General features: G+C 67.6%; 99 protein-coding genes (2 of these 99 only partly in view). 58 read left to right on the top strand and 41 right to left on the bottom strand.

Going from position 1 to position 115343, the window contains the following annotated elements; translation table 11 throughout:
* The 16 genes from AC1DB8_RS07090 to AC1DB8_RS07015 form a co-directional block, all read left to right on the top strand.
* Positions 1–1082: the 3' portion of an ABC transporter ATP-binding protein gene (locus AC1DB8_RS07090; RefSeq protein WP_441418752.1), read on the top strand. The gene continues 682 nt to the left of window position 1, outside the view; the window shows 1082 of its 1764 coding nt (coding positions 683–1764); its start codon lies off the left edge, out of view; it ends in the stop codon at positions 1080–1082.
* A 92-nt stretch (positions 1083–1174) separates the two neighbouring features.
* Positions 1175–2935, top strand: a complete 1761-nt coding sequence (locus tag AC1DB8_RS07085) for an ABC transporter ATP-binding protein (RefSeq protein WP_476892680.1) — start codon at positions 1175–1177, stop codon at positions 2933–2935.
* Positions 2932–3324: a GntR family transcriptional regulator gene (locus AC1DB8_RS07080; RefSeq protein ID WP_476892590.1), complete on the top strand. Its 393-nt coding sequence runs from the start codon at positions 2932–2934 to the stop codon at positions 3322–3324. The genes AC1DB8_RS07085 and AC1DB8_RS07080 overlap by 4 nt, the downstream gene beginning before the upstream one ends.
* Positions 3325–3489: 165 nt before the next feature.
* Entirely contained in the window at positions 3490–6351 is a 2862-nt protein-coding gene (uvrA, locus tag AC1DB8_RS07075) for an excinuclease ABC subunit UvrA (protein WP_476892679.1), read from the top strand.
* Between the two features lie 178 nt (positions 6352–6529).
* Positions 6530–6934: an HAD hydrolase-like protein gene (locus AC1DB8_RS07070; protein WP_476892589.1), complete on the top strand. Its 405-nt coding sequence runs from the start codon at positions 6530–6532 to the stop codon at positions 6932–6934.
* Positions 6921–7589: a lysophospholipid acyltransferase family protein gene (locus tag AC1DB8_RS07065; RefSeq protein WP_175323308.1), complete on the top strand. Its 669-nt coding sequence runs from the start codon at positions 6921–6923 to the stop codon at positions 7587–7589. Before AC1DB8_RS07070 ends, AC1DB8_RS07065 begins: the two co-directional genes overlap by 14 nt.
* A 101-nt stretch (positions 7590–7690) precedes the next feature.
* Complete coding sequence (gene uvrC / locus AC1DB8_RS07060) at positions 7691–9694, top strand: excinuclease ABC subunit UvrC (RefSeq protein WP_441418681.1); 2004 nt, start codon at positions 7691–7693, stop codon at positions 9692–9694.
* 116 nt (positions 9695–9810) lie between these two features.
* Positions 9811–10734 carry an RNase adapter RapZ gene (rapZ, locus tag AC1DB8_RS07055; RefSeq protein WP_175323310.1) on the top strand — a complete coding sequence of 308 codons (924 nt, stop codon included), beginning with the start codon at positions 9811–9813 and terminating at the stop codon, positions 10732–10734.
* Positions 10734–11753 carry a gluconeogenesis factor YvcK family protein gene (locus tag AC1DB8_RS07050; RefSeq protein WP_476892588.1) on the top strand — a complete coding sequence of 340 codons (1020 nt, stop codon included), beginning with the start codon at positions 10734–10736 and terminating at the stop codon, positions 11751–11753. The genes rapZ and AC1DB8_RS07050 overlap by 1 nt, the downstream gene beginning before the upstream one ends.
* A gap of 10 nt (positions 11754–11763) precedes the next feature.
* A complete protein-coding gene (gene whiA / locus AC1DB8_RS07045; protein ID WP_066438143.1) occupies positions 11764–12744 on the top strand; it encodes a DNA-binding protein WhiA in 981 nt (326 codons plus the stop codon).
* 175 nt (positions 12745–12919) lie between these two features.
* Positions 12920–13543, top strand: a complete 624-nt coding sequence (locus AC1DB8_RS07040; RefSeq protein WP_175323312.1) for a superoxide dismutase — start codon at positions 12920–12922, stop codon at positions 13541–13543.
* A 276-nt stretch (positions 13544–13819) separates the two neighbouring features.
* Entirely contained in the window at positions 13820–14830 is a 1011-nt protein-coding gene (gene gap / locus AC1DB8_RS07035; RefSeq protein ID WP_441418683.1) for a type I glyceraldehyde-3-phosphate dehydrogenase, read from the top strand.
* Between the two features lie 10 nt (positions 14831–14840).
* Complete coding sequence (locus AC1DB8_RS07030; protein WP_476892587.1) at positions 14841–16067, top strand: phosphoglycerate kinase; 1227 nt, start codon at positions 14841–14843, stop codon at positions 16065–16067.
* Between the two features lie 82 nt (positions 16068–16149).
* A complete protein-coding gene (gene tpiA, locus AC1DB8_RS07025; RefSeq protein WP_476892586.1) occupies positions 16150–16965 on the top strand; it encodes a triose-phosphate isomerase in 816 nt (271 codons plus the stop codon).
* A gap of 49 nt (positions 16966–17014) precedes the next feature.
* On the top strand, positions 17015–17272 hold the full coding sequence (gene secG / locus AC1DB8_RS07020; protein ID WP_175323316.1) for a preprotein translocase subunit SecG: 258 nt from the start codon (positions 17015–17017) through the stop codon (positions 17270–17272).
* 114 nt (positions 17273–17386) lie between these two features.
* The gene (locus AC1DB8_RS07015) at positions 17387–17779 is read left to right on the top strand and encodes an RNA polymerase-binding protein RbpA (RefSeq protein ID WP_476892585.1); all 393 of its coding nucleotides are present in this window, start codon (positions 17387–17389) and stop codon (positions 17777–17779) included.
* Here AC1DB8_RS07015 and pgl read toward each other — a convergent pair.
* The 6 genes from pgl to tkt form a co-directional block, all read right to left on the bottom strand.
* On the bottom strand, positions 17732–18550 hold the full coding sequence (gene pgl, locus AC1DB8_RS07010) for a 6-phosphogluconolactonase (RefSeq protein WP_476892584.1): 819 nt from the start codon (positions 18548–18550) through the stop codon (positions 17732–17734). The two genes, AC1DB8_RS07015 and pgl, sit on opposite strands and share 48 nt — an antisense overlap.
* Positions 18540–19481 (bottom strand): glucose-6-phosphate dehydrogenase assembly protein OpcA, encoded by a 942-nt coding sequence (locus tag AC1DB8_RS07005; RefSeq protein ID WP_441418688.1) that lies wholly within the window; start codon positions 19479–19481, stop codon positions 18540–18542. The genes pgl and AC1DB8_RS07005 overlap by 11 nt, the downstream gene beginning before the upstream one ends.
* Entirely contained in the window at positions 19478–21040 is a 1563-nt protein-coding gene (gene zwf, locus AC1DB8_RS07000; RefSeq protein WP_441418689.1) for a glucose-6-phosphate dehydrogenase, read from the bottom strand. Before zwf ends, AC1DB8_RS07005 begins: the two co-directional genes overlap by 4 nt.
* A gap of 15 nt (positions 21041–21055) precedes the next feature.
* The gene (locus AC1DB8_RS06995; protein WP_476892583.1) at positions 21056–22705 is read right to left on the bottom strand and encodes a glucose-6-phosphate isomerase; all 1650 of its coding nucleotides are present in this window, start codon (positions 22703–22705) and stop codon (positions 21056–21058) included.
* A 6-nt stretch (positions 22706–22711) separates the two neighbouring features.
* A complete protein-coding gene (gene tal / locus AC1DB8_RS06990) occupies positions 22712–23842 on the bottom strand; it encodes a transaldolase (protein WP_441418691.1) in 1131 nt (376 codons plus the stop codon).
* A gap of 68 nt (positions 23843–23910) precedes the next feature.
* Positions 23911–26028 carry a transketolase gene (gene tkt / locus AC1DB8_RS06985; RefSeq protein WP_476892582.1) on the bottom strand — a complete coding sequence of 706 codons (2118 nt, stop codon included), beginning with the start codon at positions 26026–26028 and terminating at the stop codon, positions 23911–23913.
* 518 nt (positions 26029–26546) lie between these two features.
* Between tkt and AC1DB8_RS06980 the strand changes: the two genes are divergently transcribed.
* Positions 26547–27509, top strand: a complete 963-nt coding sequence (locus AC1DB8_RS06980; RefSeq protein ID WP_476892581.1) for a heme o synthase — start codon at positions 26547–26549, stop codon at positions 27507–27509.
* A 117-nt stretch (positions 27510–27626) separates the two neighbouring features.
* Here AC1DB8_RS06980 and AC1DB8_RS06975 read toward each other — a convergent pair whose 3' ends face one another.
* Genes AC1DB8_RS06975 through AC1DB8_RS06965 form a run of 3 tightly spaced genes read right to left on the bottom strand, consistent with a single transcriptional unit; the run spans position 27627 to position 30320 of the window.
* Positions 27627–28571, bottom strand: coding sequence for a COX15/CtaA family protein (locus AC1DB8_RS06975; RefSeq protein WP_441418692.1), 945 nt, complete (start codon positions 28569–28571; stop codon positions 27627–27629).
* Positions 28572–28578: 7 nt separating this feature from the next.
* Positions 28579–29358, bottom strand: coding sequence for an ABC transporter permease (locus AC1DB8_RS06970; protein ID WP_476892580.1), 780 nt, complete (start codon positions 29356–29358; stop codon positions 28579–28581).
* A complete protein-coding gene (locus AC1DB8_RS06965) occupies positions 29355–30320 on the bottom strand; it encodes an ABC transporter ATP-binding protein (protein WP_441418694.1) in 966 nt (321 codons plus the stop codon). The genes AC1DB8_RS06970 and AC1DB8_RS06965 overlap by 4 nt, the downstream gene beginning before the upstream one ends.
* A gap of 114 nt (positions 30321–30434) precedes the next feature.
* On the opposite strand from AC1DB8_RS06965, the gene AC1DB8_RS06960 reads away from it, so the two are divergent.
* The 6 genes from AC1DB8_RS06960 (at position 30435) to AC1DB8_RS06935 (ending at position 35674) form a co-directional block, all read left to right on the top strand.
* Positions 30435–31277 carry a helix-turn-helix transcriptional regulator gene (locus tag AC1DB8_RS06960; protein WP_476892579.1) on the top strand — a complete coding sequence of 281 codons (843 nt, stop codon included), beginning with the start codon at positions 30435–30437 and terminating at the stop codon, positions 31275–31277.
* Positions 31277–32740, top strand: coding sequence for a Fe-S cluster assembly protein SufB (gene sufB, locus AC1DB8_RS06955; RefSeq protein ID WP_441418696.1), 1464 nt, complete (start codon positions 31277–31279; stop codon positions 32738–32740). Before AC1DB8_RS06960 ends, sufB begins: the two co-directional genes overlap by 1 nt.
* The gene (gene sufD / locus AC1DB8_RS06950) at positions 32740–34026 is read left to right on the top strand and encodes a Fe-S cluster assembly protein SufD (RefSeq protein WP_476892578.1); all 1287 of its coding nucleotides are present in this window, start codon (positions 32740–32742) and stop codon (positions 34024–34026) included. The genes sufB and sufD overlap by 1 nt, the downstream gene beginning before the upstream one ends.
* Before the next feature lie 31 nt (positions 34027–34057).
* Positions 34058–34417: a non-heme iron oxygenase ferredoxin subunit gene (locus AC1DB8_RS06945; protein WP_476892577.1), complete on the top strand. Its 360-nt coding sequence runs from the start codon at positions 34058–34060 to the stop codon at positions 34415–34417.
* A gap of 113 nt (positions 34418–34530) precedes the next feature.
* Positions 34531–35328, top strand: coding sequence for a Fe-S cluster assembly ATPase SufC (sufC, locus tag AC1DB8_RS06940; protein ID WP_476892576.1), 798 nt, complete (start codon positions 34531–34533; stop codon positions 35326–35328).
* A 13-nt stretch (positions 35329–35341) separates the two neighbouring features.
* A complete protein-coding gene (locus AC1DB8_RS06935; RefSeq protein WP_138769377.1) occupies positions 35342–35674 on the top strand; it encodes a metal-sulfur cluster assembly factor in 333 nt (110 codons plus the stop codon).
* 141 nt (positions 35675–35815) lie between these two features.
* Here the strand turns inward: AC1DB8_RS06935 and ypfJ are convergent, their stop codons facing one another.
* Complete coding sequence (gene ypfJ, locus AC1DB8_RS06930; protein ID WP_476892575.1) at positions 35816–36700, bottom strand: KPN_02809 family neutral zinc metallopeptidase; 885 nt, start codon at positions 36698–36700, stop codon at positions 35816–35818.
* A gap of 58 nt (positions 36701–36758) precedes the next feature.
* Here ypfJ and AC1DB8_RS06925 point away from each other — a divergent pair, with 58 nt between their 5' ends.
* A complete protein-coding gene (locus AC1DB8_RS06925; RefSeq protein WP_476892574.1) occupies positions 36759–38201 on the top strand; it encodes a class I adenylate-forming enzyme family protein in 1443 nt (480 codons plus the stop codon).
* Entirely contained in the window at positions 38173–39444 is a 1272-nt protein-coding gene (locus AC1DB8_RS06920) for a thiolase family protein (RefSeq protein WP_476892573.1), read from the top strand. The genes AC1DB8_RS06925 and AC1DB8_RS06920 overlap by 29 nt, the downstream gene beginning before the upstream one ends.
* A gap of 286 nt (positions 39445–39730) precedes the next feature.
* On the opposite strand, the gene AC1DB8_RS06915 is transcribed toward AC1DB8_RS06920, so the two are convergent.
* Genes AC1DB8_RS06915 through AC1DB8_RS06905 form a run of 3 tightly spaced genes read right to left on the bottom strand, consistent with a single transcriptional unit; the run spans position 39731 to position 41849 of the window.
* Complete coding sequence (locus AC1DB8_RS06915; RefSeq protein ID WP_476892572.1) at positions 39731–40390, bottom strand: energy-coupling factor transporter transmembrane component T family protein; 660 nt, start codon at positions 40388–40390, stop codon at positions 39731–39733.
* Positions 40387–41145 carry an energy-coupling factor ABC transporter ATP-binding protein gene (locus AC1DB8_RS06910; protein ID WP_476892571.1) on the bottom strand — a complete coding sequence of 253 codons (759 nt, stop codon included), beginning with the start codon at positions 41143–41145 and terminating at the stop codon, positions 40387–40389. Before AC1DB8_RS06910 ends, AC1DB8_RS06915 begins: the two co-directional genes overlap by 4 nt.
* On the bottom strand, positions 41142–41849 hold the full coding sequence (locus AC1DB8_RS06905) for a biotin transporter BioY (protein WP_476892570.1): 708 nt from the start codon (positions 41847–41849) through the stop codon (positions 41142–41144). The genes AC1DB8_RS06910 and AC1DB8_RS06905 overlap by 4 nt, the downstream gene beginning before the upstream one ends.
* A 311-nt stretch (positions 41850–42160) precedes the next feature.
* Between AC1DB8_RS06905 and AC1DB8_RS06900 the strand changes: the two genes are divergently transcribed.
* On the top strand, positions 42161–43759 hold the full coding sequence (locus AC1DB8_RS06900) for an ABC-F family ATP-binding cassette domain-containing protein (RefSeq protein ID WP_441418706.1): 1599 nt from the start codon (positions 42161–42163) through the stop codon (positions 43757–43759).
* A gap of 118 nt (positions 43760–43877) precedes the next feature.
* Here the strand turns inward: AC1DB8_RS06900 and AC1DB8_RS06895 are convergent, their stop codons facing one another.
* Genes AC1DB8_RS06895 through AC1DB8_RS06880 form a run of 4 tightly spaced genes read right to left on the bottom strand, consistent with a single transcriptional unit; the run spans position 43878 to position 46008 of the window.
* On the bottom strand, positions 43878–44366 hold the full coding sequence (locus AC1DB8_RS06895) for a YbaK/EbsC family protein (protein WP_476892569.1): 489 nt from the start codon (positions 44364–44366) through the stop codon (positions 43878–43880).
* Positions 44367–44377: 11 nt separating this feature from the next.
* Positions 44378–45259, bottom strand: coding sequence for an SURF1 family cytochrome oxidase biogenesis protein (locus tag AC1DB8_RS06890; RefSeq protein WP_476892568.1), 882 nt, complete (start codon positions 45257–45259; stop codon positions 44378–44380).
* Complete coding sequence (locus AC1DB8_RS06885) at positions 45260–45556, bottom strand: hypothetical protein (RefSeq protein ID WP_476892567.1); 297 nt, start codon at positions 45554–45556, stop codon at positions 45260–45262.
* On the bottom strand, positions 45553–46008 hold the full coding sequence (locus AC1DB8_RS06880; RefSeq protein WP_476892566.1) for a DUF3099 domain-containing protein: 456 nt from the start codon (positions 46006–46008) through the stop codon (positions 45553–45555). Before AC1DB8_RS06880 ends, AC1DB8_RS06885 begins: the two co-directional genes overlap by 4 nt.
* 152 nt (positions 46009–46160) lie before the next feature.
* Between AC1DB8_RS06880 and fabG the strand changes: the two genes are divergently transcribed.
* Positions 46161–46886, top strand: a complete 726-nt coding sequence (gene fabG, locus AC1DB8_RS06875) for a 3-oxoacyl-ACP reductase FabG (protein WP_476892565.1) — start codon at positions 46161–46163, stop codon at positions 46884–46886.
* A gap of 174 nt (positions 46887–47060) precedes the next feature.
* Entirely contained in the window at positions 47061–47480 is a 420-nt protein-coding gene (locus tag AC1DB8_RS06870; protein ID WP_441418711.1) for an Hsp20/alpha crystallin family protein, read from the top strand.
* Positions 47481–47555: 75 nt separating this feature from the next.
* On the opposite strand, the gene AC1DB8_RS06865 is transcribed toward AC1DB8_RS06870, so the two are convergent.
* Complete coding sequence (locus AC1DB8_RS06865; RefSeq protein WP_476892564.1) at positions 47556–47945, bottom strand: DUF5655 domain-containing protein; 390 nt, start codon at positions 47943–47945, stop codon at positions 47556–47558.
* 407 nt (positions 47946–48352) lie between these two features.
* Between AC1DB8_RS06865 and AC1DB8_RS06860 the strand changes: the two genes are divergently transcribed.
* Entirely contained in the window at positions 48353–49117 is a 765-nt protein-coding gene (locus AC1DB8_RS06860) for an SDR family oxidoreductase (protein ID WP_441418713.1), read from the top strand.
* A gap of 105 nt (positions 49118–49222) precedes the next feature.
* Here the strand turns inward: AC1DB8_RS06860 and serB are convergent, their stop codons facing one another.
* Complete coding sequence (serB, locus tag AC1DB8_RS06855) at positions 49223–50119, bottom strand: phosphoserine phosphatase SerB (protein WP_476892563.1); 897 nt, start codon at positions 50117–50119, stop codon at positions 49223–49225.
* 133 nt (positions 50120–50252) lie between these two features.
* Here serB and AC1DB8_RS06850 point away from each other — a divergent pair, with 133 nt between their 5' ends.
* The 5 genes from AC1DB8_RS06850 to AC1DB8_RS06830 all read left to right on the top strand — a co-directional run bounded on the left by AC1DB8_RS06850 (position 50253) and on the right by AC1DB8_RS06830 (position 54317).
* Positions 50253–51038 carry an ABC transporter ATP-binding protein gene (locus AC1DB8_RS06850; protein WP_476892562.1) on the top strand — a complete coding sequence of 262 codons (786 nt, stop codon included), beginning with the start codon at positions 50253–50255 and terminating at the stop codon, positions 51036–51038.
* Positions 51039–51056: 18 nt separating this feature from the next.
* Positions 51057–51842 (top strand): sulfite exporter TauE/SafE family protein, encoded by a 786-nt coding sequence (locus AC1DB8_RS06845; RefSeq protein ID WP_441418716.1) that lies wholly within the window; start codon positions 51057–51059, stop codon positions 51840–51842.
* Between the two features lie 7 nt (positions 51843–51849).
* Positions 51850–52659 (top strand): TrmH family RNA methyltransferase, encoded by an 810-nt coding sequence (locus tag AC1DB8_RS06840; protein WP_476892561.1) that lies wholly within the window; start codon positions 51850–51852, stop codon positions 52657–52659.
* Positions 52660–52843: 184 nt separating this feature from the next.
* Positions 52844–53101, top strand: coding sequence for a type B 50S ribosomal protein L31 (locus AC1DB8_RS06835; protein ID WP_056739465.1), 258 nt, complete (start codon positions 52844–52846; stop codon positions 53099–53101).
* A gap of 112 nt (positions 53102–53213) precedes the next feature.
* On the top strand, positions 53214–54317 hold the full coding sequence (locus AC1DB8_RS06830) for a lipoate--protein ligase family protein (RefSeq protein WP_441418718.1): 1104 nt from the start codon (positions 53214–53216) through the stop codon (positions 54315–54317).
* Between the two features lie 174 nt (positions 54318–54491).
* Here AC1DB8_RS06830 and pepN read toward each other — a convergent pair whose 3' ends face one another.
* The gene (gene pepN, locus AC1DB8_RS06825) at positions 54492–57098 is read right to left on the bottom strand and encodes an aminopeptidase N (RefSeq protein WP_476892560.1); all 2607 of its coding nucleotides are present in this window, start codon (positions 57096–57098) and stop codon (positions 54492–54494) included.
* Positions 57099–57165: 67 nt separating this feature from the next.
* Entirely contained in the window at positions 57166–58191 is a 1026-nt protein-coding gene (locus AC1DB8_RS06820; protein WP_476892678.1) for a YeiH family protein, read from the bottom strand.
* Positions 58192–58344: 153 nt separating this feature from the next.
* Between AC1DB8_RS06820 and AC1DB8_RS06815 the strand changes: the two genes are divergently transcribed.
* The 3 genes from AC1DB8_RS06815 to AC1DB8_RS06805 are packed head-to-tail and all read left to right on the top strand — an operon-like array spanning position 58345 to position 61707.
* Positions 58345–59940 (top strand): circularly permuted type 2 ATP-grasp protein, encoded by a 1596-nt coding sequence (locus AC1DB8_RS06815; RefSeq protein WP_441418720.1) that lies wholly within the window; start codon positions 58345–58347, stop codon positions 59938–59940.
* Complete coding sequence (locus AC1DB8_RS06810; RefSeq protein ID WP_175323354.1) at positions 59933–60859, top strand: alpha-E domain-containing protein; 927 nt, start codon at positions 59933–59935, stop codon at positions 60857–60859. Before AC1DB8_RS06815 ends, AC1DB8_RS06810 begins: the two co-directional genes overlap by 8 nt.
* A complete protein-coding gene (locus AC1DB8_RS06805; RefSeq protein WP_441418721.1) occupies positions 60856–61707 on the top strand; it encodes a transglutaminase family protein in 852 nt (283 codons plus the stop codon). The genes AC1DB8_RS06810 and AC1DB8_RS06805 overlap by 4 nt, the downstream gene beginning before the upstream one ends.
* 30 nt (positions 61708–61737) lie before the next feature.
* Here the strand turns inward: AC1DB8_RS06805 and AC1DB8_RS06800 are convergent, their stop codons facing one another.
* Positions 61738–62223 carry a pyridoxamine 5'-phosphate oxidase family protein gene (locus AC1DB8_RS06800; RefSeq protein WP_476892559.1) on the bottom strand — a complete coding sequence of 162 codons (486 nt, stop codon included), beginning with the start codon at positions 62221–62223 and terminating at the stop codon, positions 61738–61740.
* 160 nt (positions 62224–62383) lie between these two features.
* On the opposite strand from AC1DB8_RS06800, the gene AC1DB8_RS06795 reads away from it, so the two are divergent.
* Positions 62384–64081: a GAF domain-containing sensor histidine kinase gene (locus AC1DB8_RS06795; RefSeq protein WP_441418723.1), complete on the top strand. Its 1698-nt coding sequence runs from the start codon at positions 62384–62386 to the stop codon at positions 64079–64081.
* Positions 64082–64127: 46 nt separating this feature from the next.
* On the opposite strand, the gene AC1DB8_RS06790 is transcribed toward AC1DB8_RS06795, so the two are convergent.
* Positions 64128–64862 carry a response regulator gene (locus AC1DB8_RS06790; RefSeq protein WP_441418724.1) on the bottom strand — a complete coding sequence of 245 codons (735 nt, stop codon included), beginning with the start codon at positions 64860–64862 and terminating at the stop codon, positions 64128–64130.
* Between the two features lie 363 nt (positions 64863–65225).
* On the opposite strand from AC1DB8_RS06790, the gene AC1DB8_RS06785 reads away from it, so the two are divergent.
* Positions 65226–65669, top strand: a complete 444-nt coding sequence (locus AC1DB8_RS06785) for a universal stress protein (protein ID WP_476892558.1) — start codon at positions 65226–65228, stop codon at positions 65667–65669.
* Between the two features lie 43 nt (positions 65670–65712).
* On the opposite strand, the gene AC1DB8_RS06780 is transcribed toward AC1DB8_RS06785, so the two are convergent.
* The 3 genes from AC1DB8_RS06780 to glgC form a co-directional block, all read right to left on the bottom strand.
* Entirely contained in the window at positions 65713–66180 is a 468-nt protein-coding gene (locus tag AC1DB8_RS06780) for a pyridoxamine 5'-phosphate oxidase family protein (RefSeq protein ID WP_441418726.1), read from the bottom strand.
* A gap of 123 nt (positions 66181–66303) precedes the next feature.
* Positions 66304–67797, bottom strand: coding sequence for an SDR family NAD(P)-dependent oxidoreductase (locus AC1DB8_RS06775; protein WP_476892557.1), 1494 nt, complete (start codon positions 67795–67797; stop codon positions 66304–66306).
* Between the two features lie 99 nt (positions 67798–67896).
* Positions 67897–69315, bottom strand: a complete 1419-nt coding sequence (glgC, locus tag AC1DB8_RS06770) for a glucose-1-phosphate adenylyltransferase (RefSeq protein ID WP_476892556.1) — start codon at positions 69313–69315, stop codon at positions 67897–67899.
* A gap of 102 nt (positions 69316–69417) precedes the next feature.
* On the opposite strand from glgC, the gene glgA reads away from it, so the two are divergent.
* Entirely contained in the window at positions 69418–70617 is a 1200-nt protein-coding gene (gene glgA / locus AC1DB8_RS06765) for a glycogen synthase (protein ID WP_349627356.1), read from the top strand.
* 99 nt (positions 70618–70716) lie between these two features.
* On the opposite strand, the gene AC1DB8_RS06760 is transcribed toward glgA, so the two are convergent.
* Together AC1DB8_RS06760 and AC1DB8_RS06755 are read right to left on the bottom strand one after the other, a co-directional pair.
* Complete coding sequence (locus tag AC1DB8_RS06760) at positions 70717–72876, bottom strand: acyl-CoA dehydrogenase family protein (RefSeq protein WP_441418729.1); 2160 nt, start codon at positions 72874–72876, stop codon at positions 70717–70719.
* Positions 72877–72973: 97 nt separating this feature from the next.
* The gene (locus AC1DB8_RS06755; RefSeq protein ID WP_476892555.1) at positions 72974–73714 is read right to left on the bottom strand and encodes a TetR family transcriptional regulator; all 741 of its coding nucleotides are present in this window, start codon (positions 73712–73714) and stop codon (positions 72974–72976) included.
* A 62-nt stretch (positions 73715–73776) separates the two neighbouring features.
* On the opposite strand from AC1DB8_RS06755, the gene AC1DB8_RS06750 reads away from it, so the two are divergent.
* From AC1DB8_RS06750 to AC1DB8_RS06740, 3 genes are read left to right on the top strand one after another with little or no spacing between them, the layout of a single operon-like run.
* Positions 73777–75144 (top strand): acetyl-CoA C-acetyltransferase, encoded by a 1368-nt coding sequence (locus AC1DB8_RS06750; protein ID WP_476892554.1) that lies wholly within the window; start codon positions 73777–73779, stop codon positions 75142–75144.
* A gap of 9 nt (positions 75145–75153) precedes the next feature.
* On the top strand, positions 75154–76494 hold the full coding sequence (locus tag AC1DB8_RS06745) for a 3-oxoacyl-ACP reductase (RefSeq protein ID WP_476892553.1): 1341 nt from the start codon (positions 75154–75156) through the stop codon (positions 76492–76494).
* On the top strand, positions 76491–77405 hold the full coding sequence (locus AC1DB8_RS06740) for a MaoC family dehydratase (RefSeq protein WP_476892552.1): 915 nt from the start codon (positions 76491–76493) through the stop codon (positions 77403–77405). Before AC1DB8_RS06745 ends, AC1DB8_RS06740 begins: the two co-directional genes overlap by 4 nt.
* A gap of 91 nt (positions 77406–77496) precedes the next feature.
* Here the strand turns inward: AC1DB8_RS06740 and AC1DB8_RS06735 are convergent, their stop codons facing one another.
* The 5 genes from AC1DB8_RS06735 to AC1DB8_RS06715 all read right to left on the bottom strand — a co-directional run bounded on the left by AC1DB8_RS06735 (position 77497) and on the right by AC1DB8_RS06715 (position 82308).
* Complete coding sequence (locus tag AC1DB8_RS06735) at positions 77497–78705, bottom strand: FUSC family protein (RefSeq protein ID WP_476892551.1); 1209 nt, start codon at positions 78703–78705, stop codon at positions 77497–77499.
* A 49-nt stretch (positions 78706–78754) separates the two neighbouring features.
* A complete protein-coding gene (locus tag AC1DB8_RS06730; RefSeq protein ID WP_476892550.1) occupies positions 78755–79915 on the bottom strand; it encodes a serine hydrolase domain-containing protein in 1161 nt (386 codons plus the stop codon).
* A gap of 47 nt (positions 79916–79962) precedes the next feature.
* Positions 79963–81030, bottom strand: coding sequence for a glutathione S-transferase family protein (locus tag AC1DB8_RS06725; protein ID WP_476892549.1), 1068 nt, complete (start codon positions 81028–81030; stop codon positions 79963–79965).
* A gap of 99 nt (positions 81031–81129) precedes the next feature.
* Positions 81130–81930 (bottom strand): M50 family metallopeptidase, encoded by an 801-nt coding sequence (locus AC1DB8_RS06720; RefSeq protein WP_476892548.1) that lies wholly within the window; start codon positions 81928–81930, stop codon positions 81130–81132.
* Positions 81931–81954: 24 nt separating this feature from the next.
* Positions 81955–82308, bottom strand: a complete 354-nt coding sequence (locus AC1DB8_RS06715) for a TraR/DksA family transcriptional regulator (protein WP_441418738.1) — start codon at positions 82306–82308, stop codon at positions 81955–81957.
* Positions 82309–82486: 178 nt separating this feature from the next.
* Here AC1DB8_RS06715 and AC1DB8_RS06710 point away from each other — a divergent pair, with 178 nt between their 5' ends.
* The 5 genes from AC1DB8_RS06710 (at position 82487) to AC1DB8_RS06690 (ending at position 91744) form a co-directional block, all read left to right on the top strand.
* Positions 82487–83026 (top strand): hemerythrin domain-containing protein, encoded by a 540-nt coding sequence (locus AC1DB8_RS06710; RefSeq protein ID WP_476892547.1) that lies wholly within the window; start codon positions 82487–82489, stop codon positions 83024–83026.
* 7 nt (positions 83027–83033) lie between these two features.
* Positions 83034–85205: a 4-alpha-glucanotransferase gene (gene malQ, locus AC1DB8_RS06705; RefSeq protein ID WP_476892546.1), complete on the top strand. Its 2172-nt coding sequence runs from the start codon at positions 83034–83036 to the stop codon at positions 85203–85205.
* A gap of 186 nt (positions 85206–85391) precedes the next feature.
* Positions 85392–86024: a GNAT family N-acetyltransferase gene (locus tag AC1DB8_RS06700; protein WP_441418741.1), complete on the top strand. Its 633-nt coding sequence runs from the start codon at positions 85392–85394 to the stop codon at positions 86022–86024.
* A gap of 289 nt (positions 86025–86313) precedes the next feature.
* On the top strand, positions 86314–89043 hold the full coding sequence (locus AC1DB8_RS06695) for a helix-turn-helix transcriptional regulator (protein WP_476892545.1): 2730 nt from the start codon (positions 86314–86316) through the stop codon (positions 89041–89043).
* Positions 89044–89056: 13 nt separating this feature from the next.
* Complete coding sequence (locus AC1DB8_RS06690; RefSeq protein WP_476892544.1) at positions 89057–91744, top strand: LuxR C-terminal-related transcriptional regulator; 2688 nt, start codon at positions 89057–89059, stop codon at positions 91742–91744.
* A 113-nt stretch (positions 91745–91857) separates the two neighbouring features.
* Here the strand turns inward: AC1DB8_RS06690 and cysC are convergent, their stop codons facing one another.
* From cysC to AC1DB8_RS06675, 3 genes are all read right to left on the bottom strand, one after another.
* Positions 91858–93171 carry an adenylyl-sulfate kinase gene (gene cysC, locus AC1DB8_RS06685; RefSeq protein ID WP_476892543.1) on the bottom strand — a complete coding sequence of 438 codons (1314 nt, stop codon included), beginning with the start codon at positions 93169–93171 and terminating at the stop codon, positions 91858–91860.
* Complete coding sequence (locus AC1DB8_RS06680) at positions 93168–94139, bottom strand: sulfite exporter TauE/SafE family protein (RefSeq protein ID WP_476892542.1); 972 nt, start codon at positions 94137–94139, stop codon at positions 93168–93170. Before AC1DB8_RS06680 ends, cysC begins: the two co-directional genes overlap by 4 nt.
* A 213-nt stretch (positions 94140–94352) precedes the next feature.
* The gene (locus AC1DB8_RS06675) at positions 94353–96107 is read right to left on the bottom strand and encodes a PKD domain-containing protein (protein ID WP_476892541.1); all 1755 of its coding nucleotides are present in this window, start codon (positions 96105–96107) and stop codon (positions 94353–94355) included.
* Between the two features lie 732 nt (positions 96108–96839).
* On the opposite strand from AC1DB8_RS06675, the gene AC1DB8_RS06670 reads away from it, so the two are divergent.
* The 6 genes from AC1DB8_RS06670 to AC1DB8_RS06645 are packed head-to-tail and all read left to right on the top strand — an operon-like array spanning position 96840 to position 102606.
* The gene (locus AC1DB8_RS06670; protein ID WP_441417819.1) at positions 96840–97649 is read left to right on the top strand and encodes a 3'(2'),5'-bisphosphate nucleotidase CysQ; all 810 of its coding nucleotides are present in this window, start codon (positions 96840–96842) and stop codon (positions 97647–97649) included.
* Positions 97642–98562: a sulfate adenylyltransferase subunit CysD gene (gene cysD, locus AC1DB8_RS06665; RefSeq protein ID WP_441417818.1), complete on the top strand. Its 921-nt coding sequence runs from the start codon at positions 97642–97644 to the stop codon at positions 98560–98562. Before AC1DB8_RS06670 ends, cysD begins: the two co-directional genes overlap by 8 nt.
* A complete protein-coding gene (locus AC1DB8_RS06660; RefSeq protein WP_441417817.1) occupies positions 98562–99803 on the top strand; it encodes a sulfate adenylyltransferase subunit 1 in 1242 nt (413 codons plus the stop codon). The genes cysD and AC1DB8_RS06660 overlap by 1 nt, the downstream gene beginning before the upstream one ends.
* A 51-nt stretch (positions 99804–99854) precedes the next feature.
* Positions 99855–100361: a PssD/Cps14F family polysaccharide biosynthesis glycosyltransferase gene (gene pssD, locus AC1DB8_RS06655; RefSeq protein WP_476892540.1), complete on the top strand. Its 507-nt coding sequence runs from the start codon at positions 99855–99857 to the stop codon at positions 100359–100361.
* A complete protein-coding gene (locus AC1DB8_RS06650; protein WP_476892539.1) occupies positions 100361–101692 on the top strand; it encodes a glycosyltransferase in 1332 nt (443 codons plus the stop codon). The genes pssD and AC1DB8_RS06650 overlap by 1 nt, the downstream gene beginning before the upstream one ends.
* Entirely contained in the window at positions 101692–102606 is a 915-nt protein-coding gene (locus AC1DB8_RS06645; RefSeq protein WP_476892538.1) for a glycosyltransferase family 2 protein, read from the top strand. Before AC1DB8_RS06650 ends, AC1DB8_RS06645 begins: the two co-directional genes overlap by 1 nt.
* A 16-nt stretch (positions 102607–102622) precedes the next feature.
* On the opposite strand, the gene AC1DB8_RS06640 is transcribed toward AC1DB8_RS06645, so the two are convergent.
* Positions 102623–103900, bottom strand: a complete 1278-nt coding sequence (locus tag AC1DB8_RS06640) for a carbohydrate binding domain-containing protein (RefSeq protein ID WP_476892537.1) — start codon at positions 103898–103900, stop codon at positions 102623–102625.
* 465 nt (positions 103901–104365) lie between these two features.
* Here AC1DB8_RS06640 and AC1DB8_RS06635 point away from each other — a divergent pair, with 465 nt between their 5' ends.
* Complete coding sequence (locus tag AC1DB8_RS06635; RefSeq protein ID WP_476892536.1) at positions 104366–105730, top strand: hypothetical protein; 1365 nt, start codon at positions 104366–104368, stop codon at positions 105728–105730.
* A gap of 8 nt (positions 105731–105738) precedes the next feature.
* Here the strand turns inward: AC1DB8_RS06635 and AC1DB8_RS06630 are convergent, their stop codons facing one another.
* The 3 genes from AC1DB8_RS06630 to AC1DB8_RS06620 are packed head-to-tail and all read right to left on the bottom strand — an operon-like array spanning position 105739 to position 109842.
* A complete protein-coding gene (locus tag AC1DB8_RS06630; protein WP_476892535.1) occupies positions 105739–106629 on the bottom strand; it encodes a sulfotransferase family protein in 891 nt (296 codons plus the stop codon).
* 58 nt (positions 106630–106687) lie between these two features.
* The gene (locus tag AC1DB8_RS06625) at positions 106688–108274 is read right to left on the bottom strand and encodes a lipopolysaccharide biosynthesis protein (RefSeq protein ID WP_476892534.1); all 1587 of its coding nucleotides are present in this window, start codon (positions 108272–108274) and stop codon (positions 106688–106690) included.
* Positions 108271–109842, bottom strand: a complete 1572-nt coding sequence (locus tag AC1DB8_RS06620; RefSeq protein ID WP_476892533.1) for a hypothetical protein — start codon at positions 109840–109842, stop codon at positions 108271–108273. Before AC1DB8_RS06620 ends, AC1DB8_RS06625 begins: the two co-directional genes overlap by 4 nt.
* A 230-nt stretch (positions 109843–110072) precedes the next feature.
* Between AC1DB8_RS06620 and AC1DB8_RS06615 the strand changes: the two genes are divergently transcribed.
* Together AC1DB8_RS06615 and AC1DB8_RS06610 are read left to right on the top strand one after the other, a co-directional pair.
* The gene (locus tag AC1DB8_RS06615; protein WP_441417808.1) at positions 110073–111425 is read left to right on the top strand and encodes an O-antigen ligase family protein; all 1353 of its coding nucleotides are present in this window, start codon (positions 110073–110075) and stop codon (positions 111423–111425) included.
* Positions 111426–111520: 95 nt separating this feature from the next.
* A complete protein-coding gene (locus AC1DB8_RS06610; RefSeq protein WP_476892532.1) occupies positions 111521–111937 on the top strand; it encodes a serine acetyltransferase in 417 nt (138 codons plus the stop codon).
* Between the two features lie 21 nt (positions 111938–111958).
* Here the strand turns inward: AC1DB8_RS06610 and AC1DB8_RS06605 are convergent, their stop codons facing one another.
* On the bottom strand, positions 111959–112921 hold the full coding sequence (locus AC1DB8_RS06605) for an alkaline phosphatase family protein (RefSeq protein WP_441417806.1): 963 nt from the start codon (positions 112919–112921) through the stop codon (positions 111959–111961).
* Between the two features lie 675 nt (positions 112922–113596).
* On the opposite strand from AC1DB8_RS06605, the gene AC1DB8_RS06600 reads away from it, so the two are divergent.
* A protein-coding gene (locus tag AC1DB8_RS06600) for a PKD domain-containing protein (protein WP_476892531.1) crosses the window boundary here: on the top strand, positions 113597–115343 show its beginning. The gene runs 4493 nt beyond the window's last position; 1747 of the gene's 6240 nt are visible here — the first part of the coding sequence; it begins with the start codon at positions 113597–113599; its stop codon lies off the right edge, out of view.

Raw genomic sequence — 115343 nt, 5'->3', positions numbered from 1 at the left:
ACTCTGCGCTGCTGGTTGCCGGCATGAATCCAATGATCATGGTGGTGGTTAACCTGTCCTCCGTCGCGGTGGTCTGGTTCGGCGGCCACCGGATCCAGTCCGGACAGATGCGCCTCGGCGCGCTGACCGCGTTTATCGCCTACATCCTGCAGATCCTGATCGCCATCATGATGGCCATGTACGTCTTCACGACGGCCCCGCGGGCCGCTGCCTGCGCGGAGCGCATCCAGGAAGTCCTGGACACCGAACCGTCCATCGGCGATCCGGAGCCGGGCCCGGCACCGGCGAAGCTACCGCCCCCGGAACGGCCGCCTGGTTCGGGTCGCGGACCCGTCACTGAAGGCACCGTGGAGTTCCACGACGTCGAATTCGCCTATCCCGGCGCCGAAGCCCCGGTCCTCACCGGGGTTACGTTCACGGCCGCTCCCGGAACCACGACGGCGGTCATCGGCGCCACGGGAAGCGGCAAGACCACGCTGCTGAATCTGCTGCCGCGCTTCCTTGACCCGACGGCGGGCAGCATCAGCATCGGCGGCCGCGGGACCCGATCGCTGCCGCTTGCTGAGCTGCGCGGACTGATCTCCGTGGTGCCGCAGCATTCCTATCTCTTCTCCGGGACCCTCGCGGAGAACCTGCGCGTGGGCGGCCCGGACGCGACTGATGCGGAACTGTGGCAGGCCCTGGGGACCGCCCAGGCGGGCGACTTTGTCCGCGACCTCCCGGGCGGCCTCGAGGCGCCGGTCAGCCAGGGCGGCACAAACTTTTCCGGCGGGCAGCGCCAGCGCCTGTGCATCGCGCGGGCACTCCTCCGGCCCGCGCCCGTCTACCTCTTCGACGACAGTTTCTCCGCCCTTGATTACGGCACCGACGAGAGGCTACGCGCCGCCCTGGAACCGGCGCTGCGGGCGGCCACCGTCCTGGTGGTGGCGGAACGCGTGTCCACGATCGAGAAGGCGGACCTGATCCTCGTGCTCGAGGACGGCCGGCTGGTGGCCAAAGGCACCCACCAGGAACTGATGGAGTCGTCGCGGGCCTACCAGGAGATCGCCGCCTCCCAATTGGTGCTGGAGGAAACTCCGTGAGCGCGGATGTCGCCGCGCGGGGCGGAACGGCTGCAAGCAAATGGCGGACGGCCGGAAGGCTGCTGGGACTCCTGACGCCGGTACGCCGCCGCATGGCCGGTGCCATCGCCGCCACCTGCGCCTTCGCGGCGCTGAACGTGGCGGCCCCCAAATACCTTGGCGACGCCACCGACGTCGTGGTCCAAAGCGTCGTCGGCGGCACCTTCGACGAGCGCAGGCTCGGCCGGCTGCTGCTAGCGGTCGCCTTGATGTACCTGGGCGCCTCGCTGTTCAGCTGGATCCAGGGCGCCCTGACGGCGACGGCGGTGCAGCGGCTCGGCTACGGGCTCCGCGCCGCCGTCGAACAAAAGCTCCATCTGCTGCCTTCCAGCCATTTCGACGACCAGCACCGGGGCGACGTACTCAGCCGGGCCACCAACGACGTCGACAACGTCTCGCAGGCGCTCAACCAGTTGCTCAACCAGCTGATCATGTCGGTGTTGATGCTCTCCGGCGCCCTGGCCATGATGTTATGGCTCTCGCCGCTGCTGGCCGTGATTGCGCTGGCCTCGGTCCCGGTCTCCACCTTGATCACCGTGTTCGTGGCGCGGCGGTCGCAGGCGCACTTCACCGAGCAGTGGTCCAGCACCGGTGAACTTAATGCCCACTTGGAGGAGTTCTTCACCGGGCACGAAGTGGTCAAGGCATTTGGCCGGCAGGGGGCGGCCGCGGCCACCTTCGGGGAAAGCAATACGCGGCTGTTCCGGGCAGCTTCGAGCGCTCAGTACGTGTCCGGGGTCGTGCAGCCCCTGATGATTTTCGTCTCCAACCTCAACTACATCGCCGTCGCCGTCATCGGCGCGCTTCAGGTGGCCGCAGGCACCATGACGATCGGGGGCGTCCAGGCCTTCATCCAGTTCAGCCGGCTCTTCAGCCAGCCAATGGGCCAGATCGGCGGAATGCTCAACCTGATGCAGTCCTGCGTGGCCTCCGCGGAACGCGTCTTCGCGCTGCTGGACGCACCGGAAATCCCCGCGGATGCTGCGCCCTCTGCCGCTGGCGCCGCCCGTGCCGCCGCCGCCCGTGCCGGCGCCGCGGAGCCCGCACCTCCGGGGCGGGTCAGCTTCGAAAGCGTCACCTTCGGCTACGGTCCCGGTGCCCCCGTCGTGGAGGACCTCTCCTTCGCAGTCGAGCCGGGCCAGACCGTCGCTATCGTCGGGCCGACCGGAGCCGGAAAGACCACGGTGGTCAACCTCCTGATGCGGTTCTACGAGCTGGACGGCGGGCGGATCACCGTGGACGGCATCGACATCGCCGAAATACCGCGCGACGCGTTGCGGTCCGCCTTCGGCATCGTGATGCAGGACGCCTGGCTCTTCACCGGCAGCATCCGGGAGAACATCGAATACGGCAGGCCCGGCGCCAGCGACGGCGAGATCATCGCCGCGGCGCAGGCCAGCCACGTGGACCAGTTCGTCCGCGCCCTCCCGGCCGGCTATGCCACCATGCTCGGCAACGACGGCGACTCCCTCAGCCGGGGCCAGCGCCAGCTCATCTCGATCGCCCGGGCGCAGCTGGCCGGCCGCGGCGTCCTGATCCTCGACGAGGCCACCAGCTCGGTGGACAGCCGCACCGAAGCCCAGATCCGGCAGGCAATGGCCCGGCTGCGCCAGGGCCGGACCAGCTTCGTGATCGCCCACCGCTTGTCCACGGTCCGGGACGCTGATCTAATTCTGGTCATGGACCACGGACGGATTGTTGAACAGGGAAACCACCAGGAACTGATGGCGGGGGGCGGTTTCTACGCCGCCCTCTACCGGGCCCAGTTCGCCGGCCGCAAACAGCCCGAGAGCGTTCTGGAGCCTGAGCTGTGAGTTCCGCGGAACGTGCCGCCGCACAATTTCCAGGCAGCTGGAAGCCAAACACGGGCAGCTCGGTGCCGCTGTTTGAGCAGCTCCGGCTGAACATCATCGAGCAGGCGGACAACGGCACCCTGGCGCCGGGCACCCGCCTGCCGGCCGTCCGCAGCCTGGCAGGGGAGTTGGGGGTGGCGCCGCACACCGTGGCGCGCGCCTACAAGGAACTCGAGGCCGCCGGCGTGGTCGCGACCCGCGGCCGGAACGGCACCGTCGTCTGTGCCCGGGACGAGGCCTGGGGCTCGCTTACCGCTGCCGCCTCGGAGTTCGCGGCGGCAGCCAAAGCCCAGGGCGCCAGCTTCGCCGAGGCCGTTCAACTACTGGCGGCGGCGTACGACCGCCAATAGCACACCGGCCCTCCGAATGGATATTCGAAGAAGTTTTCGATTAGCATTGGAGGCGTGCCTAAAGCCGTAGCTGAAGAACCCGCCGTTGATGTCCAGCCCGCCGCCGTACCGGTGAAGTCCGGAAAATCGGCAGGCCCCAAGCCGTCCAGCCCGGCCTCGTCGGGCATAGAGCTGGCCCGCCCGGACCTGTCCCGACTCGTCGTGAAGGGCGCGCGCGAACACAACCTGCGCAACGTCGACCTCGACCTGCCGCGCGACGCGATGATCGTCTTCACCGGCCTTTCCGGCTCCGGCAAGTCCTCGCTGGCCTTCGACACCATCTTCGCCGAGGGACAGCGGCGCTACGTGGAGTCGCTCTCCGCCTACGCCCGCCAGTTCCTGGGCCAGGTGGACAAGCCCGACGTCGACTTCATCGAAGGCCTGTCGCCCGCGGTGTCGATCGACCAGAAGTCCACGAGCAAGAACCCCCGTTCCACCGTGGGCACGATCACCGAGATCTACGACTACATGCGCCTGCTCTGGGCCCGGGTGGGACGCCCGCACTGCCCCGTCTGCGGCGAGCCGGTGACCAAGCAGACCCCGCAGCAGATCGTCGACCAGCTCCTGGAACTGCCCGAGGGCACCCGGTTCCAGGTGCTGGCACCGGTGGTCCGCGGCCGCAAGGGCGAGTTCGTCGAACTGTTCAAGGAGCTCACGGCGAAGGGCTATTCAAGGGCCCGGGTGGACGACAAGCTGATCCAGCTCAGCGATCCGCCCAAGCTGGGCAAGCAGTTCAAGCACACCATTGAGGTGGTGGTGGACCGCCTCGTCGTTAAGGAAGGCATCAGCCAGCGCCTCACCGACTCGGTGGAAACCGCCCTGGGCCTTGCCGAGGGCCGCGTGCTGGCCGAATTCGTCGACCTCGAGGCGGATGACCCGGAACGGATCCGTGCCTTCTCCGAGCACCTCGCCTGCCCCAACGAGCACCCCCTCGCGATCGACGAAATCGAACCCCGCTCGTTCTCCTTCAACAATCCTTTTGGCGCCTGCTCCGCCTGCAGCGGCATCGGCACCAAGCTCGAGGTCGATGAAGAACTCCTCATCCCCAACCCGGAGCTCTCCCTCGCCGAAGGCGCCATCGCGCCCTGGTCGCTCGGCACCGCCACCACCGAGTACTGGAACCGGCTCCTCGGCGGCCTGGCCAAGGAAATTGGCTTCAAGATGACCACGCCTTGGGAGAAGCTCTCCACTGAGGCCCGGCAGACCGTGCTGCACGGCAAGGACCACAAGGTCGTGGTGCAGTACCGCAACCGCTTCGGCCGGGAACGCAAGTACAGCACCGGCTTCGAGGGCGTTGTCCAGTACGTGCACCGCAAGCACACGGAAACGGATTCCGACTCGGCGCGGGACCGCTACGAGGAGTACATGCGCCAGGTCCCGTGCCCGGCCTGCAACGGCGCCCGGCTGAACCCGGCGTCGCTCTCCGTCCTGATCAACGGCAAGTCGATTGCCGAGGTCGCCGCGCTGCCGATGCGCGAATGCGCGCACTTCCTGGACACCCTGGTCCTCACCGGCCGGGAGGCCCAGATCGCCCACCAGGTCCTCAAGGAGATCCAGGCCCGCCTGACCTTCCTGCTCGACGTCGGCCTCGAGTACCTGAACCTGGAGCGGCCCTCCGGCACCCTGTCCGGCGGCGAGGCCCAGCGCATCCGCCTGGCCACCCAGATCGGTTCCGGCCTGGTCGGCGTGCTGTACGTCCTCGACGAGCCCTCGATCGGCCTGCACCAGCGCGACAACCGGCGTCTGATCGAAACCCTCACCCGGCTCCGGGACCTCGGCAACACCCTGATCGTGGTCGAGCACGACGAAGACACCATCCAGGAGGCGGACTGGGTGGTCGACATCGGACCGGGCGCCGGCGAGCACGGCGGCATGGTGGTCCACTCCGGGTCCTACCAGGACCTGCTGAAGAACACCGAGTCCCTGACCGGCGATTACCTCTCCGGACGTAAGTCCATCGAGGTGCCGAAGAAGCGGCGCAAGTACGACAAGAAGCGCGAGCTGAAAGTCGTCGGCGCCAAGGAAAACAACCTGCTGAACGTGGACGCAGCCTTCCCGCTGGGCCTGTTCACCGCCGTCACCGGCGTCAGCGGATCCGGCAAGTCCACCCTTGTCAACGAGATCCTCTACAAGGTGCTCGCCAACAAGCTCAACGGCGCCAAGCAGGTCGCCGGACGGCACAAGACGGTCCAGGGCCTCGAGCACCTGGACAAGGTGGTGCACGTCGACCAGAGCCCCATCGGCCGCACCCCGCGGTCCAACCCGGCCACCTACACGGGCGTCTTCGACCACATCCGGAAGCTCTTTGCCGAGACCACCGAGGCCAAGGTCCGCGGTTACCAGCCCGGCCGATTCTCCTTCAACGTCAAGGGCGGACGCTGCGAGGCCTGCTCCGGCGACGGCACGCTGAAGATCGAGATGAACTTCCTGCCGGACGTGTATGTGCCCTGCGAGGTCTGCCACGGCGCCCGCTACAACCGCGAAACGCTCGAGGTGCACTACAAGGGCAAGACCATCGCGGACGTCCTGAACATGCCGATCGAGGAGGGCGCCGAGTTCTTCGCCGCGTTCTCGCCGATCGCCCGGCACCTCAAGACCCTGGTCGACGTCGGCGTCGGCTACGTGCGGCTCGGCCAGCCTGCAACCACCCTTTCCGGCGGCGAGGCGCAGCGCGTGAAGCTGGCCGCGGAGCTGCAGAAGCGCTCCAACGGCCGCAGCGTCTACGTCCTGGACGAGCCCACCACCGGGCTGCACTTCGAGGACATCCGCAAGCTGCTGATGGTGCTGCAGGGCCTGGTCGAAAAGGGCAACACCGTGATTACGATCGAGCACAACCTGGACGTCATCAAGAGCGCCGACTGGATCGTGGACCTGGGACCCGACGGCGGTTCCGGCGGCGGCCGGATCGTTGCCTCTGGAACACCGGAGCAGGTGGCCAAGTCCAAGGAAAGCCACACAGCGGCCTTCCTGGCCGACATCCTGGGCTGACCGGGGTTCGCTGACTGCGAGGCGACACCCGCCCCATGACGCGCAAATGCCCTGCCGCTACCGGACTTCCGGCGGCGGCAGGGCATTTGCGCGTCGTCGCGAAGCGAAGTACCCACGATGTATTCCCGAAGGAGTATGTGAATTTCTGGCAGCCGCGCACTCGTGAGAAACTAGGCCCGTGACGCCTACAACCGTGCCCGTGATCTTCGACCTCGACGGCACTCTTGTCGATCCTGCCGGGGGGACAGCGGACGGAATCGCAGCGCCCCTCACCGAACTTCGCCTCCCGCATCCGGGGAAGTCCGTCGCTGACGAGGCCGGCGCCGGGCCGGGGGCGGGTCCCGTCCCCGCAGGCCAGGCCGTCATGGTGGGGGACCGGGCGCAGGACGTGGCCGGGGCGGCTGCGAACGGATCGGACTGTGTCGGCGTAGGCTGGGGTTTTGCGCCCGACGGCGAACTCCACGCGGCCGGCGCCGTCGAGATCGTGCACACCACTGCGGCGCTTCACGCTACGATCACCAGACTCTCCGAATGCCCGGGGACCACAGCCCTGAATGAGGTGCACACCATTGGCAATGTTTGACGCGATCCGCTGGACGACCCGCGGGCTCATTTCCTCGACCTGCCGTCCCACCGTGATCGGCCTCGAGAACGTGCCCAAGGAGGGTCCCTTCATCGTGGCGCCGAACCACCTGTCCTTCCTCGACAGTGTGATCGTCCAGGCCCTCATGCCGCGCCCCGTGGCTTTTTTCGCCAAAGCGGAATATTTCACCACGGGCGGCGCCAAGGGCAAGCTGATGAAGTCCTTCTTCGAAGCCGTCGGTTCCATTCCGGTCGAACGCGGTGAACAGGCCGCCAGCGTCCAGGCGCTGAAGACGCTGCTGGACATCCTCGACGCGGGCAAGGGCGTTGGAATCTACCCGGAGGGCACCCGCTCCCGTGACGGCATTCTCTACCGCGGACGCACCGGCGTCGGTTGGCTTGCCCTCACCACCGGCGCCCCGGTCATCCCGGTGGGCCTGATCGGCACCGAAAACCTGCAGCCGGCGGACAGCAACAAGGTGACACCGCAGCACTTCACCATGAAGGTGGGCGAGCCCCTGTACTTCGACAAAACCGGCCCGGACCACTCCCTGCCGGCGCGCCGACAGGTCACGGACCGGATCATGGACGCCATCGCCGAACTGAGCGGCCAGCAGCGGGCCACCACCTACAACCAGAGCAAAAGCGTCGATTAGCGCTGCTCCCTGCCGCGGACACCCGTCCGGTCACCCGTCCGCCACACCCGCACGGGAGCCGACGGTCGGGGCGGTCCCGCCCGGCTTAGTAGAATGGACTAGTGGCAAATCCAGCTAGTTACCGTCCCCAGACGGGGGAGATCCCGACCAACCCGGGCGTGTACCGCTTTCGCGATCCGCATGGCCGGGTCATTTACGTCGGCAAGGCCAAGAACCTCCGGTCCCGGCTGAACTCCTACTTCGCCAACCCCGCGGGCCTGCTGCCCAAGACGTATGCCATGGTGCACACCGCCAGCAGCGTGGAATGGACCGTCGTCGGCAGCGAACTGGAATCCCTGCAGCTCGAATACACCTGGATCAAAGAATTCAAGCCGCGGTTCAACGTCATGTTCCGCGATGACAAGAGCTACCCCTACCTCGCCGTCACGATGGGGGAGAAGTACCCCCGGGTGCAGGTCCTCCGCGGCGAACGGCGCAAGGGGACCCGGTATTTCGGGCCCTACACGGCCGGCGCCATCCGCGACACCATGGACACCCTGCTGCGGGTCTTCCCGGTCCGCAGCTGCAGCCCCGGCGTCCTGAAACGCGCAGAAGCCAGCGGCCGTCCCTGCCTGCTCGGCTACATCGACAAGTGCGCGGCGCCCTGCGTCGGCCGGATCTCGGCGGAGGACCACCGGGCCCTGGCCGAGGATTTCTGCGCCTTCATGGGCGGCGAAGCCAAGCGCTTCGTGTCCCGGCTCGAGAAGGACATGGCCGCCGCCGTCGCGGAGCTCGACTACGAACGCGCGGCCCGGGTGCGCGATGACATCATCGCGCTGAAAAAGGTCTTTGAACGCAATGCGGTGGTCCTGGCCGAGGATACCGACGCCGACGTGTTCGCGCTGCACGAGGACGAGCTTGAGGCCGCAGTCCAGGTCTTCCACGTCCGGGGCGGCCGGATCCGCGGCCAGCGCGGCTGGGTGGTGGAAAAGGTCGAGGACACCACCACGCCCGACCTCGTCGAGCACTTGCTCCAACAGGTCTACGGCGAGGAAGGCGAAAGCCAAGGCCGGATGCCCCGCGAGGTTCTGGTGCCGGCCGAGCCCAGCAACGCCGCCGAACTCGCCCAATGGCTCAGCGGGCTGCGGGGGGCCCGGGTGGACATTCGTGTCCCGCAGCGCGGCGACAAGGCCACGCTGCTCTCCACCGTCCGGGACAACGCCGAACACGCCCTCAAGCTGCACAAGTCCCGGCGCGCCGGCGACCTGACGATGCGTTCCCAGGCGCTCCAGGAACTGCAGGAAGCCCTGGATCTGCCGGTCGCGTTGATGCGGATTGAATGCTTCGATATCTCGCACATCCAGGGCACCAACGTGGTCGGCTCCATGGTGGTGGTCGAGGACGGCCTGCCGAAGAAATCCGACTACCGGAAATTCTCGGTCACCGGTGCCGCGGCCAACGACGACACGGCGGCCATGCATGACGTCCTGACCCGCCGCTTCCGGAACTACCTGCAGGAACAAGCCGATAAAACGGCCGACGGTTCCGGGCCGCTGGCCGTCGCCCAGGCCGCCGCCGTGGCCCCGGTCGCGGACACCACGACGCCGGCGCCGAAGACGAAATTCGCCTACCCGCCCAACCTCGTCGTCGTCGACGGCGGCAAGCCGCAGGTGAACGCGGCAGCGAAGGCCCTCGAAGAGCTCGGCATCGAGGATGTCTATGTGGTCGGACTCGCCAAGCGGCTCGAGGAGGTCTGGCTGCCGGACAGCGACTTCCCGGTCATCCTGCCGCGCGCCTCGGCCGGTCTCTATCTGTTGCAGCGGATCCGGGACGAGGCGCACCGCTTCGCCATCTCCTTCCACCGGCAAAAGCGCGGCAAGGCCATGACAGTCTCCGCGCTGGACGGCGTGCCCGGCCTCGGCGACTCCAAGCGCAAGGCGCTCCTGAACCAGTTCGGCTCGGTGAAAAGCATCAAGGCCGCCACGGTCGAGGAGCTGACGGCCGCCAAGGGGGTCGGACCAGCCCTCGCCGGGGCAATCGTGCGGCATTTCAACGCGGCGGAGGACACGGAAGGGCCCGCCGCGCCGGCCGTCAACATGACAACCGGCGAAATCCTCGAAACTTAGCTAGCTCCGGCAATCTTAGCTAGGGTAAGGAGCTGAGGTACGGCGCACGGCGGGCAGGCAACTGCCGCGTGCGCCGGCCTCACGGCAGAGCAGACAGCAGAGATGGGGCACGACTGATGACAGAGTCAACGGCAGGATCCGGCATGGAGGCGGACGGGTTGACCCCCGTCAAGCCGATCGAGGCGGAACTGCTCGTGGTGACCGGGATGTCAGGGGCCGGTCGGAGCACCGCCTCGGACGCCCTCGAGGACCACGGCTGGTACGTGGTGGACAACCTGCCGCCCCAGATGCTCGGCACGCTCGCCGAGCTGGTCTCCCACGCCCCGGGCTCCATCTCCAAACTCGCCGTCGTCGTCGACGTCCGCAGCAAGGACCTCTTCGCGGACATCCGCGCCGCGCTGCGCAACCTCGAAGCCAGCGGCGTCACCTTCCGGGTGCTGTTCCTCGACGCCAGCGACGACGTCCTGGTCCGGCGCTTCGAACAGGGCCGGCGGCCGCACCCGCTGCAGGGCGGCGGCCGGATCCTCGACGGCATCGCCGCGGAACGCGAGCTGCTGCATGAGCTGCGCGAATCCTCGGACATTGTGCTGGACACCTCGACACTCAACGTCCACGGCCTCGCGACCGCCATCACCGAACTGTTCAGCGAAACCGGTCCGGTGGCGCTGCGCCTGAACGTCATGAGCTTCGGTTTCAAGTACGGGCTGCCGGTGGACGCCAACTTCGTCGCCGACGCCCGCTTCATCCCCAACCCGCACTGGGTTCCGCAACTGCGCCCGCACACCGGGCTCGACAAGGACGTCAGCGACTACGTGCTCGAGGCGGAGGGCGTCAACAACTTTGTGGAGCGCTACGTGCTGGCCCTCGAACCAGTCCTGGACGGCTACCGGCGCGAAAACAAGCACTACGCGACCATCGCCGTCGGCTGCACCGGCGGCAAGCACCGTTCCGTCGCCGTGGCGGTTGAACTCTCGCGGCGGCTTGCCCAGTACCCGCGTGTCACGGTCACCACTACGCACCGGGATCTGGGCCGCGAGTAATGGCGCTCCTGACCGGGCCGCTGCCCCTGGTGCCGGCCGCCAGTGCGGCCTCCGCCGGCCAGCAGGACAAAGGCCCCTCCGTGGTCGCCCTCGGCGGAGGCCACGGCCTTTCCGCTTCACTTTCCGCCCTGCGGTTGCTCACCTCGGAACTGACCGCGATCGTAACGGTCGCCGACGACGGCGGTTCCTCCGGCCGGTTGCGTGACGAGTACGGCGTCCTGCCGCCCGGTGACCTGCGGATGGCCCTGTCCGCACTCTGCGACGACACCGACTGGGGTCGGACCTGGCGCGATGTCATGCAGCACCGGTTCAAACCCGGCAAGGGCCGCGGCGGTTCGCTCGACGAACACGCGATGGGCAACCTGCTGATCGTCACCCTCTGGGAACTGCTCGGGGATGCCGTCGTCGGGCTGCAATGGGCCGGGGCGCTGCTCGGCGCCCGGGGCCAGGTCCTGCCGATGTCCACCACCCCGCTCACCATCGAAGGCGAGGTGCGGGTGGGGAAGCCCGACGGCACGTCGGGGCTGCAGACCGTCCGCGGACAGGCCAAGTGCGCCGTCGCGGGTTCGCTGGAAGCCGTCCGGCTGCTGCCCGAGTCGGCCCCGGCCTGCGTCGAGGCGCTGACCGCGATCGAACTCGCCGACTGGGTGGTCCTGGGCCCCGGCTCCTGGTACACCTCGGTGCTGCCGCACCTGCTGCTGCCGGAGATGCGCGATGCGCTGTGCAAGACCGAGGCGCGGCGCTGCCTCACGATGAACCTCGCCACGGACACCAAGGAGACCCTCGGAATGTCCGCAGCGGACCACCTGCGCGTGCTGCGCGACTACGCACCGGACTTCAGCGTCGACGTCGTGCTGGCGGACCCCGCGTCGGTGCCGGACCTCCCGGAGTTCGAGCGGGCGGCCGGGATGCTCGGAGCAGAGGTGGTCTTGGGTAAAGTAGGGGCGTCGAGCCGCCGGCCGATCCACGACCCGCTGCGCCTGGCAACGGCGTACCACGACATTTTCGGGAACAGGTAGGAAAGGTGCCATGGCACTGACAGCATCAGTCAAGGAAGAACTTTCCCGGCTGGACATCAAGAAGTCCTCGGTCCGCAAGGCTGAAGTGTCCGCCATGCTCCGCTTCGCCGGGGGCCTGCACATCATCTCCGGCCGGATTGTGATTGAGGCCGAGGTGGACTTGGCCTCGACCGCCCGCCGGCTCCGTGCCGCGATTGCCGAGGTTTACGGGCACCAGAGCGAAATCATCGTCGTCTCCGGCGGCGGCCTGCGCCGCGGCAGCCGCTACGTGGTGCGGGTGGTGCGCGACGGCGAGGCCCTCGCCCGCCAGACCGGCCTGCTGGATGCCCGCGGCCGGCCCGTCCGCGGCCTGCCCTCCGTGGTGGTGAACGGCTCCGCCGCCGACGCCGAGGCGGTCTGGCGCGGCGCGTTCCTGGCCCACGGCTCGCTCACAGAGCCCGGCCGCTCCTCCGCCATGGAGGTCACCTGCCCCGGGCCGGAATCGGCCCTCGCCCTCGTTGGCGCCGCCCGCCGGCTCGGCATCCAGGCCAAGGCACGGGAGGTCAGGGGAGTGGACCGCGTCGTGATCCGCGACGGCGACACCATCGCGGCGCTGCTGACCCGGATGGGCGCCCACGACGCGCTGATGGTCTGGGAGGAGCGGCGGATGCGCAAGGAAGTCCGCGCCACCGCCAACCGGCTGGCCAACTTCGACGACGCCAACCTGCGCCGCTCGGCGCAGGCGGCCGTCGCCGCGGGGGCCCGCGTGGACCGGGCACTGGAGATCCTCGGCGACGACGTCCCGGACCACCTGAAATACGCCGGCGAACTGCGTGTGGCCCACAAGCAGGCCAGCCTGGACGAACTGGGCCGGCTCGCCGACCCGGTGATGACGAAGGACGCCATCGCCGGCCGGATCCGACGGCTCCTGGCGATGGCGGACAAACGGGCGCAGGACCTCGGCATTCCCGGCACCGAGGCGAACGTGACGCCGGAAATGCTCGACGAGTAGCCACTGCGGGGATTCAGCGACAGAATCGGATCCGACGGCCGGGAATACCTCAGCAGGACCGGAGGCTATGCCCACTGGATCCACATCCACAGACTTCCGGGTGTCCAACCATCCGGATGCACAATCCGAGAGTTAGCAAAACCGGACGAACACGTCCACGACATTGGAGGATTTTGTGACCGAGTACGTACTGCCCGAACTTGACTACGATTACGCCGCGCTGGAGCCCCACATCTCTGCGAAGATCATGGAGCTGCACCACAGCAAGCACCACGCCACCTACGTGGCCGGCGCCAACAACGCGCTGGCCCAGCTGGCCGAGGCACGCGAAAAGGGCGACTTCGCCAACATCAACCGCCTCTCCAAGGACCTCGCGTTCCACACCGGCGGCCACATCAACCACTCCGTGTTCTGGAAGAACCTTTCCCCGGACGGCGGCGACAAGCCCGAGGGCGAGCTCGCGGCCGCGATTGACGACGCCTTCGGCTCCTTCGACGCCTTCCGCGCCCAGTTCAGCGCCGCGGCGCTGGGCCTGCAGGGCTCCGGCTGGGGCTTCCTCGCCTACGAGCCGATCGGCGGCAACCTTGTCATCGAGCAGCTCTACGACCAGCAGGGCAACGTCGCGCTGGGCACCACGCCGCTGCTGATGCTGGACATGTGGGAGCACGCCTTCTACCTGGACTACGTCAACGTCAAGGCCGACTACGTCAAGGCCTTCTGGAACATCGTGAACTGGGCCGACGTCGCCAAGCGTTTCGACGCCGCCCGGAAGAACGCCACCGGCCTGATCACCCTCTAGGACAGTCGAAACCGGCGCTTAGCCGAAACCAGGCTGTAACAAAGCTCACATTTCGAGCCGTTCGGCCCGAAACGTGGACTGCCCGCCCCCGCACTTGCGGGGGCGGGTCCACTTAAACGTAAGATGGATCACGGAAGGCGGTTAGCCTTCAGCAACGTGGCTGGTCGCCCTCCGATCTGGTAATCATCTCTGCCCAATGGCGTGCGGGATCTGTTAGTTGGCTTGAACGCCTACTCAACTAATCGTGCTTGATAGAGCACCAAGGAGACTGAAAACGTGACGACACGTATTGGTATCAACGGCTTCGGCCGCATCGGCCGCAACTACTTCCGCGCCGCCCTGGCCCAGGGAGCAGACCTCGAGATCGTTGCAGTCAACGACCTCACCAGCCCGGAAGCCCTCGCACACCTCTTCAAGTACGACTCCGTCGGCGGCCGCCTGGCCGAAACCATCGAGGTCAAGGACGGCAACATCGTCGTCGACGGCAAGACCGTGAAGGTCCTTGCCGAGCGTGACCCGGCCAAGCTCCCCTGGGGCGAGCTGGGCGTGGACATCGTGATCGAGTCCACCGGCTTCTTCACCAAGGCCGCCGATGCGCAGAAGCACATCGACGCCGGCGCCAAGAAGGTCCTGATCTCCGCCCCCGCCTCGGACGAGGACATCACGATCGTGATGGGCGTGAACGACGGCCTCTACGACCCCGCCGCGCACAACATCATCTCCAACGCCTCCTGCACCACCAACTGCCTCGGCCCGCTGGCCAAGGTCATCAACGACTCCTTCGGCATCGAGCGCGGCCTGATGACCACCATCCACGCCTACACCGCTGACCAGAACCTGCAGGACGGCCCGCACAAGGACCTCCGCCGCGCCCGCGCCGCCGCCATCAACATGGTTCCCACCTCCACCGGCGCAGCCAAGGCGATCGGCCTGGTGCTGCCGGAGCTCAAGGGCAAGCTGGACGGCTACGCCATCCGCGTCCCGGTCCCCACCGGCTCCGCCACCGACCTCACCGTGACCGTCTCCCGCGAGACCACCGTCGAGGAAGTCAACGCCGCACTCAAGGCCGCGTCCGAGACCGAAGAGCTCAAGGGCCTGCTGACCTACACCGATGAGCCGATCGTCTCCTCGGACATCGTCGGGGACCCGGCGTCGTCCATCTTCGACTCCGGCCTGACCAAGGTGATCGGCAACCAGGTCAAGGTTGTTTCCTGGTATGACAACGAGTGGGGCTACTCCAACCGCCTCGTCGACCTTACGGAGCTCGTCGCGTCGAAGCTGGGCTAGGGTAAGACCCATGACATTCCACACCCTCGACGAACTGATCGCTGATGGTGTCCGCGGGCGGTACGTTCTGGTCAGAAGTGACCTGAACGTGCCGCTCGACGGCTCTGCAGTCACTGACGACGGCCGGATCAAGGCCTCCCTGCCAGTGCTGTCGAAGCTTACGGACGCCGGTGCCCGCGTGCTGGTCACGGCACACCTCGGCCGCCCCAAGGGCGCCCCGGAGGAGAAGTACTCGCTCAAGCCCGCCGTGGCGCGCCTGGCAGAGCTGGCGTCCTTCAAGGTCTCGCTCGCTGACGACACGGTCGGTGAATCCGCCAAGGCGGCCGCCGCCGCACTGCAGGACGGCGAAGCCCTCGTGCTCGAAAACGTCCGCTTCGACGCCCGCGAGACGTCCAAGGACGACGCCGAACGCGGCGCCTTCGCGGACGAGCTGGTCGCCCTCACCGGTGACAACGGCGCCTTCGTTGACGATGCCTTCGGTGCCGTGCACCGCAAGCACGCCAGCGTGTACGACGTCGCCACCCGGCTGCCGTCCTACCAGGGCGACCTGGTCCGCACCGAGGTGGAGGTGCTGCGCAAGCTGACCACCGACACCCAGCGGCCCTACGTCGTCGTGCTGGGCGGTTCCAAGGTCTCGGACAAGCTCGCCGTGATTGCCAACCTGATCGGCAAGGCGGACACCATCCTGGTGGGCGGCGGCATGCTGTTCACCTTCCTTGCCGCCGCCGACCACAAGGTCGCCGGCAGCCTGCTCGAAGAGGACCAGATCCCGGTCGTCCAGGATTACCTCAAGCGCGCCGCCGACGCCGGCACCGAGTTCGTTGTCCCCACCGACGTCGTGGTGGCCAGCAAGTTCGCCGCCGACGCCGACCACGAAACGGTGTCAGCCGACGCCATCGAGTCCAGCAGCTTTGGTGCCTCCGGCATCGGCCTGGACATCGGCCCGGATTCGGCAGCCGCCTTCGCAGAGCGGATCAACGGAGCCAAGACGGTCTTCTGGAACGGGCCCATGGGCGTCTTCGAGTTCCCGGCCTTCGCCGGCGGCACGCGGGCCGTTGCCAAGGCCCTCACGGAAACCGCGGCATTTACAGTCGTGGGCGGCGGGGACTCCGCCGCCGCGGTGCGGACCCTGGGCTTCGCCGATGACCAGTTCGGGCACATCTCGACCGGCGGCGGCGCGAGCCTGGAATACCTTGAAGGCAAGGAACTTCCCGGCCTGAGCGTGCTGGACCGCTAGAACCTCCAGCCGGCAGGGTGCCCGGCCCGCAAGGCGGGCACCCTGCCGGCTCTTTCACTGCTACGAATCTTTTGGAGATCACGTGACAACGTCAACCCACGGCAAGTTCGACCGCAAGCCCTTCATCGCGGGCAACTGGAAGATGAACATGGACCACGTCCAGGGCATCACCCTCCTGCAGAAGCTGGCCTGGACCCTGTCCGACGCCAAACACGACTACAGCCGGGTGGAGGTCGCCGTGTTCCCGCCGTTCACCGATCTCCGCGGCGTGCAGACCCTCGTCCAGGGCGACGAGCTGGACGTCGTCTACGGCGGCCAGGACCTCTCGCAGTTCGACTCCGGCGCCTACACCGGGGACATTTCCGGACAGTTCCTCGCGAAGCTCGGCTGCCGCTACGTCCTGGTGGGCCACAGCGAACGCCGCACCATTCACAACGAGTCCGACGAGGTCCTCAACGCCAAGACCAAGGCGGCCTTCCGCCACGGCATGACCCCCGTGCTGTGCGTCGGCGAGGGGCTCGAAGTCCGCCAGGCCGGCACGCACGTGGACCACACGCTTGCCCAGCTGCGGGCCGGCGTCGAAGGCCTTACCGCGGAGCAGGCGGCCGAGTTGGTGGTCGCGTACGAGCCCGTCTGGGCCATCGGCACCGGCGAAGTCGCCGGGCCGCAGGATGCCCAGGAGATGTGCGCCGCGATCCGCGCCGAACTCGCCACCCTCTTCGACGCCTCGGTCGCCGCCAAGACGCGCCTGCTCTACGGCGGCTCGGTGAAGGCGAACAACGCCGCCTCGATCCTCAAGGAACGCGACGTGGACGGATTGCTGGTCGGCGGTGCCAGCCTGGACGCCGCCGAGTTTGCTAATATTGTCAGGTTCGAGAGTCACACGCTGACGGATTAGTCCGGACACAGCTTTGGCCCCCGCAATCCCCATCTTCTGAAAGGCCGTAGTGGACGTTCTTCATGTCATTCTCCAGGTGCTGCTGGGCATCACCAGCCTCCTGCTGACCTTGCTCATCCTGCTTCACAAGGGGCGCGGCGGCGGTCTGTCCGACATGTTCGGCGGCGGCATGAGTTCCGGGCTCAGCTCCTCGGGCGTAGCCGAGCGGAACCTCAACCGCTTCACGGTCATCCTCGGAGTCACCTGGGGCGTCGTCATCATCGCCCTCGGCCTGCTGATGCGCTTCAGCACCGGCGCCGACTCCTAGTACCCCCGTTTTCTAAAACTTCATATGGGCCTTGCGGCCCTCCCCGCATCGGGAACTCCGAACTACACTGTCGCTGGCAAGCCAATCCACCAGCCGAGTAGCCAGGAGTTCCCGATGCTGCATTCTGCTTCCGGATTCAGGGGCATCCGCGTCGGTGCCATCGCCGGAGCCCCGGCCCGCCATGAGCCCCTCGACGGGGGCGCGGCGCAGCCCCGGATCTGCGTCACCTACCGGTGCGCGAAAGGCCACGAGACAGCGCTCGTGTTCGCCAAGCTCCCTGAGGAGCAAATCCCCGGGGTGTGGGACTGCCGCCGCTGCGGCGGAGCAGCCACCCGGGACGAGTCCCGCTTCGCGCTGGAGGACGAACCCGCCGAGGGTTTCAAGAGCCACCTCGAGTACGTTAAAGAAAGGCGCTCCAGCCAGGACGCCGAAGACGTGCTGGCTGGAGCGCTTGAACGGCTACGCGCCCGACGCGCCCTTCCGGACGAGCTGCTCGGGGACGCGTGAGGCTGCGTCCTCGTCGATCAGCCACAGCGTCTGGAACCGGCCACGGGGCCCTGCCGCCGGCACCTGCACCGGGTTGGCTCCGGCCAGGGCCAAGCCCACGGCGCCGGCCTTGTCATCGCCGGCCACCACCATCCACACCTCGTTCGCGGTGTTGATCGTCGGCAGCGTGAGGGAGAGCCGGGCCGGCGGCGGCTTGGGGGAGTTGCGGACCCCGACGACGGTCAACTCCTTCTCCCGGATGCCGGCCTGCTCCGGGAACAAGGACGCCACGTGCGCGTCCGGGCCGACGCCCAGTAGCACGATGTCCAGCCGCGGCAAGGCGCCGGGCTCCTCCGGACGGTCATCGGACATATCGGCGGCGTGCTCGGCCGCAGCCGCCTCGGCAAGCCGCCGCGCGTAGTCCGCCGCTGCTTCTTCAGGGGTTCCGAAGTCGTCCGTCGAGCCCGGGACGTGGACGCGCGAGGGGTCCACGTTGATGTGCGAGAGCAGTGCCTCGTGCGCCTGGCGGGCGTTGCGGTCGGCGTCGTCCGAGCCGACGAAGCGTTCGTCGCCCCACCAGAAGTTGACCTTGGACCAGTCCACCGCCTGTGCGGCCGGCGACTCGGCGACCGCCTTGAGCGAGCCGATCCCCATCGTGCCGCCGGTAAGCACCACCGTTGCCTCGCCGTGCTTGTCCTGGATGTCCACAAGCTTGGTGATCAGGCGTGCCGCGATCGCCGCCATCAGGACGGTCGAGTCAGGATGGATGCTTACTCTGGGGTCAGCGCTCACTGGGACGGACACTCCTTAGGTTGGTACGTGGCAGTCCAATAGTAATCACTTCACCGAAGACTTCGTCCGGGTCCAGGCGCCGGAGCTCCTCAGCCAGGCAGTCCTTGAGGCTGCGGCGCGGCAAGGAGATGCGCTGGGCAGGCTGGCCCGGCTGGGTCAATTCCGCCACGGTGAGTCCGGGTCGGAACAGCTGCACGTCGCCGCCGGTGCGGGTCAGCCGCACGCGCCGGATCCCGGTGCCGGCCGGATCGGCGACGATGGTCACCGGGGCGTCCAGCGCCAGCGTGAGCCATGCCGCGAGCAGCAGGGTGCTGGGGGAGTCCGAGGCGCCTTCGACAGCGACGGCGGTGACCGGCGAGGAGTCCACTTGGTCCAGGACTGCCGCCAGCTGGATCCGCCAGTTGGTCAGGCGGGTCCAGGCCAGGTCGGTGTCGCCGGCCTTGTAGGTGCTGCGGAGATTGTCCAGCGCCGCCAACGGGTCCGGCTCGTTTGCGGAGTCGGTGATGCGGCGGTGCGCGATCCGGCCGATCGACGTCTCGCAGGCATTCCGGGGCGCACCGTGCGGCCACCAGGCCACGATCGGGGCATCCGGAAGGAGCAGCGCGGCCACGAGGGATTCGCTTTCCTCCGCGAGTTCGCCGTAGCCGCGGAGCAGGATGACCTCGGAGGCGCCGGCGTCGCCGCCCACCCGGATCTGCGCGTCCAGCCGGGTGGGCGCCGAGGCGCCGGCGTCGGCGAGGACGATGATCCGGCAGGGGTGTTCCCGGCTGGCTTCGTTGGCGGCCTCGATGGCTTCCTCTTCGAGGCCGGACTTGGTCACCACCACGAGGGTCAGCACGCGGCCCAGGGCGATCACGCCGCCCTGTTCGCGCAGCGCCATGATCTTCTTGGAGATCTTGGAGGTTGTTGTGTCGGGAAGATCTACGATCATGGCCTTCTCCAGGTCCGTCCGTCGCGGGCGAGCAGTTCATCGGCGGAGGCGGGACCCCAGCTTCCGGGGGCGTAGGGCTCCGGCTGTTCGTTCAGGCTGGCCCAGTAGTCCTCGAACGGGTCCAGGATCTTCCAGGACAGCTCCACCTCCTGGTGCCGCGGGAACAGCGGCGGCTCGCCAAGGAGCACGTCCAGGATGAGCCGTTCGTAGGCCTCGGGACTGGACTCGGTGAAGGAATGGCCGTACCCGAAGTCCATCGTGACATCGCGGACTTCCATCTGGGTGCCGGGGACCTTGGAGCCAAAGCGGATGGTGGCGCCCTCATCGGGCTGCACCCGGATGACGACGGCGTTCTGGCCGAAGTCGTCCTCGCCGTGGTCACGGAAGAGCAGGTTGGGCGCGCGCTTGAACACGACGGCGATCTCCGTCACCCGCCGCCCCAGCCGCTTGCCGGCCCGCAGGTAGAACGGCACGCCGCTCCAGCGCCGGGTGTTGATGTCCACCCGGATCGCGGCGAACGTCTCGGTCGTGGAGTCGGCGGGGATGCCTTCCTCCTCCAGGTAGCCCTGGACCTGCTCACCGCCCTGCCAGCCGCCGGCGAACTGTCCGCGCGCCGAGTGCGTGGAGAGGTCCTCCGGCAGCCGGACCGCGGCCAGGACCTTTTCCTTCTCGGCGCGGAGGTCGTCCGCGTTGAAGGAGATCGGTTCCTCCATGGCGGTCAGGGCAAGCAGCTGCAGCAGGTGGTTCTGGATGACGTCGCGGGCAGCGCCCACGCCGTCGTAGTACCCGGCGCGGCCGCCCGTGCCGATGTCCTCCGCCATGGTGATCTGGACGTGGTCCACGTAGTTGGCGTTCCACAACGGTTCGAACAGCTGGTTGGCGAAGCGCAGGGCCAGGATGTTCTGGACCGTCTCTTTGCCGAGGTAGTGGTCGATCCGGAAGACTGCATCGGGCGGGAACACCGATTCCACGATGTCGTTGAGCTGCCGGGCCGACTCGAGGTCGTGCCCGAACGGCTTCTCGATCACGACGCGGCGCCACTTGTCGCCCTCGGCCTGGGCGAGGCCGTGCTTGGAGAGCTGCCGGCAAACCAGTTCGAAGGCCTTCGGCGGGATGGAGAGGTAGAAGGCGTGGTTGCCGCGGGTGCCACGCTGCTCGTCGAGTTCGTCGATGGTTTCGCTAAGCCGCTCGAAGGCGTCGTCATCGTCGAACTCGCCCTGCACGAAGCGGATGCCCTCGGAGAGCTGCTTCCACACCGTTTCGTCGAAGGGTGTGCGGGCGTAGTTTTTGACCGATTCCTTCACCTCGGCGGCGAAGTCCTCGTTCTCCCACTGCCGCCGGGCAAACCCGACGAGGGCGAAGCTCGGGGGCAGGAGCCCGCGGTTGGCGAGGTCGTAGACGGCCGGCATGAGTTTCTTGCGGGCGAGGTCACCGGTAACGCCGAAGAGAACCAAGGAGGAGGGGCCGGCGATGCGGTTCAGCCGGCGGTCCCGCGGGTCCCGGAGCGGATTGCGCCCCCGGCCCGCGGACTTAGGGCTGCCGTTTTGCGAGAGTGGCATGGTTGCTGTGGTGCCTTAGCTTTCGGTGGAGGACGCTGGGCGGCCAGCAAATGAAGTGCCGGCCAGCGAGGAGACAAGCTGCTGCAACTGGCGGACGCCGGAGGCACGGTCCGTGAGGTGGAGCCGGAGCACGGGCCGGCCGTGTTCGCTGAGGACCTGCGCATCGCCGGCGGCCTGGGCGGAGATCAGCTCACCGAAGCTGAACGGGCGTTCCGGGATGGGCAGGTCCGTCGCGGAGGCCGCGGTGACCTGCAGGAACACGCCGATCGCCGGGCCGCCCTTGTGGAACTGCCCGGTGGAGTGCAGGAACCTCGGTCCCCAGCCGAAGGTGACGGGGCGGCCGCTGAGGGCGGCCAGTTCGTCCCGGATGCCTTCGAGCGGTGCGTAGTTGAGCCGGTCGAAGTAGGCCTGGACGCTGAGGTAGCCGTCCGTACCAAGCTGGCCCAACAACGCGCTGACCGCTTCGGCCGCGGTGCCGGCGTCGCCCAGCCAGGTGCCGCCGCGGACCTCGATCGCGCCGTCGGTGAAGTTGGCCGGCGTCGGTTCGGGCTGCGCATCCAGCAGGCCGCGTGCTGCGACCTTGGCGGCCTCGACGTCGGGCTGGTCGAAGGGGTTGATGCCCAGCAGCCGTCCCGCGACGGCGGTGGCGAACTCCCACGTCATCATCTGCGCCGCGAGGCCGCCGGCGATGGCCGACTCGTTGTCGCCCAGTTCGACGTCGGCGTCGGCTGCCACCAGCCGGATCACCAGCACGTCCGCGGCGCCGCCCGTGACCTCCGGCGCGTCCGGACCGGCGACGACCGGCAACACGCCGGTGCCGAGCTTGCCGGTGGACTCGGCGATGAGCTGTTCGGCCCAGTCGGCGAACCCTACGATCCCGGAGCCGTCCTCGGCGATCACGATCTTGTCGCGCAGCGGGTTGGTGCCGCCCAGCGCGGCGCCGAGGGCGAGGCCGATGTTCTCCTCGCTGTCGTCATTGAGGATCTCGGCGGTCTCTTCAGCTTCGTCCAGGAAGGCCTGGATGTCCACGCCGGCCAGTCCGCACGGCACCAGCCCGAAGGCAGTCAGTGCCGAGTACCGGCCGCCGACGTTGGGGTCGGCGTTGAACACGGCGCGGTAGCCGGCTTCGCGTGAGGCCTTGTCCAGCGGCGATCCCGGGTCCGTGACGATGACGATCCGGCTCTTCGCGTCGAGCCCGGCCTCGGTGAAGGCATGCTCGAAGACGCGGCGCTGCGAGTCGGTCTCCAGCGTGGAGCCGGACTTCGAGGAGACCACGATGGCGGTCTGCTCGAGCCGGTCTGCCAGGGCGGCGCCAACCTGCTCGGGATCGGTGCTGTCCAGCACCGTCAGCCCGACGCCGGCGGTTCCGGCGATGACCTCGGGGGCCAGCGAGGAACCGCCCATGCCGCACAGGACAATCCGGGTCACGCCTTCGGCGCGGAGCGCGTCGCGGAGGGCCAGGACGTCCGCCACGAGCGGCTGGGAGACGGTGGCGGCCTCCACCCAGCCGAGCCGGACCGCGGCCTCGGCTTCGGCGTCGGGACCCCACAGGGTGGCGTCCTTGGCGAAGATCCGGGTGGCGACCCGGTCCTCCAGCAGGGCGGGCAGGTGCTGTTCATGCGCCTGGCGGGCGGCGCCCGTGGCGTCGTAGCTGAGAGTGGTCATGGGGGACTATGCGTCCTTCCGTGCAGCGGCGAGGGCGACCTCGACGTCGGCCAGCAGTTCCTTCCAGCTTGCCACAAACTTGTCGAGGCCTTCGGACTCGAGCACGGCGACGACTTCGTTGTAGGAAATGCCCAGTGCGTCGAGCGCGTTGAGGGTCGCGTTCGCGTCGTCGTAGCCGCGGGTGACCGTGTCGCCGGTGATGGCGCCGTGGTCGTAGGTGGCGTCGAGGGTCTTTTCCGGCATGGTGTTAACAACGCCGGGGGCGACGAGCTCGGTCACGTACAGGGTGTCCGGGTAGGCCGGATCCTTGACGCCGGTGGAGGCCCACAGCGGGCGCTGCGGACGGGCGCCGGCTTCGGCGAGCAGGGCCCAGCGCTCGGTGGAGAAGAGCTCCTCGTAGACCTGGTAGGCCAGGCGGGCGTTGGCCAGGCCGGCCTTGCCCTTGAGGGCTTTGGCTTCGTCCGTGCCGATCGCGTCGAGGCGCTTGTCGATTTCGGAGTCCACGCGGGAGACGAAGAACGACGCGACGGAGTGAATCTTGGACAGGTCGTGGCCGTTCTCCTTGGCCTGTTCGAGCCCGCTCTGGAACGCGTTGATCACGGCGCGGTAGCGCTCGAGCGAGAAGATCAGGGTCACGTTGACGCTGATGCCGCTTGCCAGGGTGGCGGTGATGGCCTCGAGGCCTTCAATCGTGGCGGGGATCTTGATCAGGACGTTGTCCTTGTTGACCTGGCCGTAGAGTTCCTTGGCCTCGGTGATGGTGCCGGCGGTGTCCCAGGCGAGGCGCGGGTCCACCTCGATCGAGACGCGGCCGTCGACGCCGTTCGTCGCGGCGGCCACGGGGGCGAACAGATCGCAGGCGTCGGCGACGTCGGTGGTGGTGATCGCGAAGACGGTCTCCTCGACGCTGGCGCCGGCGGCTGCCATTTCCTTGATTTTGGCGTCGTAGTCGGTGCCCGTGGTGATGGCAGCGTGGAAGATGCTCGGGTTCGTGGTGACACCGACGACGTTCTTCTCTTCGATCAGCTTGCGCAGCGTGCCGGTGGCGAGGCGGCCGCGGGAGAGGTCATCGAGCCAGATGGAGACGCCGGCGTCGGAGAGCTGCTGCGTGGGGGTAGCGGTGGGGGTGGTGTTCATGTGTAACTCCTGAAGTCTGGGGCCGCCGCCGTTGGTGGGGCGGCGGCCCGGAAAGCGTGAAGTTGGGATCAGGCCGTGAGGCCGGCGAGGGATTCCTTGGCGGCGGCGGTCACGGCCTCGGCGGTGATGCCGAATTCCTGGAACAGGCGCTTGTAGTCGGCCGACGCGCCGAAGTGCTCGAGGCTGATGGAGCGGCCGGCGTCGCCGACGAACTCCTTCCAGCCCAGGGCGAGCCCGGCTTCGACGGAGACGCGTGCCTTGACGTTGGCGGGGAGCACTGCCTCGCGGTAGGCGGCGTCCTGCTTGTTGAACCATTCCACGCACGGCATGGAGACCACCCGGGTGGGGATGCCTTCGGCCTGCAGGGCCTCGCGGGCGGCCACGGCGAGCTGGATCTCGGAGCCGGTGCCGATCAGGATGACCTGCGCCTCGGTGCTCTGGCCGTTGGCGGACGCTTCGGCCAGCACGTAGCCGCCCTTGGCGACACCGGCCGTCGAGGCGAAGGTGTCTGCCTCGGCATCGGAAGTCCCGCGGGCATAGGTGGGGATGTTCTGCCGGGTCAGCACAATGCCGGCCGGGTTCTCATGGTTCTCGAGCATGACCTTCCAGGCCGCCGCGACCTCGTTCGCGTCGCCGGGGCGCACGACGTCCAGGCCCGGGATCGCCCGGAGCGAGGCGAGCTGTTCCACCGGCTGGTGGGTCGGGCCGTCCTCGCCGAGGCCGATCGAGTCGTGCGTCCAGACATACAGGGACGGGACGCCCATCAGGGCGCCGAGCCGGATCGCCGGGCGCTGGTAGTCCGAGAAGATCAGGAACGTGCCGGAGAACGCCCGGGTCGCCCCGTGCAGGCTGATCCCGTTCACGATCGACGCCGCGGCGTGTTCGCGGATGCCGAAGTGCAGCACCCGGCCGTAGGGGTTGCCCTTCCATGCCTCGGTCTGCCGGGAGGCGGGGATGAACGAGGGAGAGCCCTCGATCGTGGTGTTGTTGGATTCGGCGAGGTCGGCGGAGCCGCCCCACAGCTCGGGCATGACCGGGCCGATCGCGTTCAGGACCTTGCCGGACGCGGCGCGGGTGGAGACGTCCTTGCCGGCTTCGAAGACCGGCAGGGCGGCATCGAGTTCGGCCGGAAGCTTCCGGGCTTCAACGCGCTCCAGCAGGACGGCCGCCTCGGGGTTGGCCGACTGCCAGGCCTCGAAGGACGCCAGCCACTCGGTCCGTGCCGCGGCGCCGCGGGACTGCGCCTCGCGGGTGTGGGCCAGGACCTCGTCGTCGACCTGGAAGCTGCGCTCCGGGTCGAAGCCGAGGACCTTCTTCAGGCCCGCGACTTCCTCGGCGCCGAGGGCCGAGCCGTGGATCTTGCCGGTGTTCTGCTTCTTCGGCGCCGGCCACCCGATGATGGTGCGCAGCGAGATGATGGAGGGTTTGCCCGTCTCGGCCTTCGCGGCGAGCAGGGCGGCGTGCAGCTCGGGCACGTCCTCCTTGTACTCTCCGGTCCGGGTCCAGTCGACCCGCTGGGTGTGCCAGCCGTAGGCCTCGTACCGGGCCAGGACGTCCTCGGTGAACGCGACGTCGGTGTCGTCCTCGATGCTGATGTGGTTCTCGTCGTAGATCACCACGAGATTGCCCAATTCCTGGTGGCCGGCGAGCGAGGAAGCCTCGGACGTGACGCCTTCCTGCAGGTCGCCGTCGGAAGCGATCACCCAGATGGTGTGGTCGAACGGGCTGGTGCCCTCGGCGGCGTCGGCGTCGAACAGCCCGCGCATCCGGCGCTGGGAGTAAGCGAAGCCGACGGCGGATGCCAGGCCCTGGCCGAGCGGGCCGGTGGTGATTTCCACGCCGGCGGTGTGCTTGTACTCCGGGTGTCCCGGGGTCAGCGATCCCCAGGTCCGCAGCGCCTCGAGGTCCTTCAGCTCCAGGCCGTAACCGGAGAGGAAGAGCTGGATGTAAAGCGTCAGGGACGTGTGGCCGGGGGACAGGACAAACCGGTCACGTCCCAGCCAGTCCGGGTTCGCCGGATCGTGGCGCATCAATTTCTGGAAGAGCAGGTAGGCGGCCGGGGCCAGGCTCATGGCCGTGCCGGGGTGGCCGTTGCCGACCTTCTCCACCGCATCCGCCGCGAGTACCCGGACGGTGTCCACGGCACGCTGGTCCAGATGAGTCCATGACAGTTCTTGCTCTTCCAAATGTGGCACGTAAACCGGGCCCCTCTCTGTGCTGACGGCCGGTGGTACGGGTTTTCCCTCTGGGAGCTTTCCCGCTGAGGGCATTCCGCCGGGGGCACAGTTCGGTGCCCGCTGCGGTTCGTACCAGCCGTTCACCATCGAAACGTTGATCTATCATTTAGTCGCATGCGCAGAGGCAGGGAGCGCCGTTGGGGGCAGCCGCCCGTGCGTGCTGATCTGTCAGACAGCTTAGCCCCATTCCACCTGCCGGGTAGCGTACATCTCACGAATTGGACCGGTTTTCGGCTTATATGAATCACCGCGTGCCGCCGCGGCGGTGAGGCTGCGTTAACCTGGCGGAATTCCAGCGGGTTTCCGGAGGACCCGGACGCGGGTGCCGCCACGGTATGATGGTGCGTGGCTACCAACGGGGGCGAGGACATGCCTGTGCGCTGCGCGTGGACCCCCTCCGAACGCAGTGCGCCGGATCTAGGACGTACTGCGGCGACCAGCCGGACTGAACAGCCAGACAGAACAGAGTGACTGCCACCGTGAGCACAACAGATACGCCGCTTAACGCCTCCCCGGCCCCGGGTCGAATCGGCTTCGGCCGCAAAGCCAAGGCCTACCTGGCGCTCACGAAACCCCGGGTGATCGAACTCCTGCTGGTCAGCACCCTGCCCACCATGATCTACGCCGAGCGCGGCTTCCCGTCCCTGGGCCTGATCCTGGCGACCCTCGTGGGCGGCGCCTTTGCTGCCGGCAGCGCGGGCTCCTTCAACTGCTACATCGATCGGGACATCGACAAGTTGATGCACCGGACGGAGAACCGGCCGCTGGTTACGGGCGAGGTCACGCCGCGGGAAGCGCTGGTGTTTTCCTGGCTCCTCGGCGCCGCCGCCATCGCGATCCTCTGGTTCGGTGCCAACCCGCTCTCGGCGTGGCTGGGCCTCGGCGCCATCGTGTTCTACGTCGTGATCTACACCATGATCCTGAAGCGCCGCACCGCGCAGAACATCGTCTGGGGCGGCGCCGCGGGCTGCTTCCCGGTGCTGATCGCCTGGGCCGCCGTGACCAACACGGTGGAATGGCCCGCCGTCGTGCTCTTTATGGTGATCTTCCTCTGGACGCCGCCGCACTACTGGCCGCTGTCCATGCGCTACGGCGAGGACTACCGCAACGCCAACGTGCCTATGCTTGGCGCGATCGCCGGCGCCAAGGTCGTCTCCGTGCAGGTGGTTCTCTACGCGTGGGCCATGGTTGTCTGCTCGTTGCTGCTGATCCCGGTCGGCGGGGCCGGATGGGTGTACACCGTCACCGCCGTCGCCGCGGGGGCCTGGTTCCTGTACGAGTCGCATGCCCTCTACAACCGGGCACAGGGCGGCGACGTCTCCAACAAGGGCGCCATGAAGGTCTTCCACGGCTCGATCAGCTACCTCACCCTGCTTTTCATCGCCCTGGCTGTCGACCCGTTCATCGGGTCCGCCATCGTCGGCGGCTAAGCAGAAGTCTCCCGCAACAAACAACGCGCCGGTCACCTGCCGCCCGCTCCGGTCTTCCGGATGGGCGGCGGGTGACCGGCGCGTTTGTGGTTCAGGCGGCTGCTGCCGGAGGGGGTGCTACTTCAGCGGGCTGCTGCGCGCGATGTCGGCGGCGTTGGTGGACGCGCTCATCAGAAGGGCCGCGCCGAGCATGTGGGCGGCAACGAGCAGGGCCGGGATGCCGTTGTAGTACTGCGTGAAGCCAATGACCGCCTGCAGCACGGTGACGCCCAGGAGCAGGAACACCGCCGTGCGGAACGGGCCGGTGATGCGGCCGCGGAACACCAGGACGACGCCGAACAGGGCCCCCGCGGTGACGAGGTAGGCAGGGACCGCATGGATGTGCGAGAACAGGTCCCAGTCCAGGTTGTTGCGCGGCGCGTTCGCGTCGCCGGCGTGCGGGCCCGCACCGGTCACCACGACGCCGAGGCACACGGCTACGGCCGAGATCAGCGCGACGGCGGTCAGCACGGGGCGTGCGGCGCCCGGCAGCGCGGGGAGCTGGCTGGTGCGGAACTTGCCGGTCCTGCCGTAGGCCCGGTTGACCAGCAGGGTCGCGAGAACCACGAGTGCCATCGAGACCAGGAAGTGCAGGCCCACCACCCACGGATTCAGCTGGGTGAGGACGGTGATGCCGCCGATGACAGCCTGGGCCGGGATGCTGGCCAGCAGGCCGAGGGCCAGTAGGAAAAGGTCCCGGCGTTCCTTGCGCAGGTTCCACAGGTACACCAGCATCGCGACTGCGACGGCGGCCAGCGCGAACGTCAGGAGCCGGTTGCCGAACTCGATGATGCCGTGGATGCCCATCTCCGGGGTGTTCACGAGCGAACTGTCGGTACAGCGCGGCCAGGTGGGGCAGCCCAGGCCGGAAGCGGTGAGGCGGACGGCGCCGCCGGTCACCACCAGCACGGTCTGGCCGATCAGGGACAGCACGGCCAGCCGGCGGACGGTCTTGTCGACGGTGACGGGCAGCCGGGAGGAAATCCGGGACACGATCCGGGAAGGGCGGGATGCCGTACTCACAGTTTTCTCAATTCCACTTGAACCAACGGGTTGCTGCGGCGCCGGCAATGGCCGTCCAGAGCAGCAGGACAAAGACGGCGGCGAGATTGACGCTGCCGTGCAGGAAAGCATCCCGCAGCGCCTGGCCCAGCGCGCCGGAGGGAAGGAAGTGCACAATCGCCTGGGCGAGAGCGGGGAGGCGCTCGGCCGGGATGACGATGCCGCCGAGGGCGCCCAGCAGGATCCACAGCAGGTTGGTGATCGCCAGCGTGGCCTCCGGCCGGACCGTGCCGGCCACCAGCAGGCCCAGGGCGGTGAAGGCAGCGGCGCCGAGGACCAGCAGCAGCAAGCCCGGGAGCAGCCCCGGCGCCGACGGCCGCCAGCCCAGGGGCAGGGCGACCGCTGCGACCACCAGCACTTGAAGCAGCAGCACCGCCAGCACCGCGAGCACCTTGCCCAGGATCAGGCCCGCGCGGCCCAGCGGTGTGGTGGAGAGGAAACGCAGCACCCCGTAGCGGCGGTCGAATCCCGTGGCGATGCCTTGGCCGGTGAACGCCGTGGACATGGCGCAGAGGGCGAGGATGCCCGGCACGGCGGTGTTGATCCTGCTGGAACCAAGGCCGTCCAGCAGGGGAGTAACGGTCAGGCCCACGAGGGCCAGCAACGGCAGGATGATCGCGAGGATCAGCTGTTCGCCGTTACGGATCATGGTGACGGTCTCATACTTGCCCTGCAGCAGGATCCGGCGCAGCAGGGGAGCGGGGGCGCTGCCCAGCGGGGTGCCGGCGGTGGCGGGGGCGGAGCTCATCGGATCTCCCTTCCGGAGATGTCGAGGAAGACGTCCTCGAGGCTGCGGGCGGCCAGGCTCATGGAGGCCGGCATTATGCCGCGGTCCGCCCACCAGGCCGTGACGGCGGCGAGGTCGGCGGGCGTGAGCGCACCGGTGGCGCTGTAGCTTCCGGCGCGCGTCTCGCGGATGTCGACGTCGGCGGGCAGGACGCCGGCCAGGTCCAGTCCGGGCTCCGCTTCGAAATGCAGCGTCCGGATGTGCTGTTCGCCGGCGGCCGCCAGTTCGTGCCGCAGCAACTGCGCTACGGTGCCTTCGGCGACGTTCCGGCCGGCGTCGATGATGTAGACGTAGTCGGCCAGGCGCTGGGCGTCGTCCATGAGGTGGGTCGTGAGGATGATGGCCATGCCGCGGTCCCGTAGTTCGGCGATTAGCTCAAAGACCAACTGGCGGGACTGCGGGTCCAGGCCGGCGCTGGGCTCATCGAGGAAAAGCACTTCGGGGCGGCCCACCAGGGCTGCGGCCAGGGCGAGGCGCTGTTTTTGGCCGCCGGAGAGTCGCCGAACGGAGGTCCGGCTGAAAGCGTCGATGCCCAGGCGCGCCACGAGTTCGTCCACCGGCCACGGGTCCTGGTACATCCCGGCGATGTGCCTGAGCAGCGGGATCGGGCGGGCCGACGGCGGCAGGCCGCCGTCCTGGAGCATGACGCCGACGCGGGCGCGCAGCTCCGCCCCGGCCGTGTCCGGATCCTGGCCGAGCAGGCTGATGCTGCCGCCGGACCGTTTCTGCAGGCCCTGGGCGCATTCGATGGTGGTGGTCTTACCAGCCCCGTTGGCCCCCAGCAGGGCGGTCACCTGGCCGCGCTCGGCAACGAGGGAGACGCCACTGACCACCCGCAGCATTTTGCCGTCAAGGCTGGGCAGCGGACCAACATCCTTGATGAGCCCGCTGATTGTCAGGGCGGGGGATTCGGGAGATCGCACCAAAGCATTCTACGCGATGTAGTAGGCGCGGCCCCGATCCGGAGCCAGCGCCAGGAAAGCCATGCCTTACTGGATCGGGGGAGTAAATTACGACATGATTGTGTTGTGTATTCCATGAGCCCAACTACTTCTGCCGCGCCTGCCGTGCGCGCGGAGTCGGCCGAGCCTGCCGAAGGCGAGGCTGTTCCCGCAGCAATGCCTGCGGCGATGGCTGCCGACGCGGAGGAACGCACCCGGGACCGAGTCTTGGCGGCTGTGCTCGAACACGGTCCGATCAGCGCCGCGGAGCTCGGCGAGCTGCTCGGTTTCACTCCGGCGGCGGTTCGACGTCACCTGGACCACCTCTCACGTCACGGCGTGATCGAAGTCAAGCGCGCGGCCCGTGCAGGCGCCGGCGCGGGGCGCCCGGCGCGCCGCTACGTGCTCAGCTCGCAGGGCCAGTCCACGCTCGGCAACGACTACCTCGACATCGCCAGCTCCGCGCTGCGGCGGCTCGGCGAAATGGCCGGCGAGGACGCGGTACGGGAGTTCGCCGTCGAGCGTTTCGCCGAAATGGAACGCCGCTACGCGCCGGAAATCGAGCGGGCGGGAACCGATATCACGGCCCGCGCGCAGGCCTTGTCCGAGGCGTTGAGCCGCGACGGTTTTGTCGCCTCGGCGCAGTCAATCGAGGCCAAGGCGCCGCTGCCGGCCGCCCTTTCCAGCGTCCAGCTCTGCCAGGGCCACTGCCCCATCCAGCAGCTCGCCGCGCAGTTCCCGGTGTTCTGCGACGTGGAGACCGAACTGTTCTCCCGGCTGGTCGGCGTCGATGTGCGCAGGCTCTCCACCCTGGCGCGCGGCGGCCATGTTTGCACCACCCACATACCTACGGGCCGTCCGGCCGCCGTCGGGGCTCCCAGCCCCGCGGGCCCGGGCAACCCGGACGAAGTATCCAACCATCTGCAAGAAAGGCCGTGATGACGGACCAACTATCAGAGAAGAAGGTTGCTGAATCCACTGTGATCTCGGAGATTCTGGAAAAGAATCCCGAGCTCCACGGAATCGGAACCTACGAATACGGCTGGGCCGACAAGAACGACGTCGGCGCCAACGCACGCCGTGGTATCGATGAGGACGTCGTACGTGACATCTCGGGCAAAAAGAACGAGCCGGAATGGATGCTGGACCTGCGCCTGAAAGGCCTTAAGTACTTCGACCGCAAGCCCATGCCCACCTGGGGTGCGGACCTGTCCGGCATCGACTTCGACAACATCAAGTACTTCGTGCGCTCCACGGAGAAGCAGGCCGCCACCTGGGAGGACCTGCCCGAGGACATCCGGAACACCTACGAGAAGCTGGGCATCCCGGAAGCCGAGCGCAGCCGCCTCGTCTCCGGCGTCGCCGCCCAGTACGAGTCCGAGGTCGTCTACCACCAGATCCGCGAGGACCTGGAAGCCCAGGGCGTCATCTTCCTGGACACGGACACCGCGCTGCGCGAGCACCCGGAAATCTTCCAGGAGTACTTCGGCACCATCATCCCGGTGGGCGATAACAAGTTCGCCTCGCTGAACACGGCGGTCTGGTCCGGCGGCTCCTTCGTCTACGTGCCCAAGGGCGTCCACGTGGACATCCCGCTGCAGGCCTACTTCCGCATCAACACGGAAAACATGGGCCAGTTCGAGCGCACCCTGATCATCGCGGACGAGGACTCCTACGTCCACTACATCGAGGGCTGCACCGCGCCGATCTACACCTCGGACTCGCTGCACTCCGCCGTCGTGGAGATCATCGTGAAGAAGGGTGCCCGCGTCCGCTACACGACCATCCAGAACTGGTCCAACAACGTGTACAACCTGGTCACCAAGCGCGCCATCTGCGAAGAGGGCGCCACCATGGAGTGGATCGATGGCAACATCGGCTCCAAGGTCACCATGAAGTACCCGGCCGTCTACCTCGTGGGCGAAGGCGCCAAGGGCGAGACCCTCTCGATCGCGTTCGCCGGCGAAGGCCAGCACCAGGACACCGGCTCCAAGATGGTCCACATCGCGCCCAACACCAAGAGCTCGATCATCTCCAAGTCCGTGGCCCGCGGCGGCGGCCGGGCTGCCTACCGCGGCCTGGTCCAGGTCCGCGAAGGCGCCAAGCACTCGGCCAACACGGTCCGCTGTGACGCGCTGCTGGTGGACACCATCAGCCGCTCGGACACGTACCCGTACATCGACATCCGCGAGGACGACGTCACCATGGGCCACGAGGCCACGGTCTCGCGGGTCAGCGAAGAACAGCTGTTCTACCTGATGTCCCGCGGCATGCGCGAAGACGAGGCCATGGCGATGATCGTCCGCGGCTTCATCGAGCCGATTGCCCGCGAACTGCCGATGGAATACGCCCTCGAGCTGAACCGCCTGATTGAACTGCAGATGGAAGGATCGGTCGGTTAATGACTGACATCACTACTGAAAAGGCCCGCATCGGCGCGCCCTCAGCCCAGCCGTTCATCAACGGTTTCACCGAGGAAGGCGAGAGCCTTTCACCGCTGAACGCCGCGGAGTCCAAGTCGCCGCTGGCCGGCGAAGCCGTCAAGCGCCACTCGCACGGCGGCGGCGTCGGCGTCCCGGACAGCTCACGCGCCGGCCGCCTGACCTCGTACAAGCTGGCGGACTTCAAGCCGCTGACCGGCATGGAGGAAGACTGGCGGTTCACCCCGCTCAAGCGCCTCCGCGGCCTGCACACCGACGTCCTCAGCGGCGCGGCACCGTCCGTGGCCGTCACCGGCCCGGACAGCGTCCGGATCGAGACCGTCGGCCGGGACGATGCCCGCATCGGCTCCGCCGCCATCCCCGAGGATCGGGTCTCCGCGAACGCCTGGGAGAACTTCACCGAGGCCACCGTCATCACGGTTCCCGCCGAGGTCCAGGCCGAGGGCGAGGTCAGCGTAGTCCTGACCGGCCAGGGCACCGGGGCCTCCGCGCAGCACGTTGTGATCATCGCGGAGAAGTTCTCCAAGGCCGTTGTTGTGCTAGACCACCAGGGCACCGCCGTCGTCGCGGAAAACGTCGAGATCCTGGTCGAGGACGGCGCGCAGCTCACCGTCATCTCCCTCCAGGAATGGAACGACGACGCCGTGCACGCCTCCTCCCAGCAGGCGAAGCTCGGCCGCGACGCCAAGTTCAAGCACATCGTCGTCAGCCTCGGCGGCGACCTGGTCCGTGTCACGCCGTCGACCCGCTTCACCGCCCCCGGCGCCGAAGCGGAAATGTTCGGCCTCTACTTCGCGGACGCCGGCCAGCACCTCGAGCAGCGCCTCTTCGTGGACCACGCCGTCGCCAACTGCAAGTCCAACGTGCTCTACAAGGGCGCCCTGCAGGGCCGGAACGCGCACACCGTCTGGGTGGGCGACGTCCTGATCCGCAAGGAAGCAGAAGGCACCGACACCTACGAGGCCAACCGCAACCTGGTCCTCACCGACGGTGCCCGCGCGGATTCCGTGCCGAACCTTGAGATTGAAACCGGCCTGATCGCCGGCGCCGGCCACGCCAGCGCCACCGGCCGCTTCGACGACGAGCACCTGTTCTACCTGATGGCCCGCGGCATTCCGGAAAAGGTGGCCCGCCGACTGGTGGTCCGCGGCTTCCTGAACGAGATCATCCAGCAGATCAAGGTCCCCGCCATCGAAGAGCGCCTCACGGCCGCCGTCGAGCGCGAGCTCGCCGCCACGGAAAACTAGTGCACGGCACTAGGGAAGACGGACAACGAACATGACGGAACAGCCAAGGGGCGAGCTGGTCTGCAACGCCAGCGAGATCCAGGTCAAGCAGGCGCTGCGGATCCTGATCGATGACTACCCGGTAGCGGTCGTCAAGGACTCGATGGGGGAGATCCACGCCATCGGCGATACCTGCTCGCATGCAGACATCTCGCTCTCCGAGGGTGAAGTGGAAGGCTGCAAGATCGAATGCTGGGGCCACGGCTCACAGTTCGACCTGCGCAGCGGCCAGCCGCTCCAGCTGCCCGCCTACGATCCCGTGCCTGTCTTCGCCGTGACCATTCAGGGCGACGACGTCTACGTAGACGTCAGCACCATCCTGAACGGCGCCGAAGCTCCGAACTTCAGCTGACCGCCGGGGCAAGCCACGCTTGTCCCGGCCGGGCCGGCAACCAGCACCACAAAAACTTATCGACGAGAAAACGCACCGCCGCCGAGGCGGGGGTGCAGAGGAGAACAAGACACATGTCTACTCTTGAGATCAAGGACCTGCACGTCAGCATTGACACCGAGCAGGGCACCAAGGAAATCCTGAAGGGCGTCAGCCTGACCATCAAGACCGGCCAGACGCACGCCATCATGGGTCCCAACGGCTCAGGCAAGTCCACCCTGGCCTCCACCATCGCCGGGCACCCGCGCTACAACGTCACGAGCGGCACCATCACGCTTGACGGCGAAGACGTCCTCGCGATGAGCGTTGACGAGCGCGCCCGCGCCGGCCTGTTCCTGGCCATGCAGTACCCGGTCGAGGTTCCCGGCGTCAGCATGACCAACTTCCTGCGCACCGCCAAGACCGCCATTGACGGCGAAGCCCCGAAGCTCCGCACTTGGACCAAGGACGTCAAGGCTGCCATGGCCCAGCTGCGCATCGACGCCGACTTCACCCAGCGCAACGTCAACGAGGGCTTCTCCGGCGGCGAGAAGAAGCGCGTGGAGATCCTCCAGCTGGAGCTCTTCAAGCCGAAGTTCGCCATCCTCGACGAGACCGACTCCGGCCTGGATGTCGACGCGCTCAAGGTCGTCTCCGAGGGCGTCAACCGCGCCCACGCCGAGGGCAACATGGGCACCCTGCTGATCACCCACTACACCCGGATCCTGCGCTACATCAAGCCGGAATTCGTGCACGTGTTCGTGGACGGCAAGGTTGTCGAAGAGGGCGGCCCGGAGCTGGCCGACCGCCTTGAAGAAGAAGGCTACGACCGCTACCTCCCGGGCGCCGGAGCCGCCGCCGTCGCTGCCGCCGACGCCGCAGCACAGGCCTAGTTAGGACTACGCCATGACCGAAATCAATATGGCCCGCACGGGCCTCGAGGATGTCGAAGAGGCACTCAAGGATGTGATCGACCCGGAGCTGGGCGTGAACATCGTTGACCTGGGCCTGCTCTACGGCCTGAAGTACTCAGACGACGACGGCGCCCTGCTGATCGACATGACGCTCACCACGGCGGCCTGCCCCCTCACCGACGTGATCGAGGAGCAGGTAGGCAAGGCCCTGGACGGCATTGTCGACGACTGGCGGCTGAACTGGGTGTGGATGCCGCCATGGGGTCCGGAGCGGATCACCGAAGACGGCCGCGACCAGATGCGGGCCCTGGGCTTCAACATCTAGGATCCCCACAACGACGGCGGGCCCACCTCTTGGAGGTGGGCCCGCCGTCGTTTTCTCTGCCGCGATGACATCGAGTGCTCCGCAACGGCCCATTTGGAGGCCCACAACGGCGGTTTCGGAGCAGTCGATCGGGTTACGGGGTTACGGGGTCGCGACCTTAAAGGTGTCGCACTGATTGATGTCGCCGGTCTTGTAACCCTGGTAGAACCATTTCTGCCGCTGCGCGCTGGAGCCGTGGGTCCAGGACTCCGGCGAAACCCGCCCGGTGGCTGCCTTCTGGATCCGGTCGTCGCCCACGGAGGAGGCTGCGGACAGGGCGTCCTGCAGGTCCTGCGTCTTGAGCGGTTCCAGGAACGGCTGACCGCTCTTCGGGTCCTTGGTGGTGGTGGCGTAGCGGACCCACAGGCCCGCATAGCAGTCGGCCTGGAGCTCCACCCGCACCGCGCCGGACTGCGGACCCTGGGGATCCTGCTGGGCGCGGTCGATGGTGCCGAGGACATTCTGGATATGGTGGCCGAACTCGTGGGCCACCACGTACTCCTGCGCCAGCGGGCCGCCCGAAGATCCGAAGCGGTCCACGAGTTCCTGGAAGAAGCCCGGATCGAAGTACGCCGTCTGGTCGGCGGGGCAGTAGAACGGGCCGACCTCCGAGGTGGCGTTGCCGCAGCCGGTGTTGGTGGCGCCGCGGAACAGGACCGTCTCCGGCTGCGGGTACTTCTTGTTGTACTGCGCCAGATAATCCGGCCAGAAGGCATTCAGGCTGTTGACCGTGCCCACGATCCGGCACTCCAGGCGGGCGTCGGCGTCGGCGCCGGTCTTGCAGGCCGGCGCGGTGCTTTGGCTCTGTGTCTGGTCCTGGGTAGTGCCGGCCAGGCCCTCCAGGAGCTGCGGATTGATGCCGAACAGCGCGGCCAACAGCAGCACAATGCCGCCGCCGATCCCGCCGCCGATTTTGGTGCCGCGGCCCATGCCGCCACGGCTCTGGACCTGCGACGGGTCCAGTTGCACGTTGTCATTGAAACTCATGCTGTCACAATATCCTCTCCCGGCGGCCGGGACCCCGCTGCCCGGTAAAGTTGATCCGATGCCTTTTCTTGACAGACTCCAGCGTTGGGCCGATGAGCGCCCCGACGGCACCGCCGTCGTCGTGGCCGGAAAACGCCTGAGCTGGTCCGAACTGCGGAACGCGGCGGCTGCGCTCGTCCCGGTGACGCCGGCCGTCACGGTGCTGGCCGAGCGCAACTCCACGGATTTTGCGGTCGCCTTCGCGGCGGCCGTCGCGGCCGGCCGCCGCTGCGCCGTGCTGGACCCCACCTGGCCGCAGCAGCTCCTGGACGCCATCACGGCCCGGATCGCGGAAGCCGTTCCCGCTGACGGCACCGGCCAGGGGGCCGGCCTGGGCAGCGAACTCGAGGACGGGTCACCTGAGTCGCCTTTCCTGATCGGGCTCACCTCCGGCACAACTGCGCTGCCCAAGGCGTTCACCCGCTCGCGGCGCTCCTGGCGGCTGTCCTTCGAGTCTTCGGTCGAGTTTTTTGGCCTGGGGCCCGAGGACCGGACGCTCGCACCCGGACCGCTTGCCGCCAGCCTCAATCTTTATGCGCTTGCCGAATGCCTGTATGCCGGCTCTGAATTCCACACCCTCGAGCAGTTCGACGTCGGCGACGCACACACCGCGGTCAGCCATGACGGCATCACCCGGCTGGTCCTGGTACCGACCATGCTGCGGCTTCTCAGTGAGCGCGGCCTGGCCGGCGGCGTGGATGCCTCCGGCCTGCGGAGCATCATCTGCGCCGGCTCCAAGCTCGACGCGCGCACCCTGGAGGCCGCCCGCCGCTGGGCGCCGAACGCGACGATCTTCGAGTACTACGGCGCCGCGGAGCTCAGTTTCGTCGCCGGCGCAGGACTCCGGCCGGGCGAGGCCCCGGCGTCCAGCTTGAGAGCGTTCGGCGGGACGGCGAACGGCACGGGAATCGGCGGTCCGTTTCCCGGCGTCGAGATCAGGATTCTCGACGACGGCGGCGCCGCGGTTCCTGACGGATACGACGGCAACGTCTGCGTGCGCAGCGGCATGGTCAGCGAGGGCTACCTGTGGGGCGACGACGGCACGGCGCTGCAGTGCTTCGACGGCTGGCACACTGTGGGGGACCGGGGCTACCTGTCCGACGGAACCCTGCATTTGCTGGGGCGCCGTTCGGACATGATTGTCACGGCGGGGACCAACGTGTACCCGCACGAGGTTGAACTCGCCCTCGCGTCCGTACCGGGTGTCGCCGCCGCCATGGCCGCCGGGCAGCCGGACGACCTTCGCGGCCAGCGCGTCGTGGCCGCGGTACTGCCGTCCCACGGCGGCCTGACGGGCACGCAGCTGAAGGCCGGCGTCGAGGATGTCCTGGTCCGGAGCAAACGTCCGCTGGACTACTACGCATTGACCGAGCTGCCCCTCACCGATCGCGGCAAGCCCAGCCGGCCGCTGCTGCTTGAGTGGATCGCCCGGAATGATCCTCGTGTCCGGCGCCTTGGCTGAGGATCCGTTGCCTTCCCGGACGCCTTCGCCTGCACGGCGCCGGGGCGGTCTGTTGCCGGAGGACCGGCAGCCCGTCATCATCGCTGCCCTGCGGACCCCGCTCTGCCGCGCCCACGGAGCCCTGAAGACGCTGCCCGCCCACGAACTGCTGGCGCCGGTACTGCACCGACTGCTGGCCGACTCGGGTGTTGCACCGGACCAGGTGACGGATGTCGTGGTCGGGAACGCGGTGGGCGGCGGCGGCAATGTCGCCCGGCTGGCGGCCCTCGAGGCCGGGCTGGCCGTGGGCGTTCCGGGACTGACCGTGGACCGGCAGTGCGGGTCCGGCCTCGACGCGATCGTGCTGGCATCCCGGCTCGTCGCGTCCGGCGGCCAATTCGGCGGGGGTTCCGGCGGCGGCAGCGTGTATCTCGCCGGCGGGGTGGAGAGCATCAGCACCGCACCACTGCGGGCCAGGCGCGGCGCTGACGGCGAGCCGCAGTTCTTCAGCCGCGCCCAGTTCGCCCCCGGCAGCATCGGCGACCCGGACATGGGGGTGGCCGCCGAGAACGTCGCCGTCCGCCATGGTATTGAGCGGCAACGGCAGGACGACTTCGCGCTGCGCAGCCACCGTCGCGCCCTCGACGCCGCGGCGGCCGGAACCTTCGAAACCGAGACCGTCGCGCTGCCCGGGCCCGATGGTCCCGTGGGCTGCGATGACGGCCCACGCCGCTCGCTGACCCCGGCGTTGCTGGCCCGGTTCCCTGCCGCGTTCGTTCCCGGCGGGACCGTGACAGCCGGCAACTCCTGCTTCGACGCGGACGGGGCCGCCGCCGTCGTGATCACCTCGCTGGCCCGGGCGCGCCAACTCGGCGCACGGGACGGCCTCCTGGTCCTCGGGACGGACACCGCGGGCGTGGAGCCGGCGCTGCTGGGGATGGGCGCGGCGGCCGCCGCTGAACGCCTGCTTACGGTTTCCGGCGTCGCGGCCGGGGATCTCGGGCTGATCGAGTTCAACGAGGCGTTCGCATCCCAGACCCTGGCATGCCTCGACCAGCTGGGCATCGACTCGGAACGCGCGAACCTCGACGGCGGCGCCCTTGCCCTGGGGCACGCCTACGGGGCGTCCGGCGCGGTGCTCGTGTCCAGGTTGCTGGCCCAGGCCCGCCGGGAGGCCGTGGATGGCCGACTGGCCCTGGCCATGATCAGCATCGCTGGCGGGATGGGGACTGCTGCACTGTTCGAGTACCGCTCGCTCCGGTAGCGCCCTGCCGGGCATGCCCGTTCCTGGCTGCGAGGACTGGACATAGTGGTCACATGTCCAGTGCGCAGGACGAGGAATGGGCATGCGCCGTGGTGGGCCTCGGCAGGGGGCATGCCCGGTGCGCCAACCCTGCCGGACATGCCCGTTCCTGGCTGCGGGGAGTGGACATAGTGGTCACATGTCCAGTGCGCAGGACGAGGAATGGGCATGCGCCGTCGCGGGCCTCAGCAGGGGGCATGCCCAGTGCTTCAAGCCGCGGCACGAAACCTGCCCCGGCCCGGTCGTCTCAGGCCGCTAGGCCGTCCGGATCCTCCCGGTCCTCCCCATCGTCAGCCTCACCCAAACCGCGCGCCGCCAGGGCATCGCCGGTTTGCCGGGCGAATGCCACCGTAGTGATGAAGACCGGCAGCACCAATGCACGCGGGTTCCGTTCCAGGCCGCGGGCCCGTGCCGAATCGCGCACATCGGCGTAGGCGCCGGCGATGAACGGGATGCTGCGCAGCATGATGGCAATTGTCAGGGCGAACCGCTCGGGATCGGCGCCGAGCCGGCGAAAGGGCCGCGCCAGCGAGGCTACACCGTCCAACAGCGACTGGACCTGCGTGGTGGCCGTCAGGATTGCCGCCGCCACCACGCAGACCAAAACGTTCAACACAATCCGCACGGCGACCGGGCCGCCCAGCTGCCACCACTGGAACACGCCGATCACAGCCAGCACGGGCAGGATCGGCCGGACAGCCCGGAACAGCCTGCGGGCACCTGCCCCGCTGAGCAGGAATACCCCGCACAGCAAGGCGAGTCCAGCTGCCGCCGCGGCCCAGTCCGCAACGAGAAACGATCCCATCCCGCACGCCAGTACCAGCAAGAACTTCAGCCACAGGGGAGTCCGGTGCACCAGCGAGGTGCCCGGTACATAGTTGGCGAGCAGGAAGCCATGGCCCCTCACGGCTGCGCCGTCCCCCCGCCGGCTTCCCGCACGCCGGCGCCCCGCACCCCGGCGGGTTCCGCCGCGCAGAGCACGCGGTAGTGCGCGACGGCGGCGGCCGCCCCGCCGTCGAACACGATCTTGCCGTCGTCCACCACCAGCACCCGGTCCAGATCGAGCGCGAGGTCGAGGTCGTGGGTCGACAGGACGATCTGCTGGTCCAGCGCCGCCAGGGTGCGGCGCAGCAGTTCCCGGTTCCGCAGGTCCAGCAGGGTGGAAGGCTCGTCCAGTACCAGGATGTCCGGGTTCACGGCCAGCACCGCAGCGAGGGCGACAAGCTGCCGTTCGCCGCCGGAGAGCTCGTACACGCTCTGGTCCGCCAGCCCCAGCAGCCCGAACCGTTCGAGGCAGGCCTCCGCGAGGGCACGCCGTTCCCCGGCGTTCCGCACCGAGCGGCGCAGCGATAATTCGACGTCTTCGCGACCGGTCGGCATCACGAGTTGCGAGAGCGGATCGGTGAAGACGAAGCCGACGCGGCGGCGGACAGCGCGGACATCCCGGACCGTGTCGAAACCTGCCACCGCCACCGCGCCGGAGCTCGGTGCGACGAGGCCGTTAAGCATCCGGAGCAGCGTGGATTTGCCCGAGCCGTTCGCCCCGATGACGCCGATCCGGCGTTCAGCCAGCGTCAGGGACACCGGCTCAAGCAGGGTCTTGGGCTCCGGGCGGCCGTCGACGGCTACCCGGACGGCCGCACCGTCCAGGACAATACTCATGCGCGTCCGTCTGCCTCGCCGGCCAAGTCCACGCGGCGGATCCGGCGGATCAGCAGGTCAGGGAACGCCTTATGCAGCGTCAACGCGACCGTCACGGCGAGGATGTTTTTGATGACGTCGCCCGGGTAGAAGGCCAGATCGGCGAGGAAGGCCGCGGAGAGACTGAGCTTGGCATTGACCATCATGCCGAGGATGCCCAGCCCGTGGACAAAGACGATGCTACTGACCATGGCGGCACAGAAGAGCAGCACAGACCGGACCTTGGCGGAGTGCGCCCCCGTGCGGCGCAGCACGACGACGGTCAGGGCGCCGACGGCCGTGGCGGCCAGCAGGAAGCCGAAGATGTAGCCGGCCGAGGGTCCCGCCAGGACACCCAGCCCGCTGCGCCCGCCGCTGAAGATCGGCAGCCCGGCGAAGCCCAGCAGGAGGTACAGGCCCACGGCAGCGAAGGCGCGGCCCGGACCGAGCGCCAGTCCGGTGAGCATCACGGCGAGAGTCTGCAGGGTGATCGGCACACCAAGCCCGCCCACGGGGATTGCGGCAATCAGGGCAGAACCCGCGATGATCGCCGCGAACACCGCGATCAGTGCGAGGTCGGTCGCGTCCCAGCGGCGTCGGCGGCTCTGGCGCGGGGCCGCCGGGGCGGTGCTGCCATGGCTTGCCGCCGGGGCGGTGTTGGTGACGGAATTGTCGGTGTTGCTCATGCTGTTTCCTGTCGAGTGGTGGAGTCGAGTGGTGGGGCCGGGGTCCTACTTCCGACGATACGGCCGCGGCAACCCCGCCATTTTGTAGGCCTTCCACTAAGCGGCGGTCCCCTCGCTGGCCAACCCCGCCAAAGGGAGCCGGCGCTGGCGGACGCGGGCCGCCGTCGTCCGCCGCGTTCCCCGATGTCACCCGGCAGGGGAGGTGCCGGTAGACTGGTAGAGGCCGTTCTCTCGGCCACACTGCCCCGGCCCCCGTCCAGACTCCATCCGTTGTGCCGCGGCGTTCCCTGTTGTGAAAGGCCTTAGCTGCATTGATTACCGTCCAGGATCTCGAACTGCGCGCCGGCGCCCGTCTGCTTATGGACCAGGTGAGCTTCCGGATCGACAAGGGAGACAAGATCGGCCTCGTCGGCCGTAACGGTGCAGGCAAGACCACGCTCACCCGCGTCCTGGCCGGCGAGGGCCTGCCCGCCGCCGGCAAGGTCACCCGTAGCGGCGAGATCGGCTACCTGCCGCAGGACCCGCGCACGCCGGACATGGAGCAGCTGGCCCGGGACCGCATCCTGTCCGCCCGCGGCCTCGACATCGCGGTCGGCAAGCTCCGCGTGGCACACGAAGAGATGGCCAGCGAGGACGCCGACGTCCAGCGCAAGGCGATGAACCGCTATGACCGGCTGGAATCCGAGTTCCTCGCCGCCGGCGGCTACGCGGCCGAGGCCGAGGCCGCAGCGATCTGCTCAAACCTCGCCCTGCCGGACCGGCTGCTGAACCAGCCGCTCAAGACCCTTTCCGGCGGCCAGCGCCGCCGTGTAGAGCTGGCACGCATCCTGTACTCCGACGCCGAGACGATGCTCCTCGATGAGCCCACGAACCACCTCGACGCCGATTCCATCGCCTGGCTCCGGGAGTTCCTGAAGAACCACCAGGGCGGCCTGATCGTGATCAGCCACGACACGGAACTGCTTGAGGCCACGGTGAACAAGGTCTTCCTGCTGGACGCCAACCGCGCGCAGATCGACTTCTACAACATGGACTGGAAGCGCTACCTCACGCAGCGCGAAACCGATGAACGTGCCCGCAAGCGCGAACGCGCCAACGCCGAAAAGAAGGCCCAGGTCCTGATGGACCAGGCCAACAAGATGCGCGCCAAGGCCACTAAGGCCGTCGCCGCGCAGAACATGGCCAAGCGCGCCGAACGCCTCCTCGGCGGCCTCGAAGCGGTCCGCGAGAACGACCGCGTGGCTGCCCTGCGCTTCCCGGACCCCTCACCCTGCGGCAAGACGCCGCTCACCGCCGACGGCCTCAGCAAGTCCTACGGCTCGCTGGAAATCTTCACCGACGTCGACCTCGCGATCGACCGCGGCTCCAAGGTGGTCATCCTGGGCCTCAACGGTGCCGGCAAGACCACATTGCTGCGCATGCTCGCCGGCGTCGACAAGCCCGACACCGGCGAAGTGATCCCCGGCCACGGACTGAAGGTCGGCTACTACGCCCAGGAACATGAGACGCTCGACGTCGACCGCACCGTTCTGCAGAACATGCGCTCCTCGGCCCCTGACATGAACGACGCCGAGGTCCGCAACATCCTGGGCTCGTTCCTGTTCTCCGGCGACGACGTCGACAAGCCCGCCGGTGTGCTCTCCGGCGGCGAAAAGACACGATTGGCGCTGGCCACCATCGTGGCCTCGAGCGCGAACGTGCTGCTCCTTGATGAGCCCACCAACAACCTCGACCCGGCCAGCCGCGCCGAAATCCTCGGGGCCCTGAGCAACTACACCGGTGCCGTGGTGCTGGTGAGCCACGACGAGGGTGCTGTCGAAGCCCTCAACCCGGAGCGTGTTGTGCTGCTTCCTGATGGCGTCGAGGACCTCTGGAATGAGGACTACCTGGACTTGATCACGCTGGCGTAGGCCTCGCCCGGTCTCCCCACCGTCGCCCTAACCTCGCAAGCTCGGCCAGGGAACCCTGACGGCGTGGGCCGCCGCTTAGACGCACGCTACGCAAATGGACCGCGTTCGACGCTTGCGGTCATGTCACCGTTTCGGCGGTTTTGCGGACAGGCATCTGCTCGGCGTTGGTGATGCGGTGGAGTTCTTGGTAGGTGATCGAGAACATGGAGTGGTGGTCGCCGGCGCCGGCCCAGAGGAGTTCGTGGTCCTTGAGGGACTCGTCGAGCAGGGTCCTGATCTTCTGCGGGTGGCCCACCGGGGCTACACCCCCGACGCGCTGGCCCGTGTGCAGCAGGACGAAGTCGGCATCCGCGCGGCGGATCTTCCCTGACCCGAGCCGCGCGGCGACGTGGCGGAGATCGACCTTGGCCGCGCCGCTGGCCAGGATCAGCAGGGGAGCGCCGTCGACGTCGAACACGAGGCTGTTGGTGATCGCCGCGACGTCGCAGCCCAAAGCCGCGGCCGCCGCGGCGGCGGTCGGCACCTGGGTCTCAAAGACGGCTACGGTGTCGGCCGCGCCCGCCGCGAGGAGCGCGCGCCGGACGTTCGCTACGGCGTCGGGGTCCATGCTGTGCTCCTTCAGAATCCCTGGGCGTCCAGGATGGCGTCTTCCTCTTCCTCCGCGGTGGCAGTTTTCCGCTTCCGGGGGACAGGACGACGGCGGGGCGCCGGGTTGCTGGCGTGCAGGTAGCCGTCGGCGGCCGCGGCCTGATCCTGGGCGTCCTCGGCGTCAATCTCAGCGTTGCGGGCTTGCTGGCGTGCTGCGTAGCCGAAGCCGACGAACATGAGAACGCCAAAGGCAAACCACTGCAGCGAGTAGGACAGGTGCGTGCCCTCGTCGGTGGACGGTTTGGGGAAGCCGACGGGCATGTCCGCTGCCGGCGGGGTTTCCGAGGCCAGCTGGCCGTAGGCCCCGGTGAGGAGGGCATACCCGAGCTGGGCCGAGTAGGCGGCGAGGTCGATCGACGCGAGCTGCCCGTCCGGGGCGCCGCGCTGCAGTTCCGGCTCGGAATGCTTGAGCCGCGCAACCACCGTGACCTCGCCCGGGGGCGGGGCAGGAATTGAGTCCGGGCTGCCCGGGGTCTTGTTGCCGATGGGCAGCCAGCCGCGGTCGATCACAACCGTCTCGCCGGAGTCCAGCTTGAAGGGGACCACCACCTCGTAGCCCGGTTGGCCGTTGAGCGGGCGGTTGCGGACAATCCGCTGGCCGGCCTCGTCGTAGCGGCCGTGCAGCTCGACCTGTGTCCATTCACGGTCGGCGTCGAGTTTAATGAACTGGTTCCGGGCGTCCGCGAAGGGGATCGGGGTGGCCGAGTAATTCGAGACGACGCGGTTGATCTCCGCGAGCGTTTCCGCCCGGCGGTCCATCTGCCAGCGGCCCAGGAGCACGCAGGCGGTGGCGAAAATGGCGGCCAGCAGCAGGTAGCCCAGCCACTTGCTGGAGAAAAGGAAGCGGTACATTCAGCCGGCCCTGCCCGGGGCGATGGTCGAGGCAGCGTCGTTCCCGGCCCCGCCCGCGGCTTCGTCGGGGGTGCTGTGCAGCGGAAGGGTTTCCTTCCACAGCCCCCGCGTCTGGAGATAATCCTCCAGCCAGGCCCGGTGCTCCGGACAGGCGAGCCAGATCTTGCGCCGCTCCGGCGTGTGGATCTTGGGGTTGTTCCACAGCAGTTGCCACTCGGCGTGCGCACGGCACGCCTTGCGGGAGCACAGCGCGCTGGCGGGCTCGGCCGTCGGGCCGGCCAAGTCAAAAATGTTCATGAAGCTGCCCGTCCGTGGTCTTCGTCGTCGTCAATCAGCTCGCCCTGCAACAGGGTGATGGGGACATCGTCCGCCGCCGGTGGTTCCTGGCCCGTTGTTTGCCCGGAGCGTGGAGCGTCCAATTCGCCCATCGGCACGTAGTCGATCAGCGATTCGCTGTGCACTTCGGCGTGGTCGCTGCCGTTGGCGATCACCACCGCAAACCACGGCAGGAACACTGCTCCGATGACGGGGAGGATCTTGAACCAGCCGTCGACCACAAACACCAGGATCAGGCAGACCATGCGAATGCCCATCGCCACGGCATACTTGATCATCCGCTGACGCATCTCTTCCGAGTGGGCGGCGGCGGCGTCGGTAATGCTGTGGACCTCGGTGTCGCCGGAGTCCTCCCCGGACGTCCGTTCACCGGGTCGGTTCTTGTTTGTCACGGCTTTCAGATCACGCTCCATAGGCTTCCTGCAATTCTCTCACCATCGGCTGGACCGCCCAAACAGCGGGCGGCCCAGAGCGGGGTGGAGCGCGCCGGAGGCTAAGATCGGAGGCAGGAAAATCCAGCCCACCCAACGCGGTGCCAGTGAGCCGCAGAATCCCGGAGCCCAACATGTCTGAAGCAACCTCCACCGGCCGCAGCGTCCTCATCACCGGCGGCAACCGCGGCATCGGCCTCGCCATCGCCGAATCCTTCCTCGCCAACGGCGACAAGGTGGCGGTCACCTACCGCAGCGCGGCCACGCTCCCGGAGGGCATCCTCGGCGTCAAGGCAGACGTCACGGACGAGGCTTCGGTGGACGCGGCGTTCACCGAAGTCGAGGCGGCGCACGGCCCCGTCGAGGTCCTGGTGGCCAACGCCGGCATCACCAAAGACACGCTCCTGATGCGGATGAGCGAGGACGACTTCACCTCGGTCATCGACACAAATCTCACCGGAGCCTTCAGGGTGATCAAGCGCGCCTCCAAGGGCATGATCCGCGCACGCAAGGGCCGCTTGGTACTCATTTCCTCCGTCTCCGGCCTCTACGGCGCCCCGGGCCAGATCAACTACTCCGCATCCAAGGCCGGCCTCGTCGGGATTGCCCGCTCCCTCACCCGCGAACTCGGGGGTCGCGGAATCACCGCCAACGTGGTGGCGCCGGGCTTCATCAACACGGATATGACCGCCGAGCTGCCGGAAGCCACGCAGAAGGACTACCTGTCGAAGGTTCCCGCGGGCCGCTTCGCCGAGGCGTCGGAAGTGGCCGACGTCGTCCGCTGGATTGCCAGCGACGAGGCCGCCTACATCTCCGGCGCGGTTATCCCGGTCGACGGCGGCCTTGGTATGGGCCACTAGGCAGTAGCTCTGCGGCCGGCTTTGGGCTCCGCGGACGACGGCGGCCGCCGTCGTCCGCGGAGGCGGCACGAGGCCGGGCCTTTGGCCCTAGGCGGCGCTGCGGCCGGGGGCGTGTAATGGGGTTACAGCCCCTGACCGCGCCAAGGCAGGGGCGTGGACCCAGGAGGATTTATCATGGCTGATCTCAGCAAGTGGGCGCCCTCGGACATGTTGGAACCTGTCCGTCGGTTCCTCGACGGCGACCTGACGATGGCGTCGACCATCAAGGTCGAGCAGTTCCAGGACGGCAATACCCTGGTGGTGCGGGCGGAGGTTCCCGGTATCGATCCCGACAAGGACGTCGACGTGTCGGTCAGCGAAGGCATGCTGCACATCCGGGCCGAACGCGAAGAAAAGACCGAGCACAAGAGCAAGACCGGCTATCGCTCGGAATTCCGCTACGGCTCCTTCCTGCGCAGCATCGCCCTCCCGGCCGGGGCAAAGGAAGAGGACATCACGGCCAGCTATAAGGACGGCGTCCTGGAAGTGCGCGCGCCGGCCCCCGTGGCGGCGCCAGGGGAGCCCACGAAGAAAATCCGGGTGGACCGCGCCTGACGCGGGTCCCCGTATGGCGGGCCGCCCGCCCGCGGCGAAGCCCCGCCGGCTGGGGACGAGCGGCGATCGCTTTCCTCAGCCGGCTTCGTCCCTTGCCTGCCGCAGCCATCCCGCGACCTCGGCGTCCAGGTCCTCTTCAGCGCGGAGCTCCACATGATGCATCCACAGGCCGGGGGACGGGTTAACCACCGACTTGAACCGGGGCGAGTCGATGCGGTTGCGCAGCGCAATGGACAGTACGGCCGGGACATCTGAGCGGACATAGCGTCCCGGCCACCAGACGTAGGCGAACCCGCGACGGCGTCCGCGGAAGGCCACCTGGCTGGTGGTCGCCCTGATTTCGGGCGGCGCGGCTGCCGGCGGAGACGTGGCGAGGAGCCGTTCCACCGCGCGGCAAAGGTCCAGGCCGCGCGGTGACCCGCTGAAGACCTCTTCCGGCGTGGATTCGGTGCCGTGGCTCCCCATGGGCGCGAGCCTACGCCCCGGCGCGGTGCCAAAACAGAAGCGTGTGGGCCAATCGAACCGGGGACGCAGGTTGTACTCGGTGAGACCAGGGGAGCGCGCACCTCACGCGCGGGGGACATGTCCACTCTTGGCTGCAGTCTCCGGGGGACATGCCCACTCCCGGCTGCGGGCGATGGACACTTAGGCATTATGTCCCTTGCTGCGCCCGCCATCTGGGCATGTCCCGTGGTCTGGGGCGCCGGGAGTGGGCATGTCCCGCGCATTACCCGAAAACCAATCCGCGCCGCCACCCGAACTAGGCCCGCGCGGCTTCTTTGTGGATCCCGAACAACCGAAATGCTGCGGGCCGCTGGCATGATGGACAGCAGACCCCACAGTATTTGGATGTTTGGAACAAAGGAGCTCGAATGGGACTGCTGGACAACAAGACCGCAATCGTTACCGGTTCATCGCGCGGCATCGGCGCAGAGGTCGCCAAATTCCTCGCCGCCGAGGGTGCCGCCGTCGTTGTGAACTACCGCCAGAAGGCGCCGCGCGCCAACAAGGTTGTCGCTGAGATCGAGGCCGCGGGCGGCCGGGCTGCAGCCGTGGGCGCAGACCTGACCACGCAGGAAGGCGTCCAGGCCCTGGCCAGCGCCGCAATGGAGAACTTCGGCTCACTGGATCTCCTGGTCCTGAACGCTTCCGGCGGCATGGAGTCCGGCATGGAAGAGGGTTACGCGCTCAAGCTGAACCGCGACGCCCAGGTCAACATGCTCAATGCCGCCGTGCCGCTGATGGCCGAGGGCTCACGCGTGGTCTTCGTGACCAGCCACCAGGCCCACTTCATCAATACCGTGCCCACCATGCCCGAGTATGAGCCCGTCGCCCGCAGCAAGCGCGCGGGCGAGGATGCGCTCCGCGAACTGGTTCCGGCCCTGGCGGAGAAGGGCATCTCGCTGGTGGTTGTCTCCGGCGACATGATTGAAGGCACCGTCACCGCCACACTCTTGGACCGCTCCAACCCGGGCGCCATCGAGGCCCGCCGCGCCGAGGCCGGCAAGCTGTATTCGGTCAAGGAATTCGCCGCCGAGGTCGCCAAGATGGCCACCGCCGACGTCGAAACCGGCCACACCGAATACGTCGGGGGCGCCGACTACTTCGACAAGTCAAACGGCACGGTCAACAACTAGCAGCCACCGGGATGGCACTTGGCGGCAGTGTTCTTCAATGACACTGCCGCCAAGTGTCATCTGGCGTTAAGGGACTGGCGTTAAGGGACGGGCGTCAAGGCGGGCTCAGACGCCGGCGATGTGCCGGACGGCGTCGAGGTAGGGCATGTTCACGGCAGCGTCCGCCACCGCGCGGACGGCGGGCTTGGCGTTGAACGCGACACCGATGCCCGCGGCGCCAAGCATGTCCAGGTCATTGGCCCCGTCGCCCACCGCAATGGTGTGTTCCATCGGGATGCCCTCCGCGGCCGCCCATTCGCGCAGGTACTTTTCCTTGGCGGCGCGGTCCACCACATCTCCCAGCACCCTGCCGGTCAGCGCGCCGTCGACGATTTCCAGTTCGTTGGCGATCCAGTAGTCCAGTCCCAGGCCCTCGGCAATCGGCCGCAGGATCTGGTTGAAGCCGCCCGAGACGACGGCGACGGCGTGTCCGGCCGCCTTGAAGGCCGCCACCAGCTCTGCCGCGCCGTCGCTCAGAGTCACCTCGGCGCGGACGGAGTCGACGACGTCGGCCGGCAGCCCGGCGAGCACCGCCACCCGGGCGTGCAGGCTCTGCGCGAAGTCCAGTTCGCCGCGCATGGCCGCCTCGGTCACGGCCGTCACTTCCTCCCGCTTGCCCGCATAGGCGGCCAGCAGCTCAATGACTTCCTGCCGGATCAGTGTGGAGTCGACGTCCATGATCAGGAACTTCCGCGCTGCCTGCCGCAGGGCAGCGGGAACGATTGCCGTTTCGACGCCCTCGACGCCGGCCGCGGCGACGCTCCGGCGAAGGTCGGCCAGCCCCGCCTTGGTCAGGGCGTCCGGCAGCGTGCAGTCCGCGGAGTAGACCGCGAAGCGGCCGTCGCCGGAGGTGCTTTCGGCGCCGACGGACAGCCCCGCTCCGGACAGCGAACGGCGCAGCTGCTCTACTTCGGGAAGGGACAAATGCACGCCGTAGCTGACCGCGGTCACGTTCGAACTCATGGCCTCAATCCTAGCGAGCGCGCCGCAGCCGCCCGGAATTCGTTTCGCGCTGGTGACGCGCCCGGGGGACACCGCCCTCTGGCCTGCGGCCCGGTTATCAGTAGTCCGCTTTTTTGTCCTAGTGTCTACTCCTATGAGTGATGTTCTTGAAATGGCCGCCGTCAGCGTTGTACGTGGGGCGAAAATGCTCCTGGACAAGGTTGACTGGCAGGTCAAGGAAGGCGAGCGTTGGGTGATCCTCGGTCCCAACGGCGCTGGCAAGACCACTCTGTTGCAGGTGGCCGCAGCACGCCTCCATCCCACCAGCGGCATGGCCGGGATCCTCGAAGAGATCCTCGGCGCCGTGGACGTCTTCGAACTCCGCCCGCGGATCGGCCTGTCCTCCGCCGCCCTCGCCAACCAGATCCCCGAGCACGAAAAGGTCCTCAACGTCGTCGTGACCGCCGCGTACGGCGTCACCGGCCGCTGGCGCGAGGGCTACGAGAAGGACGACGAACGCCGCGCCTTCGCCCTGCTCAATGAGTGGGGGATGGGCCCGCTGCTCAACCGCCCCTTCGCCTCCCTCTCCGAAGGGGAACGCAAGCGCGTGCAGATTGCCCGCGCGCTCATGACGGATCCTGAACTGCTCTTGCTCGACGAGCCCGCCGCCGGCCTGGACCTGGGCGGCCGCGAGGACCTCGTCCACCGGCTCAGCGAGCTGGCCCGCGACGAGGCTGCCCCCGCGATCGTGCTGGTCACCCACCACCTCGAAGAGGTCCCGCCGGGCTTCACCCACGCACTCCTCCTGCGCGACGGCGGCGTTGTTGCCTCCGGCCCGCTGGCCGAGGTGCTGACCGCGGAAAACCTCAGCAAGACGTTCGGCGTCGACCTCGACGTCAACGTTTCCGGCGGCCGGTACACCGCCACCGCCCGCCGCTGAAGAAACCACTGACAGCGCGTGGAGTTCCTCAGTAGCGTCTTCATTTTCTTCGCCGGCCTCTGGGCCGGAACCATCAACAGCGTGGTGGGCTCGGGCACCCTGGTGACTTTTCCGGTGCTGATAGCCCTCGGCTTCGCCCCGGTGACCGCCTCGATCAGCAACGCCATGGGCCTTGTGGCCGGCAGCGCGGCCGGTGCTTGGGGCTACCGCAAGGAGCTGGCAGGGCGGCGGAACCAGCTGCTCCGGCTGCTGCCCGCCTCACTGCTGGGCGGCATCACCGGCGCCTACTTGCTGCTGCACCTGCCGGAAATGGTGTTCCACTACGCCGCGCCCGCGCTGATCGTGGTGGCCCTGCTGATGGTGGTGTTCCAGCCCAGGCTGCAACGCTGGGTGCAGAACCGGGAAGAAAACCCGGAGCACGCCATCCGCGACAAACGGCACGGGATCCTGCTGGTGGTCCTGGTCTACCTCGCCGGTGTCTACGGCGGATACTTCGTGGCGGCGCAGGGCATCCTGCTGGTCGGCATCCTCGGGGTGTTCATGGCCGGAACCATGCAGAACGCCAACGCCATGAAGAACATCCTGGTCCTCGGCGTGAACCTCGTCGCCGCGGCATCCTACCTGCTCTTCGCCTTCGACCGGATCAGCTGGCCCGCCGTCGGGCTGATCGCCGTCAGTTCGCTGATCGGCGGCCTGGTCGGTTCCAAGGTGGGCCGCCGCCTGTCGCCGCCGGTGCTGCGCGGCGTGATCTTCATCCTGGGAACCGTGGCCCTGGGCTTCATGATCGCCAAACTGGTGAATTGACCGGCGCATGAGCTTCCACTACCTCGAATCCGCCGACGACCCCCGGGTCGCCGACTACACCCAGCTCACCGACGTGCACCTGCGCAAGCTCCGCGAACCCGCCGAGGGCATGTACATTGCGGAGTCCTCCCGGGTGCTGCTCCGCGCCCTCGCCGCCGGGCACCGGCCGCGTTCTTTCTTCCTTGCGGAGAAGTGGATCCAGGACCTCGCCGACGTCTTTGAGGAGTATCCGGACGTCCCGGCCTACATCGGCTCGGCCGCGCTCCTGGAGGAGATTACCGGCTTCCACCTGCACCGGGGCGCGATGGCAGCCATGCACCGTCCGGCGCCCGTGCCGCTGCCCCACCTGCTCGCCGGTGCCCGCCGGATCGCGGTCCTCGAGGACATTGTGGACCACACGAATGTCGGTGCGATCTTCCGGTCCGCGGCCGCCCTGGGGCTTGACGCCGTGCTGGTCTCCCCGCGCTGTGGCGACCCCCTCTACCGGCGCAGCGTGCGCGTGAGCATGGGAACCGTTTTCCAGGTCCCGTGGGCCCGGCTCGACACGTGGCCGGGGGAGCTGGCGGTGCTCAAGGAACACGGCTTCCTGGTCGCCGCGATGGAGCTGACCCCGGACGCGGTGGACGTCGATGTGCTCGCGGCCCGGAACCCCGAACGGCTGGCCCTGGTGCTTGGCACCGAGGGCGCCGGGATGAGTGAGGAGACCCTGGCCGCCGTCGATCTGGCCGTGAAGATCCCGATGCGCCCCGGCGTCGATTCGCTCAACGTCGCCGCGGCCTCCGCCGTCGCGTTCTGGGAACTGCGGCCCCGCGACTGACACTCCGCGGCCGCCCGCCGGTCGGTTCGGAGATCCTCCGCGGCCGCCCGCGGGCCGGTTCGTCCAGTCGGGGGATCTGGGCTATTATTGGTAGCTGGCCGTGCTGCGCCTTCCGGCGCCGAGCAGCCATCCCACTCATACCTGGCAGCTGGCAAAATCCAGTTGCGTGAACAAAGGTCCAATTATGCAGTCTGATATCCACCCGAAGTACGAAGCTGTTGTTTTCAACGACCTGGCTTCCGGCGTCAAGTTCCTGACCAAGTCCACCGTGTCTTCCTCGAAGACCATCGAGTGGGAAGACGGAAACACCTACCCGGTCATCGACGTCGAAATCTCCTCCGAGTCCCACCCGTTCTACACGGGCAAGCAGCGCATCATGGACTCTGCAGGCCGCGTCGAGCGCTTCAACGCTCGCTTCAAGGGCTTCGGCGGCAAGAAGTAACTTTCTTCACTCCAAAGTCTTTTGGAAAAGCCCGCACCGGCAACGGTGCGGGCTTTTTGCGTCCCGGCCGCTTTGCGTACCCGGGCCCTGGCCGCGTGGCAGGATTAAGGGTATGACTTCCTTCCCTTCGCCCGCAGCGTCCGCCACCGAGGACGACGGCGGCCGCCGCCACGGCGAGTACAAGGTTCCCGGCGGCAAACTGGTGGTGGCCGATCTCGACGTCGTCGACGGGGTCCTGGCCCACGTCTCGATCAGCGGGGACTTCTTCCTGGAACCCGACGAGGCGCTCTTGGAGATCAACCGCAGCCTCACCGGCCTGCCCGAGGATGCCAGCGCGGCCGACCTTGCCGCGGCGGTCAAGGCCGCGCTGCCCGAGGACGCTGTGCTCTTCGGTTTCTCCGCCGAGGCGATCGCCATTACGGTCCGCCGGGCCCTGGCCAAGGCCACGGGCTGGGCCGACCACCACTGGAACATCATCGGCCCGTCCGTGCTGCCCACCCACGTGAACGTGGCCCTGGACGAGGTCCTCACCGAGGAGGTCGGCGCCGGCCGCCGCAACCCGACGCTGCGGTTCTGGGACTGGGAGGAGCCGTCTGTGGTGATCGGCAGCTTCCAGTCCGTCCGCAACGAGGTCCACCCCGACGGCGTGAGCAGGCACGGCATCAGTGTGGTCCGCCGGATCAGCGGCGGGGGCGCCATGTTCATGGAGGCCGGTAACTGCATCACCTACTCGCTCTACCTGCCGCAGACGCTCGTGGACGGCATCAGCTTCGCCGACTCCTACGGTTTCCTGGACGCGTGGGTCATGGCGGCCCTGGAAAAGGTCGGCATCAGCGCGTTCTACGTGCCGCTGAACGACATCGCCACCGAGCAGGGCAAGATCGGCGGCGCCGCACAGAAGCGCCTCGCCAACGGCGGCATGCTGCACCACGTCACCATGAGCTACGACATCGACGCTGACAAGATGGTCGAGGTGCTCCGGATCGGCAAGGAGAAACTCTCGGACAAGGGCACGACGAGCGCAAAGAAACGCGTCGACCCGCTGCGCCGGCAGACCGGACTGGCCCGCGCCGAGATTGTCGCCGCCATGATGGAGGTTTTCACCGAGCGGTACGGCGCGACGCCGGCGGAACTCACCGAGGCCGAACTCGACGCTGCCCGGCAGCGGGTGGAGACCAAGTTCGGCACCACGGAGTGGCTACACCGGGTCCCGTAGCGTCCCCACTATCGCGCTGGCTGCTCCGCAGCAGTCCTCCGTACACACCCCCAGCGGCCGTTTGCATCCGATGGGCGCCCGGGCGGGCGACGTCCTTGGTCGATTCGCCACCAATGGCCGCTATGCCCACGCGTATAGCGGCCATTCGCGTCAGATGGGCGCCCCGGGCGGTTCCTAGCCCGCGGCCTGCGCCGTGAGGGCCCGCAGCAACTGACTGCGCTGTTCGATGATGATCCGTCGCAACGCGCGGGGTGCGTCCGTATGTTCGGCGAGCCACTTGTCCGTCCGGACGATCACCGGGTGCTCCTCCGGAGGCAGGTCCGGGGTCAGGTCCTGGCCGGCCGGGTAGAGGCCGCGAACGATCCGGCTGGCGATCTCGATGCTGCGGTCCGCCCAGACCCGCTCGAGGCACTCGAAGTAGGGTTCGACGTAGCCGGCCAGCAGGCCGGCCGGCGCGGTGTTGAAGCCCGCGATGGTGGCACTGAGCAACTGGTTGGACAGTGCGGTGCCGTGCACGGCGGCGTCCCAGGCGGCATCCTTGACCGAGGGCTCAGGCCGGGCCGCTAGGGCGGTGGCGTGCCCGGACTTGCCCGAGGCGGTGTTGTCGCGGGCCAGTTCGGCGTCCAGCTGCGCCGGGTCCGCCTGGCCGTTGGCCGCGAGGGCGTGCCAGAGGTTCCAGCGGAGCTCCGCATCGACGGAGAGGCCCTCGATGACAGTGCTGCCGTCCAGCAAGCCCTTCGCCAGGTCCAGCCGTCCGGCGTCGAAGCGGCTCGTGGCGGCGAGCGTGCGTGCCCAGGCCAGCTGGTGGTCGGAGCCGGGTGCTGCCTTCTCCAGTTCGGCGGCGGCGACGTCCAGGAAGGCGCTGCGGACGGCGTTCCGCCCGGCCGCGGGAACGTAGCGTTCGATCGCCGTTCCGGCGTTGCCGAGGACATTCAGGAGCACGCCGATGCCGGTCTCGAAGGCGCCGAAGCGCTGCACTGCCTCCACGTAGCGGGCCGCGGGCGTGACGGCGTCCCGGGCGGAATCCCACAACGCGGTCCAGCACAGTGCCCGTGCCATCGGATCGCTGATCGTCCCCAGGGAACTGCGCACGGTGGCCTCGGAGTGCGGGTCCAGCCGGACCTTGGCGTAGCTGAGGTCCTCATCGTTGACCAGCAGCAGCGCCGGTCGCGCCTTGCCGGCGAGCTGGCTTACCAGGGTGAGTTCGCCGTCGACGTCGGTCTCCACGCTGTCGGTGCGCACCAGGGCGCCGGCGGCATCGGGGTTGTAGAGGCCGATCCGCAGCCGGTGCGGCCGCGGCTCCTGCCGGCCGGTGATCGGGTCCTCCGCGTGCTGGTGCAGGGACACGGTGGCCAGGACGCCATCGTGCTCCTCGATCTCGGAGGTGAGGGTCGAGATGCCGGAGGTCTGCAGCCACTGCCGGGCCCAGGTGGCGAGGTCGCGGCCGGACGCGGCGCTGAGCGCGGCCAGCAGGTCCTCCAGCGTGGTGTTGCCGTAGGCGTGGTCGCGGAAGTACTGGCGCGATCCGGCGATGAACGCCTCGAAGCCCACGTAGGCGACCAATTGCTTGAGCACCGAGGCGCCCTTGGCATAGGTGATGCCGTCGAAGTTCTGCTTGGCGGCCTCAAGGTCCGGGATGTCCGCGACGATCGGGTGCGTGGTGGGCAGCTGGTCCTGGACGTAGGCCCAGGCCTTGCGGTTGTTGGCGAAGTTCACCCAGGCGGTTTCCCAGTCCGTGGTGCGGTCCACGCCGAGGGTCCCCATGTAGTCCGCGAAGGATTCCTTGAGCCACAGATCGTCCCACCACTGCATCGTGACCAGGTCGCCGAACCACATGTGCGCCATTTCGTGCAGCAGGGTGTTGGCCCGGCCCTGGTACTGCGAGTCGGCCGCCCGGGAGGTGAACACATAGCTTTCCGTGAACGTCACCAGGCCGGGGTTCTCCATGGCGCCCAGGTTGTACTCGGGCACGAAGGCCTGCTCGTACTTACCCCAGGGGTACGGGTAGTCGAAGAGATCGTTGAAGAAGTCCAGGCCGTTCCTGGTCAGCCGGAACAGTTCCGCCGCGTCGAAAGACGGCGCCATGGAGGCCCGGCAGTAGAGGGCCAGCGGCACGTCCAGCGCGGTGCCGTCCGAGAGGGTCCCGTGCCAGGTGTCCTCGGCCTTGAAGTAGGGGCCAGCGAGCACCGTGGTGATGTAGGTGGACATCGGCTTGGTGGGGGCGAAGTCCCAGCGGCTTGTCGCCGGATCACTGGTCAGCTGGGTGCGTAGGGCTTCGACGCCGTTCGAGGACACCTGCCATTCGGACGGGGCCATCACGTGGAAGGTGAACTCGGCCTTGAGGTCGGGCTGTTCGAAGTTCGCGAACACGCGCCGCGCGTCCGCGGGCTCGTACTGGGTGTAGAGGTAGCACTGGCCGTCGGCGGGATCGAAGAAACGGTGCATACCCTCGCCGGAGGTGCTGAACAGGGCGGTGCCGGTGACAGTGACTTGGTTTTCGGCCTGCAGATTGTCCAGCCGGATCCTCGAGCCGTCCACCACGTCCGCCACCGGCAGGCCCTTGCCGTTGAGGAAGACGCTGTGCACCTTGCTGCTGATGAAGTCCAGGAAGGTGGAGGCGCCGGGCTCGCTGGCGGAGAAGTTGATGACGCTGCGGCTGGTATAGCCCGCGACCATGGGGTCCGCCGCCTGCCGGACGTCAAGGGACACGTCGTAGCTGTGGGTGGTGATCAGGGCTGAGCGGGCGGCCGCTTCGTCACGGCGCAGGTTCTGGTTCGACACTCCGCTATCTAATCACGAGCGGTGCCGCTGCACAGCCGGGGTCAGCGCCCGGTAACAGCGCCCGGTATCAGTGCCCGGGGATGAGGACGACGGCGGCGCCCAGGCCCAGCGCGGCGATCAGCAGCCACGAGGCCAGGGCGGCCAGCAGGGCACGGGTCCCGGTGCGCAGCAGGTGCCGCACCCGCACGGCCGAACCAAGTCCGAACAGCGCCATGCCCAGCAGCAGGTCCTGCAGCACGGCGGCCGCCCCGAGCGCCGCGGGGGAGAGCCAGCCGGCGGACCGCAGGGCCGCCATGGCGATGAACCCCACCACGAACAGCGGGACGACCGGCGGGAGCTTCCCGCCGTCGTCGGATCCAATCCGGTGGTGGATGCCCGCCGCGGCGACCATGGGCGCGAGCAGCAGTACCCGGGTGAGTTTGACGATCACGGCGACGGCGAGAGCCGAAGCCCCGGCGGTCTGCGCGGTGGCGACCACCTGCCCGACGTCGTGCACCGAAGCGCCGGCCCATGCCCCGAAAGCTTCCGGGCCCAGTCCCAACGGGCCGATCAGGAGCGGCAGGACGCCGATGGCTAGCGTGCCGCATAGCGTGACCAGCGCGATTGGGAGCACGGTGTCAGCCTGCCGGATGCGGCGCACCGCGGCCATCGCACCGATCGCGGAGGCGCCGCAGATGGCGAACCCGGTCGCGATCAGCAGCGACACCGGCGGCGGCAGCCGGAAGAGCCGGCCGATGCCGTAGGTGCCGGCGAAGGCCGCCAGCACCACCCCGGTGATCAGCAGCAGCGCGGGCCAGCCCAGGCCCAGGACATCCACCACGCTGACTTTGAGCCCCAGCACCACGATGCCGCTGCGCATCAGGTGCTTCCCGGCGAAGTCCAGCCCGGGCCGGCCGGAGCCGGCGCTCCAGCCGGACACACCGGGCAGGTTCGCGGCCAGCAGTCCCAGCACCACCGCCACCGTCATGGCCGGCAGTGCGGGCAGCGCCAGGTGGACGGCGAGGGCTGTTACGACGGCGGCGGCGCAGGCGAGCAGGCCCGGCAGCAACGGCTGCAGCCGGGCCGGGCGCCGCTGCAGGAAGGCGGGTCGGATAAGTGGCACGCACCCAACCTTGCCGTAATTTGCGGACAAACATCGAAGCGCGACACGGAACCGCTCCAAAGCCGGACGCAGGTGTGAGCCGCAACACGCCCCACCGGATGCACCGAAATGATTTCGTAACGAAAAGGTGGTTGGCTAGTGGGCATGTCTGACCTTTTCCAGGATTACTCCGAGGCCGCCGGCCGCAGCGGCGCCTACGACGAGATGTTTACCCCGGACCAGCAGGCCCGGCGCTCCTACGGGCAGGTGGCCGGGGCGCTGCAGGAGCTCTCACTGGCCGACGTCACCGCCCGCGCCGACTCGATGGCACGGACCTTCCTGGACCGCGGCGTCACCTTCGACTTCGCGGGGGAGGAGCGGCCGTTCCCGCTGGACATCGTGCCCCGGGTAATCCCGGCCGACGAGTGGTCTGTCCTGGAACGCGGGGTGGCCCAGCGCGTCCGGGCCCTCGAAGCCTTCCTGAACGACGTCTACGACAAGATGACGGTCGTCGCCGACGGCGTCATCCCGCGGCAGCTCGTCACCACCAGCGCCCACTTCCACCGCCAGGTCCACGGTTTCGAACCGGCAGGCGGCGTGCGCGTGCACATTTCCGGCATCGACGTCGTCCGCGACGCGGCCGGAACGTTCCGCGTTCTGGAAGACAACGTGCGCGTCCCGTCCGGAGTCAGCTACGTCCTGGAGAACCGCCGCGCCATGGCCAAGGGCCTGCCGGAAGCGTTCGGCCAGCAGCTCATCCGCCCGGTGGAGGAATACCCGCGCCGGCTGCTCTCCGCGCTGCGCAAGACCGCGCCGTCCGGCGTCGACGATCCCACCGTCGTGGTCCTGACCCCCGGCGTGTTCAACAGCGCCTACTTCGAGCACACCCTGCTGGCCGGCCTGATGGGCGTCGAGCTCGTCGAGGGCCGGGACCTGATCTGCCGCGGCAACCGGGTGTACATGCGCACCACCGCCGGCGAACAACGGGTGGACGTGATCTACAAGCGGATCGACGACGAGTTCCTGGACCCGCTGCAGTTCCGCTCCGACTCCATGCTTGGCTGCCCCGGGCTGGTCAATGCCGCCCGCGCTGGCGGCGTCACGATCGCCAACGCGGTGGGCAACGGCGTCGCGGACGACAAGCTGGTCTACAGCTACGTGCCGGACCTGATCCGGTATTACCTCAGCGAAGAACCCGTGATCGCCAACGTGGACACCTTCCGGCTTGAGGAGAAGGAAGCCCGCGAGCACGTGCTGGACCGGCTCGACGAGCTGGTGGTCAAGCCGGTCGACGGATCTGGCGGCAAGGGCCTGGTCATCGGCCCCGACGCGTCCAAGGACGAGCTCGAGGCCCTGCGCAAGCGCATCATCGCCGACCCGCGCGGCTGGATCGCGCAGCCGGTGCTGCAGCTCTCCACCGTGCCCACGCTCAGCGGCGACAAGTTCGGCCCGCGGCACGTGGACCTGCGCCCCTTCGCGGTCAACGACGGCGACGACGTCTGGGTCCTGCCCGGCGGCCTCACCCGGGTGGCGCTCAAGGAGGGGTCCCTGATCGTGAACTCCAGCCAGGGCGGCGGTTCCAAGGACACCTGGGTGCTGGCGGACTCCCCGCAGGTCCCGGTCGAGGTCATCCCGCGGCCGGCCATTGCGGTCCGCGAGCGGGTCTCGGTCTGGCCGGTGGAGAGCAACTGGCGTGACAGCCAGAAGGAACAACAACAGCAGCAGATGTCCGACGCGCGGGAGGTAGCCGAGAATGCTTAGCCGTATTGCCGAGTCACTGTTTTGGATCGGCCGCTATGTGGAACGCGCGGACGGCACCGCACGGATCCTGGACGTCCACCTCGAACGGCTGAACCACCTGCCGATGGAGGAACAGCGCAGCGTCGCGCAGGAACTCCTCGCCGTCATGGGCGCCCGGCCGCAGTCCGAGGACTTCGGCCTGGACGAGCTGCTGCATGCTTTGGCCTACGACAAGCACAGCGCCACCTCGATCGCCGGTTCTCTGGGGGCCGCGCGTGAGAACGCCCGGCGCGCCCGGGAAACCGTGTCCTCCGGTCTCTGGGAGAGCCTGAACACCACCTACTACGGGCTGAACCAGCACCGCAAGGACGTGGTGGGCACCTACCGCTTCTGCAACTGGGTGTTGGAACGCACCGCGATGGTCAGCGGCCTTGCGGACACCACGGTCAGCCACGACGAAAGCTGGCTGTTCCTGGTCCTGGGACGCTCGCTGGAGCGGGCCGACATGACCGCGCGGATGCTCTCGACCCGGGATGTGCTCTCGGCCGGGATGTCCTGGGTCAACATGCTCCGCTGCGCCGGCGCGTACGAATCCTTTTTGCGGACCCGCCGGGCCGCCTTCGGCGATCAGCACGCGGCCGAGTTCCTGCTGCTGGACCGGCTGTTCCCGCGGTCCATCGTTTACGCCCTGCGCGACGCCGACGATTGCCTCGCCAAGCTGGACCCCTCGGCGCAGCGCGTCGGCTTCATCAATGACGCCCGACGGATCGTGGGCCAGGCCCGGACCTTCCTTGAGTTCCATCGCACCGACGACCTGATGTCAGAGCTGCCGGAGCACATGGAGCGCGTGCAGAAGGCCGTCTCGCAGGCCTCGGACGCCATTTCCCGTAAGTACTTCAATCAGGCAGACGAACTGGCCTGGGTGGGAGAAGTTTCATGACCCGGCTCAGCATCACGCACAAGACCGCGTACAAGTACAACAAGCGGGTCACGCTCTCCTACAACGAGGCCCGGATGACGCCGCTGACGGACCCGCAGCAGGTGGTGCTGGAGTCCTCCATGAAGGTCTCGCCGTCGCAGGCGGCGCTCAGCAGCTACCGCGACTACTGGGGCACCCGCGTGACGGCCTTCGACATGCAGATGCCGCACGACCACCTCGAGGTCCTCTCCACCACCACGGTGGAGGTCCACCGCGTCGAGCGGATCCCGGCCGAGGCGGACATCGTCGGCTGGGACGTGCTGTCCTCGCCCGAAACGCTCAACCAGTTCAGCGACTGGATCCCGCAGTCGCAGCTGACCGGCCCCGGCGCCGAGGTGCTCGCGATCGTCCCCGGCGTCGTCGAGGGGCGCAACCCGCATGAGGCCGCCATGGCCGTGTTCGAATGGATGCGCGGCGAGATGAGCTACATGAAGGGCTCCACCGGCGTCACCACGAACGCCGAGGAGGCCTGGACCCAGCGCCAGGGCGTCTGCCAGGACCTCGCCCACCTGGCGATCGGGGCGTTGCGCAGCTGCGGAATCCCGGCCCGGTACGTCTCCGGTTACCTGCACCCGCGTTCGACGGCGGATCTCGGCGAGACGGTCGCCGGGCAGTCGCATGCCTGGCTGGAATGGTGGGACGGGGAATGGCGCAGCTGGGACCCGACAAACCACAAACCTGCCGGGGACTTCCATGTCACGGTGGCGCGCGGCCGCGACTACCGCGACGTACCGCCGCTCAAGGGCATCCTGTCCGGCGGCGGAGGGTCCGCCCTGTCGGTGACGGTGGAAATCACCCGGCTGGCCTAAGCCGCTTTCCAGCCGTCCGCGGTTGTGGGGTTATTCGAAGCCCGAGCGGGTGGCGTCGTCCAGCGGCGTCCACCACGTCAGCGGCGGCACAATCTTGAAACGCCTGCCGGTGATCGAGTCCGGAGTGATGCGGACGAAGTGGTCCTTCTTGCCGGCCTGCCACGGGAAGAGCAGCAGGCCCACCGTATCCAGGATCTCCTCCGTGTTCTTCACCGCGGCGGCCTGGCCCTTGATCACCACGCTCCAGGCGATGCCCCTGTCCGCATCGACGCCGTCGGCCTCCACTGCTACCGGAGTGTCGCCGGTCGCGGCCTGCAGCTTCGTGCCCTCCGCGGTGCGGAAAACGAGGGTTCCGTGGTCCACCTTGTAGTTGATCGGGAAGATGTCCGGATGGTCGTCCACCCACACGGCCATCCGGCCCACGGTCACGCTGCGCAGCAGCCGCCAGCACTCGTGGTTGTCCAGGTTTTCGACTTCATGGGGCTGGCCTGCGGTCGGTTTCGGATCGGTGCTCATGGCGCCGAGCCTACGTCAGCCGGCGACAATCGGGCTAGGGCATAACGGCCCGGCGGCGTAATAATCCCCGAGCGTTTAGGGTCCGATCGGAAGGTATCAGGGTATTCTGGCAACACGTCATCGGCGCGGATGTACGTCGTGAGGATTGGGGCCAATGTAGATGCATTCACCTAATAACAGCCCGGAGATCGTGAATTCCGGCAACCCCCGGATCGAGGACCTGCTCAAGGACTTCGTGTCCCGCGCCGGAGAGCTGCTCCAGTCCCAGGAGCGCATGGCGGGCCTGCTCGAAGCCGTCGTCGCCGTGGCCGAGGATCTCAGCCTGGACGCCGTCTTGGAACGCGTGGTGCAGTCCTCCTGCCGCCTCCTGCACGCCCGCTACGGCGCCCTGGGCGTGATCGGCGATGACCACGCCCTGAGCCACTTCATCACCGTTGGAATCGACGGCGAGCTCGCCCAGCAGATCGGACCTTTGCCGACCGGGCACGGGGTGCTGGGCCTACTGATAAGCGATCCCCGGCCGTTACGGCTGCAGGACCTGCGCAAACATCCGGAGGCTTACGGATTCCCGAAGCACCACCCGCCCATGCAGTCCTTCCTCGGCGTGCCGGTCCGGGTCCGGGACACCGTGTTCGGCAATCTCTACCTGACGGAGAAGGAAGGCGGCGGGGACTTCACCGCGGAGGATGAGGCGCTTGCGGTGGCGCTGGCCGCCGCAGCGGGCGTCGCGATCGAGAACGCCAAACTCTACGACGACTCCCGGCGACGTGCCCGCTGGCTGGAAGCGTGCATGGATGTGTCCGGGCTGATGCTCGCCAGCGACCGGGACTACTCCGCGGGCGGCCTCGACCCGATCGCGGCGCGGGCGCTGCAGGAGTCGGATTCGGCGCTGGCGCTGATTGTGGCTCCCGCCGTGTCCGGGCCAGGGTTCATCGTGGCGGGCGCCGCGGGGGAGCGGGCCAAGGACTTCTCCGGCACGTCGCTCTGCCTCGACTCGCCCGAGCTGCAGGACGTGCTCTCCGGCGGCGAGCCGGTCATGCTTGACCACGCCGGCGGGGTTTTTAACGGGGTCGACGGTGGAGGCCTGGGTCCGCTGCTCGCGGTGGCCCTCAGCACGCAGGGCGCCCACCACGGCCTCCTGCTGCTGGCCCGCAACCCGGAGTCGCTGCGCTACGCCCGTACCGACGTCGAGATGGGCGCTGTTTTCGGCTCGCACGTGGCACTCGCCCTCGAACTCGCCCGCGTGCACCGGCTCCGCGAGGAACTGCTGGTGTTTACGGACCGGGACCGGATCGCCCGGGACCTGCACGATCTCGTGATCCAGCGGCTCTTCGCGGCCGGCCTGAGCGTGCAGAGCCTGACGCGGTTCACCAAGGACGAACTCGCAACCGAGCGGATCCGCAATATCACCGGCGAACTGGACGAAGCGATCCGCAGCCTGCGCGACACGATTTACTCGCTCAAGAGCAGCAGCGGCGAAACGGAACTGCTCAGCGGAAGGATCCGTCGGGTGACCCGAAGCTCCGCCAAGTCCATGCCCTTCACGCCCCGGCTGACGCTGACCGGCCCGGTGGACGCCGTCACGCCGGACAAGGCGGACAACGTCGTGGCTGTGGTTTCCGAAGGGCTGAGCAACGCCATCCGGCATTCCGGTGCGGACGCTATCTCGGTGTCGGTAGCCGTCATCAAGGGCCAGGTCACGGTGGTCATCACGGACAACGGTTCCGGCTTCAATGACAGCCAGGAGCGCAACGGCCTGGCCAATCTGGAGGATCGGGCGCGGATGCTCGACGGCCAGTGCACCATCACGACGGCGCCGGACGCCGGAACCAGCGTCGAATGGTCCGTCCCGCTCTAGCCGGCGTGCCCGGCTTCGGCCCGGCGGGCCTGTCGGGCAGGCGCCCTCAGTGGATGCTGTGTCGCCGGCCGGCATCGGCCTCGGTGCCGTTGGCGGGCGTTCCCGCGCCGGCCGGGCTGGCGATGAACACCGCCGCCTGGGTACGGCGCTCGAAGCCCAGTTTGGCCAGCAGGGATGAGACGTAGTTCTTGACGGTCTTTTCGGCCAGGAACATCTCTGCCGCGATCTGGCGGTTCGTGAGCCCGCCGCCGACCAACTCCAGCACCCTGCGTTCCTGCGGCGTGAGGGAAGCGGTCCGGGGATCAACTTCTTCGGTTTCCACCAGGCTTTCAACGATCCCGGCGGCCACGCCGTCCTCGAAGAGGGACTCGCCCGAGGCGGCGCGGCGCAGGGCACCGATCAGGTCGGTTCCGCCGATCTCCTTCAGGACGTAGCCTGAGGCTCCGGCGAGGACGGCGCCGCGAAGGGCCTGTTCGTCGTCGAAGCTTGTGAGGATGATGCAGTTGAGCGAGGGGTCGACGGAACGAACGTCGCGGCAGACCTCGATCCCGGTCCCGTCGGGCAGCCGGGCATCCAGAACGCAAACGTCCGGGTGCAGCGCCGGAATCCGCCGCGTCGCCTCCACAGCTGATCCCGAACTGCCGACCACCAGGAAACCCTCGCCCTCCAGGAGTTCCTGGAGGCCCCGGCGGACCAGCTCGTGGTCGTCGAGGATGAACACGCGGATCACGGCCGGGTGGCCCTCGGTTGCAGTGAGACCGGCATCTGCCCAGGCAATCATGTTTCTCCCGTCCGGGCGCTGTCGCTGCCACCGGTCCCACGGAGCTCCCCAGCTCGCGTTGCAGGTCCGTGGCGGAGCGCGCCCGTCCAACTTGTGCGGGACCCTGCTTGCTGATCCCTGAATTGCGGTGAAGTCGTACCTTCCATTGTGGGCTTTAGTCGCCCCCAATGGTCGCGAAGCGGGAATATTTCTTCGCCGCGCACTGAAAGTCTGCGGCCGGCGCGTTGCCCCGGACAAGGGCCGTTCGGCCCACGACGCCGGGCCGGCTGTGCCCGCCGGCGTGACTTTCGGCCCTAGCCTGCGGACCCGGACGCCGGAATCCTTGGAGCTACGTGCCATGGGGGCACCACGAAGGGACCAGTCATGAGCGAGGCTACGGGCATCCGGACCATCGTGGTCGGAGTCGACGGATCGGACGCTTCGGTGGAGGCCCTGCGGCAGGCGCAACGGCTGGCGGTCCCGCTGTCGGCCAACATCGTGGCACTGGCCTGCTGGGACGTTCCGCCGGTCTACGACGGTTACGTCGCCATGGGAATCAACGATTTCGACGTGCGGGCGGGTGAAATCCTGCAGGAGACCGTGGTGAAGGCCTTCGGCGAAGCCACCCCCGCCAATGTGGAAAAGCGGCTGGTGCAGGGGCACCCGCGCAAAGTGCTCCTCGATGAGAGCCGCGGCGCGGACCTGCTGGTGCTGGGCCGGCGCGGGCACGGCGGCTTCGGCGGCCTGCTGCTCGGCTCGGTGAGCTCCGCCCTCGTGGCGCACGCGCACTGCCCCGTACTGGTGGTGCACACACCGGAAAAGCGTTAGCCGGGGCTGACAGGGGGCCCGGGGCGGCCGCGTCTGTCCGGGTCTATTCGAAAGAGGCCCGCCGCGGGTCCGCCAGACGGGTGTGCCACACATCCGGGTTGTTGACCTTGAACCGGCGTCCGGTGAGGGCCTTGGGCGCCAGCCGCACATAGTAGTTCTTTTCACCGGGCTGCCAGGGCTCCAGGAGCAAATCGTCCACCGCGTCCTTGTCCGCCTGGTCTTCGATCAGTTCGGCTTCGCCGCGGGCGACGACGCTCCAGGCTGTCTGCTCGTGCGAGTCGTAGCCGTCGATCTCAAAGGCAACCGGTTTGGCCGTGATGGCGCCCCACAACTTGGTGCCACCGGCCGTGCGGAACACGATCGAGCGGCGCTGCAGGACGAAGTTCACCGGAAATACCTCCGGGTGGCCGTCGACGATCAGGGCAATCCGCCCGACAACTTCGCTGTCGAGCAGCACCCAGCACTGGTCGATGGACAGCTGGAAATTGGGCGGAGGCGTCGTCGTATTCACAGCTCCACGTTACGGACAGGCCGGGCAGCCCATCAGGGCCATAAGGCCCGTGGCGCCGGGACGGACGGCCCGCTTGACTACGGCCCGCTTGTCCACGGCACACCGGACCCGGCGGCCCCGGTCCTACCAGGGGCTGGGCTTGTAGTCCTTCAGGAAAACGCCGTACTGGTCCTCGCCGGACTCGCCCATGACGATCGGGTCGTAGACCCGCGCGGCGCCGTCGACGAGGTCCAGCGGCGCATGGAAGCCTTCCTCCATCAGCCGGACCTTCGTGTAGTGCGGCCGCTCGTCGGTGATCCAGCCGGTATCGACGGCGGTCATCAGGATTCCGTCGGAGTCGAGCATTTCCTTGGCGCTGGTCCGCGTCATCATGTTCAACGCGGCCTTGGCCATGTTGGTGTGCGGGTGCCCGGGTCCCTTGTAGGCGCGTGAGAACTGGCCCTCCATGGCGCTGACGTTCACGATGTACTTGCGCCGTGCGGTGGAGCGCCTCATTGCCCCGCGCAGCCGGCTTACCAGCAGGAACGGCGCGGTGACGTTGCAGAGCTGCACTTCAAGCATCTCCAGCGGATCCACCTCGTCCACCACCTGGGTCCAGCTGTTGATGCTGGCGAGGTCCGGAACCAGGCCGCCGGCGTCGATCGCGGTGCCGGAGGCGATCCGCTCGAGCGAGGCGGAGCCGGTGGACAGCGCCAGCGAGGTGATGGCGTCGCCGGCCAGCACGGGATGGTCCAGGACCGAGCTGGCCAGGGCCAGCGGGTGCTTGTCGTGGGCGTGGCCGAAGGTGACCAGCTCGGGGCCGCCGTTGGCTGCCTGCAGCTCCGCGGGCAGGGCTTCGTCCTCGGCGTCGACCAGCGGCTTGTATGCGTTGCCCGAGCGCCGGACCGTCTGGGCGGCGTTGTTGATGATGATGTCCAGCGGGCCCGCGGCGTCGAGGGAGTCCGTCAGGGCCATCACCTGCGAGGGGTCACGCAGGTCGATGCCGACGATCCGCAACCGGTGCAGCCAGTCGGCGCTGTCCTCCATAGCGGCGAAGCGCCGGGCGGCGTCCTTCGGGAAGCGCGTGGTGATGGTGGTGTGGGCGCCGTCGCGGAGCAGCCGGAGGGCAATGTACATGCCGATCTTGGCCCGTCCTCCGGTCAGCAGCGCACGCCGGCCGCTCAGGTCCGTCCGGGCATCGCGCTTGCTGTGGCTGAAGAGGGCGCACTCGGGACAGAGCTGGTGGTAGAACGCATCCACCTGCGTGTAGTGCTGCTTGCAGATGTAGCAGGGCCGGGACCTGATCAGGTGGCCCGCGACCTCGCCGGTGGCCGAGGTCGCCAGCTTGTTGCCGCGGGTCTCGTCATCGATCCGGTCCGGTGCGGCGGTCGCGGTCTGGGCGATGACGGCACGGTCCGCCTCGGCGATGAGGTCCCGCTTCGTGCTCCGGCGGTGCCGCTTGACCGCTTTGAACATCTTCCCGGTCGCGCGGCGGATCGAAACGTAGTCCGGGTGTTCCTCGTCGTAAACGTGGATGCTGTTCAGCACCTTGAGGCAGGCGGCGATTTCCGCGGGGGTCAACTCAGCCGGGGCCGGTGAATCGCTGGCCGGCACGGGGGGCAGATCGGGAGAGCTCATTGGGCTAATTTTACAGCCTGCAACGGCCCCGACCCGACGCCGCAGATTGGCGGCCCGGAACCCGGGCCGCCGACCGGCGGCCCGGCTCAGGCCCGCGGCTTAGTACGCCTTGGTGGAGGACTTCCCGGGAGGCTCGACGCCGACGGCGGCGGCGTGCACCTCGCCGACCTTTTCCACGGACTCGCGGCCGGCCGGCCAGTTCTCGGTGGCGGTTTTCACGGCATCCGGCACGAGGTACAGGTTGGCCGCGGAGAGGGAACGTTCGGCGTCGCCGGGCTCGGGAACTTCCTGGCCCTTGGACAGGACCGTGATGCCGGAGTCGGTGACCTTGAACCCGCGCGCCCGGTCCAGTTCGGGATCCAGGCCGATCGCGGCACCGGCCGGGATCCGGACGTTCTTATCGACGATGGCACGCTTGACCACTGCGCCCGCCCCGACCTGGACCTTGTCCATCAGCACCGAGTCAAGGACCCGGCTGGCCGTGCCGACGTAGACGTCGTTGGAGAGTACCGAGCCTTCCACGATGCCGCCGGAGATAACGACGCCGCTGGCCACGATCGAGTCCAGCGCCGTGCCCACGGTGCCGCCCTCGCCGCGGACGAACTTGGCCGGCGGCGAGATGCTCTGGCGCGTGTAGATCGGCCATTCCGAGTTGTACAGGTTGAACACCGGCACGGGGGAGATCAGGTCCATGTGGGCGTCGTAGAACGAATCGATGGTGCCGACGTCGCGCCAGTAGGTGCGGTCACGCTCGGTGGAGCCGGGGATGTCGTTGAGGGTGAAGTCGTACACCCCGGCCTCGCCCTGGTCGACGAAGTAGGGAATGATGTCCCCGCCCATGTCGTGCTTGGTGTCGAGCCGCTCGGCGTCGACGTGCAGCGCCTCGACGAGGGCGTCGGCGTTGAAAACGTAGTTGCCCATGGATGCCAGGAACTGCGTGGGGTCCGCGGCGAGCCCGGGCGTGGAGGACGGCTTCTCCACGAAGGCCGCGATCTTCTCCGGGTTCTGCTGGTCAACCTCGATCACGCCGAACTGGTCGGCCATGTGCAGCGGCTGCCGTACGGCCGCCACCGTCGCCTTCGCGCCGCTGGCGACGTGCTGCTCGACCATCTGCGCGAAATCCATGCGGTACACGTGGTCCGCGCCGACCACGACGACGATGTCGGGGTTGGCGTCGTGGATCAAGTTGAGGGACTGGTAGATGGCGTTGGCGCTGCCCAGGAACCAGCTCTTGCCGACGCGCTGCTGGGCGGGTACGGAGGCGATGTAGTTGCCGAGCTGGGTGGACATGCGCCACGTTTCGGAAATATGCCGGTCAAGGCTGTGGGATTTGTATTGCGTCAGGACGACAATCTGCAAATACCGGGAATTCACCAGGTTGGAAAGGGCGAAATCAATGAGCCGGTAACTTCCGGCGAAGGGAACGGCCGGCTTGGCCCGGTCGGCCGTCAACGGCATCAGCCTATTTCCCTCGCCACCTGCGAGGACAATGGCCAAGACTTTCTTTTGCTGCGGCATGTGATCGCTCCTGAACGCCTTCGTTGCTCCCCAAAAACCGTCCGGTGTGCCCGGACCTCTTCACACTAGAACAGATCAGCCGGAAGGACTACCTTGGGGTTTGTGCGAATAGACATTGTGACCAAGGAATTCCCGCCCGAAATCTATGGGGGCGCCGGCGTCCACGTGGCCGAACTCAGCCGTGTGCTGGCCCAGAGGGTGGATCTGCAGGTGCGGGCCTTCGGTGCCCCGCGCACTCCGGACTACCACGGGGCCACCGTAACGTCCTATGCCGTGCCGGAGGACCTGGCCGGCGCCAACGCCGCGGTGCAGACCCTCGGCGTGGACCTGAGGATCGTCCCGGACATCGCCGGCGCGGACCTCGTGCATTCGCACACCTGGTACGCCAACATGGCCGGGCACATCGCCTCGCTGCTGCACGGCATCCCGCACGTGCTCAGCGCCCACAGCCTGGAACCGCTGCGGCCCTGGAAAGCCGAACAGCTCGGCGGCGGCTATGCCCTGTCATCCTGGGTGGAGAAGACCGCCTACGAGTCCGCCGCGGCGATCATCGCCGTGTCCGAAGGGATGCGTCAGGACATTCTGCGCAGCTACCCGGAGGTGGACCCGGCGAAGGTCCGAGTGGTCCACAACGGCATCGACGTCAGCCTCTGGAACCGCGACGAAGACGAGGACGTGGTCCGCGCCCTGGGCATCGACCCGGAGCGGCCGAGCGTCGTCTTCGTGGGGCGCAACACCCGCCAGAAGGGCGTCCCGTACCTGCTCCGGGCCGCTGCGAAGCTTCCCGCCGACGTCCAGCTGGTGCTGTGCCTCGGCGCCGCGGACACGCCGGAACTCGCCGCGGAGACTGCCCGCCTGATCGAGGAACTGCAGGGCCAGCGCAGCGGCGTGATCCTCGTGGAGCGGATGCTTCCGCGCCGCGAGCTGATCCAGGTCCTCAGCCACGCCACCGCGTTCGCCTGCCCGTCCATCTACGAACCGCTCGGGATCGTGAACCTGGAGGCGATGGCCTGCGGCGCCGCGGTGGTGGCCAGCGCCACGGGCGGCATCCCGGAAGTTGTGCAGCACGGCGAGACGGGACTCTTGGTGCAGCTTGAGCAGGTCACCGACGGCACCGGCACCCCGCTCGATCCGGAGAAGTTCGTTACGGAGTTTGCCGCGGCCCTGACCGAGGTGGTCTCCGACCCGGCGCGCGCCCGCGCGATGGGCCAGGCCGGCCGCCGCCGGGCCGAGGAGCACTTCTCCTGGGAATCCATCACCGAAACCACCCTTGAGGTCTACCGCTCGGTTCTTCCGCAGTAGCGACGCAGCACGACGACGGCGCCCCCCGGATAAGGGGGCGGCGCCGTCGTCGTGCCGTGCCTTTTTTAAGCTCGGTTGCTTTCTTAGCGGCGCTGTTGCCTAGCCGCGCCGCGCCTTGCCGGAAGCGGCCTTCCCGGATTTGGCCTTCGCCTCGCGCGCCGTGCGGGCCAGCAGGATCTTCTCGTCAACCGGGGCGTGGCCGCTGGCACGCTGCTGGCGGAAGAACTCCCGGGCCTCGTCCTGGCGGGTCTTCTCCGCCCCGGTGGCGATAGCTGCGCGGAGGTGCTCCGGGCCGAAACCGAAAGCGTCCACCAGGTCCAGGGCATGCGGGCGGATCTTCACGAGCAGCCGGTTGATGTACTCGCCCACGGTGCGGGCGCGCTGCATCGAGAGACGGCCGTTCATCAGATACCAGGACAGGTTCTTCTCGATCAGGGACAGTCCGAAGAGGTCGCGCAGCCAGGTCAGGACCGCCTTCGTGCCGGGGTCGGCGACCTTGCCCAGCGCCTCGGTGAAGGCCTCCCACTGCAGCAGTTCGGCGTGCGCCTGGGCCGCCTCGATGAGCTCGTTCTGGTGGCTGTTGAACAGCGCGGCGGCCTGCTGCTGCGGCAGCTTGTTCGCGCCCTTGAGCGCCGATCCAACCTCGGCCACCATGGCCTGGACGCGCTCGGTCAACAGGGCCCGCTGGCCTGCCTCGTCCTTGATCGCACTGGCGGCCTTCTGCACCGAGCCGGAGTCCGCCATGAACTGGGCGACGCCGCGCAGGCCGGTCCGGTGGATGGCGGCGCCGGTGGCCTGCCCGACGACGTAGCGCGCCAGCACGCCGAAGTCCACGTTGCGGAATTCCTTGGCGTAGTCCGCCAGCAGGCGCTTCGCGACCAGCTGCAGCAGCACGGTGTTGTCGCCCTCGAAGGTGGCGTAGACATCGAGGTCGGCGCGCAGCGAAGCGAACCGGTTCTCGATCAGGAAGCCGGCGCCGCCGCAGGCTTCGCGGCACTCCTGCAGGGTGTCGAGGGCGTGCCAGGTGCTGAGCGGCTTGAGCGCGGCGGCCAGGGTCTCGAGGTCCTGGCGGTCCTCGTCGGTGTCGTTCCGGCCGGAGAACACGTCGTCGAACTTCTGCAGCAGCTGTTCGCTGGCGAAGCTGGCGGCATAGGTGGTGGCGAGCCGGGTGAACAGCCGTCGCTGGTGCCGCTGGTAGTCCAGCAGGACCTCCTCGTCTGTGGCGGAGGAGGCGTTGAACTGGCGCCGTTCGGAGGCGTACTGGATGGCGGTCTTGAGGGCCAGCTTGGACGCGGTCACGGCGGCGCCGTCGAGGGACACGCGGCCCTGGACCAGGGTGCCGAGCATCGTGAAGAAGCGGCGGCCCGGGCTGGCGATCGGCGAGGTGTAGGTGCCGTCGGCGTCGACGTTCCCGTAGCGGTTGAGCAGGTTCGTCCGGGGGATCCTGACCTGGGTGAAGTGCAGCCGGCCGTTGTCGATGCCGTTCAGGCCGCCCTTGACGCCGTCGTCCTCGCCGCCGATGCCGGGCAGGAACTCCTTGGTCTCCGGGTCACGTAGGTCCATGTAGAACGCGTGCACGCCGTGGTTGACGCCGTTGGTGATCAGCTGCGCGAAGACGACGGCGGCCAGGCCGTCGATGGCGGCGTTGCCGATGTAGTCCTTCCAGGCCGCGCGGAAGGGCGTGTGCACCACGAACTCGCCGGTGGCGGCGTCGTAGGTGGCGGTGGTGGCGATACTGGCGACGTCCGAGCCGTGGCCGGTCTCGGTCATGGCGAAGCAGCCGGGGATGTCCAGGCTCATGATGCCCGGCAGCCACTTCTGGTGGTGTTCCTCGGTGCCGAGGTGGTTCACCGCGGAGCCGAAGAGGCCCCACTGCACGCCGGCCTTGATCTGCAGCGAGGGGTCGGCAATGACGAGTTCCTGGAAGCCGGCGACATTGCCGCCGTGTTCGTCCGCACCGCCTACCTCCGCAGGGAAGGCCCGGTGCACGGCGCCGTTCTCCACCAGGATCTTGAGCTGGCCGAAGACCCGCTGGCGGTGTTCGGTGTGGGTGAGCCCCTCGGTCTTGTGCAGTTCCGGGCGGCCGGCCAGGTCCCGGGCCTGCCGGCGGACCGCGGCCCACTTGCCCAGCAGCTGTTCGCCGAGGGCGGCGACGTCGACGGCGGGGGCACCGGCAGCGGAAGCTGCGGCGGGCGAGGTCCGGGGCGCGGGGGCCGGGGAGGTGGGGTGGCCCGCGGGGCGGTCGGCTAGTTCAGTCATGTCGATTCCTTCGTTGGCACTGACATTGCGGTTCTGGTCGTTGGTGGTTTTGGTCTTTGGTGCTCTGGCAGTTGGTCGTGTCGGAGCTGGTACGCGGCTACGGGGCCGGCGGATCTTGGAGTTCGGGTGCGATGCCGAAGCAGAGCCAGTCGGTGATCTGGCGGGCCATCGCTTCCTGGCCGGGTTTGGCGGGGGAGTCCGGGCTGGCCAGCCACTGCTCCCCGGCGTTCCGGACCAGCCCGATCGCGGCGTTGGGCCAGTAGCCGATCACGGCTTCCTTACCGGTGACGGCACGCAGTTGGCTCCGCATGGGCAACGCGATCATCTCGCTGATCGATGCGAAGAAGTGGCCGAGCGCCCCGGCCGCGGCGATCGAGCCGTTGTGGCTCTCCGCCTCGCCGGGCGCGTAGCGGGTGACGAAGGTGTAGACGTTCGGGCTGGTCTCGGCCATCTGCAAGTAGGCGGACACCATGGCGTAGAGCCCTTCGCGCGGGGTCTGGGCGCTCTGCGCGGCCTCCTGGATGCGCCGCTGCATCTGGCTCAGGACCACTTCGCCCACGGCCTGCTGGAGGCCGGCCTTGTCTCCGAAGTAGCGGTAGAAGACGGATTTGGACGTTCCGGCCGCTGCAGCGATGTCCTCCATCGAGGCTTCGCTGCCCAGGGCGTGGACCGCCTTCCGTGCGGACTTGATCAGCTCCCGGCGCCGTTCCTCCCGGTGGGATTGCCAGCGGGAGGCCCGGCCATCGACTGGGCTCCCCGAGGCGTCGCCGGGGTTGCTGCGCGCAGCACTGATGCCGGCACTGACCGGTCCGGGGGGTTCCGCCTGCAGGATGTTCACGATACCCAGCGTATCAGGTACGCTGGGTATCAGTAATCCGCTTTGATCGAAGGAGAGAGCACATGCCTGAAAACGGAACATCCGCGACCGGACCGAAGGACACTACGCCGGGCGCAGGATCAGCCGCAGCGCCGCAACTCCGCAAAGCCGTTGTGGTCGGCGGCAACCGCATCCCGTTCGCCCGCACCGGCGGCGCCTACACCAAGTCCTCCAACCAGGACATGCTGACCGCCGCGCTGGACGGACTGATCGCACGTTTCGGCCTGCAGGACGAGCGGATCGGCGAGGTTGCCGCCGGCGCCGTGCTCAAGCACTCCCGCGACTTCAACCTCACCCGCGAAGCGGTGCTCGGTTCCGCGCTCTCAGCCGAAACTCCCGCGTACGACCTGCAGCAGGCGTGCGCCACCGGCCTCGAAACCGTCCTGGGTCTCGCCAATAAGATCAAGCTGGGACAGATCGACTCCGCCATTGCCGGCGGCGTCGACTCCGCCTCTGACGCCCCCATCGCCGTGAGCGAGGGCCTGCGTGAAATCCTGCTCGACCTGAACCGCGCCAAGACCCTGCCGCAGCGGCTGCAGGTGCTGAGCCGGCTCCGGCCGAAGGACCTGGCCCCGGATGCCCCGAACACCGGGGAGCCCCGGACCGGGCTGTCCATGGGCGAGCACCAGGCGCTCACCACGGCGCAGTGGAAGATCACCCGCGAAGCCCAGGACGAGCTGGCCTACAACAGCCACCGCAACCTGGCCGCCGCTTACGACGCCGGCTTCTTCGATGAACTCCTGACCCCGTACCGCGGGCTCAGCAAGGACTCCAACCTGCGGCCCGACACCACGCTCGAAAAGCTCGCGGGCCTCAAGCCGGTCTTCGGCAAGAACCTGGGAGCCGAAGCAACGATGACAGCCGGCAACTCCACCCCGCTCACCGACGGCGCCTCCACCGTGCTGCTCGCCTCGGAGGAATGGGCCGACGCGCACGACCTGCCCAAGCTGGCCACGGTACTCGACGGCGAGGCGGCCGCCGTCGACTTCGTCCACGGCAAGGACGGCCTGCTGATGGCTCCCGCGTTCGCTGTCCCGCGGCTGCTGGCCCGCCACGGCCTGGGCTTCGAGGACATCGACTTCTTCGAAATCCACGAGGCCTTCGCCGGCACTGTGCTGAGCACCCTCGCCGCATGGGAGGACGAGGAATTCTGCCGCACCCGGCTCGGCCTCGACGGCGCCCTGGGCAGCGTCGACCGCGCCAAGCTCAACGTCAACGGTTCCTCGCTCGCCGCCGGGCACCCGTTCGCCGCGACCGGCGGCCGCATCGTCGCCTCGCTGGCGAAGATGCTGCATGACAAGGGACAGGTCGGCGGCCGCCCGGCGCGCGGGCTCATCTCCATCTGCGCCGCCGGCGGCCAGGGCGTCGTCGCTATTCTCGAAGCACACTAGGGGGACCGGATGACTGACAAATACACCCAATTCGTGAGCCGGGGCCTGGGCAAGGACATTGCCAAGAAGCTCGGGCTGCCGCAGCCCGTGGTGCTCCGCCGCCACCGGCCGGGCCAGCCGCTGGTGCAGGGACCCGTCCTGGTCCAGGGAGCCGGCAGCGGGGCGGATGAACTCGCCGCTACGCTGTTGTCCTGGAACCTGGACGTCCGCCGCCACGCCGTGCCGCGCGAAAAACTCGGCGCGATCATCCTGGTGCTGGACGAGGCCGCGCGGCCCGAGGACCTTGAAAAGCCCGTGCTCAGCGCCGCGGCCTCGCTCCGGGACCTCGCCGCGAACGCGCGCGTGGTGACCGTTTCCCGCGCCGCCGCCGGGACCACGGACCCGGCCACGGCGGCGGCCCGGCAGGGCGTGGACGGCCTGCTGCGCTCGCTCGCGAAGGAACTGCGCGCCGGCGCCACCGGCAACGGCATCCTGCTCGCCGACGGCGCACGGACCACGAGCCCCAGCGCCCTCGGGGCCCTCCGGTTCTTCCTCTCCGGCCGCTCCGCTTTCGTGGACGGCCAGTTCCTGACAGTCTCCTCCGAGGCCGGCCAGTTGCCTGTCGACGCCGAGAAGCCGCTGGCAGGGAAGGTCGCGGTCGTGACCGGAGCCGCCCGCGGGATCGGCGCGGCCATCGCCCGCACGCTGTACCGCGACGGCGCCACGGTCGTCGTCGTCGACATCCCGGCCGCCGGGGACCACCTGGCGAAGGTCGCCAACGAGGTGCACGGTACCGCCCTGCAGCTGGACATCAGCCGGGAAGACGCGGGGCAGCGCATCATCGACCACGCCGTGGAGCGCCACGGCGGCCTGGACATCCTGATCCACAACGCCGGCATCACCCGGGACAAGCTGCTCGCCAACATGGACCAGGGCCGCTGGAGCTCGGTGATTGCCGTGAACATCGCCGCGCAGCTGAGGATCAACGAGGCGCTGCTGGCCTCCGAGCACTTCCGGAACTCGCCGCGGATCGTCTCCGTCGCCTCCACCAGCGGCATCGCCGGCAACCGGGGGCAGACCAACTACGCAGCGTCCAAGGGCGGCGTGATGGGTATGGTCCGTGCCACGGCGCCGCTGCTCGCAGCACACGGCGGCTCCATCAACGCCGTCGCTCCCGGTTTCATCGAAACCGAAATGACGGCCCGGATCCCGTTCGCCACCCGCGAGGTGGCCCGCCGGCTCAATTCGCTGCAGCAGGGCGGCCAGCCCGGGGACGTGGCGGAGGCGATCGCCTTCCTCGCCAGCGACGCCGCCGGCGGCATTTCCGGCGAAGTGCTGCGTGTCTGCGGGCAGAACCTGGTGGGCGCATGAGTGGTACTCAGCCCGTCCTCCTGGGCGAGATGCCGTCGCTGTCCAAGCTGTACGTCAACGCTGCCGCCACCGCTGCGCGCCGGCGGGTGCTGGGAACGCACGCGGGCACGGAACTGCCCGGCTGCAGCCATGAGGTGCGCGGCGTGACGGCCGGGGTCGCCAACCTGACGGCCTACCAGCACCTGATCGGGGAGACCGCCAGCGACGTGCTGCCGGCCGGGTTCATCCATGCCCTGGCGTTCCCGCTGTCCATGTCCGTGATGAACCGGGACGACTTTCCGTTGCCGTTGTTGGGGATGATCCACCTCACCAACAAGGTGGTCCAGAGCGCTCCGGTGCTGTTCTCCGAAGCCCTGGACATCCGGGCCTGGGCGGAAAACCTGCGCGGCCACCGGGCCGGCACCCAGCTGGACCTTGTGGCTGAAGTGCGCGGGGCCGGAGAGGACTTCGTCCGTTGGCGCGGCGTGTCCACCTACCTCGCGAAGGGCGTGTTCCTCCCGGGCATCGACAAGCCGTCCGCGGCCGCCGCGCCCGATGGCTTCAGGGCCCCGAACCCGACGGCGCTCTGGCAGCTCGGCGTGGACACCGGGCGGGCGTACGCCTCCGTTTCCGGTGACTTCAACCCGATCCACCTCAGCGTGCTCAGCGCCAAGGCCCTCGGCATGCGGCGTTCCATCGCCCACGGCATGTACCTTGCCTCCAGGGCGCTGGCCGACGTCGGCGCGGCCAAGGGCGACGCCTTCAGCTGGGACGTGGCGTTCGAGGCGCCGGTGTTCCTGCCGGCCCGGGTCGCGCTAGACATCAGCACGGTGCAGGGCGACGACGGCGCGTGGTTGCGCTCCGACTACGTCGCCTGGAGCCCGCATTCGGGGCGCAAGCACTTCAGCGGGTCGGTGGCGTCGCTGAAATAGCGCGCCACCAAACAACGACGGCGGCCGTCTCCGACTATTCGGGGGCGGCCGCCGTCGTCGTTCTGGCGGGGACCGCGGCTGTGCCGTTCGGCTAGCTGGTGCCGGCGGAGGAGGCGTCCGGTTCCCGATGTCTGTCGCTGGACTTCGCGTCACTGGACTTGGGGGCGCCGGAATCAGCGTTACCCGACTTCACTACCCGCAGCATCCGGTGCAGGCTCAGCAGGATTGACTCGACGGCGCTCGGGGCGCCGGCGGACTGGTCGTCGGCGGCGACTCGCGCGGTGAAGGTCTTGACCGCCGCGTCAGCCTCCTCGACGAGTTCGGCCTGCCGCTGCGGTTCCTCCTCCTCCGCAGCCCGGAGCACGTCGCCCGCCATGGTCATGGCTTCGGCGAGCGGCTCGGCATACCCGTCCGGAATCACGAAGGGGGTGTCTTTGGCCCAGATGACGTCCGAGAGTACCTGGGTGACGTCCTGGATATGGAAGGTCAGCCGCTCCAGGTCACGCAGGTTGCGGTAGTCCTCCTCGACGTCCCGCGGGTGCAGCCGGCGGCGGGGATTGGCTTGCCGGCTTGCGTCGGCTTTCTGCACGGCAGCGCGCACGGAGCGGGCGCGCCCCGCGAGCGCCTCGGAGCGGCGGGACCAGTCCTCGTGTTCCGGCGGCCAGTTCTCGCGGAGCGCCTTGCCCATATCCCAGAGCTGTTGGGCCAGGGCCAGCCGCAGCTCGGCCAGGCTGAGGGCGGCGGCTTTGAAGTGCAGCGGCGGGAAGACGAGCAGGTTCACCACGATGCCGACGCTGACGCCGACGCCCATTTGGAAGAGATAGCCGAACGAGAACTTGTCCGGGTTGTGGCCGCCGACCAGCAGCACCAGCAGCGCCGCCGTCGGGATCCAGTCGCTGCCGGAACCGATCTTCGGCAGGCCGGCGAGGATGACGCCGAGTCCCATCATGATCGCGACCGACAGCGGCGTCGGGTTTCCCAAGCTGAACAGCGCAAAGGCGAGCCCGATGCCGAGGGCCAGGCCCACCAGCGTCTGGACTCCCTGGCGCATGGAGCCGGAGACGTTTTCGTACATCGCGACCAGGGCGCCCAGGGGCGCGTAGTACGGGTAGTCAGCCGCGGAGCCGGGCATAAACGGGGCGATGAAGAACGCGACGCCCGCCGCGATGGCCGCCTTCGTGGCCAGTTGCAGCCGGGGCCACAGCAGGGCGGCAGAGACGCTCCCGGCCACGGTGCGCGCGAGCCTGCGGGCCCAGGAGGGGTGGGTGCCGCCGTCGTCGTGTTCTTTTGCATTTGCCATCCCGGCTCACCCTAGGGCCGCGGCGTTGCTGCTACAACTGGACGAACCCCTACGGGGATGCCAGCGGGGTCGACGCGCAGGCCTTCCGCACCGCGGCCGAGAGTCGTTGGGCCTTTCCGTTGGTGCGTCCTTCCTCGCTGCGCCTGGGCACGTAGCCGAAGCCGATTCCGTAGCCGGGATCGGCGAAGCCCAGGGCCGCGTTGGCGCCCTCGTGGCCGAAAGCGAGGTGGCTGCCGAAGTCCCGCCCCGGGTGCGGCTTCATGAAGACCACGCCGAAGGCGTTGTCCTGTCCGGAGGAACGGTCAAGGCCCCACACCTGCTCCTCCGCCATCAGTCCGATGGTCCGGGGCGCCAGGAAGCCCGGACCGCCGTCGACTCCGGTGGTGGCTGCGGCGTAGAGCCGGGCGAGTCCTTCCGCGGAGCCTATCCCTCCGGCGCTGCTCATGCCGCCTGCGCGGATGACGCGGTGGTTGGGCAGCTCCATGATGCCGCTGACCGGCGCGTTGCTGTTCAGTCCCGCCAGACTGAGCGGGTCCAGCCAGCCATCGGGGTCCTCGGTGTACAACACCTCGCGGAAGCGCTCTTCCTCCTCGGCGGGCAGGCCCAGGAAGAAATCGATGTCGAAGGGACGGCGGAGGCGCCCGTCAAAGAGTTCCTGCAACGGGGCTCCGGCGACCCTCCTGCACAGTTCCTCCATCAGGATGCCGATGGTCAGCGCGTGATAGCCGAAGGTGCGTCCCGGGCGCCACAGCGGGGCGGCTGCGGCCAGACGGCGGGCGGCTTCCGGCGTGGGGAACTCCTCGAGCGCGAAGCCGCCGGCGATGCCCGGCAGGCCCGCCTGGTGGGAGAGTACCTGGCGGACGGTGAGCCGGTCCTTGCCGTGCGCGGCGAACTCGGGCCAGTAGGACGCCACGGCCGCGTCCAGGTCCAGCAGCCCGTCCTGTACCAGCAGGGCGATGACGAAGGCTGCCGCCCCCTTGGAACACGAGTAGGTACCTGTGATGTCGCCCGGGCCCAGCCCGGGACCGCCGCTGAGCTCCAGTACCTTGACGCCGCCGCGGTACACCGCTAACTGGGCACTGTACTCAGGATCCTCTGCCAGGAATGTGTCGAAGAGTTCACGGACGGTCGCAAACGCCGGGGCGGCGGTCCCGACGGACAGCTGGGGTCCGGCCGCCGGTCCGGAGTGTGGCTGGGTGGAAAGTTCCATTGCCCCACCCTAGCGCCGCCGTCTGCACCGCCCGCCGCGGCCGGTGCCTAGCCCGCGCCGTGTCCGGCGGTAACCTCTTCGCCGGCCCGGACGGGACCCGGCGGCGTGCCGTTGCCGAAGGGGCGGCCGCCGAGGGCCTCGCGGCCGTGCTCCGAGAGCCAGTTGCCCAGTTCCGGACCCTTCGGGACGATCCCGGTGGGGTTGATGTCCTCGTGGACGATGTAATAGTGCTGCTTGATCTGCACGAAGTCGGTCGTATCACCGAAGCCGGGGGTCTGGAACAGGTCCCGGGCGTAGGCCCACAGCGCCGGCATTTCGCTGAGCTTCTGGCGATTGCACTTGAAGTGCCCGTGGTAGACGGCGTCGAAGCGTGCCAGCGTGGTGAACAGCCGGACGTCCGCCTCGGTGATCGTGTCGCCCACCAGGTACCGCTGCCCGGTGAGCCGTTCTTCCAGCCAGTCCAGCGCCGTCCAAAGCCGGTCGTAGGCCGCGTCGTAGGCGTCCTGGGAGCCGGCAAAACCGCAGCGGTAGACGCCGTTGTTGACCTCGGTGAAGACCCGCTTGTTGACGGCGTCGATCTCCTCCCGGAGGGCTTCGGGGTAAAGATCCGGGGCGCCGTCGCGGTGGAATTCCGTCCACTCGGTGGAGAAGTCCAGGGTGATCTGCGGGAAGTTGTTGGTGACCACTGCGCCGCTGGGCACATCGACGATCGCCGGGACCGTGATGCCGCGGGGATAGTCCGGGAAACGGCGGAAGTAGGCCTCCTGGATCCGCTCAATGCCCAGGACCGGGTCCTTGCCGCCGGGATCCAGATCGAAGGTCCAGGAGCGTGCATCGTGGGTGGGGCCTGGCTGGCCGAGAGAGATCACGTCTTCGAGGCCGAGGAGGCGCCGCACGATCACGGTCCGGTTCGCCCACGGGCAGGCGCGCGCCGCGACCAGCCGGTAACGGCCGGGTTCGACGGGCCAGCCGGGCTCCCCGTTGGCCCCGGGCGCGCCGTCGCGGGTGACCCGGTCCTCGATGTAGTTGGTGTCCCGGTTGAACTCCGCACCGCCGGTGACATAGGCGCCCCGCGTGCTGAAGGCCTGGTCCGATTTCGTGGTTGTCTCACTCATGCTCCCAGCCTATGCGCAGCAGGCCAGCCGGACGCACCTGACCAGCCGCACCGGCCCCGGTCAGCCCAGCCGGGCAGCCCAGCAGATCAGCCCAGCAGATCAGCCCAGCCGGGCAGCCTGGGCCACGAGGCCGAACTGGCCGGCGACGACCGGCGCCATCGGCTGCCATGCCACCCACCAGGCCGCCGCCACCACGACGCCGAACAGCCCGATCCAGACAAACGCCGGCAAGGGCGTGGAGCGGGCAAGCAGGTACGCGTCCGACGTCGACAGCCGGTTCCGGTGCCGCGAATGCACCGCCACCAGCTTGCCCAGGTCCCGGACGGCAGCCACCAGCAGTGCCAGCCCCAGGCCGATCATCACGTGGCCAATAAACACCGCGGGGACAACGAGGACCAGCAGCACTGCGGCGAGGACCGCCGCGGCCGTGATCAGTACACCGACGCCGTTGCGCAGGAAGAGGAAGGAAAGCAGCAACACGAGGGTGCCGACCGACATCGCCGCCGGCCCCCAGCCGTTGAAGCCTGACCAAACCATCGCGGCGCCGACGACGGCGGGGACCGGATAGCCCCAGAATGTCGACCAGGCGGCGGCCAAGGGCCGGCGGCTGTAGCTCGTGGTCGTGCCGGAATGGTCCAGGCTCAGCCTGATGCCGCCAAGCCGCTGGCCGGTCATGAGTGCGGCGAAGGCATGGCCCAGCTCGTGCGTCACGGTGGCGAGCAGCCCAAAGTACCGCCAGCTGGCGCGCGGCAGGGAGAGTGCGACGGCGACGGCGACCACCAGCAGGAGTTCGGTTCCGGTCACCACCGGTGCGGGCGCGTGGCTGAACCCGTCCACAATGCGGTGCCACCACGTTCCGGCCAGGTCGTCGGTGGCGAGGGCAGTTGACTCAATGCTCATGGGGGGACTGTTACGCCTTCGCTGTTATGCCGGGCCGGCGCTGTGCCGGATGCAGTAGGGCGTCCACGGCCTGGCCTCAAGCCGGCCCTCGGCAATCGGGCCGCCGCACACCTCGCAGATGCCGTAGCTACCTGCGTCGATCCGGACCAGCGCAGCTTCAATCTGTGCGAGCCCGGCCCTGCTTTGTTCCAGCAGCGCGGAGGCCTGGGAGAGTTCGAAAGCGATCGTCGCCCCCTCCGGATCGTGTTCGTCGTCGACGTTGGAATCCTGCCGGGCGGCATTCACCGACGTGATGTCCCTGCGCAGGGCGGGCAACAGGGCAAGCTTCCGCTCGCGCTCCTGGCTGAGGAGGATCCGGAACCGTTCGACGTCGATCATAGGGTGCAAGGCTAGCGCGGCCGGCCGGGAAGCGTCGAAACCGCCCCAAAACGCCCCGACCCTGCCGGCAGGTCCGGGCGGCATGCGGGGCCGAAAGGCCTGTTCGCGGGAACCGGGCCGGCCGTACAGTTGGATCAGATTCAGCAGGACCCGAGTTCCGCCCAGCCAGGGAGACGCCATGGACACGCCGGTTCCCAAGAAACCCGAGGAAGAAGCCGAGGCGCTCGCAGCCGTGGAGACGCACCATGCGGGGATGCTCAAACGGCTCGAGGCGCTGATTGCCGCCCTGACCCATGCGGTGAAGTCCCGCGACACCGGAGCCGAGCACGAGGCCCACGAGGTGCTGGTCGAATGGTGCGAGACCGAACTGGTCCCGCATGCGCTTGCCGAGGAGGGCCCGCTGTACGGCGGACCGGGGGCTATGCCGGAGGGACGGCTGCTGGTGGCAGGGATGCTCGCCGAACACAAGGCGATAGTCGGCCTCGTGGAGCGCCTCCGCGCCGCCCAGGGAGTGGACGCCGCCGTCGCCGCCGGCACGATCGGACAGGTCTTCGCCCTGCACCTGGAGAAAGAAAACCGGCTGCTGATGCCGTTCATTGTCGAATCGCCCGGTCTCAGCCTCGCCGCCTCCGTCGCCGGCCTGCACGAGCTGGTGGGGGAGGCCCACATCCATGCCGCCCACGGTGCCGAACCGCCGGCGCGCCCGGACAACGGCTGACGCGCCCATGAGGGACGGCACGGAACCGGCTGACCACCACCCCGCCACGGCAGACGACGCCGACGCGCTGCTGCGCGAACTGGCAGCGGCCCACGGGGTGGGAACCTCCTATTGGGGCTGGGACGGGGTGGAGCGCTCCGTTGCCGCGGACACCCTTCGCCGGGTCCTCACCGCCCTGGGCGTTGCCTCCGCCGGTCCGGGGGAGATCAAGCGATCGCTGGAGGCAGCCGAGCTGGCCCCCTGGCGCCGGTTCTTGCCGCCGGTCGTGGTGGCGCGGGAGGGAGCAGCGGCATCCTTCGATGTCCACGTCCCGCACGGGACCGACGTCAATGTCCGGGTCGTCGCCGAGGATGGCGCCCGGCACGAGGTCCGGCAGCTGGAGAACTGGGAGGAGCCAAAAGAGGTCGACGGCGTCCTGACCGGGCGCGCGAGTTTCGCCATCCCGGAGGGGCTGGCGATCGGCTGGCACACCATCCAGGCGGACGCGGCCGGCACCGCGGCGGAGTGCCCGCTGGTGGTCACTCCGGGGCGGCTGCGGACCACTGCAGCCCTGGCGGCACGCCGCAACTGGGGACTCACGGCCCAGCTCTACTCCGTGCGATCAGCGCGTTCCTGGGGGATCGGCGACTTCGCGGACCTGGCCGATCTGGCCGCCGTTGCCGGGGCGGAAGGGGCGGGGTTCATCCTGGTCAACCCGCTGCACGCCGCGGAGCCCCGGCCGCCGGTGGAGGACTCGCCGTACCTGCCGGCCACCCGGCGCTTCTTCAACCCGCTGTACATCCGGGTGGAGGATATCCCGGAATACGCCTACTTGGAGCCCGGTGCGCTGGCCGAGGCGGACAGCCTCGCTACCCGCCTGCGGGCCGCCAACCGGGAGGCGTCCCTGCTGGACCGCAACTCCAGCTACGAGGCAAAGCTGGCGGTGCTTGAGCGGGTGTTCCGCGTCCGGCGGGGACCCTTCCGTTCACGCCGGTTCAGCGACTTCTGCCGGGACCAGGGCCAGGGGCTCGACGACTTCGCGCTGTGGTGCGCCCTGGCAGAGAGCCTCGACCCCTCGGCGCCCGAGTGGGCGGACGCCGCTGCCTCCCCGGACACCGGGTACTGCGCCGCCCAACGGACCGCGCTCGCGGACCGGATCGAATTCCACCGCTGGCTGCAGTGGATTTGCGACCAGCAACTGGAATCGGCGCAGGACGCCGCGCGGCGGGCCGGCATGGACATCGGCGTCGTGCATGATCTTGCGGTCGGGGTGAAGCTCGGCGGCGCCGACGCCTGGACCCTGTCCGGCGTCCTCGCGCACGGCGTGACGGTTGGCGCGCCTCCGGACATGTTCAACCAGCAGGGCCAGAACTGGACCCAGCCGCCGTGGCACCCGGGGCGGCTCGCCGAGGCCGGCTACGCCCCCTACCGGGACATGCTGCGGACCGTGCTGCGCCACGCCGGCGGGATCCGGGTTGACCATGTCCTGGGCCTGTTCCGCCTCTGGTGGATCCCGGAGGGCGCCGGGCCGGGCGGGGGCACGTACGTGTACTACGACCACGAAGCGCTGATCGGCATCCTGGCCCTCGAGGCCCAACGCGCGGGGGCAGTGGTGATCGGCGAGGACCTCGGCGTTTTCGAACCCTGGGTCCGGGACTACCTGGCCGAACGGGGCATCCTCGGCACCTCGATCCTGTGGTTCGAGCACGACGGCGACGGGCCGCTGGCGCCGGAACGCTACCGGCAGCAGTGCCTCACCAGTGTCAACACGCACGACCTGCCTCCTACCGCAGGCTACCTGGCCGGCGCGCACGTGACGCTCCGCGAGTCGCTCGGGCTGCTGCGGCGCCCGGTCGCGGAAGAACGCGCCGCCGACGCCGCAGAGCAGGAAGCCGTGCTGGAGCTCGTCCGGGAGCGCGGGCTGCTGCCGGCAGCGGCGGAGGCCGGGGAGCAGGCCACGGTGGAGGCGCTGTACGCGTTCACCGCCCTCACGCCGTCGTCGTTGCTCGGTGTGGCGCTGGTCGACGCCGTGGGGGAGACCCGCACGCAGAACCAGCCCGGCACCAGCACGGAGTACCCCAACTGGCGGATACCACTGGCCGGGCCGGAAGGCGTCGTGCTGATCGAGGAACTGCCTCAGGACGCAAGGTTCCGTTCGCTCCTCGGCACGGTCCAGCAGGCCCTCCACCCCCGCGGATAAGTCGTTCGTGGCCGGCCGGCAGCTGGCTGAACCGGCTGCGGATGGGCTGCCGCACAGCCGCGGCCAGCGTGTCGTTGCGGACTGCGGCATCGGGGTGATAATTTCTCTTGCCGCCGAAAATTTGCGGACACATACGGCTTCCGCCGACCCACTCCCCACGCTTCACCGCGCACCAGAAAGGCCGCAATGGCGCTGCTCCTTCCCGACACCCTGCCGACCCTTCAGACGGCCACCGGCAGGTTCGTCCTGGCACCATTCACACCGCTCGACGTCGAGCCGCTGGCGCGCCTTCTGGCCCGCGACGAGATCTGGTCCCAAGGCTTTAGTGACAGTGAGGCCCGGCCCGCGGGTGAGGCCGAATTGTCGGCGTTCGTGGACCGCCGTTTCGCGGGGCTGCAGGTGTTTTCGGTGTACCAGCAGCTCCCGCTGGGACAGTCCCGTTTCGTCGGAACCACCGGCATCACCGAACACGACGAGAGGACGGAGCGCGTGAAGATCGGCCGGACCGTGCTGGACCCGGACCTCTGGGGAGCGAAGGTGAACCACGAGGTGAAGATCACCCTGCTCGACTGGTTGTTCTCCTGCGGGGCTGGACGGGTTGAATGCGACGTGGACAGCCGCAATCAGCGGTCGCTGGCCTCGCTGGCCCGGTTCGGCTTCACTGCCGAAGGCACCCGGCGCCGGTCCTCCCGCAACGCCGACGGCGTCTGGCGCGACTTCGTCATCCTGTCGCTGCTGACCGAGGAGTGGCCGGAGCTGCGTCCCCGCGCGCTGGCTTCCCTGTCCGGGCAGAGGCCCGCCGGGCTGCTCGCCGTCTAGGTCCGGGCCGGGGGACGCTCGCTTTGCTCACGGCTCCGGCGAGATTCTGGAGCACCATGTCCGGCACCTCCTCCCCGCGCGCCAGAGATAGAGGCGTGACGGTACTTGCGGCGTCGCCGAAGGGCGGTCACGAGACGGGTAGGTAGTAGATCCAAGAGGTTGAGTACCGTTGCCGTCCGCCATCAGGACCGGGGCAGGTAAATCGAGTACACGTTACTCGTGTACCTGCGCAGCGCCGTTCGTAGGTTGGGGCTACTGGGTCTCCAACTGAATACGAAGGTCTCGCCTCATGTTCGATTCAAATGCTGCCGTCTTAATTTCTGTTGCCGCAGGCAACCCTAAAAATCGTGATTCCGATGCCCCGGACGGGGTTAAACAGATTTCCCGTCCCGCATGGTGCCGGCAGGACCTGGTCGAGGACATCCTGGGCTCCCTGACCGGCCGCGGCTCACCCGGCGGCTCCTGCGGCGCGGTGGTAGTCGGGGCGCCGGGAGTGGGCAAGACCTTTCTGGCCCGCCAGGCGCTGGAGCGGCTGGACGACAGTTACCTTGTGGTGCAAGTAAATGGCAGTTCCACCTCGGCGTCGACGCCCTATGGCGCCTTGGGATCGCTGCTCAACGACCTCGACGAAGGATGCGCTGAACATCCGCTAAAGGTGGTGGCCGGACTTGCCCAGTTGCTGCGGGACCGGGCAAAGGGGCGCAACATCGTGCTGTTTGTGGACAACACCGAAGGCCTGGACGAGCTCGCCGCGCTCGTCATCAACCGACTGACCGTCCATGGAACCGTTCGCCTGCTGGCCACGGGAGAGGATCTGCTGGCGGCTCCGGGCGACTTGGTGTCGCTGTGGAAGGACAGGCTCATCGGTCGGACAGACGTGGGCGCTTTCAGCCTCGCCGAGGCAAGCCAGTGGCTGCGCAGCTTCTGCGCCGCCGAGGTCTCAACTGCCGCAGCAGTGGCTTTCTGGAGAGCCAGCCGCGGCAATCCGCGGGTGCTCGAACTGATCCTGCGCGATCAGATTGACGCCGGCACCTTCATTGAGGACGCCGGCGTCTGGGTGCTGACCAACCGCACATTCGTGTACGGCGCATGCTCCCGGGACGCCGTCAGCGCCTGGGCCAACCCGGAGTCCGAGGCCGAGCAACAGGTCCTTGAGCTGCTGGCGCTCAGCGGCGGAATGCCATTGAACACCCTCCTGCGCCTGTGCAGCGCCGAAGCCCTCGACTCCCTCACCCGGCGGGGCTGCCTCGACCTGGCAACCGACCGGCGGCCCCTTGTCCGACTCTCGAACCCGTTGGCGGAGCGCGCGATCCGCCAACGCGTCCCCCACGGCCGCAGCCGGACGCTGCGACGGCTCGCTGCACAGACCCAACGAGCAACTGACAGGTCGGCCACGGAAACCCTGGAGCTGGCCCGGTGGGCCCTCGACTGTGGGGAGGCCTTGTCCCCTCAGGAGGCCAGGCATGCTGCCCGGCTGGCCAATCTCGCAGGTCAGCCGCAGCAGGCCCTGAGGTTCGTGGAGCTCCTGGCTCCGAAGGAACGCGGCACCGCTTTGGCCCAACAGGGCCGGGCGTACGCAGCCTTGGGGGACGCAGCAAAGGCCGAACAGCTCTTGTCGCCGGATGCCCTTGACGCCATGGACCTTGCGCTGGGCTGTTGGGTTGAGGCGATGCTGGTGCGCAGTTCCGTCCTCGCATCCCGTCCAGGCCGCGGACCGGAAGCCCGCGCCGCGTTGGACCGGGTGGAAGCCAGGCTGAACGGAGCCGCTGCCGCCTCTGTCCAGGACGCGGCCGGTATCGCCGCGCTGCGGGAGGACGTCGCCCTGGCCAGGGCCGAACTGGACCTCGGCGAGGGCAGATACCGGCAGGCGACGGATGCGCTGAGCCGGCTCTATCCCGCATGCGCGACCCAAGGCAATAAGGTGCATGCTGCCACGCTCCTATGGCAAGCCTGGACGATTGTGGGACGCCATGCGGAGGCCCGGGCCCTTGTCCACGACATGCAGATGCGTTTCACCGCGGAGGAGCTGGCGGCGGTCAATGCCAGGTCAGCGGAGCAGGCACTGTTAAGCGTCTTCCTCGGGACGGCCTCAGATCCCCAGCTTTGCCATAGCCCCGATGCGGGACGGTTCGGCGACGGGATCGCCGCCGTCGCCGCCGTCGCATTGGACCAACTCGCCCAGGGGGCTCTTGACGCGTACTGCGGCCGGGCGGAGCGTGCGCTGGAAAGGCTGTTGCCGGCACATAGTCAGCTGGGGCAGCTGGATACGTCCGGAGCGCAGGCTTTGGCCAGTGCCACGATCGCTTACTGCTACGCCTTGCTCAGGGAAAACGACAAAGCCCTCCAGTATCTGCGCTCTGTGGAGCTGGACGGACGTTGCCCCTCTCAGCTCTCCTTGAGCGTGCGTTCGCTGTTTCAGGTGCTCGCCTCTGCCGAGCTGGCGTCTAAAGAAAAGGCGGGCGTGCGACTGCTGCAACGCGCCGAGGAGGAACGCCGACGCGGCGCGAAACTCCCTGAACTGCTCTTCCTCTGCGCTGCCGTGCGCCAAGGCTGCCGGGGCGCTGCCCCCCGGCTGGTCGCGGCGTCAGCTGCCGTCCAGGGTCAGTTCGCGGACGTCACTCACCTGTTCGGAACGGGCATTGTGGAACACGACAGCGCCGTGCTGCTGGAGGCCGCTGAAGCCGCCGCCCGGATGGGTGATGACCTGTTCGCCAGGGACGCCGCCAGGGAGGCCCAGAAGGTTGCCGACGCGGCGGGGGACCGGGCCGCGGCCCGGGCAGCCAGACACCGGATCAGCAGCAGTGTCCAGAAAATGGGCGTCCTCCCGGCGGAGGAGGACGGACCGACGCTCACAGCGCGCGAACAGGAGGTAGCCCAGCGGGCGGCCGCGGGTGAGAGCAACAAGGCCATCGCCGCGAAAATGTGCATTTCCGTGCGGACGGTGGAGGGGCATCTTTACCAGATCTACGGAAAGCTTCAGGTCTCCAGCCGTGCCGACCTGAAGATGACCTTTGCCTAGGGGGCCGGCGGACATGGACAACGACGACTTTCCCCGCGCCCTGGTGGGCTGCTCCGACCTGGTAGCTTCAATCGTGGCCGCGCTGCAGGACCCTGACCGGGTAGGAGTCCTGCTGGCGGGGGACGCCGGCTTGGGAAAGAGTGCGTTGGCCGGGGCGGTGCTCCGGCAGCTCGGCGCGGCGGTCAAGCCCTTCTGGATCTTTCCCGCAGCGGCGATGACGAAGCTCCCTTTCGGCGCGCTGGCTCCATACCTGGGCTCATACCCCTTGCCGGAGTCCGAACCGTGGCCGTCAGTGCCCCGCCGCATGGAGAAGGTGCTTAGCCGGCGGCTCGAAACCGGGGAACCCACAGCGCTTGTGATCGTGGAAGACGCCGGGAACCTGGATGCAGACAGTTCCAGGGTGCTGGCGCAACTGGCCTTGATGGGCCTGGTAAAGCTGCTGGTGCTCTCCAGACCAAAGCCGGGACCGACAGCAGCTTTTGTTTCCCTCTGGAACGAGGGGCTGCTGCGGCGCTTTGACCTGTCACCGCTCACCGATGCGCAGGCCCGCGAGCTCTGTAGCCAGGTGCTGGGTGGTGAGGTTATCAACAGCGCCAGTACCGCTTTATGCAGGATTGCAGGCGGAAACCCCCTGCTTCTGCTCGCGTTGATCCGCCAGGCCCAGCGCACCGGTGAACTGGTGCTGCGTAACCACGTCTGGATGCTGAAGAACTTTCATCTGCGCGTCGATCAGCAATTGAGGGATCTGGTCCGGGAACAGCTCGCCTGCAGGTCTGCGGCCGAGACGGAGATCCTTGAGACGGTCGCGCTCGCGGAGCCTCTGCCCCTGGCCTGGCTGCACCGGCTCGCCAGTGATTCGGACGTTGACACCCTGATAGAAGACCGGCTCATCACCATTGCCCGGGGGCCGCAAAGGTTGGTGCGGTCGGCCTCCCCGCTGCTGGGAAAGGTGGTGCGCGCCCTTGTTCCTCCGGCCCGCAGCATGATGATCCGCTCGCGCGTGCTCGATGTTGTGGACGGCACGATGCCGGAGGAGATGCAGACGCGGTTGGTCTGCTGGTCCCTGGACTGCGGAGCCGAGGTTCCCGACGAGCAGCTGTTGGGTGCAGCCGCCAGCGCCAACCGGCATTTCGAGCCGATGGTAGCGCTGCAAACGGCCGGAGCGATCGATGGCGAAGTGTACCGGGCGGCAGCGAAAGTCCAAATGGCAGACGCCCATTTCCATCTTGGTGATCTTCCGCGCGCGGCGGCGCTGCTGCAGGACTGCGTCGACTCCGCCGCGGACCACGCGACGGCGGGGGCAGCATCCATCCTCGCCGCCCGCGTGCATCTCGGCATGGGCGGGCAGACCCTGGAACTGAGGAAGATCGCCGCCTCCTGGCGCGCGTCGGAGCAGCGTCTGGGAGCAGGGAGCCTGACGCCCGGACCGGCCGAGTCAGCCGGTAGCCGGCTGCTGATTCTGCATGCGCTCCACTTGGAGGGACGTTACGCCGAGATCGAGGATGAGCTGGCCGAACGGCTGGCCGACACCGGATCAGATCCGATTACCCGCGCCAAGATTCTCTATCTCTGGGCTGAATTGCTGGCCGCCACCGGTCGGCCGGACAGTGCCTTCCGGGCGAGCGGCGAAATCCTGCAGCTGCTGGGGGGAAGTTCCACGGCGCAGTTCCGGGCGTATGAGCTGGCACGCTTCAAGCATTCGCTGGCACTGGTTCGCCTGGGACGATGGAACCTGGTCGCCATGCCCCCTACGGAGGCCCCCTGGCACGGATTCCGCAGCGGGTTGCACTTCAGCGGGGGACAGTCCTTGGTGGAAGGGCTGGCGGCGCTAAGACAGGGCGACATGGTGACCGCATTGGGCAGGCTTTCGGTCACCATTGAGGCCTTCTTTGAATCAGACTTCGACCACCTCCTGCCGTATGCCTTGGGTTTGGCGGCCTATGCAGCTTCCCTGCTCGGGCAAAACGACGTGGTGGACCGCTACTGCGAGGCTTTCAACCGCGTCCCGTATCGAGGGTCCGCACACTTCCAGCTGATGGGGCAGGCCCACGTCGCGGCAGCGCGGGCGGGTCTGCATGGAGCAGCTAACGGCGTCCGGGAGCTGTCAGTGCTGGCTGATCGGGCCCGAGGCATGGGACTGCTCGCGGCGGAGCGGGATGCCCGAGAACTGGCGCTCCGGCTCGGCGACAGCGGCCACTTGGCGCGGCTGGTGGAACTGACGGATCACGGCGAAGGCCCGGAGGCCGAGTGTCTCAATGCCTACGCGCGGGCCCTTCTTCAGCGTGACGCTGAGCAGCTGATCGCGGCCAGCGAAAGGGCACAGGAACTGCGGTACCACCTGCTGGCGGCGGAATGCCTTGGCAAGGCCGTCTGGTTCCTGAACGGCAGCGGGGACCGCAAGCGCGTTCGCGCCGTGGCCCAGTTGCTCCAGCTCAGGCGCAGGGAGCTGGCGGGAATCAGCACCCTGTCCCTGTTCGGCACCGATGACGCCACCTCCCTGACGCCCAGGGAACGCGAAGTAGTCACTATGGTGATCAACGGCAACAGCAACCGCGAAATTGCCCAGCTCGCCTCACTGTCGGTCCGCACTGTTGAAGGACACCTCTACCGGATCTTCAGCAAGCTCGGCATCAACCGCCGCGAAGACCTGACGAGTTGTGACCTGATGGCTGTGCGAAGCGACGCGCTCAGCCCCCGCTGAGGACCGGGGAGAACAGGAACGGTGGTTGGGCTACTGACCTGCCTCCATGACCAGGCCAACAGGAATGTCCTGGCTTACGGCAGATTTCCTCGCTCAACCGCCACGCGCCGTCTTCACTGGCTGAGTTCCACCAGTTCCCTGGCCCCGACGCCCATCGCTGCCAAAATCACATCGACCGCCTCGTCCACCGAGGTGGTGCCGGTATCAAGCACCAGATCGGCGTCGAGCGGCGGTTCATACGGAGAGCCGATCCCGGTGAAGTCCGGTATGTCGCCGGCCCGGGCCCGTGCGTACAGTCCCTTTCGGTCCCGCGCTTCGCATACCTCCAGCGACGTGGCCACGTGCACCAAGACAAACGAGCCGACAGTCTCGGCCATCGCCCGGACCTCCTGACGGGTCGACTCGAACGGCGCGATCGGAGCGCAGACGGCAACTCCGCCGGACTTGGAAACCAGGGAGGCGACCCACCCGAGCCGGCGGACGTTGAGATCCCGGTCCTGCCGGCTGAAGCCAAGACCCGAAGACAGGAGCCTGCGCACGTCGTCGCCGTCCAGCAGCGTGACGGGGCGGGAGTCTGCCCGCTGCAGCCGTTCCACCAGTGCGCGGGCGATTGTCGATTTCCCGGAACCGGACAGGCCCGTCAGGAAAACGACAGCACCCAGCGGTGGGGTGCCTGCTGCCAGCGGTTCGGGAGCGGCGGCACGCCGCCTCGGCGCTCCACTGGCCGCGGCCCCCGCATCGGAGGTGTAGTTGAGCAGGATGGAGGCGCCCAGCCGGAGCAGCACGTAGTCGCGCAGGGTCCGGTCACGGGCGCCGGACGCACCCTCGAACGCGGGCAGGACCAGCAGTCCGGTCCGGGCTCCAACCAGCTGCTCCGTGCAGCGTTCAAGGACGGAAAGCAGTTCCAGGACCGTATAGTTTCCGTGCTCCTGGCAGCCGGCAACCGCGACAAGCCACAACCGGGCGTGATGGCGGATTGCCATACCCATCGCTTCGGCGAGCTGGGCAGGCTCCGGCAGCCGGTCGAACGCCGCCACCAGGCTCGGATCCGTGTCCTGTCCCGGTCCGGTGAGGGGCCGCGTCAGACGCAGCCGGCGCATGGGCGGGTGCTCGGCGGGCTGAAGGGCTTCCAGCCGGCCGGCAAGATGCATGGTGCCTTTTCCCGCGCCCTGGCCGGCGGAAACGGTCAATCTGGCCAGCGGTGTGCCATCCGGATCCGTGATCAGCAGGGCGCCGCAGTCCACCGCCTGTTGGCCGACGGCGGCGGGCACCGCGAGCGTAAACGGCCAGGGCCATTCTGGTGGAACGTTGGAGGGTAGGGCATAGCCGTCCGCCGGGCCGTACAGGCCGCCCAGCAGGAGTTCCAGCTCATCGAGCCGGGCGCCGGTCAGAACGTGTGATGGTTCAGAACCGAAGAGCAAGCTCACAGTGTCCCCCTGATTCCGCTCGTTGAGTCCAACAAGGCGGCTGCCTCGCGCCGACGTCGGCTCTCCACGGTGGCCAGCGCCGGGAAACCCTTCTGCCGGCGCAGATACATCCATGCCAGGGGCGCCACCAGCAAGGCGGCCACCAGAATCCCTGCTGTTACCGGGTCCGGGACGGAGAGCATCTTTAGCGCCGAGGCCAGCAGCACAAAGGCCAACGCCCGGCGCACGAAACCGCCCGAGAGACGGGAGGACAGCATGGCCCCGAGGTAGACGCCGGGGATGCTGCCTAACACTAAGGGCAGGGTCAGGCCGAGGTTCAGATCGCCGAAGAGCGTGTGCCCCACGGCCGCAGCGAAGACCAGGGGAACAGCCTGCAAGAGATCGGTGCCGACCAGCTGGTTGGCCTTGAGCCCTGGGTAGATGAGCATGAGCCCGATGATGATCAAGGACCCGCTTCCGACGGACGTCATGCCCACCACAATGCCGCCCAGAATGCCCAAAAGGACGGTGGGCAGAACCCGGACCGCCACCTGCGGCCGCTCTGTAGGCAGCTCGGCTCCGCGCCCGTCCGCGCTGCGTGCGCGCTCGGCAAGCCGGAGGTAGGCCCGCACCACCAACAGGATGGCGCTCAAGAGCAGAGCGAAGCCGAGCGCCGTTTTGACGCTCTGCTGGACGTCCTCGCCGGGGCCCAGCCATTTGAGGACCAGCACGCCGCAGAAGGCTGAGGGCACCGAACCCACTGCCAGCCACTTGACCACGTCCAAGTTCACCGTCCGGCGCCGCAGGTGTACCAGGGAGCCCACCGGCTTCATGACGGCGCTGGCGACGAGGTCGCTGGAGACCGCGGCGAGCGGGGGAACGCCAAAGAACAGCACCAGTGCGGGGGTCATCAGGGCGCCGCCGCCCATACCTGTCAATCCAACGACGATGGCTACACCGAAAGCGGTCAACGCCAAGTTCAGGTCCATGGCCCAGATCCTGCCACCGAGGACGCACCGGACAAACAGGTAGTTCGGTGCCTCCGAGAGTAGTCACCGGGGCCGGGCAGACAGTGTAACCAGGTCCGATGCCGCGTGGTCAGACGCAAAGCACCTCCGCCGCGCACCCGCCGCAACCCCGCCGCAGTCCTGACGGACAGCCGATCGACGGGCAAGGCCGCCGCCGGCACGGCATTCACTCCGCTAGCCGCTGGTGGTGGTTGTTGCGGTGAGGTCGAAGCTGATGTCTTTGGTGGCGTGGTAGTTCAGGTGGGTTTCGGCGGCGATGGTGTTGGTTCCGTTGACCAGCAGGGAGAGTGGGACGTTGAAGGTGACCGGTGCGGCGTTGGCGTTGGAGGTGGGGATTGCTGCGGTGGCGTAGGTGTTGATGGTGACAGTGCCGGYGGGCATGCGGGTGCGGCCGACTTCGGTGCCGTTGACGTAGATGACGACGCCGTCGTCGGCGACGGTGGTGAGTTTGAGCGCGGTGACGGCGGAGGCGGTGGGGATGGAGAAGCTGCGCAGGAAGTAGGCGGCCAGGGGGCGGGCGCTGGTGGTGGCGGAGGGGTTGAGGTTGGTTCCCAACGGAGTTGAGCCGTAGCCCAGGGCGCCGGGACCGGTGTTCCAGGCGGAGGAGTTGTAGCCGGGGTTCTTCCAGGCCGGGTCCGGTGCGGTGGTGCTGTACCGGTATTTCCACACTGATTTGGCGGGCACGACGACGTCGGTGACGGAGCCGGAGGAGGTGGAGACGGTGACCGGGGTGGTTTTGGTGCCGGTTGCTCCCTGGGTGTCGGTGACGGTCAGGGTCACRTTGTAGGTCCCCGCGGCGGCGTAACTGTGCGAGGCCGATACCCCGGTCCCGGTGCTGCCGTCTCCGAAGGCCCATCCGTAGCCGGTGATGCCGGCGTCGTCGGTGGAGGCGCTGGCATCGAAAGCCGCGGTCAGCCCGGAGGCCGAGGCGGTGAACGACGCCACCGGCGCGGCATTCACCGTGAAGGGAACGCGCTGCACCGCAAGGACGGCCGAGGTGTCGACGACAGTCACCTTCAGCCATTCATCCATCGTTGCTCCGCCTTCCACCGTGATCCTGGAAAAGTTCGGGACCGGGGTGGTGAGTCCGTAGTACGACAGCCACGTCGACGACGTCAGCGGGCGGTCGCTGGCGAAGCTGTGAGTGTCCCCGTTGAAGAGGAAAACCGGGAGTTGATAGGCCAAGGATTCGGAGGCGAAGGCTTTCACCAACGGTTCGTAGGCGGTGCGGCTCGGGGTTCCCTTGAACATATCGGCCTGGGTCGTGAAGACCACGGCACGGCTGGCGTTCGCGGTGGCACGTTGGAAGGCAGCGTGAATGAGGGCAATGCCAGCGTCGGTTCGTGCGTTGACTTCGGCGGTCTGGGCACTCGTCGGCGCTGAATATCCGCTCCAGGTTGCCAGATCGTTGGCCGAGCCCACGATGTGCACCGCGGCGAACGTGAGGCCTTCCCGGTCGTAGAGCACGTTCTCCGGATAGCCGGACTGTGCCGTGACGCTGGCCGCGTTCCGTCCGAGCGTAGTGCCGGGAGCCGGGAAAAAGACCTGGCGCAGGGCGGCCAGGCGGTCGAGCGGATTGGCGGCGCCCACGGAGGCACCCGAACAGTCGGCCCATTCATTGTCGCCGGGCGTATAGACCAGCGGATCGGCAAAAGTGTCGAAATTCGCCCTGATGGTCGCGTAGTACGAGTCGGAGCAATTAGGCGGGCCACCGATGTCGCCGAGATGGGTCACCAGCTGCACTTGGGGATCCGCATTGATCTGCCCGATCCGCTGCGGGAAAACGCTAAGCTGCGTGGAGCCGTAGGGAGTGTCCCCGATCACGGCGAAGCTGAAGGGGGTAGCGGCCGCGACCGTTTCCGCGGCGGCTGCGGTGAAGGTCAGGGACAGCGCGATGGCGGCCAGCGCTGAAACGAGCTTGAGCTTCACCGACATCTCCTCGCATTAGGACAGCTAATCCTGGAGACCGTTCCTGCCGCAATCACGGTTCGGGTGGCCCAGATCCGGGTGCCGGTAGCCGCTCCAAACCGTCTCGGGTACCGAAAGGCTACAAGTGGGGCATCCGGTTGTCCAGCACACGTCCCGCCGTGAATTCGCACTGTAAATCCGCGCGAATCCGCGGCGGCGCTGCGGACTCACGGGACCTGCGTTCGGCCGGGGTTCGCCGGCCAAGTAGGGCCGGGCCTTTGCGAGTGGTCCGTACCCGCCCATCATTGGCCGGCCCAGTGGTCCGGGCCAATTACGCGATGAGACTGCCGGAAAAGACGCGTACTGCTTACTCGCGTGCCCGGCCGGAGGCACTCCTAGGTTTGTCTGATACATCCAGTCAGCAAACACCTCTGGGTACTGAGTAGGTCTCGACAATGTGCTTTTCGAACATCGGCTCCGTGACGGGCTTTTCCAGCTTGTCCTGGCAAGTTTCGGCGCGCTGCGGCCACCGTGTCCCGGCCGTCGGCCCGGTCGCAGACGGCGGGGACAGGGCCGGCCGAACCGCCATCCCGGCATGCGGCAGATTCGGCGGCCCGCAACTCAACTGGCAATCCAGCGTCCGCCTCGATTTGTACTACGTAAAAAAACTGGTCTCTCGCCGGCGACATCATCCTGCGGCCCAACGCCACGATGATGAAGAACCCAGCCGGCGCTTACTAAAACGGGGGAATCATGCCTTTGCTCAAACACGAGCGTCCCATCAGCGCCGAACTGTCGGATGCCAAGCTGGCCGCGGCGCTGGCTGAAGGGGCCGGAGACCTCCTGAGGACCCTGCAGGGCCGGGACACCACCTTCACCCCCAAATCCCTGGGCGCGGAGGGGGACAGGCGCTCCCATCAATTCCTGAAGAAGATGCTGCTCCGCACCCGGCCCAAGGACCAGGTCCTCTCCGAGGAGGCGCCGGACCAGGTCTCGCGCCTGCGGGCCGAACGGGTATGGATCATTGACCCGTTGGACGGGACCCGCGAATTTTCCGAAGGCCGCCGCGACTGGGCAGTGCACGTCGCACTGTGGCAGGAAGGCGAGCTGACGGCCGGCGCAGTCGCGCTTCCCCGGCTGGACATGGTCCTGACGGGCGAGGACGGCGGCGGATCCGCCGCTCCCCACACGGGTCTGAGAATGGCCGTGTCCCGGAGCAGAGCGCCGGAAATCGCCGGCTCCGTGGCCGCAGACATCAACGCCACCCTAATTCCGATGGGCTCAGCCGGGTTTAAAACGTGCGCCGTCGCCAGCGGCGAAGTCGACCTTTACCTGCACGACGGCGGCCAGTACGAATGGGATTCCGCCGCACCCGTCGTCGTCGCCCGTGCCGCCGGATTGCATGTGAGCCGCCTCGACGGCTCGGCACCGCGGTACAACCAGGAAAACCCCTACCTCCCGGACCTGCTGGTCTGCCGCCCGGAACTCAGCGGACTGGTGTTGGCAGCAATCGGCAGGGCAAAACAGCAAAGCCCCCAAACGAAAGGACACGCCGGTGCGTGACGTGACCGAAAGCCCTAGGCGCATCCTTTCCCAGCTTGAGGTTCTCGAGTCCGAGGCCATCTACATCCTCCGGGAAGTGGTGGCGGAGATCGAGCACCCGGCGCTGATGTTCTCCGGCGGGAAAGATTCGATCGTCATGCTGCACCTCGCCGGTAAGGCGTTCGCTCCTGCCCGTATCCCGTTTCCGGTGCTCCATATCGACACCGGCCACAACTTCCCGGAGGTGCTTGAACTCCGGGACCGCATGGTGGCCCGGTACGGATTGAACCTGGTGATCGGATCCGTTCAGGACGCCATTGAGCGTGGGATTGTTCGGGAAGAGCCGAACGGCTCCCGGAACCGGATACAGACCCCGGTGCTGCTGGAAACGGCGGAGAAGAACGGCTTCACCGCCCTGCTGGGCGGTGCCCGCAGGGATGAGGAAAAGGCCCGGGCCAAGGAGCGCATCTTCTCCTTCCGGGACGAGTTCGGCCAATGGGACCCCAAGAAACAGCGTCCCGAATTGTGGAACCTGTTCAATGCCAAGGTCCACTTGGGTGAAAGCATCAGGGTGTTTCCGCTGTCCAATTGGACCGAGCTCGATATTTGGGAGTACATCGCGGCCGAAGGCATCGAAGTGCCCTCCCTCTACTACGCCCACCAGCGCGAGGTTTTCGAGCGCAACGGCATGCTGTTCGCAGCTAACGAGCTCTGCCAACCCGCCGCCCACGAGCCGACATTCACGGAATCGGTCCGCTACCGCACGGTGGGGGATGCCACCCTGACCGCCGCCGTCCGATCCCATGCCGACACCGTAGAGCTGGTCCTCGAAGAAGTCGCTGCCTCCCGGATAACCGAACGCGGGGCAACCCGCGGCGATGACCGGGTCAGCGAAGCGGCGATGGAAGACCGAAAGAAAGAAGGCTACTTCTGATGGACCTGCTGCGATTTGCCACTGCCGGATCGGTCGACGACGGCAAGAGTACCCTGATCGGTCGCCTGCTGTACGACTCCAAGTCCATCTTCAGCGACCAGCTGGAAGGAGTTGAGCGGACCAGCCGTGAAATGGGCTCGGAATACACAGAACTGTCGCTGCTGACGGACGGGCTGCGGGCCGAGCGGGAACAGGGCATAACCATCGACGTCGCGTATCGGTATTTCGCCACCCCGTCGCGGAAATTCATCATTGCGGACACCCCCGGCCACATCCAGTACACCCGGAACATGGTGACAGGGGCCTCCACCGCGGACCTGGCGATTGTGCTGGTAGACGCCAGGAAGGGACTCGTTGAGCAGAGCCGCCGCCACGCCTTTCTGGTTTCCCTGCTCCAGGTTCCACACCTTGTGCTGGCCGTCAACAAGATGGACCTCGTGGGATACTCGCGCCAGGTCTACGAGGACATCCGGCGGGAGTTCACGGAGTTTGCGGCAAAACTGCAGATCGCAGACCTGACCGTCATCCCCGTCTCCGCCCTGCACGGGGATAACGTCGTGGACCGCTCGGAGAACATGCCCTGGTACGAGGGCGGTTCACTGCTCAACCACTTGGAGAACGTTTACATCGCCAGCGACAGGAACCTGGTGGACGGACGGTTCCCTGTGCAGTACGTAATCCGGCCGCACACCAGCGAGCACCACGACTACCGCGGCTATGCGGGCAAGATCGCCGGCGGGGTGATGCGAACCGGGGACGACGTGATCGTGTTGCCCAGCGGACTGCCCAGCCGCATCGCGTCCATCGAAACCGCCGATGGTCCGGTGGACGAGGCGTTTGCGCCGATGTCTGTGACAGTCCGGCTGGAGGATGACATCGACATTTCGCGCGGGGACATGATCTGCCGGCCGCACAATCAGCCGAGCGTGTCCCAGGATATCGATGCCATGGTCGCGTGGATGAGCGAGGAGCCTCTCCGGCCCGGGCAGAAGCTGGCCCTCAAGCACACCACCCGCAACACCAGGGCCCTGGTGCAGTCCGTGCAGTACGAACTCAACGTCAACACCCTGCACCGGGACGAATCCGCCCCCGAACTTGGGCTGAACTCCATCGGCCGCGTCCGGCTGCGGACGACGACGCCGCTGCTGACCGACGAGTACCGGCGGAACCGTGAAACGGGCGGATTTGTACTGATTGACGAAAACACCCACAGTACCGTCGGCGCCGGAATGATCATCTGAAGCCACTGGCCGGGGCCATCACGCGTCACTTATCGGGGAGGATCAAAAGCAATGAGGTCAGGGAAAGTTTTTCAGGAGGGTCCGCGTGCTGCGACACCGGGCACGGAGCGGATTCTGCTGGTGGGTTCCAGCGGCGGTCACCTGGCGCAGCTGATGTCGCTGCGCCCCTGGTGGTCTGCGCATGAGCGGGCGTGGGTCACCTTTCCCACCGAGGATGCGAAGTCGAACCTCGAGGCGGAGACCGACGTTTCATGGGCGTACTCGCCTACTACACGCAATATTCCCAATCTGCTCAGGAACGCCTGGCTTGCCTATCTCGTGATTCGCCGCTTTCTCCCCACCGTCGTCGTCTCCACCGGCGCCGGGAGCGCTTTCCCGTTCTTCGTCGCGGCCAAGGCTCTGGGCATCGCGACTGTGTACATAGAGGTCTTCGACAGGGTTGAGAGCCCCACCTTGACCGGCCGGCTCTGCCGCCCCTTCTCGGATCTCATGCTTGTCCAGTGGCGGGACCAACTTGGTCTGTACCCGGATGCGCAGTTGCTGGGAAGACTCCTCTGATGAGCAGGGCATCCAGGACAATAACGGTACTGGTGGGAACCGACTGCCATCCGTTCAAGAGAATCATCGACTGGGCCGACAAGTGGGCCCAGTCGAATCCGTCGGACCGGGTGATGGTTCAGTACGGCCACAGCGCACCACCGCGTATTGCCGCCGGCCGGGACTTCGTCTCGCCCAAGGAGCTGGCCAACCTGTTGGAGAGCAGTGAGATCGTCATTCTTCACGGTGGCCCTGCCACGATTTCAGAGGCGCGAAAGGCCGGCCACCTCCCATTGGTGTTTCCCCGGGACCCGCAATACGGGGAACATGTCGATGACCATCAGCAACGGTTCACGCGCTGGTCCGCCGAGAGGGGCCTCGCCATTTGCGTGGAGTCGGCGCCGGAACTGGACGCCCACGTGGCCGCGTCGGCGGAGAACGGCGCGGGAACCCGTCTCCTGACAGAGACCGAAACCTTCGGCGCCGACGAGGCCGCGCAGAAGCTGGCCGCACTGCTGCACAAGCGCCGGACCTCGACGAACCGCGCCTCCGTCGGAGCGCCCGTGGTGCTGTATGTTGCTGCTCCGGCCCACTCCGTGGACACCGTGCTGGAGTCGGTCGGGGGCCGCGCCTCAGTGGCTGTCCTCGGCGATACGCGCCAGCTCTGGCAGCGCGGCATCCTCGACAACGAGGATTGCAGCTGTGGCGTTCCCTTCCATGAGTGCGGGTTCTGGAAGGCCGTCGGCAAGTCCGCGTTCGGCGGTTGGGACGAAGTCGATGTCCGCGGTGTCAGCAGGCTTGCCGACGCCGCCATGCCGGCACGGAGGTTGGGGCCGGCGGCGCTGGCTGGAAGGCGGGAAGGACGGCTGCAGCTGGCCCGGTACAGCGGTTATTACCAGGCCATCTATGCTGCTGCCAGGGATATCTCAGGTGCAGACGTCCTGGTCGACTCAGGCGAGGACCCAACGCTGGCCTACGCGCTGAGCCATAATCGCGAGATCGACCTCCGGTTCCTCGAGATCGCCACGGCTGCTCCGTTCTGGTCCAAGACGCGGACCGCAGCCATGCGGGACAAACCGTCCTGGCTGAGCGCAGCATGGGCGGCCCAAGCATTGAGCCGCCACCACATTCCCCGGGCCAGCCTGCCGCCGTCGGCCGCAAACGATAAGCAAGTCGTCGCAGGGGCCTGGACCGAGTTAGGACTGCCCGGTGGCAGTGCCGGCGACGGCGCCGCCGATGGTGCCGCTGGCCGGACCGGCCGGCCCACGGGGCCGTTCCACTCCATGGCTGCACGTCACGCCATGGCCGCCCCTCGCACCAACTCCGTACCCGACCCCGTTGCAGGGTGGTGATGACCATGGACCGGGTCACGGCCATAATTGCCACGAGGGACCGCCCGGAGATGCTGCGACAGGCGGTCAGCGCCGTGCTGGCGCAGACCTACGCCGGATTCATCGAAGTCCTGGTGGTCTTCGACCAGTCCGACCCTGACTATTCCCTCGCCGAGGAATCAGCCTCCCGAAGCGTGCGTGTCCTGACCAACGGGCGGAAGCCGGGACTGGCCGGTGCCCGCAACAGCGGCATCGAGGCAGCAACGGGGGAGTTCATCGCGTTCTGCGATGACGACGACCTCTGGCTAGCGCACAAGATCGAGGCGCAGGTGCAGGTGCTGGCGGACAGTCCCGGCACTGAGTTCGTGACCTGCGATATTACGGTCTCCTACGACGGACAGTCCCACGACCGCCCGTTGGGGAAGTCCTGGATCACTTTCGCCGATCTGCTCCGCGACCGGCACACAGAACTCCATCCCTCGACATTCCTGATGCGGCGCTCCGCCGTTCTGGACGGGTTCGGTCTGGTGGACGAAGACGTCCCCGGCGGATTCGGCGAAGACTACGAGTTTCTCTTGAGGGTCTCCCGCCGGGGGCCGATTGCCCACGTCCGCCGGGTTTCGGCCATGGTCAGGTGGGGGAGCCAGTCCTTTTTCTTCCGCCGCTGGCAAATGATGTGTGATGGTCTGTCATGGATTCTGGACAAGTACCCGGAGTTCGACACGGTGCCCGCCGGGGCTGCCCGGATCAGGGGCCAGTTGGCGTTCGCCCACGCGGCCATGGGTGAGCGGCGAAAGGCTCTGCGCTGGGCGGTATCGGCTGCCCAACGCAATCCCTTGGAACCGCGCGTTCCCCTGGCCGCCGCCGTCGCGTGCGGCATTGTGACTCCGGCCCGCGTTATGGAGGCACTCCACAAACGGGGCCGCGGCATCTAGCGGCCGGCGCCGCCGGTCAACCGCTGACCAGCTTCCGCCAAGCCGCGGCGGAAGGCGCGTCCGTCAGGCGGTAGTCGCCGATCTTGACCGCGGAGTCCCAATACGCCACGAAGAGGGCATTGTTGTCCTTCAGGTACTTGCCGACCTTGGTAAGCCACTCACCACGTCCCGCCCCGCTGGGGTCCGAGGGAATGAGCCGGCTTCCCGTCTCGGCAATGCCGAAGGGCTTTCCCGCCCCCTTGGAGACCGCAACGACGTCTCCGTAGACCTTGGCCGGGTCCGGGTAGGTCGAGGGACCGGCGACGCTCCCGGCGTCGTTGTAGGGATCCCAGGCCAGGACGTTGATGTAGTCGGCCCCCGGGTAGTAGTCCTTCCAGTTCAGCTTCGAAGCCGGGTTCACGGTCCATCCCATGAGGATCAGCGTGGAGTGCAGGTGCTCGTTGTCCGCCTGGTCCTCCAGCCGCGCAATGTGCTGCCACGCCGCGCGGTAGGCGGCCGCAGTGAATTTGCCCTGGGCGATTTCGGCCTCGGGTTCGTGCACGTAGGACCAGTAGGTTTCCTGGTCCCGCGGGGCCGTCTTGAACCAGGCCAGCAGGGCCTCATCGTAGGTGCCGGCCAGCACGTCCGCCGGCAGCGGGCGGAAGGAGATCACCAGGGATCTACCCTTAAACGTTTCCAGCGATGACCAGCTGGACGGAAGCGCATCGTCGAAGAGCCGGACGGTGCCCAGCGAACCGAAGCGGCACTCCTCCCGCGCCAGCGCTTCTTCACGTGTCCCTCCGGAGCTCGATTGTCCAAGGCTGGAGCCGAAGACGGTCCCCGACGTCGGCGCGGGGGCGGGAGTCGGCGCACCGGCAGGTACCTCCTGCATGGAGACGTCATCCACCTGCAAAAACTGGCCCGGTGCCAGGTCCCACGCCAGGATGTTCAGGTCCATGGACGAACAGTTGTAGGCGGCCGTGACATCGAAGGCGATCTTCGTCCAGTTCGTGTCCGTCAGGTTGAAGGAGGACCCGGTGAGCGGGACGTCGCCCTGTTCCTCGCGGACCCGTACCTGACCCGATATGCCGGGGGTGTCGGTACGGACCCAGGCGCTTACGGTGTAGCGCGTTCCGGCTTTGGTGGATCTGACGGTATTGAGTTCATCGTTCAGGACGGCTGTCTGCTTGCGGTTCGTTGTGAGCTCGACGGCGTGCCGGCCACTGTGGCCGCCGCTAACTACGGCCAGCTCCTGGGTGCTGCTGTCATTGGTCCGCCAGCCAGGGGTGCCAACTTCAAAACCGCCGTTTACCACCTGTTCTGCCGAGCCCGCCTCAACCGGATCAGAGCCGGCTTCGGCAAGACCCAGGACAATTGCCAGGGCCGTGCAGCTGCCGGCAACTAACCGCCTGAGGCGGCTCCGGTGCGCGGGGGTCCGCCGGGGCAGGGGCAAGACGGCATCGGTCCCTGGGGTATACCCGGTGTCTCTTGAGCGATTCATAGGCTTGCTCCTGCGCCCGAGGGCGTTGATCACGATGCACAGTGAGACCCGGCTGCGATCAGGGCTTTCGAATCGGGTCAGAGCGGCCGTGTTGATGTGAAGAGACTGTACAACTCTTCGTCACGGATTCCCACAGGTGCTACGCGGGCGGCGTCTCAAATTACTCGTGTATCAGGACAGCGATATCGTGCACAATGGGACCACATGCCGCAGGCGGCAGTAGTGGGGGAACTGGCGGAGGGACCGATGATGAGCAACCCGTGGCGTGGACAACGCATTGTGAGCGGCACAGGCGCGTCACCGCTGGACGCAGTGGTGGAGCAGCTCTGGCGCCTCCCCGTCTCGACCGGCCAGGTCCGTGTTGTCCTCAACCCCGCTGCCGACGACGAGTGGCGCGAGGTGGAATCGTACTGGGTGCTTCCGAACGCTTCCCGGGCGCGGCTGCTGGTCCCGCTGGCGACGCCGCGGGTCACGGCCGCCAGCCTGCTCCAGTACCGGTCGTTGCGCCGCGGCAAAGTCAATACGGCACGGATCCTGCTGGGATCGTTGGCACGGCTGGGCATACGACCGGTCCTGAACAGGTTGTCGGTTCAGGAGCGCGTGGCTCCGGTGGCGCCGGGAGCCCAGCAAGTGCTGCCGCTTTCCGCCGTGGCGGCCAAGCTCCAGGGCAGCGGCAGGGGGGAGCGCGAGAACTCTCCTGCTTCCGTCCGGGCCGGGCACCAATTGTTCGCCTCGATAGGTATCCGGGAAGGCGATAATCGCAAGCCGACGCTGCAGCTGGTGGACGGGGCGGGGAAGCCGGCCGGCTATGCCAAACTGGCCTGGAATGAGAGCAGCAGTGAGTTTGTCCGGACGGAAATCGGTGCGTTGAGGGCCGTCGGCGCGTCGGCCGGGCCGGTACGGGCTCCCGCTCTGCTGGCCGTTGGAACCCACGGTCAGTTTTCATATCTGGTGACGGAGCCCCTGCCTCTGGACGTGCGCGCCGTGCGTGGACGTGTCAAGGGCCCCACCCCTCAGGAGCTCTTCGCCCTGTGCCCCGTTAGCAGGGTGGACACGCTGTCCTCCACCGAACACTTCCAGAATTTGAGCCGCCGGCTGGCTGCCCTTGACGCGGCGTCTGAACCGGAGTTGGCGCAGGCCCTGGCCCGCCTGGAAGAGTTGTTGCGCGCCGGGGATCCGTTGTTGCCGGTGGCCGAACGCTGGCACGGTGACCTTGTTCCCTGGAACACCGCAAGGGATTCCAAGGGTCTCCTGTGGTGCTGGGACTGGGAGTCGTGCGAGCCCGATGCGGTCGCAGGCCTGGACGCCATGCACTGGATGTTCAGTGTCAGGCGCGAACGCGGCGAGGGTCCGATGGCAGCCAATCTGCTCCGTGCCATGGCGGACGCCGGACCGTTTTTCGAGGCAGCGGGTGTTCGGCGGGACGCCTGGCCCGTGCTGGCGGGGGTCTACGCGATGGTGGTAGCCGAACGGGCGTGGACGCTGGCTGTCCGCAACGGCGGCTGGGCCTCGTCTTGGATCTCCGTGCGGGAGCTGATCGACCTGCTCGGCGCCGCCCAGGGCCTCCTTGATGCCCTTGATGGGCAAGGAGCGGTTGAGGAGTCACCTGCCGGCCCGGCTGCGTCCACGGCACCGCCGGCCTAGGGATCCGCTCAGGCCCAGAGCGGATCCCGCTGGAGATAATCCGCAAGTTCCTTGTTGTGCGGGGCGTAATAGGACGTGAGTTCTTCTCTGGCGGCCTCGGGCATGGTGGACCGGGCGCTGGCATTGAACGTTTTGGTGGTTGGCAGGCCATATGGGGGGATGCCAAGGAAATCGCACACCCGGTTAAAGACGCCCTGGACGTCGTAGTACATATCCTCGCTGCGCAGGACCAGCAGCTGGCCCTCCGGAAACGCGCGGTGCCAGTTCTGCAGCTGGGGCAGATACACGCCCCTGGCGCGGTAGGTGTAAAAGTCATGGGCGGTGCTGTAGTACCGGGAGTCGGCCGCCATTTTCCCGGACTCGCCCTCAAGCCTCGCGTCCTCGGCGGCCAGCGCCGCCTCGAAGCTGAGCGGCTCGACGCCGTTCTGGACCCTTTCCTGGTAATGGGAGTAGGCGCGTTCCACTGGATCTCTCAGCAGCGCTATCGCCTTGATATCGGGGGCGACCGCGCGCACCTGCATTGCGATCCGGGGGTCCCAGAGATAATACGGGGACGCCTCCCCGCTGATCGGACGGTAGCCCAGTTTCCGGGACAGCAGATTGCGGTACGACTCCGTGTGGAAGTGCGAGCGATACCAGAGCTCGCCTCGCCCGCGCTCCTTGAAGAAGTAATCAGTACTCTTCTTGCCCCGCACCTGTGGAAAGAGCCCCAGGACGCCGGGGTGCATCAAGAGGTAGTTGTACAGGGAGGTTGTGCCGCCGCGCTTTGCGCCGACGATCAGGAAGTCCGGCGCTGGCCTCGCTCCCACGGTCCCCTTGGCGTAGGACCGGGTGACCAGGTCACCGGCATCCTTCATCCACCGTGGTGCTGCGTCTTTGATGTCGCTGAGTCCAAGCATTGCAGATTCCTCATTGGTCTAGTGAGTGGTTTCAGCAGGAAGGGATTCCAGGGAGGGGCTAGGTGGCGGTGGGGGTTTTACGGCGCACGGTGCGGGACAGGAGGGCTAGGTCGTCCAGGTGCAGCCGCTTTCTGTCCAGCCAGCACCACGTGGCAAGGGCGGCCATGCTGGCGGACCCGGCAACAAATACGGCCGCCGTTGACTGGCCCATCAGCACCCTGGTCAGCACGCTGACCGGTGCAACACAGGCGCCGGCGACAAACAGAGCGTAGAAAACCCGCCGCGCGCCGAACTTGATGCCCAGGAAGATACGGCTTTCCACGGAGGCTAGCACCGAGTCCAGCAGGAGGCTGAAGGCCCAGGAAACTGCCGCCCCCGTGATGCCCCAGAGGGGAACCAGCCACAGGTTCCCGATCACGTTCAGGACCAGCACAACCACCTTGTTCGCGGCCATCCACCCGCTTCTGCCGCTCATCATGAGCAGCGCGTCCACATTCCCGGCCATCAGGAACGCTATGGCGCCCACGCACAGCACCGTTAGTGCCGTGCTTCCGCTCTCGAAACCGGGGCCCAGCCAGCCAAGGACGGTCGGGGCGAAAAACATGAACAGCGCATAGATCGGCGCCCCCAGCAGCACTATCCAGCTGACCGTGGTGGAGTAGAGATCCTGAACCTGGCGCGTCTTGTTCTCGCTGAGCAGGGCACTGAACCGCGGCGATATCACCATCCTCATGGCGGTGGAGACGATGAGCCCTACGCTGATGAAGCGGCTGGCGGCCCCGTAGACGCCAGCTGCCCCGGCCCCTGCGATCAGGCCCACCAGCACCACATCGAACCAGATGATCGACTGCTCCACGCCCGACGAGAACCATCGGGGCAGCGCAAATTTCCATATCTGGACGTTGAGCCCACGGTCCGGCCACAGGGTCCCCCGGCCGCCGGCACCCCGTTCGTGCGCGTCGACGCGCCGCCACAGAACCATCAGGGCCGCCAACATTCCGATCGCCGCGGGCGCAGCCCATGCGATGGATGCCAGCACCGGGATCGTGCCCAGGCCCAGGGCACCGAGTCCGAGGGCGCCCAGCACCAGCAGGGGGCGCGCGACCGGCAGGCCGATGTTGCCGATGGCCGCATACGGCACAATGCTCCCCAGACCGCGGGTTGCGGCAAGCGCAACCACCATGATCGCGGCCGCGGGCAGGAACCAGCTTGCCCCCTGCACCGCCTGGACCAGCTGTTGGCTGTCGGCGTCACCCCCGGTGCCGAGTTGGGGCGCAAGCACGGCCATCAGCAGTGCCAACAGGATCCCGACCACGGCGGTGGGAACGAGCAGGGCCATGGTGGCGCCCCGGAGCTTGGACCGGTCCGAGATCTGCAGGCGGGGGAGTACCCAGACGGCAGCGGTATCCATGCCGGCTTTCGCCAGGCCCAGCACGATGGTGAAGATGGCGATGGTCTGCAGCACGACGCCGGAGCCCGCTTCGCCCAGTGCACGCGCAAGGATGAACGTCAGCGCAAAGCCCATGACTGAGCCGATCGCAGCTCCCAGGATTCCGATGATGCCGCCGCGTGCGGCCTGCCGGCGTTCCGCGCTGTGGGGGGAAGCCCCCCGGTCAACTTCCTGCTCCACCCCGGCGGCGCTCACGACGACTTGAGGCTTCCGGCTTTGGAAATTGAATCGGAAATGGACGCCTTGGAAGCTGACTCCGCGAGGAGCGCCTTGGAGACTGTTCCCTGGGCGGCCGCTTTGGGCAAGCTTTTGACTTCCCGGTGCCGGCCCTCCTTCGCGGAGGCTTCCGGGTCAAGGATCCTTCGCCCGGATGGGACCAGTACTGTTCCCGCGAGCTGTGCCTCGATGTCGCTCATTTCGGCGGCGTTCAGAGCCAGCGCATCGATCCGGGTCCGCAGGCATTCCCCGACAAGCAGAACGAAATCGGAGAGACGGCCGGCTGCCAGACGGCTCGAATGCGGTGCTGACGGCGGCAGAGCCAGAATGATCACCTGGCCCGAGTCGCGTCCAATGAGTTCCCGGCGGACCGCTTCGGTCACGAAGTCATCGGCGTCGAAGATTGTCCGTCCGCGTTGTGGCTGGAACACCGAGAGGGACTGTACGAGGCCGGATCTGAAGAGGCGGCCGTCGGTTCCGGCAGCATGGCTGTCCAGCTGTAGTCCGGCCGTCAGGACCCTCATTTGGTCCTCCGAGGCCCCCATCATGATCAACTCGACGCGGGTTCCAGCCTCAGCCAGCACGACCGCAAGGTTGGCAGCCACGTCCGAGGGCCGCGAATGTTGAGTCTCATCGATGACTGTCAGGGTGCGCAGCCGGTTGTTTGAGCTCGCCAGGAGCCGTTCACGCACCACACGGAACTGGTCCAGGTCCGCGCCCGCGGCAGGCATCGTTGCGCGGGAGGCGCTCAACCGGACCAGCAGGGGGCCCGCGCCCGCCCCGCGCACGTCGTACCAGTCCCGGACGCGCCGGTCCAGCATATTGACGGCGAACGCAAGCACCAGCCCCAACACGAAGGCGGCCAGCGAGCCGGTGAGCATCACCGTCACCGGCTGCGGGTGATAGCTCACCTCGTTCTGTGCCGCCGGGTTCAGCACCGTACCGCCGTTCGTGTCGATCAGGGACAGCTGGTTCAGCTGCGACTGGACACTCCCGATCTGGGCGAGGATCGAGGGTGCACTGCCACCGGCGCGCGGGAGAGCCTTCTGCAGGCCCGACAGCTGCTGCTGAAGCTGGCCCTGGAGCTTGGACTTCCGTTCCTCAGCCTGGCCTTGGCGGTAGGAGAGGTAAGAATTGGCGAGCGCATCGGCGCCCGCCCTGGCGTTCTGCGCCGTGCTCGAAGTGTAGGAAATCGCCATCGTCGTACCGTTGGCCAACGTCGTGACATTCACCCCGGCCCGGAGCGCCGCGACGGAGTCGCCGTGGGCCAGGTTGGCCGCGGCGGACTGGGCCACCACGAAGGAGCTTGCCAGCTGCTGTTCCGTGGAGGCGTCAAGCAATGCTGAGCTCGCTTTGGCGGGGTTAAAAGGGTCGGTGGTGATGACGTTGAGGTTGACAACGGTGGAAGCCGTCACGGAAGTCGGCGTCAAGCCCAGGTAGACCGCGGAGGCGCTGATTCCCAGGAGGGTGACCAGTGCGATGGTTTTCCATTGCCGTCGCAAAACTACCGCGTAGTGACCGAGTCCGACGGAAGAATTCTCGTCCATTTGTTCCTCAATCTGCCGACAGATCGCCGGCAATACGCCCAAAACGGGAGACCTTACTCAGCGCCGGGCCGGGGCTGATGGCACGACGATATAACCCGGCCGGCCGGGGGCATATAGGTATTTGTGTGCAGGTACTACTTAGGAACTACTCGTTGCCCAGCATTGTGCCGGTTGTCATACTGAACGCCGATAGCCAACCAGCCCGATACCTTCCTAAGAGGACGCCAGGCATGACAACGGACCTCCCGGCCGCGACAGCCGGCGTCGCGGCACCGCACCGAACCTTCGTTCAGCGCCAGGATCGGGAACGACCCGGGGCCACCGCCGAGTTGCCGCGCTGGCCGTTTGCGCTGATCTTCCTGGGTTACCCCCTTTGGTGGCTCGCCGGCCTCAGCGATCTCATTTGGATCGGCGTCGGCGGAATCATGTTCCTGTATTTGGTGCGATTCCGTTCGGTGCGGGTGCCGAAAGGATTTTCGGTGTGGGTGCTTTTCCTCCTCTGGATGACGTGTTCGTCCATCGCTATCGATTCACCGGATCGGATGCTCGGATTTGTTTACCGGCTGCTGGTTTATCTGGCGCTGACTGTCATTTTCGTCTATGTCTATAACGCCAAAGCGCACCTGAAGGTGCAGTACGTGCTCGGCTGCCTGACGGTGTTCTGGGCGGTCGTCGTGCTGGGCGGCTATTTGGGACTTCTATTTCCCACTGTGGTCATCCACACCCCGCTGAGCTTCGTTTTGCCGCAATCCCTGATGCGGAACGAGCTGGTGAACCAGATGGCCATCCGGCGGCTGACGCAGTTTAATCCCACCGCCTGGAGCTACATCGACCCACGGCCCAGCGCGCCTTTCCTGTACACAAACAATTGGGGCGCCGCATACTCTCTGCTCCTGCCGCTGGTGGTGGGCTACCTCTGGCAGATCCGCAGGAGCCGCCGCTTTTGGCTGGTGCTGGCGGCCATTCCGGTCTCCTTCATACCGGCGTTCCTGACCCTTAACCGGGGCATGTTCCTGGGTCTTGGCATCGCGCTGCTCTACGCCGCCATGCGGATGGCACTGGCAGGAAACCGGAAGGGCCTTGGCGCGCTGCTGGGTATGGGGATCCTGGTGGCGATCATCGTCCAGGTCCTTCCCGTCACCGAACGCCTGCAGAACCGGCTCGGCGTCAGCAGCACCACCGAGGATAGGGAGTCCCTCTACGCCGAGGCCCTGAACGAAACGCTGAAGTCACCCATTTTTGGTTTCGGGGCCCCCAGGCCATCCGTCACCATTGGCGCACCGTCGGTGGGAACACAAGGTCAGATCTGGATGGTGCTCTATTCCCACGGCTTCCTTGCGGCAGCCTTCTTCCTGCTCACGTTCGCCGTCATGTTCTTCTATACACTGCGGCTCTCGGACCCGGTGGGCCTGGCCTGCAACACCGTCCTGCTGGTGTCGCTAGTGGAAGTGTTCTACTACGGCATGCTCACGTCGGGCCTGGCGCTTATGCTGATCGCAGGGTCAATCGGCCTGCAGAAGGCAGCCGCACTGAAACGGGGGCTGCGACCGCCGGGCAAAGGGGTGTTCCCATCGAACTTCTAAGCGAGCTCCGCAACGATATCAAGGCAAACCGTGGCCAATCCAAGGGCCAGTTCGTCATGGTTCTTTACCGGATTGCGCACGCAAGCCGCAAGCCATTGGATAGACGCCCCCGGCCGCATGCCGTCGTCGTCGGCGCGGCGTACAGGCTGCTGGTGGAGTGGGTGCTGGGCGTCGAGATTCCTTGGCGCACCAAGGTCGGTTCCGGCGTGCGCGTCTACCACGGCGTCGGCGTGGTCATCAATGACCGGACCGTCATCGGCAACAATGTCGGCATCCGGCAGAACGTCACCATCGGCAACAAGGGTGCCGCGGGTCCGTGCCCGGTGATCGAAGACGACGTCGAGATCGGTGCCGGGGCGATCATCGTCGGCGGCATCCGAATCGGCAAAGGGGCCCGCATTGCAGCCGGCGCCCTGGTGACCAAGGACGTGCCACCGGGGTATATGGCGATAGGGAACCCCTCGGTGCTGCGGCCGCCGCTGGCTGTTTCGGCGGACACGACCCCCGCCTGAGCGGCCGTCCGCACTCCGCGGCTATCGGGTGGCGCTATAGACGTCGGTGCCGAAGTGGTTCAATCCGGAAACCCCCGCCATACCAAGATGCGGCAGGGAGAACGTGTCCTCGATACTGGCAAGCAGGCTGTAGTGGTTGTAGAGAGTGTCGGACGAGGTATTGGGACGCACGAAGGGCGAGATCACCAGGGCACCAACCTTCCCCCCTCCCGCACCGAAGACTGCCTGCAGCGGGGCCCCCCGATCGATGTTCTCCCCTTCCTCCTTGTCGCCCTCATCGAAGGTGATGACCAGCATCCCGTCCGCCATAAAAGCAGGGGAGGAGGTGATCGCCGGAACCCACTTCTTCAACCATGCATCAGCCGTGGCCAGACCGCCTGCCACCCCGTCGACGCAGGGGGAATCGTGTCCGTCGTTGCACGTGTTGGGCGTGATGTAGGACAGATTAGGGGTGGTTTCCACCGCTTTCAGATCGGCGGTCAGCCCGGTCAGGTCCACGACGTTCTTGGCGCAATCGGGGGAATCGGTGATCGCAGCAAAGTACACGAACGGATTATGTCGGGTGGCGTACTGGTCGCCGATCCTGGGCGTCTTGGTGGTGTCTGCGGCGTTCAGTTTAGGGTGCCGACACGCGGTGCCCATGTCCTCCATGTAACCCTTCCACGACAGCCCCGCTGAGCTCAGCTGCCCTGCAACGGTGGGCACACTATCCGGGTAGAGGCAGCCGAAGCCGGCAAGCTGGCCGTAGGACGCCGTGCCGGTCTGAGTAAATTCGTGGTAAACGGCACAGTCATGCATGGTCTTGGGGTTGGGGCCCTGTCCGGAGATCTGCGCTATGTAGTTCGGCAGCGAACTCGGCGCCACGGCATAATACGACGTCAGGAGAACGCCTTGCTGCCGCAGCGTCTGCGACAGGTACGGCGCCTGCGATTCCGCGCCCCACGCCCGGTCGTAGCTGGTGTTTTCCAAGTTGATGACAAACACGTGAGCCGGCTTGGTCGCCGCCGCCACGGCCGCGGGGGTGCCGCCCGCTCCCGGTTCGGACCCGGCCGGCTTGCCGCCGCACCCCGCCAGAAGGGATGCCAGGGCCAACGCAGCCACTCCAGCAAGTGCCGCGCCAGCAAGTGCCCGTCCGCTACCTGCCCGTCCGCCAAGGGCCCTGCCGGCAGCTGCTGTGGCCGGCAGCGTCGCCATGCCGGACTGCCGGCGGCGGGTTCGGGCGGAGGTACTGCGGTGCGGCCTCATATTGTTTCCATTCCCTCTGTCAGCTGATGCTGCGGCTTTGTTGGCTCTACAACTAGCACCAGCGTGCGGACGGGTCTATAGGTAGTAACGCCTTCATGGCGGCCCGGACAGCATCCGGAGGCGACCTGCCGGCTTCCCTTCGCCCCGCTCGGGTAGCGCCGCGCCGGGGGCGAGTAGTGCAGCAGATTTGACGGGTAGCGACGGACAGGATTCGGGTAGCCGGATGCCTTTATCCACCTTACTTTTAGCGGTCACGGCGTCATACTCTTGCTTCACTCTTCGACTCTGAGGAGTGCCTGGTCTTCAAGCATGCGCCTCTTCCTGGCGCATTCCGGTCTCTTTCTAAGGGGGCTCCCTGTGTCGAGGGCGCGCGCTGTTTCAAAAATTGTTGGCCCGCTGGCCATTGCTTCAATAGTGTTCTCGACCCTGGTGGCCAATCCGTCACCGGCCTCGGCGGCGCCGGTGGTGGTGCGGAATGGATCGACGGCAGCGACGGCCGCGGCCTCCTGCTGGGAGATAAAGCAGGACAACCCCGCAGCCGCGGACGGCACCTATTGGCTGCTGACGCCGGCCATGGATGCCCCCGCCCAGTTCTACTGCGACATGACCACCGACGGCGGCGGCTGGGTCCTGATCGGCAAGGGCCGGGAGGGCTGGGTAGTCAACAACAACGGGAAAGGCTCGCCGTCGGCGCTGCGCACTGCCGGACTGAGCCCTATGTCGTCAGCGACGACGCAGTACTCGGCCACTGTGGTGGAGGCTCTACTCAACGGCGGACGTCCGGACGCCCTGGCCGACGGTATCCGGCTCAAGCGAGCCATGAATGCGGACGGATCGCAGTGGCAGGAAGCCCGCTTCAATACGAACAAGCAAGACCGCTGGGTCTGGACGTTCAGCGCGGAGCACCAGGTGGCGTGGTACTCCTTCAACGGCGTGCGCGGCGGCGGAGGGCTGACGTCCAACTTCGGGGCCGACGATGCTTACCAGCGGATCTACACGAATTCACTGACGGACCAGGCACAGGGCTACACCCAGGGCTTCTCCTATGGCCCGACGGTCGCGGGCACCAGCAGCAGCACCAGCTACCTGTGGTCGGCCGCTGACGGGCAGGGCTCCGCCCGTCCCTACACGGAGATGTATCTCCGTCCCCAATTCACCTCCCTGGACGCGGGGTTCACGCGCATCGGTGACAACGGCAGCGCCGTGAAAACGAATGCGCCGGTCGCGGCGTCCTTGGCGCTGGACAGCCCCTGGGGCCTGGCCGATCCGGTGACCCCGAAGCGCGAAGGCGACGTGCTGTCACAGGCGTTCGTCCAGAGCGGCAACACGATGTACGTGGGCGGCAACTTCACCGCCGTCCAGCGCACCGCCAATTCCACCGGGGCGGATAAGGTCCCCCAGGCGTTCCTGGCGGCATTCGACGTCACTACCGGCCAACTGCTGCCTGGATTCGCCCCGAAGTTTGACGGCTCCGTGATGTCCCTCGCAGTGCTGCCCAATGGCAACGTCGTGGCCGGGGGCACATTCACCACCGTGAACGGCGCACCGTCGCCCTCCCTCGTGACACTCAACCCCACAACAGGTGCCACGGCGACGAACTGGTCAGTGTCTGTGGAAGACCGCATCGTCGGGGACGTCATGCGGGTGACGGATATGGCCGTCAACGGAAAATGGCTTTATCTGGGCGGTGCCTTTACCCACCTCGGCGGAGGAAGCCAGCCGGCCGCGGTCATCTATGCTCGGGACCTGGGCCGCGTATCCCTGGCCGACGGCACACCGGACGCGGACTGGAACCCCAACATGGACGGGACAGTCATGGGGATCTCGCCGTCCGCGGACGGGAGCCGGGTCTATGCCGCAGGGTTCTTCTCCAACGCCAATGGGATAACTGCGCGCAGGGCTGCCGCCGTGCAGACCGTTGCCGGTGCCCCGTTGGCCACCCCGGCCTGGAACCCGGTCTGGAGCAACACCAAGGATTACCAGCAGACCGTGGGGGCCATCGGTGACCGCGTCTGGGTTGGCGGGTCCGAGCACGGGCTCTTCAGTTTTTCCCCTTCGACGTTTGACCGGCTCTCCGGCAACATAGGCAAGAACCACGGCGATTTCCAGACGATGACGTCGAGCCCGGCCGGCATGCTTTACGCCGGCTCGCACGGTCACG

It is taken from the genome of Arthrobacter sp. 10N410 (genome assembly GCF_056394945.1).
The sequence above is the reverse complement of the archived record's forward strand: the minus strand, read 5'-3'. Positions and strand labels throughout refer to the sequence as shown.

Excerpts from the sequence above, each read along its gene's own strand:
- AC1DB8_RS07085 (WP_476892680.1), top strand. The coding sequence starts at position 1,175 with ATGGCCGGTGCCATCGCCGCCACCTGCGCCTTCGCGGCGCTGAACGTG.
- rapZ (WP_175323310.1), top strand. The coding sequence starts at position 9,811 with ATGACAGAGTCAACGGCAGGATCCGGCATGGAGGCGGACGGGTTGACC.
- AC1DB8_RS07050 (WP_476892588.1), top strand. The coding sequence starts at position 10,734 with ATGGCGCTCCTGACCGGGCCGCTGCCCCTGGTGCCGGCCGCCAGTGCG.
- whiA (WP_066438143.1), top strand. The coding sequence starts at position 11,764 with ATGGCACTGACAGCATCAGTCAAGGAAGAACTTTCCCGGCTGGACATC.
- AC1DB8_RS07030 (WP_476892587.1), top strand. The coding sequence starts at position 14,841 with ATGACATTCCACACCCTCGACGAACTGATCGCTGATGGTGTCCGCGGG.
- AC1DB8_RS07015 (WP_476892585.1), top strand. The coding sequence starts at position 17,387 with ATGCTGCATTCTGCTTCCGGATTCAGGGGCATCCGCGTCGGTGCCATC.
- AC1DB8_RS07005 (WP_441418688.1), bottom strand. The coding sequence starts at position 19,481 with ATGATCGTAGATCTTCCCGACACAACAACCTCCAAGATCTCCAAGAAG.
- zwf (WP_441418689.1), bottom strand. The coding sequence starts at position 21,040 with ATGCCACTCTCGCAAAACGGCAGCCCTAAGTCCGCGGGCCGGGGGCGC.
- AC1DB8_RS06995 (WP_476892583.1), bottom strand. The coding sequence starts at position 22,705 with ATGACCACTCTCAGCTACGACGCCACGGGCGCCGCCCGCCAGGCGCAT.
- tal (WP_441418691.1), bottom strand. The coding sequence starts at position 23,842 with ATGAACACCACCCCCACCGCTACCCCCACGCAGCAGCTCTCCGACGCC.
- AC1DB8_RS06970 (WP_476892580.1), bottom strand. The coding sequence starts at position 29,358 with ATGAGCTCCGCCCCCGCCACCGCCGGCACCCCGCTGGGCAGCGCCCCC.
- AC1DB8_RS06960 (WP_476892579.1), top strand. The coding sequence starts at position 30,435 with ATGAGCCCAACTACTTCTGCCGCGCCTGCCGTGCGCGCGGAGTCGGCC.
- sufB (WP_441418696.1), top strand. The coding sequence starts at position 31,277 with ATGACGGACCAACTATCAGAGAAGAAGGTTGCTGAATCCACTGTGATC.
- sufD (WP_476892578.1), top strand. The coding sequence starts at position 32,740 with ATGACTGACATCACTACTGAAAAGGCCCGCATCGGCGCGCCCTCAGCC.
- AC1DB8_RS06945 (WP_476892577.1), top strand. The coding sequence starts at position 34,058 with ATGACGGAACAGCCAAGGGGCGAGCTGGTCTGCAACGCCAGCGAGATC.
- sufC (WP_476892576.1), top strand. The coding sequence starts at position 34,531 with ATGTCTACTCTTGAGATCAAGGACCTGCACGTCAGCATTGACACCGAG.
- AC1DB8_RS06935 (WP_138769377.1), top strand. The coding sequence starts at position 35,342 with ATGACCGAAATCAATATGGCCCGCACGGGCCTCGAGGATGTCGAAGAG.
- ypfJ (WP_476892575.1), bottom strand. The coding sequence starts at position 36,700 with ATGAGTTTCAATGACAACGTGCAACTGGACCCGTCGCAGGTCCAGAGC.
- AC1DB8_RS06925 (WP_476892574.1), top strand. The coding sequence starts at position 36,759 with ATGCCTTTTCTTGACAGACTCCAGCGTTGGGCCGATGAGCGCCCCGAC.
- AC1DB8_RS06920 (WP_476892573.1), top strand. The coding sequence starts at position 38,173 with ATGATCCTCGTGTCCGGCGCCTTGGCTGAGGATCCGTTGCCTTCCCGG.
- AC1DB8_RS06910 (WP_476892571.1), bottom strand. The coding sequence starts at position 41,145 with ATGAGTATTGTCCTGGACGGTGCGGCCGTCCGGGTAGCCGTCGACGGC.
- AC1DB8_RS06905 (WP_476892570.1), bottom strand. The coding sequence starts at position 41,849 with ATGAGCAACACCGACAATTCCGTCACCAACACCGCCCCGGCGGCAAGC.
- AC1DB8_RS06895 (WP_476892569.1), bottom strand. The coding sequence starts at position 44,366 with ATGGACCCCGACGCCGTAGCGAACGTCCGGCGCGCGCTCCTCGCGGCG.
- AC1DB8_RS06890 (WP_476892568.1), bottom strand. The coding sequence starts at position 45,259 with ATGTACCGCTTCCTTTTCTCCAGCAAGTGGCTGGGCTACCTGCTGCTG.
- AC1DB8_RS06885 (WP_476892567.1), bottom strand. The coding sequence starts at position 45,556 with ATGAACATTTTTGACTTGGCCGGCCCGACGGCCGAGCCCGCCAGCGCG.
- AC1DB8_RS06880 (WP_476892566.1), bottom strand. The coding sequence starts at position 46,008 with ATGGAGCGTGATCTGAAAGCCGTGACAAACAAGAACCGACCCGGTGAA.
- fabG (WP_476892565.1), top strand. The coding sequence starts at position 46,161 with ATGTCTGAAGCAACCTCCACCGGCCGCAGCGTCCTCATCACCGGCGGC.
- AC1DB8_RS06870 (WP_441418711.1), top strand. The coding sequence starts at position 47,061 with ATGGCTGATCTCAGCAAGTGGGCGCCCTCGGACATGTTGGAACCTGTC.
- AC1DB8_RS06865 (WP_476892564.1), bottom strand. The coding sequence starts at position 47,945 with ATGGGGAGCCACGGCACCGAATCCACGCCGGAAGAGGTCTTCAGCGGG.
- AC1DB8_RS06860 (WP_441418713.1), top strand. The coding sequence starts at position 48,353 with ATGGGACTGCTGGACAACAAGACCGCAATCGTTACCGGTTCATCGCGC.
- serB (WP_476892563.1), bottom strand. The coding sequence starts at position 50,119 with ATGAGTTCGAACGTGACCGCGGTCAGCTACGGCGTGCATTTGTCCCTT.
- AC1DB8_RS06850 (WP_476892562.1), top strand. The coding sequence starts at position 50,253 with ATGAGTGATGTTCTTGAAATGGCCGCCGTCAGCGTTGTACGTGGGGCG.
- AC1DB8_RS06840 (WP_476892561.1), top strand. The coding sequence starts at position 51,850 with ATGAGCTTCCACTACCTCGAATCCGCCGACGACCCCCGGGTCGCCGAC.
- AC1DB8_RS06835 (WP_056739465.1), top strand. The coding sequence starts at position 52,844 with ATGCAGTCTGATATCCACCCGAAGTACGAAGCTGTTGTTTTCAACGAC.
- AC1DB8_RS06830 (WP_441418718.1), top strand. The coding sequence starts at position 53,214 with ATGACTTCCTTCCCTTCGCCCGCAGCGTCCGCCACCGAGGACGACGGC.
- AC1DB8_RS06815 (WP_441418720.1), top strand. The coding sequence starts at position 58,345 with ATGTCTGACCTTTTCCAGGATTACTCCGAGGCCGCCGGCCGCAGCGGC.
- AC1DB8_RS06810 (WP_175323354.1), top strand. The coding sequence starts at position 59,933 with ATGCTTAGCCGTATTGCCGAGTCACTGTTTTGGATCGGCCGCTATGTG.
- AC1DB8_RS06805 (WP_441418721.1), top strand. The coding sequence starts at position 60,856 with ATGACCCGGCTCAGCATCACGCACAAGACCGCGTACAAGTACAACAAG.
- AC1DB8_RS06800 (WP_476892559.1), bottom strand. The coding sequence starts at position 62,223 with ATGAGCACCGATCCGAAACCGACCGCAGGCCAGCCCCATGAAGTCGAA.
- AC1DB8_RS06795 (WP_441418723.1), top strand. The coding sequence starts at position 62,384 with ATGCATTCACCTAATAACAGCCCGGAGATCGTGAATTCCGGCAACCCC.
- AC1DB8_RS06790 (WP_441418724.1), bottom strand. The coding sequence starts at position 64,862 with ATGATTGCCTGGGCAGATGCCGGTCTCACTGCAACCGAGGGCCACCCG.
- AC1DB8_RS06785 (WP_476892558.1), top strand. The coding sequence starts at position 65,226 with ATGAGCGAGGCTACGGGCATCCGGACCATCGTGGTCGGAGTCGACGGA.
- AC1DB8_RS06775 (WP_476892557.1), bottom strand. The coding sequence starts at position 67,797 with ATGAGCTCTCCCGATCTGCCCCCCGTGCCGGCCAGCGATTCACCGGCC.
- glgC (WP_476892556.1), bottom strand. The coding sequence starts at position 69,315 with ATGCCGCAGCAAAAGAAAGTCTTGGCCATTGTCCTCGCAGGTGGCGAG.
- AC1DB8_RS06760 (WP_441418729.1), bottom strand. The coding sequence starts at position 72,876 with ATGACTGAACTAGCCGACCGCCCCGCGGGCCACCCCACCTCCCCGGCC.
- AC1DB8_RS06750 (WP_476892554.1), top strand. The coding sequence starts at position 73,777 with ATGCCTGAAAACGGAACATCCGCGACCGGACCGAAGGACACTACGCCG.
- AC1DB8_RS06745 (WP_476892553.1), top strand. The coding sequence starts at position 75,154 with ATGACTGACAAATACACCCAATTCGTGAGCCGGGGCCTGGGCAAGGAC.
- AC1DB8_RS06740 (WP_476892552.1), top strand. The coding sequence starts at position 76,491 with ATGAGTGGTACTCAGCCCGTCCTCCTGGGCGAGATGCCGTCGCTGTCC.
- AC1DB8_RS06735 (WP_476892551.1), bottom strand. The coding sequence starts at position 78,705 with ATGGCAAATGCAAAAGAACACGACGACGGCGGCACCCACCCCTCCTGG.
- AC1DB8_RS06730 (WP_476892550.1), bottom strand. The coding sequence starts at position 79,915 with ATGGAACTTTCCACCCAGCCACACTCCGGACCGGCGGCCGGACCCCAG.
- AC1DB8_RS06725 (WP_476892549.1), bottom strand. The coding sequence starts at position 81,030 with ATGAGTGAGACAACCACGAAATCGGACCAGGCCTTCAGCACGCGGGGC.
- AC1DB8_RS06720 (WP_476892548.1), bottom strand. The coding sequence starts at position 81,930 with ATGAGCATTGAGTCAACTGCCCTCGCCACCGACGACCTGGCCGGAACG.
- AC1DB8_RS06715 (WP_441418738.1), bottom strand. The coding sequence starts at position 82,308 with ATGATCGACGTCGAACGGTTCCGGATCCTCCTCAGCCAGGAGCGCGAG.
- AC1DB8_RS06710 (WP_476892547.1), top strand. The coding sequence starts at position 82,487 with ATGGACACGCCGGTTCCCAAGAAACCCGAGGAAGAAGCCGAGGCGCTC.
- malQ (WP_476892546.1), top strand. The coding sequence starts at position 83,034 with ATGAGGGACGGCACGGAACCGGCTGACCACCACCCCGCCACGGCAGAC.
- AC1DB8_RS06700 (WP_441418741.1), top strand. The coding sequence starts at position 85,392 with ATGGCGCTGCTCCTTCCCGACACCCTGCCGACCCTTCAGACGGCCACC.
- AC1DB8_RS06695 (WP_476892545.1), top strand. The coding sequence starts at position 86,314 with ATGTTCGATTCAAATGCTGCCGTCTTAATTTCTGTTGCCGCAGGCAAC.
- AC1DB8_RS06690 (WP_476892544.1), top strand. The coding sequence starts at position 89,057 with ATGGACAACGACGACTTTCCCCGCGCCCTGGTGGGCTGCTCCGACCTG.
- AC1DB8_RS06680 (WP_476892542.1), bottom strand. The coding sequence starts at position 94,139 with ATGGACCTGAACTTGGCGTTGACCGCTTTCGGTGTAGCCATCGTCGTT.
- AC1DB8_RS06670 (WP_441417819.1), top strand. The coding sequence starts at position 96,840 with ATGCCTTTGCTCAAACACGAGCGTCCCATCAGCGCCGAACTGTCGGAT.
- AC1DB8_RS06660 (WP_441417817.1), top strand. The coding sequence starts at position 98,562 with ATGGACCTGCTGCGATTTGCCACTGCCGGATCGGTCGACGACGGCAAG.
- pssD (WP_476892540.1), top strand. The coding sequence starts at position 99,855 with ATGAGGTCAGGGAAAGTTTTTCAGGAGGGTCCGCGTGCTGCGACACCG.
- AC1DB8_RS06650 (WP_476892539.1), top strand. The coding sequence starts at position 100,361 with ATGAGCAGGGCATCCAGGACAATAACGGTACTGGTGGGAACCGACTGC.
- AC1DB8_RS06645 (WP_476892538.1), top strand. The coding sequence starts at position 101,692 with ATGACCATGGACCGGGTCACGGCCATAATTGCCACGAGGGACCGCCCG.
- AC1DB8_RS06630 (WP_476892535.1), bottom strand. The coding sequence starts at position 106,629 with ATGCTTGGACTCAGCGACATCAAAGACGCAGCACCACGGTGGATGAAG.
- AC1DB8_RS06620 (WP_476892533.1), bottom strand. The coding sequence starts at position 109,842 with ATGGACGAGAATTCTTCCGTCGGACTCGGTCACTACGCGGTAGTTTTG.
- AC1DB8_RS06615 (WP_441417808.1), top strand. The coding sequence starts at position 110,073 with ATGACAACGGACCTCCCGGCCGCGACAGCCGGCGTCGCGGCACCGCAC.